General features: G+C 71.2%; 85 protein-coding genes, 2 rRNA genes and 3 pseudogenes (1 of these 90 cut by a window edge). 63 read left to right on the top strand and 27 right to left on the bottom strand.

Features of this window, described 5'->3' with window-relative positions; all coding sequences use genetic code 11:
• The 4 genes from SY2F82_RS25465 to SY2F82_RS25450 all read left to right on the top strand — a co-directional run.
• A 23S ribosomal RNA gene (locus SY2F82_RS25465) occupies positions 1 to 108 on the top strand; the annotation flags it as partial.
• A gap of 103 nt (positions 109 to 211) precedes the next feature.
• Positions 212 to 328, top strand: a 5S ribosomal RNA gene (rrf, locus tag SY2F82_RS25460).
• Positions 329 to 802: 474 nt separating this feature from the next.
• Positions 803 to 1,588 (top strand): hypothetical protein, encoded by a 786-nt coding sequence (locus SY2F82_RS39550; RefSeq protein WP_200421519.1) that lies wholly within the window; start codon positions 803 to 805, stop codon positions 1,586 to 1,588.
• Positions 1,480 to 2,208 (top strand): tetratricopeptide repeat protein, encoded by a 729-nt coding sequence (locus SY2F82_RS25450; RefSeq protein WP_200421517.1) that lies wholly within the window; start codon positions 1,480 to 1,482, stop codon positions 2,206 to 2,208. Before SY2F82_RS39550 ends, SY2F82_RS25450 begins: the two co-directional genes overlap by 109 nt.
• A gap of 63 nt (positions 2,209 to 2,271) precedes the next feature.
• Here SY2F82_RS25450 and SY2F82_RS25445 read toward each other — a convergent pair whose 3' ends face one another.
• Positions 2,272 to 3,561: a DUF1015 domain-containing protein gene (locus tag SY2F82_RS25445; protein WP_200421485.1), complete on the bottom strand. Its 1,290-nt coding sequence runs from the start codon at positions 3,559 to 3,561 to the stop codon at positions 2,272 to 2,274.
• A 71-nt stretch (positions 3,562 to 3,632) separates the two neighbouring features.
• Between SY2F82_RS25445 and SY2F82_RS25440 the strand changes: the two genes are divergently transcribed.
• The 4 genes from SY2F82_RS25440 to SY2F82_RS25425 are packed head-to-tail and all read left to right on the top strand — an operon-like array spanning position 3,633 to position 7,708.
• Positions 3,633 to 4,661, top strand: coding sequence for an HAD hydrolase-like protein (locus tag SY2F82_RS25440; RefSeq protein ID WP_200421484.1), 1,029 nt, complete (start codon positions 3,633 to 3,635; stop codon positions 4,659 to 4,661).
• A 53-nt stretch (positions 4,662 to 4,714) separates the two neighbouring features.
• Positions 4,715 to 5,758 (top strand): iron ABC transporter permease, encoded by a 1,044-nt coding sequence (locus SY2F82_RS25435; protein WP_200421483.1) that lies wholly within the window; start codon positions 4,715 to 4,717, stop codon positions 5,756 to 5,758.
• A complete protein-coding gene (locus tag SY2F82_RS25430) occupies positions 5,755 to 6,792 on the top strand; it encodes an iron chelate uptake ABC transporter family permease subunit (protein ID WP_200421482.1) in 1,038 nt (345 codons plus the stop codon). The genes SY2F82_RS25435 and SY2F82_RS25430 overlap by 4 nt, the downstream gene beginning before the upstream one ends.
• A 37-nt stretch (positions 6,793 to 6,829) precedes the next feature.
• Positions 6,830 to 7,708 (top strand): ABC transporter ATP-binding protein, encoded by an 879-nt coding sequence (locus SY2F82_RS25425; RefSeq protein WP_200421481.1) that lies wholly within the window; start codon positions 6,830 to 6,832, stop codon positions 7,706 to 7,708.
• On the opposite strand, the gene SY2F82_RS25420 is transcribed toward SY2F82_RS25425, so the two are convergent.
• On the bottom strand, positions 7,692 to 8,039 hold the full coding sequence (locus SY2F82_RS25420; protein WP_200421480.1) for an SCP2 sterol-binding domain-containing protein: 348 nt from the start codon (positions 8,037 to 8,039) through the stop codon (positions 7,692 to 7,694). The two genes, SY2F82_RS25425 and SY2F82_RS25420, sit on opposite strands and share 17 nt — an antisense overlap.
• A 52-nt stretch (positions 8,040 to 8,091) precedes the next feature.
• Between SY2F82_RS25420 and SY2F82_RS25415 the strand changes: the two genes are divergently transcribed.
• The 6 genes from SY2F82_RS25415 to SY2F82_RS25390 all read left to right on the top strand — a co-directional run bounded on the left by SY2F82_RS25415 (position 8,092) and on the right by SY2F82_RS25390 (position 14,336).
• Positions 8,092 to 8,409, top strand: a complete 318-nt coding sequence (locus tag SY2F82_RS25415) for a hypothetical protein (RefSeq protein WP_200421479.1) — start codon at positions 8,092 to 8,094, stop codon at positions 8,407 to 8,409.
• Between the two features lie 55 nt (positions 8,410 to 8,464).
• A complete protein-coding gene (locus SY2F82_RS25410; RefSeq protein WP_200421478.1) occupies positions 8,465 to 9,280 on the top strand; it encodes a TlyA family RNA methyltransferase in 816 nt (271 codons plus the stop codon).
• Positions 9,277 to 10,182 carry an NAD kinase gene (locus SY2F82_RS25405; RefSeq protein WP_103844455.1) on the top strand — a complete coding sequence of 302 codons (906 nt, stop codon included), beginning with the start codon at positions 9,277 to 9,279 and terminating at the stop codon, positions 10,180 to 10,182. The genes SY2F82_RS25410 and SY2F82_RS25405 overlap by 4 nt, the downstream gene beginning before the upstream one ends.
• Positions 10,183 to 10,385: 203 nt before the next feature.
• Positions 10,386 to 12,116 carry a DNA repair protein RecN gene (gene recN, locus SY2F82_RS25400; protein WP_200421477.1) on the top strand — a complete coding sequence of 577 codons (1,731 nt, stop codon included), beginning with the start codon at positions 10,386 to 10,388 and terminating at the stop codon, positions 12,114 to 12,116.
• 40 nt (positions 12,117 to 12,156) lie between these two features.
• Positions 12,157 to 12,963, top strand: coding sequence for a hypothetical protein (locus SY2F82_RS25395; RefSeq protein WP_200421516.1), 807 nt, complete (start codon positions 12,157 to 12,159; stop codon positions 12,961 to 12,963).
• A 236-nt stretch (positions 12,964 to 13,199) separates the two neighbouring features.
• On the top strand, positions 13,200 to 14,336 hold the full coding sequence (locus SY2F82_RS25390) for a glycosyltransferase family 4 protein (RefSeq protein WP_200421476.1): 1,137 nt from the start codon (positions 13,200 to 13,202) through the stop codon (positions 14,334 to 14,336).
• On the opposite strand, the gene SY2F82_RS25385 is transcribed toward SY2F82_RS25390, so the two are convergent.
• Both SY2F82_RS25385 and SY2F82_RS25380 read right to left on the bottom strand, forming a co-directional pair.
• Positions 14,333 to 15,973: a PucR family transcriptional regulator gene (locus tag SY2F82_RS25385; protein WP_200421475.1), complete on the bottom strand. Its 1,641-nt coding sequence runs from the start codon at positions 15,971 to 15,973 to the stop codon at positions 14,333 to 14,335. The two genes, SY2F82_RS25390 and SY2F82_RS25385, sit on opposite strands and share 4 nt — an antisense overlap.
• A gap of 49 nt (positions 15,974 to 16,022) precedes the next feature.
• Positions 16,023 to 17,405 (bottom strand): FAD-binding oxidoreductase, encoded by a 1,383-nt coding sequence (locus SY2F82_RS25380; protein WP_200421474.1) that lies wholly within the window; start codon positions 17,403 to 17,405, stop codon positions 16,023 to 16,025.
• Between the two features lie 169 nt (positions 17,406 to 17,574).
• On the opposite strand from SY2F82_RS25380, the gene SY2F82_RS39945 reads away from it, so the two are divergent.
• Together SY2F82_RS39945 and SY2F82_RS25370 are read left to right on the top strand one after the other, a co-directional pair.
• Positions 17,575 to 18,213, top strand: a complete 639-nt coding sequence (locus SY2F82_RS39945; protein WP_374707205.1) for an ATP-binding protein — start codon at positions 17,575 to 17,577, stop codon at positions 18,211 to 18,213.
• The gene (locus tag SY2F82_RS25370; RefSeq protein ID WP_200421472.1) at positions 18,210 to 18,653 is read left to right on the top strand and encodes a Fur family transcriptional regulator; all 444 of its coding nucleotides are present in this window, start codon (positions 18,210 to 18,212) and stop codon (positions 18,651 to 18,653) included. Before SY2F82_RS39945 ends, SY2F82_RS25370 begins: the two co-directional genes overlap by 4 nt.
• 173 nt (positions 18,654 to 18,826) lie before the next feature.
• On the opposite strand, the gene solA is transcribed toward SY2F82_RS25370, so the two are convergent.
• Both solA and SY2F82_RS25360 read right to left on the bottom strand, forming a co-directional pair.
• Complete coding sequence (gene solA / locus SY2F82_RS25365) at positions 18,827 to 19,972, bottom strand: N-methyl-L-tryptophan oxidase (RefSeq protein ID WP_200421471.1); 1,146 nt, start codon at positions 19,970 to 19,972, stop codon at positions 18,827 to 18,829.
• Between the two features lie 19 nt (positions 19,973 to 19,991).
• Positions 19,992 to 21,395, bottom strand: a complete 1,404-nt coding sequence (locus tag SY2F82_RS25360) for an FAD-binding oxidoreductase (RefSeq protein WP_236041773.1) — start codon at positions 21,393 to 21,395, stop codon at positions 19,992 to 19,994.
• Positions 21,396 to 21,740: 345 nt separating this feature from the next.
• On the opposite strand from SY2F82_RS25360, the gene SY2F82_RS25355 reads away from it, so the two are divergent.
• Positions 21,741 to 22,025 (top strand): hypothetical protein, encoded by a 285-nt coding sequence (locus tag SY2F82_RS25355; RefSeq protein ID WP_200421470.1) that lies wholly within the window; start codon positions 21,741 to 21,743, stop codon positions 22,023 to 22,025.
• A 79-nt stretch (positions 22,026 to 22,104) separates the two neighbouring features.
• Here SY2F82_RS25355 and SY2F82_RS25350 read toward each other — a convergent pair whose 3' ends face one another.
• Complete coding sequence (locus tag SY2F82_RS25350; protein ID WP_200421469.1) at positions 22,105 to 22,785, bottom strand: haloacid dehalogenase type II; 681 nt, start codon at positions 22,783 to 22,785, stop codon at positions 22,105 to 22,107.
• Between the two features lie 361 nt (positions 22,786 to 23,146).
• On the opposite strand from SY2F82_RS25350, the gene SY2F82_RS25345 reads away from it, so the two are divergent.
• From SY2F82_RS25345 to SY2F82_RS25315, 8 genes and pseudogenes are all read left to right on the top strand, one after another.
• Entirely contained in the window at positions 23,147 to 23,833 is a 687-nt protein-coding gene (locus tag SY2F82_RS25345; RefSeq protein ID WP_200421468.1) for a GntR family transcriptional regulator, read from the top strand.
• Between the two features lie 1,098 nt (positions 23,834 to 24,931).
• Positions 24,932 to 25,396, top strand: a complete 465-nt coding sequence (locus SY2F82_RS25340; RefSeq protein WP_200421514.1) for a RidA family protein — start codon at positions 24,932 to 24,934, stop codon at positions 25,394 to 25,396.
• 123 nt (positions 25,397 to 25,519) lie between these two features.
• Positions 25,520 to 26,626 (top strand): alanine racemase, encoded by a 1,107-nt coding sequence (locus SY2F82_RS25335; RefSeq protein ID WP_200421467.1) that lies wholly within the window; start codon positions 25,520 to 25,522, stop codon positions 26,624 to 26,626.
• Between the two features lie 73 nt (positions 26,627 to 26,699).
• Positions 26,700 to 27,434: an SDR family NAD(P)-dependent oxidoreductase gene (locus SY2F82_RS25330; RefSeq protein WP_200421466.1), complete on the top strand. Its 735-nt coding sequence runs from the start codon at positions 26,700 to 26,702 to the stop codon at positions 27,432 to 27,434.
• 445 nt (positions 27,435 to 27,879) lie between these two features.
• Complete coding sequence (locus SY2F82_RS25325; protein WP_200421465.1) at positions 27,880 to 28,836, top strand: ABC transporter substrate-binding protein; 957 nt, start codon at positions 27,880 to 27,882, stop codon at positions 28,834 to 28,836.
• 256 nt (positions 28,837 to 29,092) lie between these two features.
• A pseudogene (locus SY2F82_RS39090) lies at positions 29,093 to 29,326 on the top strand (ABC transporter permease subunit); the annotation flags it as partial.
• Between the two features lie 112 nt (positions 29,327 to 29,438).
• Positions 29,439 to 29,798: an ABC transporter permease subunit gene (locus SY2F82_RS39085; protein ID WP_374707206.1), complete on the top strand. Its 360-nt coding sequence runs from the start codon at positions 29,439 to 29,441 to the stop codon at positions 29,796 to 29,798.
• Positions 29,795 to 30,562: an amino acid ABC transporter ATP-binding protein gene (locus SY2F82_RS25315; protein ID WP_200421464.1), complete on the top strand. Its 768-nt coding sequence runs from the start codon at positions 29,795 to 29,797 to the stop codon at positions 30,560 to 30,562. The genes SY2F82_RS39085 and SY2F82_RS25315 overlap by 4 nt, the downstream gene beginning before the upstream one ends.
• 235 nt (positions 30,563 to 30,797) lie before the next feature.
• On the opposite strand, the gene SY2F82_RS25310 is transcribed toward SY2F82_RS25315, so the two are convergent.
• Complete coding sequence (locus SY2F82_RS25310; RefSeq protein WP_200421463.1) at positions 30,798 to 32,600, bottom strand: glycoside hydrolase family 15 protein; 1,803 nt, start codon at positions 32,598 to 32,600, stop codon at positions 30,798 to 30,800.
• Positions 32,601 to 33,092: 492 nt separating this feature from the next.
• Here SY2F82_RS25310 and SY2F82_RS25305 point away from each other — a divergent pair, with 492 nt between their 5' ends.
• From SY2F82_RS25305 to der, 14 genes are all read left to right on the top strand, one after another.
• Positions 33,093 to 34,769: a CTP synthase gene (locus SY2F82_RS25305; RefSeq protein ID WP_200421513.1), complete on the top strand. Its 1,677-nt coding sequence runs from the start codon at positions 33,093 to 33,095 to the stop codon at positions 34,767 to 34,769.
• An 85-nt stretch (positions 34,770 to 34,854) separates the two neighbouring features.
• Positions 34,855 to 35,484 (top strand): NUDIX hydrolase, encoded by a 630-nt coding sequence (locus tag SY2F82_RS25300; RefSeq protein ID WP_200421462.1) that lies wholly within the window; start codon positions 34,855 to 34,857, stop codon positions 35,482 to 35,484.
• A 261-nt stretch (positions 35,485 to 35,745) separates the two neighbouring features.
• Positions 35,746 to 37,815, top strand: a complete 2,070-nt coding sequence (locus tag SY2F82_RS25295) for a tetratricopeptide repeat protein (protein WP_200421461.1) — start codon at positions 35,746 to 35,748, stop codon at positions 37,813 to 37,815.
• A gap of 136 nt (positions 37,816 to 37,951) precedes the next feature.
• The gene (ald, locus tag SY2F82_RS25290; protein WP_200421460.1) at positions 37,952 to 39,076 is read left to right on the top strand and encodes an alanine dehydrogenase; all 1,125 of its coding nucleotides are present in this window, start codon (positions 37,952 to 37,954) and stop codon (positions 39,074 to 39,076) included.
• 420 nt (positions 39,077 to 39,496) lie between these two features.
• Complete coding sequence (locus SY2F82_RS25285; protein WP_200421459.1) at positions 39,497 to 40,630, top strand: ParA family protein; 1,134 nt, start codon at positions 39,497 to 39,499, stop codon at positions 40,628 to 40,630.
• Positions 40,615 to 41,205: a hypothetical protein gene (locus SY2F82_RS25280; RefSeq protein ID WP_200421458.1), complete on the top strand. Its 591-nt coding sequence runs from the start codon at positions 40,615 to 40,617 to the stop codon at positions 41,203 to 41,205. Before SY2F82_RS25285 ends, SY2F82_RS25280 begins: the two co-directional genes overlap by 16 nt.
• A 19-nt stretch (positions 41,206 to 41,224) precedes the next feature.
• A complete protein-coding gene (locus SY2F82_RS25275) occupies positions 41,225 to 42,394 on the top strand; it encodes a ScpA family protein (protein ID WP_200421457.1) in 1,170 nt (389 codons plus the stop codon).
• A complete protein-coding gene (gene scpB / locus SY2F82_RS25270; RefSeq protein ID WP_200421456.1) occupies positions 42,391 to 43,062 on the top strand; it encodes an SMC-Scp complex subunit ScpB in 672 nt (223 codons plus the stop codon). The genes SY2F82_RS25275 and scpB overlap by 4 nt, the downstream gene beginning before the upstream one ends.
• The gene (locus SY2F82_RS25265; protein ID WP_200421455.1) at positions 43,062 to 44,132 is read left to right on the top strand and encodes a pseudouridine synthase; all 1,071 of its coding nucleotides are present in this window, start codon (positions 43,062 to 43,064) and stop codon (positions 44,130 to 44,132) included. The genes scpB and SY2F82_RS25265 overlap by 1 nt, the downstream gene beginning before the upstream one ends.
• Positions 44,133 to 44,276: 144 nt before the next feature.
• Complete coding sequence (aroH, locus tag SY2F82_RS25260; protein WP_200421454.1) at positions 44,277 to 44,639, top strand: chorismate mutase; 363 nt, start codon at positions 44,277 to 44,279, stop codon at positions 44,637 to 44,639.
• Complete coding sequence (locus SY2F82_RS25255; protein ID WP_200421453.1) at positions 44,636 to 45,721, top strand: prephenate dehydrogenase; 1,086 nt, start codon at positions 44,636 to 44,638, stop codon at positions 45,719 to 45,721. Before aroH ends, SY2F82_RS25255 begins: the two co-directional genes overlap by 4 nt.
• Positions 45,722 to 45,885: 164 nt before the next feature.
• Positions 45,886 to 46,581, top strand: coding sequence for a (d)CMP kinase (cmk, locus tag SY2F82_RS25250; protein WP_200421452.1), 696 nt, complete (start codon positions 45,886 to 45,888; stop codon positions 46,579 to 46,581).
• Positions 46,578 to 47,225 carry a 1-acyl-sn-glycerol-3-phosphate acyltransferase gene (locus SY2F82_RS25245; protein WP_200421451.1) on the top strand — a complete coding sequence of 216 codons (648 nt, stop codon included), beginning with the start codon at positions 46,578 to 46,580 and terminating at the stop codon, positions 47,223 to 47,225. Before cmk ends, SY2F82_RS25245 begins: the two co-directional genes overlap by 4 nt.
• 73 nt (positions 47,226 to 47,298) lie before the next feature.
• Entirely contained in the window at positions 47,299 to 48,780 is a 1,482-nt protein-coding gene (gene der / locus SY2F82_RS25240; protein WP_200421450.1) for a ribosome biogenesis GTPase Der, read from the top strand.
• Between the two features lie 68 nt (positions 48,781 to 48,848).
• On the opposite strand, the gene SY2F82_RS25235 is transcribed toward der, so the two are convergent.
• Positions 48,849 to 49,175 carry a hypothetical protein gene (locus SY2F82_RS25235; protein WP_200421449.1) on the bottom strand — a complete coding sequence of 109 codons (327 nt, stop codon included), beginning with the start codon at positions 49,173 to 49,175 and terminating at the stop codon, positions 48,849 to 48,851.
• 86 nt (positions 49,176 to 49,261) lie between these two features.
• The gene (locus SY2F82_RS25230) at positions 49,262 to 50,035 is read right to left on the bottom strand and encodes a hypothetical protein (protein WP_200421448.1); all 774 of its coding nucleotides are present in this window, start codon (positions 50,033 to 50,035) and stop codon (positions 49,262 to 49,264) included.
• A gap of 540 nt (positions 50,036 to 50,575) precedes the next feature.
• On the opposite strand from SY2F82_RS25230, the gene SY2F82_RS25225 reads away from it, so the two are divergent.
• From SY2F82_RS25225 to SY2F82_RS25215, 3 genes are all read left to right on the top strand, one after another.
• Positions 50,576 to 51,232: a transglycosylase family protein gene (locus SY2F82_RS25225; RefSeq protein ID WP_200421447.1), complete on the top strand. Its 657-nt coding sequence runs from the start codon at positions 50,576 to 50,578 to the stop codon at positions 51,230 to 51,232.
• 261 nt (positions 51,233 to 51,493) lie between these two features.
• The gene (locus tag SY2F82_RS25220) at positions 51,494 to 52,288 is read left to right on the top strand and encodes a hypothetical protein (protein ID WP_200421512.1); all 795 of its coding nucleotides are present in this window, start codon (positions 51,494 to 51,496) and stop codon (positions 52,286 to 52,288) included.
• Between the two features lie 46 nt (positions 52,289 to 52,334).
• Positions 52,335 to 53,372 (top strand): YafY family protein, encoded by a 1,038-nt coding sequence (locus SY2F82_RS25215; protein WP_200421446.1) that lies wholly within the window; start codon positions 52,335 to 52,337, stop codon positions 53,370 to 53,372.
• Here the strand turns inward: SY2F82_RS25215 and ctaD are convergent.
• Positions 53,254 to 54,945: a cytochrome c oxidase subunit I gene (ctaD, locus tag SY2F82_RS25210; RefSeq protein WP_200421445.1), complete on the bottom strand. Its 1,692-nt coding sequence runs from the start codon at positions 54,943 to 54,945 to the stop codon at positions 53,254 to 53,256. The two genes, SY2F82_RS25215 and ctaD, sit on opposite strands and share 119 nt — an antisense overlap.
• Before the next feature lie 429 nt (positions 54,946 to 55,374).
• On the opposite strand from ctaD, the gene SY2F82_RS25205 reads away from it, so the two are divergent.
• On the top strand, positions 55,375 to 55,590 hold the full coding sequence (locus tag SY2F82_RS25205; protein WP_103840735.1) for an I78 family peptidase inhibitor: 216 nt from the start codon (positions 55,375 to 55,377) through the stop codon (positions 55,588 to 55,590).
• A 101-nt stretch (positions 55,591 to 55,691) separates the two neighbouring features.
• Here SY2F82_RS25205 and SY2F82_RS25200 read toward each other — a convergent pair whose 3' ends face one another.
• Together SY2F82_RS25200 and SY2F82_RS25195 are read right to left on the bottom strand one after the other, a co-directional pair.
• Positions 55,692 to 56,708: a phosphatase PAP2 family protein gene (locus SY2F82_RS25200; RefSeq protein WP_200421444.1), complete on the bottom strand. Its 1,017-nt coding sequence runs from the start codon at positions 56,706 to 56,708 to the stop codon at positions 55,692 to 55,694.
• Positions 56,709 to 56,949: 241 nt separating this feature from the next.
• Complete coding sequence (locus SY2F82_RS25195) at positions 56,950 to 58,122, bottom strand: glycosyltransferase family 39 protein (protein WP_200421443.1); 1,173 nt, start codon at positions 58,120 to 58,122, stop codon at positions 56,950 to 56,952.
• A 258-nt stretch (positions 58,123 to 58,380) separates the two neighbouring features.
• On the opposite strand from SY2F82_RS25195, the gene SY2F82_RS25190 reads away from it, so the two are divergent.
• Positions 58,381 to 59,982 carry an MFS transporter gene (locus tag SY2F82_RS25190; protein WP_200421442.1) on the top strand — a complete coding sequence of 534 codons (1,602 nt, stop codon included), beginning with the start codon at positions 58,381 to 58,383 and terminating at the stop codon, positions 59,980 to 59,982.
• A gap of 148 nt (positions 59,983 to 60,130) precedes the next feature.
• Positions 60,131 to 61,321, top strand: coding sequence for an acyl-CoA dehydrogenase family protein (locus tag SY2F82_RS25185; protein WP_200421441.1), 1,191 nt, complete (start codon positions 60,131 to 60,133; stop codon positions 61,319 to 61,321).
• A gap of 42 nt (positions 61,322 to 61,363) precedes the next feature.
• Here SY2F82_RS25185 and SY2F82_RS25180 read toward each other — a convergent pair whose 3' ends face one another.
• Complete coding sequence (locus tag SY2F82_RS25180; RefSeq protein ID WP_103840725.1) at positions 61,364 to 61,801, bottom strand: cell division protein SepF; 438 nt, start codon at positions 61,799 to 61,801, stop codon at positions 61,364 to 61,366.
• 287 nt (positions 61,802 to 62,088) lie between these two features.
• On the opposite strand from SY2F82_RS25180, the pseudogene SY2F82_RS39080 reads away from it, so the two are divergent.
• Both SY2F82_RS39080 and SY2F82_RS25175 read left to right on the top strand, forming a co-directional pair.
• Positions 62,089 to 62,419 (top strand): annotated as a pseudogene (locus SY2F82_RS39080) (hypothetical protein); the annotation flags it as partial.
• 188 nt (positions 62,420 to 62,607) lie between these two features.
• Positions 62,608 to 63,894, top strand: a complete 1,287-nt coding sequence (locus SY2F82_RS25175; protein ID WP_200421440.1) for a nitrate- and nitrite sensing domain-containing protein — start codon at positions 62,608 to 62,610, stop codon at positions 63,892 to 63,894.
• Here SY2F82_RS25175 and SY2F82_RS25170 read toward each other — a convergent pair.
• Positions 63,854 to 64,810, bottom strand: coding sequence for an ABC transporter substrate-binding protein (locus tag SY2F82_RS25170; RefSeq protein ID WP_200421439.1), 957 nt, complete (start codon positions 64,808 to 64,810; stop codon positions 63,854 to 63,856). The two genes, SY2F82_RS25175 and SY2F82_RS25170, sit on opposite strands and share 41 nt — an antisense overlap.
• A gap of 418 nt (positions 64,811 to 65,228) precedes the next feature.
• Here SY2F82_RS25170 and SY2F82_RS25165 point away from each other — a divergent pair, with 418 nt between their 5' ends.
• The 9 genes and pseudogenes from SY2F82_RS25165 (at position 65,229) to SY2F82_RS25125 (ending at position 76,933) form a co-directional block, all read left to right on the top strand.
• The gene (locus tag SY2F82_RS25165) at positions 65,229 to 66,077 is read left to right on the top strand and encodes an amino acid ABC transporter permease (protein ID WP_200421438.1); all 849 of its coding nucleotides are present in this window, start codon (positions 65,229 to 65,231) and stop codon (positions 66,075 to 66,077) included.
• Positions 66,074 to 67,831: an FAD/NAD(P)-binding domain-containing protein gene (locus SY2F82_RS25160; RefSeq protein ID WP_200421437.1), complete on the top strand. Its 1,758-nt coding sequence runs from the start codon at positions 66,074 to 66,076 to the stop codon at positions 67,829 to 67,831. Before SY2F82_RS25165 ends, SY2F82_RS25160 begins: the two co-directional genes overlap by 4 nt.
• Before the next feature lie 33 nt (positions 67,832 to 67,864).
• Positions 67,865 to 68,812, top strand: a complete 948-nt coding sequence (locus tag SY2F82_RS25155; RefSeq protein WP_200421436.1) for an LLM class flavin-dependent oxidoreductase — start codon at positions 67,865 to 67,867, stop codon at positions 68,810 to 68,812.
• Positions 68,813 to 68,951: 139 nt separating this feature from the next.
• A complete protein-coding gene (locus tag SY2F82_RS25150; RefSeq protein WP_200421435.1) occupies positions 68,952 to 69,734 on the top strand; it encodes a DUF1684 domain-containing protein in 783 nt (260 codons plus the stop codon).
• Positions 69,735 to 69,962: 228 nt separating this feature from the next.
• Positions 69,963 to 70,868, top strand: a complete 906-nt coding sequence (locus SY2F82_RS25145; protein WP_200421434.1) for a S1 family peptidase — start codon at positions 69,963 to 69,965, stop codon at positions 70,866 to 70,868.
• Positions 70,869 to 71,041: 173 nt separating this feature from the next.
• Positions 71,042 to 71,932: pseudogene (locus SY2F82_RS25140) on the top strand (slipin family protein).
• Between the two features lie 188 nt (positions 71,933 to 72,120).
• Positions 72,121 to 72,291, top strand: a complete 171-nt coding sequence (locus SY2F82_RS25135) for a hypothetical protein (protein WP_200421433.1) — start codon at positions 72,121 to 72,123, stop codon at positions 72,289 to 72,291.
• Between the two features lie 239 nt (positions 72,292 to 72,530).
• Positions 72,531 to 75,962: a DNA polymerase III subunit alpha gene (locus SY2F82_RS25130; RefSeq protein WP_200421432.1), complete on the top strand. Its 3,432-nt coding sequence runs from the start codon at positions 72,531 to 72,533 to the stop codon at positions 75,960 to 75,962.
• Positions 75,959 to 76,933, top strand: a complete 975-nt coding sequence (locus SY2F82_RS25125; RefSeq protein WP_200421431.1) for a hypothetical protein — start codon at positions 75,959 to 75,961, stop codon at positions 76,931 to 76,933. Before SY2F82_RS25130 ends, SY2F82_RS25125 begins: the two co-directional genes overlap by 4 nt.
• A 5-nt stretch (positions 76,934 to 76,938) precedes the next feature.
• Here SY2F82_RS25125 and SY2F82_RS25120 read toward each other — a convergent pair whose 3' ends face one another.
• Complete coding sequence (locus tag SY2F82_RS25120) at positions 76,939 to 77,313, bottom strand: cupin domain-containing protein (RefSeq protein WP_200421511.1); 375 nt, start codon at positions 77,311 to 77,313, stop codon at positions 76,939 to 76,941.
• A gap of 100 nt (positions 77,314 to 77,413) precedes the next feature.
• Between SY2F82_RS25120 and SY2F82_RS25115 the strand changes: the two genes are divergently transcribed.
• The 3 genes from SY2F82_RS25115 (at position 77,414) to SY2F82_RS25105 (ending at position 79,558) form a co-directional block, all read left to right on the top strand.
• Complete coding sequence (locus SY2F82_RS25115; protein ID WP_200421430.1) at positions 77,414 to 77,860, top strand: MarR family winged helix-turn-helix transcriptional regulator; 447 nt, start codon at positions 77,414 to 77,416, stop codon at positions 77,858 to 77,860.
• A 192-nt stretch (positions 77,861 to 78,052) separates the two neighbouring features.
• On the top strand, positions 78,053 to 78,910 hold the full coding sequence (locus SY2F82_RS25110) for a triacylglycerol lipase (RefSeq protein ID WP_200421429.1): 858 nt from the start codon (positions 78,053 to 78,055) through the stop codon (positions 78,908 to 78,910).
• A gap of 174 nt (positions 78,911 to 79,084) precedes the next feature.
• Entirely contained in the window at positions 79,085 to 79,558 is a 474-nt protein-coding gene (locus SY2F82_RS25105) for a GNAT family N-acetyltransferase (protein WP_236041771.1), read from the top strand.
• Between the two features lie 70 nt (positions 79,559 to 79,628).
• Here the strand turns inward: SY2F82_RS25105 and SY2F82_RS39545 are convergent, their stop codons facing one another.
• The gene (locus SY2F82_RS39545) at positions 79,629 to 79,763 is read right to left on the bottom strand and encodes a hypothetical protein (protein ID WP_263229127.1); all 135 of its coding nucleotides are present in this window, start codon (positions 79,761 to 79,763) and stop codon (positions 79,629 to 79,631) included.
• A 172-nt stretch (positions 79,764 to 79,935) separates the two neighbouring features.
• Between SY2F82_RS39545 and SY2F82_RS25100 the strand changes: the two genes are divergently transcribed.
• Entirely contained in the window at positions 79,936 to 80,562 is a 627-nt protein-coding gene (locus tag SY2F82_RS25100; RefSeq protein ID WP_200421509.1) for a bifunctional 2-polyprenyl-6-hydroxyphenol methylase/3-demethylubiquinol 3-O-methyltransferase UbiG, read from the top strand.
• A 77-nt stretch (positions 80,563 to 80,639) separates the two neighbouring features.
• Here SY2F82_RS25100 and SY2F82_RS25095 read toward each other — a convergent pair whose 3' ends face one another.
• Positions 80,640 to 81,140 (bottom strand): DUF402 domain-containing protein, encoded by a 501-nt coding sequence (locus tag SY2F82_RS25095; RefSeq protein ID WP_200421428.1) that lies wholly within the window; start codon positions 81,138 to 81,140, stop codon positions 80,640 to 80,642.
• Positions 81,121 to 82,050, bottom strand: a complete 930-nt coding sequence (locus tag SY2F82_RS25090) for a GNAT family N-acetyltransferase (protein ID WP_200421427.1) — start codon at positions 82,048 to 82,050, stop codon at positions 81,121 to 81,123. The genes SY2F82_RS25095 and SY2F82_RS25090 overlap by 20 nt, the downstream gene beginning before the upstream one ends.
• Before the next feature lie 71 nt (positions 82,051 to 82,121).
• Between SY2F82_RS25090 and SY2F82_RS25085 the strand changes: the two genes are divergently transcribed.
• The gene (locus SY2F82_RS25085) at positions 82,122 to 82,490 is read left to right on the top strand and encodes a GntR family transcriptional regulator (RefSeq protein WP_200421426.1); all 369 of its coding nucleotides are present in this window, start codon (positions 82,122 to 82,124) and stop codon (positions 82,488 to 82,490) included.
• A 166-nt stretch (positions 82,491 to 82,656) separates the two neighbouring features.
• Here SY2F82_RS25085 and SY2F82_RS25080 read toward each other — a convergent pair whose 3' ends face one another.
• Together SY2F82_RS25080 and SY2F82_RS25075 are read right to left on the bottom strand one after the other, a co-directional pair.
• The gene (locus tag SY2F82_RS25080; protein ID WP_200421425.1) at positions 82,657 to 83,445 is read right to left on the bottom strand and encodes a DUF72 domain-containing protein; all 789 of its coding nucleotides are present in this window, start codon (positions 83,443 to 83,445) and stop codon (positions 82,657 to 82,659) included.
• Between the two features lie 82 nt (positions 83,446 to 83,527).
• Entirely contained in the window at positions 83,528 to 84,622 is a 1,095-nt protein-coding gene (locus tag SY2F82_RS25075) for a DUF5925 domain-containing protein (protein ID WP_200421424.1), read from the bottom strand.
• A gap of 177 nt (positions 84,623 to 84,799) precedes the next feature.
• Here SY2F82_RS25075 and SY2F82_RS25070 point away from each other — a divergent pair, with 177 nt between their 5' ends.
• On the top strand, positions 84,800 to 86,221 hold the full coding sequence (locus SY2F82_RS25070) for a xylan 1,4-beta-xylosidase (RefSeq protein WP_200421423.1): 1,422 nt from the start codon (positions 84,800 to 84,802) through the stop codon (positions 86,219 to 86,221).
• A gap of 72 nt (positions 86,222 to 86,293) precedes the next feature.
• Here SY2F82_RS25070 and SY2F82_RS25065 read toward each other — a convergent pair whose 3' ends face one another.
• The 5 genes from SY2F82_RS25065 to SY2F82_RS25045 form a co-directional block, all read right to left on the bottom strand.
• On the bottom strand, positions 86,294 to 89,935 hold the full coding sequence (locus SY2F82_RS25065; protein ID WP_200421422.1) for a lipopolysaccharide biosynthesis protein: 3,642 nt from the start codon (positions 89,933 to 89,935) through the stop codon (positions 86,294 to 86,296).
• Positions 89,928 to 90,728: a polysaccharide deacetylase family protein gene (locus tag SY2F82_RS25060; RefSeq protein WP_200421421.1), complete on the bottom strand. Its 801-nt coding sequence runs from the start codon at positions 90,726 to 90,728 to the stop codon at positions 89,928 to 89,930. Before SY2F82_RS25060 ends, SY2F82_RS25065 begins: the two co-directional genes overlap by 8 nt.
• Entirely contained in the window at positions 90,725 to 91,729 is a 1,005-nt protein-coding gene (locus tag SY2F82_RS25055; protein ID WP_200421420.1) for a glycosyltransferase family 2 protein, read from the bottom strand. The genes SY2F82_RS25060 and SY2F82_RS25055 overlap by 4 nt, the downstream gene beginning before the upstream one ends.
• Positions 91,726 to 92,544, bottom strand: a complete 819-nt coding sequence (locus SY2F82_RS25050; RefSeq protein ID WP_200421419.1) for a glycosyltransferase family 2 protein — start codon at positions 92,542 to 92,544, stop codon at positions 91,726 to 91,728. Before SY2F82_RS25050 ends, SY2F82_RS25055 begins: the two co-directional genes overlap by 4 nt.
• 671 nt (positions 92,545 to 93,215) lie before the next feature.
• The gene (locus tag SY2F82_RS25045) at positions 93,216 to 93,557 is read right to left on the bottom strand and encodes a hypothetical protein (protein ID WP_308437788.1); all 342 of its coding nucleotides are present in this window, start codon (positions 93,555 to 93,557) and stop codon (positions 93,216 to 93,218) included.
• A gap of 309 nt (positions 93,558 to 93,866) precedes the next feature.
• Here SY2F82_RS25045 and SY2F82_RS25040 point away from each other — a divergent pair, with 309 nt between their 5' ends.
• Positions 93,867 to 94,673 carry an SGNH/GDSL hydrolase family protein gene (locus tag SY2F82_RS25040; RefSeq protein WP_200421417.1) on the top strand — a complete coding sequence of 269 codons (807 nt, stop codon included), beginning with the start codon at positions 93,867 to 93,869 and terminating at the stop codon, positions 94,671 to 94,673.
• A gap of 39 nt (positions 94,674 to 94,712) precedes the next feature.
• Here the strand turns inward: SY2F82_RS25040 and SY2F82_RS25035 are convergent, their stop codons facing one another.
• Positions 94,713 to 96,303: the 3' portion of a serine/threonine-protein kinase gene (locus SY2F82_RS25035; protein ID WP_200421416.1), read on the bottom strand. 17 nt of this gene lie beyond the right edge of the window; only the last 1,591 of its 1,608 coding nucleotides appear in the window; its start codon lies beyond the right edge, outside the window; its stop codon occupies positions 94,713 to 94,715.

Below are 96,303 nucleotides of genomic sequence, written 5' to 3'. Positions count from 1 at the left end.
CACTTGATGGGGTAAGGCTCCCAGTAGACGACTGGGTTGATAGGCCAGGTCTGGAAGCCCGGTAACGGGTGGAGGTGACTGGTACTAATAGGCCGAGGGCTTGTCCTCAGTTGCTCGCGTCCACTGTCAGTTCTGAGGCAACGAACGGTTGCCGGCTTTGAGCAGAACAGACAACTGAAGAGTGTGCTTGTTCGCTCGAAACCATTAGGGTTTCGGTGGTCATAGCGTGAGGGAAACGCCCGGTTACATTCCGAACCCGGAAGCTAAGCCTTACAGCGCCGATGGTACTGCAGGGGGGACCCTGTGGGAGAGTAGGACGCCGCCGAACAATCTTTGGAGGACCCTTGGTCCCAGCGACTTGCTGGGACCAAGGGTCCTTTTTCGTTTTCCCCGGGCGCGCCGGGTACCCGGCTGCGCGACAATGATTTTGCGGTACCGAAGACAGGAGTCACCATGTCCACCAACTCTCCCGACGAGCGTCCTGAGCGCGACCAGCGCCGCCGGGACAGTGGTGACCGCGGCGGCCCGCGCCGCGGCGACGACCGTGGAGGCTCCGGGCGACGCGACGATCGCCGTGGAGGAGACGACCGCCGGGTAGGCGACCGCGGCGACAGGAGCGACAGGGGCGACCGAGGCGGATTCCGTAGCCGGGACGACCGCGACCGTGCTGGACGTCCTTCCTTCCGCCGTGACGACCGCTCGTCCGGTCCGCGCCGCGACGATCGCGACCGGGGCTTCGGCCGCGAGGGCGACCGTCCCTCCTTCCGTCGTGATGACGAGCGTGGCGGGTACGGCCGCCGCGATGACGACCGTGGCGGGTACGGCCGTCGTGGCGACGACCGTGGTGGCTACGGCCGTCGTGATGACGACCGTGGCGGGTACAGCCGTCGGGACGACGACCGTGGTGGCTACGGCCGCCGTGATGACGACCGTGGCGGATACGGCCGCCGTGACGACCAGCGCGGTGGTCACGGCCGTCGTGACGATCGAGGCGGTTACGGCCGTCGTGACGACCGACGGGATGACCGTCGCGACGATCGTCGTGACGACCGCCGCGACGGCGACCGAGGCGGCTTCCGTCGTGACGACCGCCGCGACAGCGACCGAGGCGGCTTCCGTCGGGATGACCGTCGTGACGACCGGCCGTCCGGCCCGCGCCGTGACGACAGCCGCGAGGATCGTGGCTACCGCCGTGACGACAGCCGAGACGATCGTGGCTACCGCCGTGACGACAGCCGCTCGGACCGCGGCCACCGCCGTGACGACAGCCGTTCCGACCGCGGCGGTTTCCGCGGGCGTGACGACCGCGGTGGGCGTCCCGGTGGCTTCCGTGGGCGTGACGACCGCGGTGGGCGTCCCGGAGGGTTCCGTGGCCGCGACGACCGGCGTGGCGACGACCGGCGTGGCGACGACCGGCGCGGTGGTGGCCGGTTCCGCGAGGAGCGGGACCGGGACCGGGACCGCGAGCCGATCAAGCGGCTGCCGATCCCCGAGGACGTCACCGGGGAGGAGATCGACAAGGACGTACGGCAGGAGCTGCAGAGCCTGCCCAAGACGCTCGCCGAGGACGTCGCCAAGAACCTGGTGATGGTCGCCCGGCTCATCGACGAGGACCCGGAGGGCGCATACGGGTACTCGAAGGTGGCGCTGCGCCTCGCGTCACGCGTCGCCGCCGTGCGCGAGGCGGCCGGCTTCGCGGCGTACGCCAACCAGAAGTACGGTGAGGCGCTCGCCGAGTTCCGGGCCGCCAGGCGTATGACGGGCACCGTCGACCTGTGGCCCGTCATGGCGGACTGCGAGCGTGGTCTCGGCCGGCCCGAGAAGGCGCTGGACATGGCCGGGGCGCCCGAGGTCCACAAGCTCGACAAGGCCGGTCAGGTCGAGATGCGGCTGGTGGCGGCCGGTGCGCGCCGCGACATGGGGCAGCTCGACGCGGCGATCGTGACGCTGCAGAGCCCCGAGCTGGCATCCAACTCCGTCCAGCCGTGGACCGCGCGGCTGCGGTACGCGTACGCCGACGCGCTGCTGGCCGCCGGTCGGGAGAGCGAGGCGCGCGAGTGGTTCGCCAAGGCCGTCGAGGCCGACAGGGACGGCAGCACGGACGCCTCCGACCGGCTCGCCGAGCTGGACGGTGTGGAGTTCGTCGACGCCCTGGACGAGGGCGAGAGCGAGCCCGACGCGGCCGAGGGCGACGGCGACGACGACTGACGCCGGTCGGCGGCACCGGGACGAGACAGGGCGGGACCCCAGCGGGTCCCGCCCTGTCGCCTGTCAGAGCTCCAACGCCCGCAGCACCAGCCCCGACGCCGGCTTCGGGCCGAACGAGGTCGACTTGCGCGGCATCGTCACGCCCTGGCGGGCCAGTGCGCGGACGACCTCCTCGCGGACCGGGTGCATCAGGACCGCCGTGCCGCCGTCGCGCTCGGCCTTCTCGACGGTGGCGGCCGTGTCGTGGATGTAGGCGATGTGTTGGGGCGAGTCCTCGGGGATGCGCCAGACGTGTTCCAGGAGCGCGGCATGCAGGACCGTCGCGTCCAGCGTGCGCCAGGCCTGGGGGCGGTCAGCCGGGACCGTACGGGCCAGGAGGTCCGGGGACGGCTGGTCGACCAGGTGGAAGGCGCCGTCGCCGGCGAGGAGGTAGGCGTTGCCGGCGCAGGCGGCGTCGGCCAGCACCTCCAAGGCATCGGGCAGCGGCAGGTGCAGGTCGCGTACGCGGAACAGGCCGTCCAGGGCGGACAGCGCCTCGGCGACCGGGAGCCGGTGCAGGAGGCGGTGGATCGCCCGGACCCTCAGCGGGTAGCGGGCGGTGTCCACCAGCAGGACCAGGCCGTAGTCCCACGGGCTCGGGGAGGTGTGCTCCGCGCGTAGACGCACGTAGGTCGCCCAGCGGTGGTGGCCGTCTGCGATCAGGGCCTGTTGCCGGGCCAGGTCGGCCCGGATCTCCGCCAGAGCGTCGGGATCCGTCACCGACCACAGGCGGTGGCTGAAACCGTCCTCCGTGGTGGTGGCCAGCAGTGGCAGGCGTTCGACGGTGCGTTCGACGACGGCCGTCGCGCCGGTCTCGGAGCCGTTGCCGCGGTAGGTGAGCAGCAGGGGTTCGAGGTTGGCGCAGGTGGCGCGCATCAGGGCCGCACGGTCCGCGACGACGTGCGGCATGACGTCCTCGTGGGGCAGCACCACGCCCTCCGAGGGCTCCGAGACGCGCAGCGCCCCTATGAGGCCGCGCTGGAGCACCCCGCCGCCTCGCTGCTCGTAGACGTACAGGCCGGGCTCGGTGTCGGTCCTCAGGACCCCCTCGGCGAGCCAGCGGCGCAGGGTCTCCGCCGCCTGCTTGGTGCGTGCCGCCGGAGTGGCCGCCTGGGGCAGTATGAGACGCACGATGTTGTGCGGGTCCGCCGACTCCAGATGGAGGAGTCCGTCCGGGCGCACGACGACGTCGTACGGCGGTGAGGTGACCGCGGCGAGGCTGCCGACGCGGTCAGGGTCGTAGCGCAGGCCCCGGAAGGGGGCCAGGTCAAGGCCCGTGTGCGCCGGTACGTCCCCGCCACCTGCAGTGTTCATTGATGCATCGTAAGTGTGTCAGTGCCGTGCGGGATGATCGGGGAAGGCGATCGAATGAGGAGCGATGCGTAATGAGCCAGACCGTCAGGACGCGGCCCGAGGGCAGCGATGCGCCCCTGAGCGAGGCGTACGACACGGCGCTGCTCGACCTGGACGGCGTCGTGTACGCGGGTGGGAGCGCCATCGCGCACGCCGTGGAATCGCTGGGCGCGGCGAGCCGGGGCGGGATGCATCTGGCGTACGTGACGAACAACGCGCTGCGTACGCCGGACGTGGTGGCCGAGCATCTGACGGAGCTGGGGATACCGACGGGTGCCTCGGACGTCATCACGTCGGCGCAGGCGGTGGCCAGGCTGATCAGCGAGCAGGTGCCCGCCGGGGCGCGGGTGCTGGTGATCGGTGGCGAGGGGCTGCGGGTCGCGCTGCGGGAGCGGGGGCTCGTGCCGGTCGAGTCGGCCGACGACGACCCGGTGGCCGTGGTGCAGGGCTATGGCGGGCCCGAGCTGCCGTGGGGGCGGTTCGCGGAGGCGTGTTACGCCATCGCGCGCGGAGTTCCGTGGTTCGCGTCGAACACGGATCTGACGATCCCGAGCGCCCGCGGTATCGCGCCGGGGAACGGGGCGGCCGTCGAGGTCGTACGCATCGCGACCGGTGCGGAGCCGCAGGTGGCGGGCAAGCCGCTGCCGCCGATGCACCGCGAGACGATTCTGCGCACGGGCGCGGAGCGGCCGCTGGTGGTGGGGGACCGGCTGGACACGGACATCGAGGGCGCGTTCAACGGCGGAGTCGACTCGCTGCTGGTCCTGACGGGCGTGACGGACGGAGCGCAGCTGCTGGCGGCAACCCCGCAGCACCGGCCGACGTACGTGGACGCGGATCTGCGCGGGCTGCTGACGGGGCAGCCGGAGGTGGTCGCGGCGGGCGGCGGTTACCGCTGCGGCGGCTGGACGGCGACAGCACTGGAGGAGAGGTTGCAGCTGGAGGGCGACGGGGAGGCTCTGGACGGGCTGCGGGCGCTGTGTGCGGCGGCCTGGGCGGCAGCCGGGGAAGGGTCCTGCGGGCTGGACGGGGGGAAGGCGCTGGCGCGGCTGGGGCTGTGAGCGGAGGGGACGGCCGGTCGAGACGCGAAGCGAGGGTAGGCTAACCTAACCAGGTGTTGGTCGACAGCCCTCCCGAACCGCGCGCGGACACCGCCCCCGCGCCCCCGACCCGCCGGGCGATACGGTCCCTCGGGCTCCTCGTCTCGGTCGTGATCCTGGCGTCCGTCGCGCTGGCGAGCATCGCGATCGGGGCGAAAGGCCTCTCGCCGGCGCAGGTCTGGCACGGACTGTTCCACGACTCGGGGACGTACGCCGACGTCGTGGTCGGCGACCGGCTGTCGCGCACGGTGCTCGGCCTGCTCACCGGCGCCGCGCTCGGCCTCGCCGGTGCCGTCCTGCAGGCGCTCACCCGCAACCCTCTGGCCGATCCGGGCCTGCTCGGCCTCAACGCGGGCGCCTCCGCGGCGGTCGTCACCGCCATCACGTACTTCGGTGTCACCAGCCTGAGCGGCTATGTGTGGTTCGCCTTCCTCGGCGCGGCCGCCGTCGGGGCCCTGGTGTGGTTCCTCGGCGGCAGCCGGGGCGCCACGCCGGTGCGGCTGGCGCTCGCCGGCACCGCGATCAGCGCCGCGCTCTACGGCTACCTCCAAGCCGTGATGATCATGGACGACGCGGCGCTCGGCAAGATGCGCTTCTGGACCGTCGGTTCCCTGGCCTCGGCGACGGACGCGACCATTCGGCAGGTCCTGCCGTTCCTGCTGGCCGGTACGGTCCTCGCGCTCGCGCTCGCCCGCCCGCTGAACGCCGTCGCGATGGGCGACGACACCGCCCGTGCACTCGGCGCGCACCTGGGCCGCACCCGCGCCCTGTCCATGGCCGCCGCCACCGTGCTCAGCGGAGCCGCGACCGCCGCCTGCGGGCCGATCGTGTTCGTCGGGCTGATGGTCCCGCACGCCGTACGGTCCTTCACCGGCCCCGACCTGCGCTGGATCCTGCCGTACGCGACCGTCCTGTCGCCGGTGCTGCTGCTCGGCGCCGACGTCGTCGGCCGAGTCGTCGCCCGGCCCGCCGAGCTCCAGGTCGGCATCGTGACCGCGCTGCTCGGCGGCCCGGTCTTCATCCTTCTCGTACGGCGGCGGAGGACGGCCCGACTGTGAAGTCCCAGCGTGTCCTCAGGGCCCCCGGCGGGCTGTCCTTCCGACTGGACGTCCGGGCGCTCGCCGTCGTCGTCCTGCTCCTGCTCGTCGCGCTCACCGGGAGCGTGCTGCTGATCGGCACCGGCGACTTCCCGATCCCGGCCGGGGACGTCCTCAGAACACTGGCCGGCGGCGGCAAACCGGGTCAGGAGTTCATCGTCACCGAGCTGCGGCTGCCGCGTGTGCTCGTCGGCCTGCTGGTCGGCGCCTCGCTCGGGCTCGGCGGCGCGCTGTTCCAGTCCGTCTCCCGAAACCCGCTGGGCAGCCCGGACGTGCTCGGCCTCAATCAGGGTGCGACGGCAGGGGCGCTGGTGGTCATCGTGCTGTTCTCCGGCAGCGCCACCCAGGTCGCCCTGGGCGCGCTCGCCGGCGGCCTGGTGACCGGAGCCGCCATCCATCTGCTCGCCTGGAGGCAGGGCGTGCACGGCTACCGGCTCGTCCTGGTCGGCATCGGCGTGTCCGCGATCATGACGGCGGTCAACGGGTTTCTGCTCACCAAGGCCGACATGGTCGACGCGGCCCGCGCGGTCGTCTGGATGACGGGCTCGCTGGGCGGCCGCGACTGGGACCAGGTCCGGCCGCTGTTCGCCCTGTGCTCCGTCCTCGTACCGCTCGTCCTCGGCAACGCCCGTGGGCTGCGGATGATGGAGATGGGCGACGACGTCTCGAGCGCCCTCGGAGTACGGGTGGAGCGGGTGCGGCTGCTGATGATGGTGTCCGCGGTGCTGCTCACCGCCGGTGCCACGGCCGCCGCCGGCCCCGTCGGGTTCGTGGCGCTCACCGCGCCGCAGCTCGCCCGCCGGCTCAGCCGCTCACCCGGCCCCAGCCTGGTGCCCTCCATGGTCATGGGCGCCGCCCTGCTGATCGTCGCCGACTGGGCCTCACAGCGTCTCTTCGGCGCGGACCAGCTTCCCGTGGGCGTGGTGACCGGAGTCCTGGGTGGCGCCTATCTGCTGTGGCTGCTGGTCACCGAGCGCAGGGCGGGCCGGATATGAGCCCGCGGAAGGGCCGGACAGGGCGGAAGGGCCGGACATGAAGGCCGCGGGCGGACCGGACACGAACGACACCAGGACCACGAGGAGCACTGTGAACCGCCTCTGCGCCGACGACGTCACCCTCGCCTACGACCAGCGCGTGATCGCCGAGCGGTTGTCCGTGGAGGTCCCCGACGACTCCTTCACCGTGATCGTCGGGCCGAACGCCTGCGGCAAGTCCACGCTGCTGCGGGCACTGTCCCGGATGCTCAAGCCCGCGCGGGGGCGGGTGCTGCTGGACGGGCAGGTCATCCAGACGATGCCCGCGAAGAAGGTCGCGCGCACCCTGGGCCTGCTCCCGCAGTCCTCCATCGCACCCGACGGGATCACCGTCGCGGACCTGGTCGGGCGCGGCCGGTACCCGCACCAGGGGCTCCTGCGGCAGTGGTCCGGCGAGGACGAGCGGGTGGTACAGGAGTCCATGGCACGGACCGGCGTCGCCGAACTGGCCGACCGCTACGTCGACGAGCTCTCCGGCGGCCAGCGGCAGCGCGTGTGGATCGCCATGGCGCTCGCCCAGCAGACCCCGCTGCTGCTGCTCGACGAGCCGACCACCTACCTCGACATCCAGCACCAGATCGACGTGCTCGACCTGTGCGCCGAACTGCACGAGGAGCAGGGGCGCACCCTGGTCGCGGTCCTGCACGACCTCAACCACGCCGCCCGGTACGCCACCCACCTCATCGCTCTGCGCGACGGCAGGGTCGTCGCCGAGGGCGCCCCGAACGACATCGTCACGGCCGAGCTGGTGGAGGAGGTCTTCGGCCTGCGCTGCCAGGTCGTCCCGGACCCGGAGACGGGAACGCCGCTGGTGGTCCCGGCGGCCCGCAGGGCACGGGCGCAGGCGGCCGCCGCGGCCGCTAAAGAAGCTTCCTGAGGCGGAACAGGTCCCTCAGCCCCGCCTCCAGCTTGACCCGGCCCGAGCCCCACGCCTTGGCGAAGTGCAGGTCCCCGTCGACCATCGCCACCAGGTCGTCCCCGGTCATGGCGAGTCTGATCTGGGCCTTCTCGCGTGGTGGCCCCTGGAGCGTGTCCAGCACCTGGATCCGGCCGTCCTCGAGACGGCCGACGAAGGTGACGTCCAGGTCGGTGACATGACAGCTCAGCGAGCGGTTCAGGGCCGCGGCTTCCCGCACGTCCCCTTCGGCGCCCGCCAGGTTGTCCGAGAACTTCTCGAGTGCGCTGCGGCACTCCTCAATCGTCGCCATCGTGAGCGACGGTACCTCAGAGCCTGTCAGCGCTTCGCGGTAGCGTCGTGGCATGAGCGACTCTGTGACGGAGGCCGGAGCCCCGGCGGAAGCAGCGGTACCGGGGCCGGACGTCCTGGCGGACTCCGCGTCCGAGCGGGAGGACGAACCCTCCGCGCCCGCCCCGCTGAACGTGCCCAGGCCCCCCACCGGCAACGCCGATGTGGACGCGGCCCTGGAGCGTCTCGCCGACGCCGGCCACCTCGCCACGGACGGGCACATCGAGGTGTACGAGGATGTGCACCGGGGGCTGCGCGACGCGCTCACCGCGCTCGACGTCCGCCCGGGACCTCCGGCTCCCACCCGGCACCCGACCACCACCCCTCAATGAGACCCTTCGGGTCGTACCTTGTGAATGACATACGGGAACAGGAGCTGAACCGAACGTGGCAGGAGTCGCACGCCGCCGTCTCGACGCGGAGCTGGTCCGCCGGAAGCTCGCGCGCTCGCGCGAGCACGCCAGCCAGCTGATCGCCGCCGGGCGGGTCACCGTCGGCAAGACCGTCGCGACGAAGCCCGCCACGCAGGTCGAGACCGCCGCCGCCATCGTGGTGGCGCAGGACGACGGCGACCCCGACTATGTCTCGCGCGGGGGCCACAAGCTCGCCGGCGCCCTGAAGGTCTTCGTCCCCGGGGGCTTGGTCGTCGAGGGGCGGCGGGCGCTGGACGCCGGCGCGTCCACCGGCGGCTTCACCGATGTCCTGCTGCGCGCGGGCGCCGCCCACGTCGTCGCCGTCGACGTCGGATACGGACAACTGGCCTGGTCTCTCCGGAGTGATGAACGCGTCACCGTCAAGGACCGTACGAACGTACGCGAGTTGACGCTCGAAGCGATCGATGGGGAGCCAGTGGATCTTGTCGTGGGGGATCTGTCCTTCATCCCGCTCGGACTGGTGCTGCCCGCCCTGGTGCGGTGCGTGAAGCCGGACGCCGACCTGGTGATGATGGTCAAGCCGCAGTTCGAGGTGGGGAAGGAACGGCTCGGCAGCGGCGGCGTGGTCCGCAGCCCGCAGCTGCGCGCCGAGGCCGTGCGCGGGGTGGCCGAGCGGGCCGCGGAACTGGGGCTCGGGGTGAAGGGGGTGACGGCCAGCCCGCTGCCCGGGCCGTCGGGCAATGTCGAGTACTTTCTGTGGCTGCGAGCCGGAGCACCCGCGCTGGACCCGGCCGACGTTGACCGTGCTGTGGCGGAGGGGCCGCGTTGACAACGAACCGAGCTCGTACTGTTTTCCTGCTGGCCCACACCGGTCGGTCCGCCGCCATCCGCAGTGCCGAGCTGGTGGTCAAGGGCCTGCTGCGCTCCGGGATCGGTGTGCGTGCTCTGGAGGACGAGGCGGCCGACCTTCCGCTGCCGGACGATGTGCAGCTGGTCAAGGAGGCCACCCCGCAGTGCCTCGACGGGTGCGAGCTGCTCATCGTGCTCGGCGGTGACGGCACCCTGCTGCGCGGCGCCGAGTTCGCCCGCGCCTCCGGGGTGCCGATGCTGGGCGTCAATCTCGGCCGGGTCGGCTTCCTCGCCGAGGCCGAGCGCGACGACCTCGACCGGGTCGTCGACCGGGTGGTGATGAAGGCGTACGAGGTCGAGGAGCGGATGACGGTCGACGTCGTCGTGCACAAGAACGGCGACATCGTGCACACCGACTGGGCGCTGAACGAGGCGGCCGTGCAGAAGGTCTCCGCCGAGAAACTGCTCGAGGTCGTCCTGGAGATCGACGGGCGGCCGGTGACGGGGTTCGGCTGCGACGGCATCGTGTGCGCCACCCCCACCGGGTCCACCGCGTACGCCTTCTCCGCGGGCGGGCCCGTGGTGTGGCCGGAGGTGGAGGCGCTGTTGATGGTGCCCATCAGCGCGCACGCCCTGTTCGCCAAGCCGCTGGTGACCTCGCCTGACTCCGTGCTTGCCGTGGAGGTGCAGCCGGACACGTCGCACGGGGTGCTGTGGTGCGACGGGCGGCGGATGGTGGAGCTGCCGCAGGGGGCGCGGGTGGAGGTGCGGCGGGGGGCTGTGCCGGTGCGGCTTGCCCGGCTGCACCACGCGTCGTTCACCGACCGGCTCGTGGCCAAGTTCGCGCTTCCGGTGTCGGGGTGGAGAGGCCGACCTCACTGACCGGTTCGGGTTGTCCGTCGCGTGCCGGTCCGTCGTGGTTGCTCCCGTCCCCGAGTTCTCGGCTTCGCTCGAACAGGGGGATCCCCGTCGCGGCGGAGCCGCGTGTCGGACGCAGCCCCGCGCCCCTTTCGGGGCGCGTGTACCTCCCGGGAGTGACACGGGCCGCTCGCACTTCCCCAGCCGGACCTCGTAAGGTCTTCTCCGTGTTGGAGGAGATGCGGATACGGTCGCTCGGAGTCATCGACGACGCGGTCGTCGAGCTGTCGCCCGGCTTCACCGCCGTGACCGGTGAGACGGGTGCGGGTAAGACCATGGTCGTCACCAGTCTCGGGCTGCTGCTCGGCGGGCGCGCCGACCCCGCGCTCGTGCGGATCGGGGCGAAGAACGCGGTCGTCGAGGGCCGGATCGCCCTGCCCGAGGACGCCTCCGTCGCCGTACGCGCCGAAGAGGCCGGGGCCGAGCTCGACGACGGGGCGCTGATCGTCAGCCGTACCGTTTCCGCCGAGGGACGCTCGCGGGCGCACCTGGGCGGGCGCTCCGTGCCCGTCGGCGTGCTGGCGGAGCTGGCCGACGAACTGGTCGCCGTGCACGGGCAGACCGACCAGCAGGGCCTGCTCAAGCAGTCCCGGCAGCGGCAGGCGCTGGACCGGTACGCCGGGGACGCCGTCGCCGTACCGCTCGCCAAGTACCAGGAGGCCTACCGGCGGCTGCGCGCGGTCTCCGCCGAGCTGGACGAGATCACCACGCGTGCCCGTGAGCGCGCCCAGGAAGCCGACATGCTGCGCTTCGGGCTCGAGGAGATCGCGGCCGTGGAGCCACGGCCGGGTGAGGACGTGGAGCTGGCCGAGGAGGCCGAGCGGCTCGGGCACGCCGAGGCGCTGGCGTCGGCGGCGACGGCCGCGCACACGGCGCTCGCGGGCAACCCCGAGGATCCCGAGAGCGTCGACGCGTCCACCCTGGTCGCGGGCGCCCACCGGGCGCTGGAGGCGGTGCGGTCGCACGACCCGGCGCTTGCGGGGCTCGCCGACCGGATCGGGGAGATCGGCATCCTGCTGGGCGATGTGGCCGGTGAGCTGGCCGGGTACGCCGACGACCTGGACGCCGACCCGCTGAGGCTCGCGGCCGTGGAGGAGCGGCGGGCCGCACTCACCGCGCTGACCCGGAAGTACGGCGAGGACATCAATGCCGTTCTCGCCTGGGCCGAGCAGAGCGCCGCCCGGCTGACCGAACTCGACGGCGACGACGACCGGATCGAGGAGCTGACCGCCGAGCGGGACGCGCTGCGGTCCGAACTGGGCGGCCTGGCACAGGAGTTGACGGACGCGCGGGCGGAGGCCGCCGAGCGGTTCGCCGCCGCGGTCACCGCGGAGCTGGCCTCGCTCGCCATGCCGCACGCGCGCGTGTCGTTCGAGATCCGGCAGACCGAGGACCCGAACGGGGTCGAGGTCGGCGGGCGTACGGTCGCCTACGGGCCGTCGGGCGTCGACGAGGTCGAACTGTTGCTCGCCCCGCACCCCGGCGCGCCGCCGCGGCCCATCGCCAAGGGCGCCTCGGGCGGTGAGCTGTCGCGCGTGATGCTCGCCGTGGAGGTCGTCTTCGCGGGCACCGACCCCGTGCCGACGTACCTCTTCGACGAGGTCGACGCGGGCGTCGGCGGCAAGGCGGCGGTCGAGATCGGGCGCCGGCTCGCGAAGCTCGCGAAGACCGCGCAGGTCGTGGTCGTCACCCATCTGCCGCAGGTGGCGGCGTTCGCCGACCGGCAGCTGCTGGTGGAGAAGACCGACGACGGCTCGGTCACCCGCTCCGGGGTGAAGGTCCTGGAGGGCGAGGACCGGATCCGTGAGCTGTCCAGGATGCTGGCGGGCCAGGAGGACTCGGAGACCGCCCGCGCCCACGCGGAGGAACTGCTGGCCACGGCACGGGCGGACGTGTAGGACACGGTTCCGCCGTGCGCTCGCTTAGGGTGGCGGGATGATGATCGGGCGTTCCCGCAGGACCATTTCCTTCGCGCTCGCCGCGGCCGTCACCCGTGCCGCAACGGCCGCCCTGCGTGCCGCGGCACCGGGCGGGCGGTGGCGTTGGGAGCGGACGAACCACGCCGGGCGGACCGTCGTGCTGTACCCGGGGCCCGCGGTGGCCGCGGCGGCCACGGCCGGGGCCTGGCGGGTCCACCCGGCGGCCGGGTTCGCCGTGCTGGCCGCCGGTGCCTGCGGGGTCTACGACGACATCGCGGGCGCGGGCGACCCGCGGCGGGGGTTCCGGGCGCATCTGTCGGCCCTGCGGGACGGTGACGTGACCAGTGGCGCCGTGAAGCTGTTCGGGATCTCGGCCGCCGCCCTCGCCGCGGGGGCCGTGCTCAAGGAGCGGCCCCTGGACAAGGTGCTCGCGGGTGTGGTCATCGCCGGAGCCGCGCACTTCGTGAACCTCGTGGACGTACGGCCCGGGCGCGCCGCCGGGTCCGTCCTCGCGCTGGCCGCCCCCGGGCTGCTGCGTAAGGGCGCCTGCGGGGAACTGGCCGCCGTCGCCATCGGGGCCGCGGCCGCCGCCCTCCCCGACGACCTGGGCGAGCGCGCGATGCTCGGCGACACCGGGGCGCACGCCCTGGGTGCCGCGCTCGGCGCCGCCGCCGTAGTGGGCAACGGGCGGGCCGGAGTTCTCGCCCACGCGGTCGCGTTCGTCGCCGCGGCGGTGTACGGGGACAAGGTGAGCGAAGCGGCGAGGTCGTGGCGGATCGGGCCGCTCCCGGTGGCCCTCCCGCCGGCCGCCGCCTCACCCGTGTGAGTGACACGGTGCGTGCCGGGGGCGCCCGCTCCGCCGTCCCAGGGTATGTCTGACAATTCCCGCCGGGCGCGCGATGCTCGGACACCTGTGAGGCGCGCCCGCCGGTGCCGCAACACCCCCGCGCCCTGGCATCCTTGAGTCAACAGCGGTCCACCTCGCGCGGTCCACGCCCACCGCGCGATCCTTCTGTACGTTTCTTCGTGACCGTCCGACGCCGAACCAGGAGCCCCGGCCACGTGAGCCTCGCCAGCAGCCCCTCACCGCACGGCCGGTCGCCGCTGCGCACCGTGCAGGTGCTCGGCGGGGGCAGCGCGGGCAGCAGCGCGCACGTGCGCACACTGGCGGCGGGCCTGGTCGCCAGGGGCGTGCGTGTGACCGTGTGCGCCCCTTCCGAGTCCGAGCGCACCTACGATTTCACGGGCGCCGGCGCGCAGCACGTGCCCGTGCCCCGCAGCACGGACCCCGCCTCCCTGGCCGCGCTCCGCATCGCCTGCGGCGACGCCGACCTGGTGCACGCGCACGGGCTGCACGCGGGCCTGCGCGCCGCGCTCGCCCTCGGCGGACGCCGCATCCCGCTCGTCGTCACCTGGCACACCCGGGCGCACGCCGAGGGCGCCCGCGCCCATCTGCTGCGCCTGCTGGAGCGGCGCGTGGCCCGGGCCGCGTCCGTCGTGCTCGGCACATCGTCCGACCTGGTCGAACGGGCCCGCAGACGGGGCGCCCGCGATGCCCGGCTCGCCGCCGTCGCGCTTCCCGCACCCCGCAAGCCCACCGAGCACGAGGACCCCGACCGGCTGCGCCCCAAGCTCCGCGCGGACCTCGGCGCCACCGGCCGGCCGTTGCTCATGGCCGTCGGCGCCCTCGACCGGCACCGCGGCCACGACGTGCTGCTGGACGCCTCCCGCGCCTGGCGCGGCATCGACCCGGCGCCGCTGGTCGTGATCGCGGGGGAGGGGCCGCTGCGCACGGTGCTGCAGCGGCGCATCGAGGACGAGGGGCTCCCGGTGCGGCTGCTGGGGAGGCGCGAGGACGCGGCGGAGCTGCTCGCCGCCGCCGACGTCGCGCTGCTGCCCAGCAGTTGGGAGTCGCGGTCCGTCCTCGCCCAGGAGGCCCTGCACGCGCGCGTGCCGCTGGTCGCCACCGATGTCGGCGGCATCCGCGAACTCGTCGGCGACGCCGCCGAACTCGTCCCGTACGGGGACGCGGAGGCGCTCGCCGCCGCCGTCGTACGCCTCCTCGACGACCCGGCACGCCGCGAGGCGCTGAAGGAGAAGGGCACGAGGCAGGCCGCGACCTGGCCCACCGAGGACGAGACGGTCGCCCAGGTCCTCAGCGTCTACGACGAGTTGACCCAGGTACGGCCCTACCCCTAGAGCACGTGCCGACGTGCCCGCAGCGCCAGGCTCAGGGTCAGCACCGTCTGGGGGTCGTCGAGGTCCGCGCCCAGCAACTCCCCGATCCGGGCCAGCCGGTTGTAGAGCGTCTGCCGGTTCAGATGCAGTTCGCGGGCCGTCTCCGCCTTGCGGCCCGCATGCGCGAGATACGTCTGAAGCGTCGGCAGCAGCGGCGGCTTCGAACGGTCGTCGTGCTCCCGCAGCGGGCCGATCGCGCGGTCCACGAACGCCGCCAGGTCCGGATGGTCGCGCAGCCGCCACAGCAGCAGGTCGATGTCCAGACGGCGGGCGTCGTACCAGGGCAGCTCCGGCAGGCCCTGCGCCGCCGTCGCGGTCTCCGCCGCGTGCCGCAGCCCCGCCGACGCCGAGGCCCAGCCGCCCGCCACCCCGACCACCACCACCGGCGGCCTGGCGCCCGGCCGCTGCATGCCCGCCCGCTCCACGCCCGCCCGCAGCGCAGCGGCCACCCGGTCGGCGACCGTCGCCCGCTCCGACTCCGAGCGCAGGCCCAGCAGCAGCGGCACCCGCCCCTCGACCGGCCGCACACCCAGCAGCACCGGCACGCCCAGCGACGCCAGCTCCTCCGCGACCGCCCGCGCCAGCACCGCCCAGCCCCCACCGCCCGGCGTCGGCCCGTCCGCGAGGCGCATCACGACCGGCAGCAGCGGGCCGCGGCCCGGCTTGAAGCCCAGCACCCGGGCCTGGGCGGGCGCGTCCTCGGCGGTGATCCGGCCCTCGGAGAGGTCGGTGAGGAAGTCGCCGCGCCCGCGCGCCGCCAGCTCCTCCTCCTGCCGGGCCTGCATCAGCACCACGGCGAGGCTGCTCGCCGCCCGCTCGGCGGCGATCCGGTGCACCGGCGCCACCGGCCGGCTCACCGGCAGCAGCACCAGCCGGGCCCGTACGGACCCCGCGCCGGGCCCGCCGCCGGGCACGTCCACGATCGCCGTCCCGGCCGGCGGCTCGTCCTTGTGGTGGCCGCGCAGCCCCTCCCACACCTGCAAGGGGTCCGTGTCCGCAGGGCCGGTCCCGGCGGCGTAGAGCAGCTGACCGTCGGCGGTCTCCAGAAACACCGGATTGCCGCCGAAGTCGGCCAGGATGCCCAGGACCTGCGGCACCCCGCCCCCGCCGAGCAGCGCCTCGGTGCAGCGGCGGTGCACCTCCTCGGCCCGCTGGAGCAGCGCGTAGTGGCCGTTGACGATCTCCGTGTGGATCTCCTCGGTGACCGTCACGAACGGCACCTCGCGGTGCAGCTGCACCAGCGGCAGCCCGGCGGCCTTCGCCGACTCCACCAGGGCGGCGGGCAGCCGGGTGAAACGGGTGCCCAGCTCCACCACCAGGGCCGCGATACCGCGCTCGGCCAGCGTGCGCACGAACGCCCGCTGGTCGGCGGGGCGGGTGCCGAGCCCGTACCCGGTGGTCAGCAGCAGCTCACCGCCCTTGAGCAGCGAGGCGATGTTCGGGACCTCACCCGCGTGCACCCAGCGCACCGTGCGGCCCAGCCGGTCGGCGCCCGCCAGCACCTCCGGCAGTCCGCTGCGCAGCCCGGGCAGCTCCAGCGCCCGCCGCACCGTGATCCCGGCGCCCTCGGTGCCCGGGAGGTCGAAACGGCTGTCCATGCGGCGACGCTACCTGCGCGGACGCCCCGGGCGCAGCGGCGGGTCCCGGTCAGGCGGGCGGGACGTTGTGGTTGTAGCGGAACACGTTGTCCGGGTCGTACTGCCGCTTGACCTGCGCCAGCCGGTTGAGGTTCTCGGTGCCGAGGCCGGCCACCACCCGGTCCCTGCCCTCGTCCCCGATGAAGTTCAGATAGACCGCGCCCGTGCGCCAGGGCCGGACGTCGGCGCGCGCCGCTTCGACCCATCGGCAGACCCGCGCGTCGTCCGCCGTGTCCTCCCAGATGCCGAACGCGTCCACGGCCCAGGGCGCGCCTCGGAAGGGCACCGGGTACTCGGAGGCCCCGGAGGCCACCGCCCCGCCGAGCGGGACCAGCATGTGCCGGCAGGCCGTGGGGACGGGCATGGCGCGGGCACGGGCGCAGAACAGGTCGATCAGCTCGTCGGGCAGGCCCGTCAGGTACTCGGCCGACCAGTGGTGGCGGAGCCCGGGCGGCACATCGAACATGCACTGGACGTCGGCGTACGGCATCGCGGCCACGAGTGCGGAGTCGTGCGGCAGCGTCAGCAGCGGCCGGACGAGCTCGCGCAGGTCGTCCTCGGGGCCGGCATAGGTGATCAGCGCGGTGCACAGCAGCGTGCCGACCAGATGCCCGGGGACGTACGGTGCGGGCGGCCCGGTCCGAAACAGGACGGCGCCACCTGCCTGCGGCGGCCCGCAGGCGAAGACGTCGCGGAAGCGCCGGACCACCTCGGGGCCGCTCTCCGGCCGGAACACGACCACGGCGAGGGAGAACTCCGGCAGCTCGTGCAGCCGGAGCGTGAGCGCGGTGGCCACGCCGAAGTTCCCGCCGCCGCCGTGCAGGGCCCGGAACAGCTCGGGGTGCTCGCCGGCGCTCGCCCGGACCGTGAAGCCGTCCGCCGTCACCAGCTCCGCGCCGAGCAGGTTGTCCACGGCGAGCCCGAATACCCGCTCCAGCCAGCCGCTGCCACCGCCGAGCACGAAACCGCCCACACCGATGGTGGAGACCCGGCCACCGGTGGTCGCGAGGGCGTACGGCTCCGTAGCGCGATCCAAGTCGCGTATCAAGGCGCCGCCCTCGACCCGCACCGCGCCGGATCCGGGATGGACCGTGACCCCGCGCATCCGACGCAGGTCGACGACCACCCCGTTGTCGTTGACCGCCATGCCCTCGACACTGTGGCCGCCGCCGCGCACGGCGATCTTCAGATCCAGGTCCCGGGCGAAGCGCACCGCACGCACGACGTCGGCCTGCCCCGCGCACCGCGCGATCATGGCCGGCCGGCGGTCGATCCGCGCGTTGAAGACGGCCCGGGCGTCGTCGTAGCCCGGATCACCGGGGGCGAAGACCTCACCGGCCAGGTCTGCGCGCAGCGCGGAAAGCGCCGTGCGCGCCTTCGAAAGGGGAGCCACCGCAGCCGCCCCCTTCCAGCCAGGGGACAGGTCAAGGTCTGCCTTCAGCGTAGGCGGGCACGGCGCGTGGGTCCTGGCGGCGGAGAGCTGCGGGTTCCCGGGGAGTCGCCGACCGGAGCCGAGCCGGCGCAAACTCGTGACCAGGGCCAAATTGGATAGGTCATGAAAAATGATGCTCTCCATTCTCTTGACCGACTCCAGAAAAGGCGTAGCGTCATGGGGAATATTTCGGTACCACCCCGAAGGGGGAGCCATGGACAGCGCAGTTCCTCGAGACACCCGCCCGGGGGGAACGGTTGCCGACGCGGCTGTCCCCGCCCCTCAGCACTCCGCGCCGCCCCTGTCGCCAGGGGCACCTCTGGCCACGAACTGCCTGGAGTCGTTCGCCGGTGGGCCGTGGGCACTGCCCTGGTCGCCGACCGCGTGCGCCTTGGCGAGGGCCGCCGTACGCGAGGTGCTGCTCCAATGGGATCTGTGTGACCTCGTCCCGACCGCCGAGCTGCTGGTCAGCGAGCTCGTGTGCAACGCACTGCGGCATGCTTCCGGTCCGCTGCGTCTGACCCTGGAGCGGGTGTCCTCTGTGCGCTGTCTGGTCAGCGACGGCTCTTCGGAGCCTCCGCGCCGGACCGACGTCGGCTCCGAGGACGAGCACGGCCGCGGACTCACCCTGGTGGGCGCCCTGGCCGCACGTTGGGGCTTTGAGTACGGGCCCGTCGGCAAGACCGTGTGGTTCGAGCTCTCCACGGACACCGCCCCGGAGAGTGACGAGGCGGTCCCGGAGGACGACAGGGAGTACGAGGCAGAATGACAGCGACCGCCGCAGAGGAACCCATGGAGCTGGCCGCGGCACGGCTGCGCAAGGCGGGCATGCGGGTGACCGCTCCGCGCATGGCCGTACTGATGGCCGTATCCGATTCGGCGGGCCATCTCGATGCCGACACCCTGCGTGAGCGCGCCCAGCGGGTCACAGGAGGCCTGTCCCTGCAGGCCACCTACAACGTGCTGCGTGCGCTCACGGACGCCGGCCTGATCCGGTGCACTCAGATCGCCGGACACCCGGCCCGCTACGAGGCCGAGAACCACGACAATCACCACCACTTCGTGTGCCGCAGCTGCGGTGCCATCCGTGACGTGGAATGCGCGGTAGGCGCGGCTCCCTGCATGGACCCTCAGCTGCCGAAGGAGTACGCCGTCCAGGAGGCCGCAGTGACGTTCTGGGGCCTGTGCCCCGACTGCCAGAGCACGTGACGCCGTACCCTCGCCTGTTCTCCGACCACGCTGGCCGACTCCGAGAAGGTCCTGGCCAATCTCGATCTCGCCGTGCCGGGCGTGACCCATGCCGCTCCTGCGTCTCGCCGCGGACAACGTACAGCCGAAGGGCGATACCGAGGCTACTGCGCCGAGGCGGCGGGAGTGGGTGGCTACCTGGTCTTGAACCGGTCCGGACGTACGAAGTCCAGGACTTCGATGGTCTGTTTGCCGAGCGCCTCGTGTGCGGCGATGTGGCCATAGCCGGTGGCCATTTTGAAGCCTTTTCCGGAGAATCCGGTGGCGCAGTAGACCCGGCTGTTCTCGTCCAGCCAGCCGAGGAGGGGATGCCTGTCCTCGGTGAAAAGGTCGGGGAAGGCGTCGGAGCGCACGATGGTGGGGGTGAGGCCGGGAAAGAATTCGGTGACGATCTCGGTGACCTTCTCGATTTCTTCCCGGGTGAGTTCTCTGGACACGGAGTCCGGGTCGGGGGTTGCCCTTGCGCGCCCGGACAGCGGTCCGTCCACTGATGCCTTGACCGTCACGCCGTCGACGGCGGGTGCGCCGTACAGGGAGCGATCCTCGTACCACCGGCTGAAGGCGGGGAAGTTCTCCGGCGAGAACTGCGTGGCGTCCTGGGCGATGAACCAGGTCAGGACGATCCGTTGGGTTTCTGTGACGGCCTTGAGGTGGTCGGGCATGAGCCTTCGGGACCAGCCGCCCGAGGCGACGATGACCTTCTCGAACGTCCAGGTTCTGTCGCCCGAGGCGACGACCACGCCGTGGTCGGTTTCGGTGATGCTGTCCACGGGTGTGTTCTGAAGGACGGTGGCGCCGTTGGCCTGGGCCGCCGCGACGGCAGCGCTGACGGCGCGGTCGGTGCGCAGAACGCCGGCGCGGGGGTCATAGATGGCGCAGTCGTCGGGGCGGAGGTTGTGCTGGGGGTGGCGTTCCGCCAACTCCTCCCGGCTGAGGACGTGGCGCTCGGCTCCGGTGATGCGCGCTGTCTCGAGGAGGTTGTTGATGAAGCTGCCGTTCGCCGTCCCGATCGACAGCCCCCCGGTAGGTATGAGGATGTCCTGCCCGGTTTCCGCTTCGAGTTCGGCCCAGAGGCTGCGGGAGCGTTCAAGAATGGGGTAGTAGTCGGGCTTCCCGAAGTAGACCATGCGGAACAGGCGGGTGTCCCCGCCCACGGCACTGCGGCCGTGGGCGGGGGTGGCCGCCTCGAAGCCCACAACCGAGTCGGACAGCCGGGACGCCTGCCACAGGGCCATGCTTCCGATGCTGCCCAAGCCGAGGACTGCGAGTTTTGCGTCCATGAGACCAGTTGCCTTTCCTTTACTCGTGAAGTCCGGCGAGTCTGCTGCCGAATCTGGCCAGGAGTGAGGTCTTGCTGGAACGCCTGCGCTCTTCCCACTGGTCGGCAATACCGAAGAGCCGGTACATGGCGTGTACGCCCAGCCAGCGGATGGGTTCCGGTTCCCACTTCCGTGCCCGGTAGCCGACCCAGGGAAGGGTGGTCCGTTCGGTCTCCTTCTCGAAGGCGAGCTCCACTAGAGTCCTGCCGCCGACGTAGGCCGACGTGACGCCGTGTCCCGCGTAGCCGGTGGACGATCCGACCCCGGATACCGGGTCCCAGTGCACGCCGCCGTTCCAGTCACGCGTGACGCCCAGGACTCCCGACCAGGCGTGGTCCACCTCGAAGGGGATCCCCGGGAAGAAGGAACTGAGCTTGTGCGAGATCAGGTCGATGGTGGACTGGGCGGTCGCACCGGCTCCCCCTGTGCCGGACCCGAAGCGGTAGGGGACACCGCGGCCCCCCATGGCGATACGGCCGTCCGACGTCCGCTGGGCGTAGATGAACGTGTGCGCGGAGTCGCTGAGGCACTGCAGCCCGTCCCAGCCGATCTGCTGCCATGCCTCCTCCGACAGGGGCTTGGTCACGATCAACGAGGAATTGACAGGGATCAGGGTCCGGCTGCCAAGCAGCTGTCCGGAATAGCCTTCGGTGCAGATGAACGTCTTCGCCGCGGTGACACGTCCGTTGGCCAAGGTGAGCATCTTGCCCTCGACACTGTCCACTCGGCTGCCCTCGAAGATCCTGACCCCCATGGAGGTCAGAGTGTCGGCAAGGCCGTAGACGAGTTTCGCGGGGTGGAGCCGCGCGCAGTGCTTGTAGAAGAGCCCGCCGTGGACGGTGGAGATGTTGATCCGGCTCCGGAACTCGTCCCGGTCGAGCATCTGGATTTCGTCCTCGGTCAGCCCGTACTTCAGGTCGGCATCACGCCTGGCGACAAGCCGGCCCAGCCCCGCCTGCGTGTGGGCGGCGACGAGAGCGCCGCCCTTGTGCTGATCGGCATCGATGCCCTCGGCCCGGAGGATGTCCAGGACCGCGTCGACGCCGGCGACGAATTCCTGCTGCAGTGCCCGGCTGGCTTCCAGCCCTCCCCCGGCGCGGGCGAAGGTGGCACGGTTCCCTGGGGGCATCGCCGAGAGCCAGCCACCGTTGCGTCCTGATGCGCCGTAGCCCACCTGTTCGGCCTCGAAGACGGCGACCGAGAGCGACGGTTCGAGCTTCTTGGCGAAGTACGCCGCCCAGAGGCCGGTGTAGCCGCCGCCGACAATGGCCACGTCGACCGAGTCCTGGCCGGTGAAGCGGGGGAATGACGGCCTGTTGTCGGCCAGTCCGGCCATCCAGAAGCCGAGCTCTCCGTTTCGGGGTAGTGCCCCAAGGGCGTTCATACGTGTCCTTCTACTGTCTCTGGGAACCGTGTGGGCCAGTGCTGGAAGGCGGTGCAGCCGCCGTCGACGGGGAGGGATGCCCCGGTGAGGTACGAGGACTCCGACGAGGCGAGGAAGAGGGCGGTGCGGCGAAGCCCTGCGTACGGTCGATGTTGTCCTGCATCACGTCGGCCAGCACGATCGGCGCCGGATGTCATTCGCACGACGAGGGTGTCGAGTGCCTGTTGGAGCCGGTTCACAGATGAACTCCTCATGACTGGTTCGCCGCTACACCGCAGTGCGGATCATCGGGATCCCGACAGGGGTGTTGAGGGGTAGCCCGGCGACACCGATCGCGGTGTGGGTGTGCCTTCCGTTCTCGCCCAGCACCTCGATGAGCAGTTCGTGGCCGCGTTGGCGACCTGCGACTGCAGAGCGAAGACCGGCGTGCCGGCCACGAAGACCAGCATCGGCACGATCCGGACCCGGTCCGGATCGCCCACCGCCTGCACAGCGGCGGCGAGGCAGTTGAGCGCGGCATGGCGCGCGAGCACCTTCGCGGTCTCCAGTGTCGACGTCCCGGCCGACAACGCCCTGACCCAGCAGCTCACCGTCCCTGACAGGCAGTCGGCCCGAGATGTGGATGCCTGAGACCACCGCCCGGTGGTGCACGAAGTACGCGTTGCCGGCGAGGACGGGTAGCTCCAGTCCTCAGTTCTCCGCTCAGGCGTCAGGGGCGCGGGAGGCCGAAGAGGACCGGGAGGTCGGCGATGTCGGTGATGCGCTCGTAGCCGAGCCAGTACTCGTCGTGTTCGAAGCCGCGGTCGACGTACACCTTGTTCTTGATGCCCAGGGTGGCCGCGGATCGCAGGTCATACATCGGGCTCGCGGAGACGTGCACGAGCTCGTCGGGTGTCACGCCGAGCTTGTCGAACGTGTACTCGAACGCTCGGAGTCGTGGCTTGTAGACGCCCATCTCCTCGGCGCTGATGACGACTTCGAACGGGGCCTTGAGGTTCTCCGCCAGGCGCACGGCGTGCGCGGTGTCGCTGTTCGTGATGATGACGAGCGGGACTTCCTCAGCCAGGCGGTTCAATGCCTCGGTGACACCGGGGTGCGGGCCCCAGGTGGGGATGGTCTCGTACACCGCTCGCGCGTCGTCCTCGCGGTACTTCAGACCGACCCTGTGCGAGGCGCGTTCCATGGAATGAGCGACGACCTGGTGGAACGGCTGGTACGCGCCTGTGCACTCGTCGATCCGGTACGCCTTGCAGATCTGCAGGTAGTCATCGGCGACCTCGTCCGGCAGTCGGTCGCCCAGGACCTCCCGGATCGCGTCGTTGATGCTGAACTTGCTCAGCGTTCCGTTCATGTCGAACGTCACGAACTTGGGCCTGACGTCGAATCCCACGAGTCCTCCTAGTGCTTCAGTCGAGCGGCGTGAGCCGCTCTGGACGATTGTCGACCAGTGATAGTCGATTGTCGACCATACTGAGCGTGACTGTCAACGAGTTCAATGGGCAGCCGGCGTTCCTTCGAACCGGCGGGGACCTCCACCTCGCACGGGCCCGGTCAGCAGGGCGCCGGTGGCGGTGTGATCCCCGGGCTGGGCCCGGCCGACGCTCACCTGTCACCGCGGCCCGTGATCCGGAAGGAGGCACGGCTGTGAGGGCGGGGGCAGTCGGCAGACAGCCGACTTGAGGTGTCGATGAAAGATCAGGAGTATAGTCGACAAACGACAAATGGTCGCAGGGGCCAAGGGAGCGTGACGGGTGGATCACAAATTCGAATGGCTGGAGCAGCGGACGACGACGCCGGACGGCGTCTATCGCACACTGCGTGCCGCCATCCTCGACGGGACCGTACCTCCAGGTGGCCAGCTGCGCGAGGCGCACATCGCCGCGGATCTCGGGATCAGCCGTTCCCCGCTGCGCGAGGCGCTGACCAAGCTGGAGGAGGAAGGGCTCGTCGTAAAGATCCCCTACCGTGGGGCGTTCGTCGTAGAGGTGAGCGCTCGTGAGGTCGCCGAGATCGACTCGGTCCGGCTACGTGTCGAGCCGTACGCCGCCGAGCTGTCGGCCGAAGCACTACGCGGTCCTGAGCGGCCGCGGTTGCTGCAAACCGTCGAGGATCTCCGCCGGGCAATTGAGAAGGACGACATCCCCGCCGGCATCGACGCGCACCTTCGCTTCCACAGGCTCTTCTACGACCTCTCGGAGCACGGCGTCCTGCAGAGTCTTTGGAATGGCTGGGAGACCAAGCTGCGCCTCCACCTCAGCGTCGATCACCGCACTTACAGCGACGACCCACATCAATTGGTCGTCGAGCACGAGAGGTTGGCTGCGGTTGCCCTGGAAGGCGACACCGACGCGTTCCGCCAGGAACTGGCTGCTCATTTCCCCATGGGACTGCGGGGCCAGACGGGAGACCAGGGGGAACGCACGCCCCGGCATGCATGAGGCCATGCCGCGTGCGTGAAGTCTCCAAGCCCGCTCGCCACCGTGACGTTGCAGACCCATGACGGGAAGCCGAGGAGCCCGCATTGTTTCAACGTGAGCTTGTAGTGGATCTCGGGTGGGGCTGCCGGTCGCCGCACGGTGCGACGGGTAAGGGGCGACGGGCGTTTACGCTGCGGGGCCAGTGGGCGAGGTAAGGGACGTCTTCCAGGATTGAGCGCACCGGCAGCACCGCGGCGCTGTTGACCTGCCACAGCAGGTCGGCGCCCGTCGCGGTGGCTTCGAGTCACGGCGGGAACCCGAAGAACTCCCGGTCTGCCGGCAGCAGCGTGCCCGCCGACAGAGCCCCCAGCAGACGGCCGGCGGGTTTCTGCTCGCTGGCGCACCGCGACCACCCATGCATGGGTCCCGCACTCCACCAGTGCCAGCACCTGGATCTTCGCGAACCCGGATGGTGCGGCTGCGCGGAGTCCCGGGTGCCTCCCATTCTTGCCACGATCGGTCGGGCTCCCTCCGGTCAGTGGCCCCCGCACGCACCGAGGCCTCGCACACACCGACGGACTCGATCGCGCACCGCAACCAGGCCAGTGCACCGCGACCAGGCCAATGCGCCGATGCCACGCGCCAATGCGCCGATGCCGCCGAGTTCGTCGAGGTGCCAGGTGCGGCGCGTTGTGCTTGAAGGTTCGGGGTAAGTCGGCCGCCGCCGACGAGGAGTGCGTAACCGCTGGTCGGCACGGTTTCCTGAAGCCGTGGGCGACGCGTCGGTGAGGCTCGATCAAGCCGTTGACAGCGGCTTTCGTGCCTGGCGGGGCCGGTCCCGCGGTAGGCCAGGTACGCCGTGCTCGAGGCTGAAGTTTGTATTGACAGTGCTCGATCGGCCCCCATATGGTCGACAAACGACAAGCCATATGGTCGACAAACGACAATAGATGTTTGTTTCAAGTCATCATGCGGCGTTTCGCCTCCACTGTTTACTCGAGCGGAGGACCGAGTACACATGATCAAGATTCGTACGAAGCGGGTTCTCGTGGCCCGCTGCGAGGGGTCGCGCCCCGTGCCGTCCGCGGCGGTGGCGCAGTGAGCCGGCCCGTGACTTCCATGGTGAACACCGGTGCGGCTTCCGATCGGCTCCGGGCCTTGGGGCTGGACCTTCCCGATATCCGTAGTAACCCGTACTACGTGCACCACCGGACGGTGGGCTCCAACATCTACATTTCGGGCCAACTGCCCTACAAAGACGGTGAGTTGCTGGGGCAGGGCACCGTCGGCCGGGAGGTCGGGCTGGAGACGGCGCGGGAGTTCGCGCGCCATGCCGCGCTCAACTGCCTCGCCGCCGCTGTGCAGGCGGTGGGAGATCTGGACCGGGTCCGGATCGTGCAAATGCTGGTCTTCGTGGCCAGTACGCCGGACTTCGGTGAGCAGTCGAACGTCGCCAACGCGGCCAGTGAACTGCTCATCGAGGTGTTGGGCGAGAACGGACGGAACGCTCGCACCGCGATCGGTGTCGCCGGGCTACCGCTCAACAGCCCGGTCGAGATCCAGATGGTCTGCACCGCTCTGTAGGGCGGACACGACGGCGGTGTGGCGCGAGCGCGCGCGATGTCGCGGGCCGCGCACGTCCGGCATCCGAGGGAGTCAGCACCCGCGACCCTCGATCACCACCAGACAGAACCAAGGGAGGGCAGCGTGAACCGGTTGCAACGAGCACTCGACGCTCTGGGCGAGCGGATCGACACCCCCGCGCCGATCGTGCTGGTCGATGTCATGCAAGGCAACATCGACCGCATACAGGCCTTCGCCAACCAGCACAACCTCAAGGTCAGGCCGCACGTCAAGACGCACAAGTGCGTGGAGATCGGGCGGCGTCAGATCGAGGCCGGCGCGGCCGGGATCACCGCGGGCAATGTCGGTGAGGCCGAGGTCTTCGCCGCGGCCGGGTTCGACGACATCTTCCTCGCCTACCCGATCTGGCCCGCGGGAACGAAGAAGCCCCGGATCCGCCGGCTCGCCGAGTCCGCCCGGCTGCGGGTCGGCGTCGACAACGCAGCGGCAATCGAGGCCCTCGCCGACGCGATGGGAAACGAACCCGACCGGCTGCAGGTCGTGATCGAGGTCGACTGCGGCGCCCGTCGTTCCGGGGCGCCGCCCGAGGCTGCGGGCGACCTCGCGATCGCCGCCCGCAAGCGCGGTCTGGTGCCGGTGGGCGTCTTCACCTATCCGGGTCACGGCAGCTCCGGCCGGGACGCTCGCCGGCGTGCCGCGCAGGACCAGGAGACCGCGCTTGTCACCGCGGTACGCAGCCTCGCCGACGTCGGGGTCACCGCTGAGGTGGTCAGCGCCGGCTCCACTCCCACCCTCGAGTTCTCCGCCAGCAGCGTGATCACCGAGATCCGTCCCGGCGAGTACGTCTTCGGAGATCTGAACAACGCCCGGCTGGGCGCCTGCACGGACGACCAGATCGCGCTGTTCGTCGCCGGCACCGTGGTCAGCGACTGGGTCCCGGACCAGGTCATTCTCGATGTGGGCACCAAAGCCCTCAGCCGTGAAGGCAGCCCCGAGCTCGGCTACGGCGGCATCGCCGGAACCAAGGCAGTCCTGGCCAAGCTCAACGAGTACCACGGGTTCCTCCCGCTGCCGGACGGCGAGTTCCGCCCCAGCGTCGGCACCGTCGTACCGGTGGTGCCCAACCACGTATGCCCGGTCGTCCTCGGTTTCGAGGAACTGATCGTCACCGACAGCACGGGCACGTCGCTGCAGCGCTGGCCGGTCGACGCCCGCGGATTCCTCAACTGACCGGCCCCGGGCCGAGACGCCCCCTGGTCGAGCGCAGCCCGACCGACCTCCCCCCGGTAAAGGAATGTCTGACATGAGACTCAAGAACGTCGCCGCCCTGGTGACCGGTGCCAGCAGTGGAATCGGGCAGGCGGTGAGCTCCCACTTCCGCCGGGAGGGCGCGCGGCTGCTGCTCACCGGCCGCAGGGAGCGGCTCGACAGCGCTGAGCCCGACGACCTGTATGTTCCTGGAGACCTCAATGACGAGGCGTTCGTCGAGCACCTGGCCAAGCAGGCCGCCGAGTCCTTCGGCACCGTCGACGTCGTCGTCCTCAACCACGGCCTGCAGGCCAGCAGCCCGCTCACCGAGATGGCCTACGACGACGCGAAGAACGTGCTCGACAGCAACCTGCTCAGCGCGTTCCTGGTGATGAAGCACTTCGCGTCGCTGGTGCCCGAGGCAGGAGGATCGTTCGTCTGCGTCAGTTCCCGGCTCGGCATGGTCGGCAAGCCCGGAGAGGTCCTGTACTCCGCCGCCAAGGGGGGCCTCATCATGCTCGCCAAGGGTGCGGCGATCGAATGGGCCCCCCGCAACATCCGTGTCAACGTCGTCGCTCCGGGCCTGACCGCCACCCCGATCATCGAAGCGGCGTTCCAGCGCAGGCCCGACCCCGAGGGCTACCGCCGCGAGCGCGAGAGCCAGATCCCGCTCCAACGCCTCGCCACCCCCGAAGAGGTCGCTGACGCGGTGCTCTTCTTCGCCTCGTCGGAGTCGTCGTACGTGACCGGATCGGTCCTGACCGTCGACGGCGGGTACACCGCTTTCTGAACATCCCTGCTGGGCATCACCACCAGCAATGGGCTGAACGACCTGTTCTCCGTCTCGCCTTCTCCTCGGGCGACCGCCGATTGCAGGATCACCGATCGACCACGAGTCGAGCATGCCCCGATCGCCGCACTGGAACTGCGCCACCCACCGTGCGCCGTGCCGAGGACCGCATCCGCGCCACCCCTGCCCAGACCTGGGTTCAGGACGTCGCCCGCAGATCGGCCGGCGAGCGCTTCTGCGCGGAGCAGGCGGCCTGGCTGCCCTCGCCGCCCTTCCCTCCCTCGCCGCCCGCGGCATCGGCACCAGCCGCGCCTCGTCCAGCAACGGCAAGGCCGGCAGGTTCCCGATCGCCCCAGCCAGTTCGAAACAGCCACCCATCCGGGATCTGAGCGGCTCCCAGCGCGCTTTCCCCCTTGAGCTTTCCCCTTGAGTAAGGAGCAATCCCATGCGAGTCAGCAGACACTTGAGCGTCCCGTTCGTCACGGCGGCCCTGGCCCTCGCGCTCGCCGCGTGCGGGTCGGGCGGCACCGCGCAGAACGTGGGGGCGAAGAGCACGGCGCAGGGCGCGGGTTCCGGGTCGTCGGCCGAGCACACCGATGACATTTCGATCGGTGTGCAGCCGGATGCGAAGGCGGTGAAGCTGCTGCCGGCGGCGGTGAGGGCCAGGGGCACGATATCGGTGGCGATGGATCTGACCAGCCCGCCGACCTCGTTCATGGCGTCGGACAACAGGACGCCGATCGGGTTCAACCCGGACTTCTCCCGGCTGATCGCCGCCAAGCTCGGTCTGAAGCTGCAGATCAACAACGTCAAGTTCGACACGATCATCACCGGACTGCAGGCCGGCCGGTACGACTTCACGGCCTCGACCATGGGGGCGACCAAGGACCGGCTGAAGGTGCTCGACATGGTCGACTACTTCAAGGCCGGGACCGGGGTGTCCGTCCCTTACGGGAATCCGCAGAAGCTGGGCACCCACACGCTGTGCGGACATCGTGTCGGTGTCCAGTCCGGCAGTACCGCGGAGCTGCAGTGGCTGCCGCAGCTGTCCAGGCAGGACTGTACGAGCAAGGGCAAGCCGGCCATCGCAGCGGTGACCCTGCCCAGCGTGAACGACGCTCTGACTCAGCTGGTCTCCAAGCGGATCGACGCGGTGATGTACGACTTCACCGGGCTTCAGTGGGCGGCCAGCCAGCAGCCCAGGACGTTCGACGTCCTGCAGCCCCTGGTGGCCACCAAGACCGTGACCGTGGCGCTGAAGAAGGACTCGCCGCTCACGCCCGCGGTGCAGGCTGCCATCCAGTCGATCATCGACAGCCCCAAGTACGCCGAGGCGCTGGGCCGCTGGGGTTTCCACACCCTCGGGATCAAGACCGCGGCCATGGCCGTCCCGCAGGACTGAGGTTCCGATGGATGTGATCGAGACGACGATCAGGAGCCGACCGGTGCCCCAACTGCCGGCCGAAGAAAAGAAGCGGATCACGCCGAAGCGTCCGCGTGACTATGTCGCCTGGGTGGTCGCGATCGCGATCGTCGCCGCTCTGGTGTGGACCGCGGTGACGAACGAGAACTATCGCTGGCCGGTGGTGTTCAGCTACTTCACCACCCAGACGATCCTCAACGGCCTGCTGACCACGCTCCTTCTCACGGTGGCCAGCATGGCCCTGGGCACACTGCTGGGGCTGGTGCTGGCGGTGATGCGCATGTCGCACCAGCGGCCCGTCTCCGGGCTCGCCCAGCTCTACATCACCTTCTTCCGCGGCACCCCGGTGCTCGTGCAGTTGATCTTCTGGTTCAACATCGCGGCGCTGTACCCGCACCTCTCCATCGGCATCCCCTTCACCGGTATCTCCACGCCGGTGAACGTGAACGCGATCATGACGCCGATGACCGCGGCCGTCGTGGGCCTGACGCTGAACCAGGCCGCCTACATGTCGGAGATCATCCGAGGCGGGGTTCGCCTCCGTCAGCCGCGGACAGCACGAGGCCGCCGAGTCCCTGGGCATGTCGGCCTTCACCAAGCTCCGCCATGTGATCATCCCGCAGACCATGCCGGCGATCATTCCGGCCACCGGCAACCAGGTGATCGGCATGCTCAAGGAGACCTCGCTGGTGAGCGTGCTCGGCGTCGCCGACCTGCTGCAGAGCGCACAGGCGATCTACGCCCGCACCTACCAGACGATTCCGCTGCTGATCGTGGCCAGCCTCTGGTACCTGATCATGACGCTGGTACTGAGCGTGCCGCAGTCCATGATCGAGCGCCGTTTCTCCCGCTCGACCCGGGCACGGCTGACCCCGGCCGCCACCTCGGCCGAGCCGGGGGCCGGCCAGCCCGTTCCCATGACGAGGGAGTCACTGCTGTGAACGCCGACGGAACGATCGTCGCACGCAAGCTGTGCAAGAGCTACGGACGTCACCAGGTCCTGCACGACATCGACCTGACCGTGGCGGCCGGGGAGATCTCCTGCATCATCGGACCCAGCGGATCGGGCAAGTCGACACTGCTGCGGTGTATCAACGGGCTGGAGACCATCGACCGCGGAGTCCTGAAGGTCAACGGGGAGGACTTCGGCTACGTCGAGAAGGACCACGCCTACCACGCCCTGCCCCCCAAGCGGCTGGCCGAGCAGCGCGCCCGGATCGGCATGGTGTTCCAGCAGTTCAACCTGTTCCCCAACATGACCGCCGAGAGCAACGTCATGTCCGGACCGGTGCTGGTGAAGAAGAAGGACCGCGCCACCTCCCGGGAGCAGGCGCGAGAACTGCTGGCCAAGGTCGGCCTGGAGGGGTGCGGCCACAAGTACCCCGCCCAGCTCTCCGGCGGCCAGCAGCAACGCGTGGCCATCGCCCGCGCACTGGCGATGGAACCCACCATCATGCTGTTCGACGAACCCACCAGCGCACTGGACCCCGAACGCGTGGGCGAAGTACTCGCCGTCATGCGCGACCTCGCCGGCAACGGCATGACCATGCTCCTCGTCACCCACGAGATGGGCTTCGCCCGCGAGGTCGCCGACGAAGTGCTGTTCATGGACGGCGGCATCGCGGTCGAACGCGGCGACGCACGCGAAGTCCTGGCCAACCCCCGCGAGAAACGAACCCAGGCATTCCTCGAAAGGGTGCTGTAGCAGCGGCACGGACATCCGGTAGCGGTTTCGGCAGCGTCGCCGGCCCGGCACGGCCACTGCAGGTCCTCCACCACGGCCGCGTCACCACACCGGACACTCAGCCGTACCGGCGCGGCCACCGCTGTACCCCGTGATGTCCGAGGCGGCCTCCCTGGCCGCCGAACACCGGGCTCCTGCCCCGGCCGGCAGTGGAGACGACGACCGGGGAGGTCCTCTACACGAAGAGGGGAATCACTCAGCCCCCGTACGCCCCGGAAGCCGTAAGCCGCAGAGCCGTGTCGATCAGCGGCACGTGGCTGAACGCCTGCGGGAAGTTGCCGACCTGGCGCTTCAGGCGGGGGTCCCACTCCTCTGCGAGCAGCCCCACGTCGTTGCGCAATGCCAGCAGCTTCTCGAACAGCTTGCGGGCCTCGTCCACGCGGCCGATCATCGCCAGGTCGTCGGCCATCCAGAACGAGCAGGCGAGGAAGGCGCCCTCGTCGCCCGGCAGGCCGTCCACGCCCTCCTCCTCGCCCGAGGTCGGGTAGCGCAGGATGAAGCCGTCCGAGGTGGACAGTTCCCGCTGGATCGCCTCGATCGTGCCGATCACCCGCTTGTCGTCCGGCGGCAGGAAGCCCATCTGTGGGATCAGCAGCAGCGAGGCGTCCAGCTCCTTGGAGCCGTAGGACTGCGTGAAGGTGTTGCGCTCCTTGTCGTAGCCCTTCTCGCACACGTCCCGGTGGATGTCGTCGCGCAGCTCACGCCACTTCTCCAGCGGTCCGTCCGCGTCACCGGACTCGATCAGCTTGATCGTGCGGTCCACCGCCACCCAGGCCATCACCTTGGAGTGCACGAAGTGCCGGCGCGGGCCGCGCACCTCCCAGATGCCCTCGTCCGGCTCGTCCCAGTGCTGCTCGAGGTAGCGGATCAGCTTCAGCTGGAGCAGGGAGGCGTAGTCGTTGCGGGCGAGCCCGGTCATGTGGGCCAGGTGCAGGGCCTCGGTGACCTCTCCGTACACGTCCAGCTGCAACTGGTGTGCGGCGCCGTTGCCGACGCGCACCGGGGCCGAGTTCTCATAGCCGGGCAGCCAGTCCAGCTCCGCCTCGCCCAGCTCCCGCTCGCCCGCGATGCCATACATGATCTGCAGGTTCTCGGGGTCGCCGGCCACGGCCCGCAGCAGCCACTCGCGCCAGGCGCGCGCCTCCTCGCGGTAGCCGGTGCGCAGCAGCGACGACAGGGTGATCGCCGCGTCCCGCAGCCAGGTGTAGCGGTAGTCCCAGTTGCGCACGCCGCCGATCTCCTCCGGCAGGGACGTCGTGGGCGCGGCCACGATGCCGCCGGTCGGCGCGTACGTCAGGGCCTTCAGGGTGATCAGCGAGCGGATGACGGCCTCGCGGTAGGGGCCGTGGTACGTACAGTGCTCCACCCAGTCGCGCCAGAAGTCCTCGGTCGCCTCCAGCGACTGCTCGGGCTCCGGCAGCGGCGGCGGCTCCTTGTGCGAGGGCTGCCAGGAGATCGTGAACCCGATCCGGTCACCCGGCGCGACCGTGAAGTCCGCATACGTGGTCAGACCCTTGCCGTACGTCTCGGCCTCTGTGTCGAACCACACGGAGTCCGGTCCGGCGACGGCCACGGTGCGGCCCTCGTGCTTGTGCACCCAGGGCACGATGCGCCCGTAGGAGAAGCGCATGCGCAGCGCCGACCGCATCGGCACCCGGCCCGTGACGCCCTCGACGATCCGGATCAGCTGGGGGGCGCCGTCACGCGGCGGCATGAGGTCGATGACCCGGACCGTGCCGCGCGGGGTGTCCCACTCGGACTCCAGGATCAGCGACTCGCCGCGGTACGTGCGCCGGGTCGCCCTCGGCGGCTCGGCGTCCGACGCGTGCGCCGGGCCCAGCCGCCAGAAGCCGTGCTCCTCCGTGCCGAGCAGTCCCGCGAAGACGGCATGGGAATCGAAGCGGGGCAGGCACAGCCAGTCCACGGTGCCGTCCCGGCAGACCAGCGCCGCGGTCTGCATGTCTCCGATGAGTGCGTAGTCTTCGATGCGCCCGGCCAATGCAACTCCAGTCGAACGGCCACGTCGCCCCGAGGGGCGGTCGCTCTGTGCGGTCATGGGGGTCGTAAGAAACGGCGTTGTTCACCGACCCATTCGAAAATGATGCAGTCGATGTTCAACGAACTGACGAGCTCTTGTTGTTCCGGTGACCGGCGGGGGTGGTGCCGTTTTCCGGGAGTGCTCGGCAGAGAGTGTCCGAGCAGGATACGACGCACGTGCATGATCCGCGTGCCCCGCCGGGCAACCGGGCTGCCCCGAACGAGTGAGCCGCGGTGAAACCCCGGTGAAAACCTCTTAAGGTTCGCGCGTCCGTGGTGACACATGCGCGGAGCGTGGCCGGAAGCAGTCCCCTCGCGGCGCTGATACGCTGGTAGCCCGTGGACCGGTGGGCTCGAAACCCCCGAACCGCAGCGACGGCACCCCCGAAAAAAATACTTCGAGGACCAGCCGTACCGCACCCCAGACCGCGACCACGGGAGCCCCCTCTTGGCCATGCCGCCCGCTGCTTTTCGAAACAGCACAGCCACGACGACCAAGCACATCTTCGTCACCGGGGGTGTCGCCTCCTCGCTCGGCAAGGGTCTGACCGCCTCCAGCCTCGGCATGCTGCTCAAGGCCCGGGGCCTGCGCGTCGTGATGCAGAAGCTCGACCCGTACCTGAACGTCGACCCCGGCACGATGAACCCGTTCCAGCACGGTGAGGTGTTCGTCACCAACGACGGTGCCGAGACCGACCTGGACATCGGCCACTACGAGCGCTTCCTCGACCGCGACCTGGACGGCTCGGCGAACGTCACCACCGGGCAGGTCTACTCGACGGTGATCGCCAAGGAGCGGCGCGGCGAGTACCTGGGCGACACCGTGCAGGTCATCCCGCACATCACCAACGAGATCAAGCACCGCATCCGGCGCATGGCCACCGACGAGGTGGACGTCGTGATCACCGAGGTGGGCGGCACGGTCGGCGACATCGAGTCGCTGCCGTTCCTGGAGACCGTCCGCCAGGTCCGCCACGAGGTGGGCCGCGACAACGTCTTCGTGGTGCACATCTCGCTGCTGCCCTACATCGGCCCCTCCGGCGAGCTGAAGACCAAGCCGACCCAGCACTCCGTGGCCGCGCTGCGCAACATCGGTATCCAGCCGGACGCGATCGTCCTGCGCTGCGACCGCGAGGTCCCCACCGCGATCAAGCGCAAGATCTCCCTGATGTGCGACGTCGACGAGGCCGCCGTCGTCGCCTGCCCGGACGCCCGCTCGATCTACGACATCCCGAAGACCGTGCACGGCGAGGGCCTGGACGCCTACGTCGTCCGCAAGCTGGACCTGCCCTTCCGCGACGTGGACTGGACGACGTGGGACGACCTGCTCGACCGGGTCCACAACCCCGAGCACGAGGTCACCCTCGCCCTGGTCGGCAAGTACATCGACCTGCCCGACGCCTACCTCTCGGTGACCGAGGCGCTGCGCGCGGGCGGCTTCGCCAACAAGGCCCGGGTGAAGATCAAGTGGGTCACCTCGGACGACTGCAAGACCCCGGCGGGTGCCAAGAAGCAGCTGTCCGACGTGGACGCGATCTGCATCCCGGGGGGCTTCGGCGACCGGGGCGTGTCCGGCAAGGTCGGCGCCATCCAGTACGCCCGTGAGAACAAGGTCCCGCTGCTCGGCCTCTGCCTCGGCCTGCAGTGCATCGTGATCGAGGCCGCGCGCAACCTGGCCGGCATCCCCGACGCGAACTCCACCGAGTTCGACGCGGCCACCGCCCACCCGGTCATCTCCACCATGGCCGAGCAGCTCGACATCGTCGCGGGCGAGGGCGACATGGGCGGAACGATGCGGCTCGGCATGTACCCGGCCAAGCTCGCCGAGGGCTCGATCGTGCGCGAGGTCTACGACGGCAAGGAGTACGTCGAGGAGCGCCACCGCCACCGCTACGAGGTGAACAACGCCTACCGCGCCGAGCTGGAGAAGAAGGCGGGCATCGTGTTCTCCGGGACGTCGCCCGACGGCAAGCTCGTGGAGTACGTGGAGTACCCGCGCGAAGTGCACCCCTACCTGGTGGCGACCCAGGCGCACCCCGAGCTGCGCTCCCGCCCGACCCGCCCGCACCCGCTGTTCGCGGGCCTGGTGAAGGCGGCCGTGGAACGCAAGAACGGGAAGAACGGCAAGTAACACGGGGCCTGTACGGTGGCCGGGGTACGCGTCCTGACAGAGGCGTACCCCGGTTTCGTGCGAGGCGTGGGAGGAACAGGGCGACATGGCCACGATCAAGGACACCGCCGAGGAGTGGGAGATCCGGGCGAGCGAGACCCCGTTCGTCGGCAACAAGACCTCCGTCCGCACCGACGACGTGGTCATGCCGGACGGCTCGGTGGCGCGCCGCGACTACCAGGTCCACCCCGGCTCGGTGGCCGTCCTCGCCCTGGACGCCCAGGACCGGGTGCTGGTCATCCGGCAGTACCGCCACCCGGTGCGCCAGAAGCTGTGGGAGATCCCGGCCGGCCTGCTCGACGTCCCCGGCGAGAACCCGCTGCACGCCGCCCAGCGCGAGCTGTACGAGGAGGCGCACGTCAAGGCCGAGGACTGGCGCGTGCTGGCCGACGTCTACACCACCCCCGGCGGCTGCGACGAGGCCGTGCGCATCTTCCTCGCCCGCGACCTGTCCGCGGCCGACGGGCAGCGCTTCGAGGTGGAGGACGAGGAGGCCGACATGGAGCTGGCCCGGGTGCCGGTGGCGGACCTCGTGCGGGGCGTCCTGGCGGGCGACCTCCACAACAACTGCCTCGTCGTCGGCGTGCTGTCGCTCGTCGCCGCGCGGACCGGCGAAGGCCTGGACGCCCTGCGCCCGGCCGAGGCCCCGTGGCCGGCCCGGCCGTTCCAGGCGTGACGCCTCCGGTTCGGACACCGTCCCCAGGGGCTCCGCCCCTTCGCCCCCGGACGGGGGTGTCGAGGGGGGCGGGAGCCGGTTCGAGCCGTGGCGCCCCGAACGGGCTGAAAAATCACCACCGGTCGTACGATCGCCTGATCCGATCGAGGGACCTGTCCGCCGTGCTCCGCAGGGATCGTCGCAGAGCGTCAACTAGGCTCTGACAGCGACCCGCCCGAGGCTTCGGCGGGCCCGTGTGCGCAGTGGACGGGAGCGTGGCCCGTGACGGATCAGGCGGTGGACACAGACGGTGGCGTGCGGTCGGACAGCGATTCGCGTCCCGTCGCCGGCCACGGTCGGTTCCTCGGCCGCACACGGGAGTTGAAGGAACTCCGTGCCGACATCGAGCGCGCGGGCCTGGACACCCTCTCCGGACGCAAGGCACCCCGCGCCCGCGTGCTGCTCGTCGCAGGCCGCCCCGGTTACGGCCGCACCGCGCTCGCCGAGGAACTGGCGCGCCAGGTCGCGGCCGGTTACCCGGACGGCGTGCTGCGCGCCCGCCTCAGCGAGCCCGACGGCACCCCCGTCCCCACCGAGCGCACCGCCCGCGAGCTGCTGACCGCCCTCGGTGTGCCCACCCCGCCCGGGGCCGACGAGGACGAGCTGGGCCAGGCGGTGCGTGAGGCCCTCGCGGGGCGCCGAGCGCTGCTGCTGCTCGACGACGCCGTGTCCGCCGAGCAGGTGGACGCGGTGCTGCCGGACGCGCCCGACTGCCTCGTCGTCGCCGTCGCCCAGGGCCCGCTGACCGGCATCGCGGACGTGCGGCCCTGCACCCTCGGCGGCCTCGACACCAAGGCCGCCCTGGAACTGCTCACCCGGTACGCCGGCTCCGTGCGCGTCACCGTCGACCCGCGTGCCGCCGAGGGGCTCGTCGAGGAGTGCGCGGGCCAGCCCGCCGCGCTCGTCCTCGCCGGGGGCTGGCTGGCCGCCCAGCCCAAGGCCGCCGTCGCCGACCTCGCCCGGCACCTGCGCACCGGTGCCGAGGACGGGCCGCCCCTCGCCCGCGCCTTCCGGCTCTCCTACGAGGCGCTGCCGGGCTCCGCCCAGCGGATGCTGCGGTTGCTGTGCCTGGCCCCCGCCGGCCTGCCCGATCCGCACACCGCCTCCGCGCTGGCCGGCTGCCCCGTCGACACCGCCTGCGCCGCCCTCGACGATTTCACGGACCGCGGCTTCCTGCGGCGCCTTGGGACACCCCTGCCGCAGTACGAGGTCCCGGGCTGCCTGCTGCCCCTGCTGCGCGCCCTCGCCGAGCGTCACGACCGTCCGGCCGAGCTGCAGCTGGCCCGCGCCCGGATGCTGGAGCGGACGGTACGGCTGCTGCAGTCCTGCCGGGTGATCACCGAGACCGACAGCCCCGAGGCGCGCGAGAAGCTCGCAGGGCTGCCCCGCGAGTTGCGCTTCGCGAGCCCCCGAGCGGCCGAGGACTGGCTGCGCCTGCGGCAGCCCGCGCTGCTGGCGTCGGCCCGGCTCGCGGTCGCCGACGGCGAGCTGGACACCCTCGCGCGGCGTCTTATGGCCGCGCTGGTGCGGGCCCTGGTCGCCCACTTCGGCACCCGGGCGGCCGCGCCCGAGCTGTACGGCATCCACCGGCTCGTCCTCGATGTCGCCGAGCGCCGCGGCCTGCACCGCGAGAAGGCGGCGGCCCTGCTGAACCTCGCCGACGTGGACGCGCGGACCGGCCGTACGAGGGAGGCACTGGCCCGCTACCGGGCCGCGCTGGACGCCGGACGGGCCGGCAACGACCCGTATGCGACCGGCCGCGCGATGGAATCCGTAGGCGGCGCCCACCAGGAGATCGGGGACTTCGACCGGGCGGCCGACTGGTACGGCAGGGCCCTGTCCCATCGCCTCGCCCGCGACGAGCGCGCGGAGGCCGCCCGCCTGTACGGCCGCCTCGCCACCGTCCAGACCTACGCCGGCCGCTACGGCGAGGCGCAGCGCAACTGGCGCGCGGCGATCGCTCTGCACCGCAGGAGCGGCGATGTGGCCGCGCACGCCCGGGCGTTGAGCGAACTGGCCCGTGTCCAGGAGTACGCCGGACGCCCCGAGGAGTCGCTGCGCACCTGCGAGGAGGCCGTCGAGTGGGCGCGGCAGGCCGACGACACCCGGCTGCAGGCGGCGCTCCGGCTCCGGGTCGCCGACACACTGGAACGTCTCGGCGACCCGGCGGCCGCCGCGCTGCACCGGTCGGCGGCCGAGCGCATGCTGGGAGACGGTGCGCAGGAGGGTCCACTGACCCCGGAACACACCGCTAACGCCTGCGAAATCCGTAGTACACCCGCTGAAGATTGATGCAATGAAAGGCTAGACAGCGGGAACACCTTCATTAAACTGGCTTCGCCGCACGTTCTCCTGCGGTGTCTCCCGGTGTGCTCCTGTGCGTCCGGGTATGTCTTGCAATGCCCCCACATTCCCTGAGCCAAGGACCGTGATCGACGTGAAGGTCGGCATCCCCCGCGAGGTCAAGAACAACGAGTTCCGGGTGGCCATCACCCCCGCCGGCGTGCACGAGCTGGTGCGCCACGGCCACCAGGTGGTCGTCGAGCGGAACGCCGGTGTCGGCTCCTCGATCCCGGACGAGGAGTACATCGCCGCAGGCGCGCAGATCCTGGACACCGCCGACGAGGTGTGGGCCACCGCCGACCTGCTGCTGAAGGTCAAGGAGCCCATCGCCGAGGAGTACCACCGCCTGCGCAAGGACCAGACGCTCTTCACCTACCTGCACCTGGCCGCCTCCAAGGAGTGCACGGACGCGCTGCTCGAGTCCGGCACCACGGCGATCGCCTACGAGACGGTCGAGCTGTCGAACCGGGCGCTCCCGCTGCTCGCCCCCATGTCCGAGGTCGCGGGCCGGCTCGCCCCGCAGGTCGGCGCCTACCACCTGATGGCCGCCAACGGCGGCCGCGGCGTGCTGCCGGGCGGCGTCCCGGGTGTGCCCGCCGCCAAGGCCGTCGTCATCGGCGGCGGCGTGTCGGGATGGAACGCGGCGCAGATCGCCATCGGCATGGGCTTCCACGTCACCCTGCTCGACAAGGACATCAACAAGCTCAAGGAAGCCGACAAGATCTTCGGTACGAAGATCCAGACGGTCGTCTCCAACGCCTTCGAGCTGGAGAAGGCCTGCCTCGACGCCGACCTCGTCATCGGCGCCGTCCTCATCCCGGGCGCCAAGGCCCCGAAGCTGGTCACCAACGAGCTGGTCTCCCGGATGAAGCCCGGAAGTGTCCTTGTCGACATCGCGATCGACCAGGGCGGCTGCTTCGAGGACTCGCGCCCGACCACGCACGCGGAGCCGGCCTTCAGGGTCCACGAGTCGGTCTTCTACTGCGTCGCCAACATGCCCGGCGCCGTCCCCAACACCTCCACCTACGCACTGACCAACGCCACGCTGCCCTACATCGTGGAACTCGCCGACCGCGGCTGGGTCGAGGCCCTGCGCCGCGACGCCGCGCTGGCCAAGGGTCTCAACACCCATGACGGCAAGGTGGTTTACAAGGAGGTCGCCGAGGCACACGGCCTGGAGCACGTCGAGCTGGAATCCCTGCTCGGCTAGTTCCTCACGGGCCGGTCACCGGTGCGGGTTCGATTTCCCGTGCCTACAAGGCGATAGGTCAACACGCCTCGTCAACACCGCTCATCCGGCCGGACCTTGCCCGACAAGGTCCGGCCGGATGTGTGTATGGTCACTTTGCGACACTCGTTCAAGTCGCCTCGAACGCAACCCTTCCACCGTTTCGCACACCGGTGAAACCGGGCGAACGACGCCCGGACGCCCTTGACAGCGGGATGTTTCATTGCCGACACATCGATCCGGGTCCGGCGGATTGTGTTGCTGCGGACCGCCGACACGCCATAGAGTCGCCAACCGTCGGCATGGTGCCACGCTGACCTATCTAGAAGTTTCCTGGTCACCAAGGAGGTAAGACGACTTGTGAATGAGTCGACATTTACTCCCGGGGGTGGTCAACCAGGAATGCCTGCGCGGGGCACGGGCCCCACGGGGCTCGAGGCTGTCGGCTCCGTCGCTGTCCGTACCTTCGCAGCCCACCAGAGCCAGAGCCCCCACATGGCTCAGACAGCACACCAGAGCATGGATGGCCAACACGTGAACGCCATGTCCGGCGACGGAAGTGGCGGAGTCCACAACCACTTCGCCGACTACGAAGAGCTGCCCGACGGGCACTTCTACGACCCCGACGCCGAATACGAGCCCGACCCCGAGTACGCGGCCACGCTCGCGCCCGACGCGGCCCGGCAGCGCCGTGAGCGCATCGGCCCCACCGGCCGCCCACTGCCGTACTTCCCGATCCCCGGACCGCTGACCGACCACGGCCCGGCCACGATCATCGCGATGTGCAACCAGAAGGGCGGCGTCGGCAAGACCACGTCGACCATCAACCTGGGTGCCGCGCTCGCGGAGTACGGGCGCAGGGTGCTGCTCGTCGACTTCGACCCGCAGGGCGCGCTGTCCGTGGGACTCGGCGTGAACCCCATGGAGCTGGACCTCACCGTCTACAACCTGCTCATGGAGCGGGGCATGTCCGCGGACGAGGTCCTGCTGAAGACCGCGGTCCCCAACATGGACCTGCTGCCGAGCAACATCGACCTCTCGGCCGCCGAGGTCCAGTTGGTGTCGGAGGTCGCGCGCGAGTCCACGCTCCAGCGGGCGCTCAAGCCGCTGCTGCCGGACTACGACTACATCGTGATCGACTGCCAGCCCTCGCTCGGCCTGCTCACCGTGAACGCGCTCACCGCGGCGCACAAGGTGATCGTGCCGCTGGAGTGCGAGTTCTTCGCACTGCGCGGTGTCGCGCTGCTCACCGAGACCATCGAGAAGGTCCAGGAACGGCTCAACCCCGACCTCGAGCTCGACGGCATCCTCGCCACGATGTACGACTCCCGGACCGTGCACAGCCGTGAGGTCCTCGCGCGGGTCGTCGAGGCGTTCGACGACCACGTCTACCACACGGTGATCGGCCGGACCGTGCGCTTCCCGGAGACCACGGTCGCCGGTGAACCGATCACCACGTACGCCTCCAACTCCGTCGGTGCCGCCGCCTACCGCCAGCTCGCCAGGGAGGTGCTCGCCCGGTGTCACGCCGAGTGAGTCTGCCGGGGGCCGACGAACTGTTCCGTACCACCGGGGGAACGGCGCTCCAGGCGTCCACTCCCAGGCGCCAGGCCAACGGCGAGGCCCGGGTGCCGGCTCCCGCGGGCGAGAGCGACCCGGCGGCCACGGAGGACGCACCGCCGTCGGTGCCCGTGCAGGGCGGCGACGGGGAGGGCGACGAGCACGTCGCGGCGGACGCCGCGGAGACCGACGCCGGGGAGTCCCGTGCACGGTCCACTGCCGCCGAGCGGACCGCGCGGCGTGGCGCCGCGGCGGCGCAGGAAGGTTCTGCCGGTTCCTCCGCGGCCTCATCCGCGGCCGAGCAGCGAAAGCGGGGGCGTGCAGCCGGGCGGCGGCCCAGCGGCCGCGAGCGGCACGACGAGAAGATCACCGTGTACGTGTCCGCCGAGGAGCTGATGGACCTCGAGCACGCACGGCTGGTGCTCCGGGGCGAGCACGGGCTCGCGGTGGACCGCGGGCGGATCGTGCGGGAGGCCGTCGCCGTGGTGCTGGCGGATCTGGAGTCCCGGGGGGACGCGAGCATTCTCGTACGTCGGCTCCGGGGGCGGTAAGAGGTAGCCTGCGACGGCTATGACCTCGAACGACGGCTCCGCTTCCGCTTCCGGTTCCCCCGGCTCCGGCGGGCGTCGGCGTGCGCTGGGGCGGGGTCCCGGAGCCGCACCGGTCGCACCCGCGCTGCCTGCCCAGGAGGCGGAGCCGCTCGAACAGGTACCGCCGGCCGCCGAGCCTGAACCTCGGCCCGAGCCCGAATCCCGGCCCGAGCCTGAACCTCGGCCCGAGCCTGAACCTCGGCCCGAGCCTCAGCGTGAGCCCGAGCCTCAGCCGGAGGCCGAGCCCGAATCTCCGCCTCGGCCCGAACCGGAGGCCGTGGTCGAGGCGACCGGGGCCCCCGCACCTCCCGTCGACGAGACCGAACCCGGCGACGGCGTCTTCAAGGTCCGGCTCGACAACTTCCAGGGTCCCTTCGACCTGCTCCTGCAGTTGATCTCCAAGCACAAGCTCGACGTGACCGAGGTCGCCCTGTCCAAGGTGACCGACGAGTTCATGGCGCACATCCGGGCCATGGGGCCGGACTGGGACCTGGACCAGACGACCGAGTTCCTCGTCGTCGCCGCCACGCTGCTCGACCTCAAGGCCGCGCGGCTGCTGCCCGCCGCCGAGGTGGAGGACGAGGCCGACCTCGCCCTGCTCGAAGCCAGGGACCTGCTGTTCGCGCGGCTGTTGCAGTACCGCGCGTACAAACAGATCGCCGAGATCTTCAACCGGCGCACCGACGACGAGGCCCGGCGGTATCCCCGTACCGTCGGCCTCGAGCCGCACCACGCCGAGCTGCTGCCCGAGGTCGTCATCAGCATCGGCCCCGAAGGGTTCGCCAAGCTCGCCGTCAAGGCGATGCAGCCCAAGCCCAAGCCGCAGGTGTACGTCGACCACATCCACGCCCCGCTCGTCAGCGTGCAGGAGCAGGCCGGGATCGTCGTGGCCCGGCTGAGGGAACTCGGGGAGGCCAGCTTCCGGGCGCTGATCGAGGACACCGACGACACCCTCACCGTCGTCGCCCGCTTCCTCGCACTGCTGGAGCTGTACCGCGAGAAGGCCGTGGCGCTGGAGCAGGAGGCCGCCCTCGGCGAGCTGGTCGTGCGCTGGACCGGTGGGGACGGGGACGCCGACGTCATGGTCACCGACGAGTTCGACCGGCCGCCCGAGGAGCCAGAGCCGGCCAAGGAGGAGGAGAAGGCGTGAGCGAGGACACCATCGACGCACCGGCAGGGCTGAACACCGTCGCCGACCTCGACCTCAAGCCCGCCCTCGAGGCCGTCCTCATGGTCGTGGACGAGCCCGCCACCGAGGAGCACCTGGCGAAGATCCTGGAGCGGCCCCGCCGGCAGATCGCGGACGCGCTGCGCGAGCTGGCGGACGAGTACACCGTGCAGCGCCGCGGCTTCGAGCTGCGATTCGTCGCGGGCGGCTGGCGCTTCTACACCCGCGCCGAGTACGCCCCCGCCGTGGAGCGGTTCGTGCTCGACGGGCAGCAGGCGCGCCTCACCCAGGCCGCCCTGGAGACCCTCGCCGTGGTCGCGTACCGCCAGCCGGTCAGCCGCAGCCGCGTCTCGGCGGTGCGCGGAGTGAACTGCGACGGGGTCATGCGCACCCTCCTCCAGCGCGGTCTGGTCGAAGAGGCGGGCACGGAACCCGAAACAGGTGCGATCCTGTACAGGACGACGAACTACTTCCTGGAGCGGATGGGCCTGCGCGGCCTGGACGAGCTTCCGGAGCTCGCGCCCTTCCTCCCGGAGGCGGAGGCGATCGAGGCCGAGACCCAGGAGGGCGTACCGTCGTTCGACCCGGATGCTCCCGATGCTCCGGACGCAGACGACGATCACACGACGAAGACGACGACGGAACTTTGATGCGAAGCAGCGGCAGCGGCAAGAGCGGCGGGCGCGGTAACTACCGCGGTGCCGGCAACAACAGGGACCAGAAGCAGGGGCAGGGCCGCCCCCGCAAGCCCCGCCCCGAGGAGCGCCGCTACGACGTCGGCCCGGGCGCCACGCAGGACGGCCCGAAGTCCGGGCGCGGCGGCGCGGCCCGCGGTGGCGCCAAGGGCGGTCCGAAGCAGTCCCAGCAGCGCGGCGGACGCGGTCGTACGGCCCCGGCGCGCCCGCGCGAGTACGAGGCGCAGATCGAGGAGCGCAACCGCGAGCGGTACGCGGGCAAGAAGGACCTCAAGCTGCCCAAGACCTTCCCGGGCGCCGAGCAGGAGGGCGAGCGGCTGCAGAAGGTGCTCGCGCGCGCGGGCTACGGCTCCCGGCGCGCCTGCGAGGAGCTGATCGAGCAGGCCAGGGTCGAGGTCAACGGCGCGATCGTCACCGAGCAGGGCCTGCGGGTCGACCCCGAGAAGGACGAGATCAAGGTCGACGGGCTGACCGTGGCCACGCAGTCGTACCAGTTCTTCTCGCTCAACAAGCCCGCCGGTGTCGTCTCCACCATGGAGGACCCGGAGGGCCGCCAGTGCCTCGGCGACTACGTCACCAACCGGGAGACCCGGCTCTTCCACGTCGGCCGGCTCGACACCGAGACCGAGGGGGTCATCCTGCTCACCAACCACGGCGAGCTCGCGCACCGGCTGACCCACCCCAAGTACGGCGTGAAGAAGACCTACCTCGCGCACATCGTGGGCCCGATCCCGCGCGATCTCGGCAAGCGCCTGAAGGACGGCATCCAGCTCGAGGACGGGTACGCCCGCGCGGACCACTTCCGGGTGGTCGAGCAGACCGGCAAGAACTACCTCGTCGAGGTGACCCTGCACGAGGGGCGCAAGCACATCGTGCGGCGCATGCTGGCCGAGGCCGGGTTCCCTGTGGACAAGCTCGTGCGGACGGCCTTCGGGCCGATCACGCTGGGGGACCAGAAGTCGGGGTGGCTTCGGCGGTTGTCCAACACGGAGGTCGGCATGCTGATGAAGGAAGTCGATCTCTAGCACCTCGGAGCTCGACACCTTCGGGTGGACGGCGACTGCGGCTTCGTCTTGGTTGATCGCGCAGTTCCCCGCGCTCCTGAGGGGCGCGGGGCGTGCCCTACGCTGGTGAGCAGACCTTTCCGTAGATCAGCAAGGAGCACCACCGTGGCGGTACGAGCGGTCCGTGGCGCCGTTCAGCTCGAGCGGGACGAGGCCGGGCACATGGACGAGCAGGTCGGTGCCCTGCTCACCGCCATCCTGGAGCGCAACGGGCTGACCACCGACGACCTGATCAGCATCTGGTTCACGGCCACGCCCGATCTGCACAGCGACTTCCCGGCGGCCGCCGCCCGCAAGCTCGGCATCGTCGACGTGCCGCTGATCTGCGCCCAGGCGCTGGACATCGAGGGCGCGATGCCCCGGGTCGTCCGCATCCTCGCCCACATCGAGTCCGACAAGCCGCGCGTGGAGATCGCGCACGTCTACCTCGGTGCCGCCGCCGCTCTGCGCAAGGACATCGCCCAGTGAGGACCGCACTCGTCATCGGTACGGGGCTGATCGGCACGTCCGTGGCCCTGGCGCTCGCCGCCCGCGGGGTCACCGTGCACCTCGCCGACCACGACCCGGAGCAGGCCCGTACGGCCGCCGCGCTCGGAGCCGGGACCGACGAGGCGCCCGAAGGCCCGGTCGACCTGGTCATCGTCGCCGCCCCGCCCGCCCACGTGGCCGCCGCGCTCGCCGACGCCATGCGGCGCGGCCTCGGGCGCGGTTACCTCGACGTGGCCAGCGTCAAGGGCGGGCCGCGCCGCGAGCTGGAGGCGCTCGGCCTCGACCTGACCTCGTACATCGGCACACACCCCATGTCGGGCCGCGAGAAGTCGGGCCCGCTGGCGGCCAGCGGCGACCTCTTCGAGGGACGGCCCTGGGTGCTCACCCCGACCCGGGACACCGACACCGAGGTGCTCAACCTCGCCCTGGAGCTGGTCTCGCACTGCCGTGCCGTGCCGGTCGTCATGGACGCCGATGCCCACGACCGGGCCGTCGCGCTCGTCTCGCACATGCCCCACCTGGTCTCCAGCATGGTCGCCGCGCGCCTGGAGCACGCCGAGGAGGCGGCCGTACGGCTGTGCGGGCAGGGCATCCGGGACGTGACCCGGATCGCGGCCTCCGACCCCCGGATGTGGATCGACATCCTGTCCGCCAACCCGGGCCCGGTCGCCGACCTGCTCTCCGAGGTCGCCGCCGACCTCGACGAGACCGTCCAGGCTCTGCGGGCCCTGCAGTCCTCCGACGAGGCCAAGCGGCGCGAGGGCACCGAGGGCATCGAGAACGTGCTGCGCCGCGGCAACGCCGGGCAGGTCCGGGTGCCCGGCAAGCACGGCAGCGCCCCACGGGCGTACGAGACCGTGGCCGTCCTCATCGACGACCAGCCCGGCCAGCTGGCCCGTATCTTCGCGGACGCGGGCAGGGCCGGGATCAACATCGAGGACGTCCGCATCGAACACGCGACGGGGCAGCAGGCGGGCCTGGTCCAGCTGATGGTCGAGCAGACGGCCGCTCCGGTGCTGAGCGCCGCGCTGCGTGAGCGGGGCTGGTTGATCAGGCAGTAGGACGGCCGTACCACCGGCCGCGGGTCCGCGCCGGGCGCTGCGGCGACCGGGTGACGGGCAGGGCCGGCATGCCGGGCCCGGCGAGCCAGTAACCTTGTGCGGGGCGCCCTCGCGTCCCGCCCGTCCACCCACCCGCCACACCGCACCAGGAAGGTGTTCCCACCGTGGAAAACGGCGCCGCCCGGACCGCCCCGGCAGTGATTGTCGCCATCGACGGCCCCGCCGGCACGGGCAAGTCGAGCACGTCGAAGGCTGTGGCCGCACAGCTCGGGCTCAGCTACCTGGACACCGGCGCCCAGTACCGGGCGATCACCTGGTGGATGGTGAACAACGGCATCGACATAGCGGACCCCACGGCCGTCGCGGCGGTGGCGGGCAAGCCGGAGATCGTCTCCGGCACCGACCCCAAGGCCCCCACCATCACCGTGGACGGCACGGACGTCTCCGGGCCGATCCGCTCCCCGGAGGTCTCCTCCAAGGTCAGCGCGGTCAGCGCGGTGCCCGAGGTGCGCGCCCGGATCACCGAGCTGCAGCGCTCGCTGGCCGCCTCGGCCGAGAACGGCATCGTCGTCGAGGGCCGCGACATCGGCACGACCGTGCTGCCCGACGCCGACCTGAAGATCTTCCTCACCGCCTCCCCGGAGGCACGCGCCGCCCGACGCAACGGCGAACTGAAGGGCGCGGACCTGCACGCCACCCGTGAGGCGCTGATCAAGCGGGACGCGGCCGACTCCAGCCGCAAGACGTCCCCGCTCGCGAAGGCGGACGACGCGGTCGAGGTCGACACCACCGACCTCACCCTTCAGCAGGTCATCGAGTGCGTCGTCACCCTCGTCGAGGAGAAGCGGGCCGGGAAGTGACCGAGGTTCCTTCCGCGCGGAGCGCCGAAGTCGGGCGGCGCATCGGCGTCCCGCTGATGTACGGGCTGTGGAAGCCGCGCGTGCTCGGCGCGTGGAGGGTGCCCGCGAGCGGCCCGGTGATCCTCGCCGTGAACCACTCCCACAACATCGACGGGCCCATGGTCATGGGCGTGGCGCCCAGGCCGACGCACTTCCTGATCAAGAAGGAGGCGTTCGTCGGTCCCCTGGACCCCTTCCTGCGCGGCATCGGCCAGCTGAAGGTGGACCGCACGTCCACCGACCGCACGGCCGTCACCCGGGCGCTCGGCGTGCTCCAGAACGGGGGAGTCCTCGGCATCTTCCCCGAGGGCACCCGCGGCGGGGGCGACTTCGCCTCGCTGCGCGCCGGGCTCGCCTACTTCGCACTGCGCAGCGGGGCGCCGATCGTCCCGGTCGCGGTGCTGGGAAGTTCCGAACGGCGGGGACGGTTGATAAAGGGGCTGCCCCCACTGCGCAGCCGTATCGACGTCGTCTTCGGCGACCCGTTCCAGGCGGGCGACGGCAGCGGGCGGCGTACGCGCAAGGCGCTGGACGAGGCGACCGCGCGCATCCAGAAGCAGCTCACCGAGCACCTGGAAAACGCCAGGCGTTCGACCGGGCGCTAGGCGACACTCGAGTAGTGGATCACCGTAGGTGCGGTGCTCCACCGATCACCACGATGAACGAGGTACGGACTTCATGAACGACCAGATCCAGCCCGACGGCTCGGCGGAGCACGAGCACGAGCACGGGGCGCTCGGCGACGCCGAGTACGCGGAGTTCATGGAGCTCGCCGCGGAAGAGGGCTTCGACCTCGAGGACGTCGAGGGCGCCATCGAGGAGGCCGGACACGGCCCGCTCCCGGTGCTCGCCGTCGTCGGCCGCCCCAATGTCGGCAAGTCGACCCTGGTGAACCGCATCATCGGCCGCCGCGAGGCGGTCGTCGAGGACAAGCCCGGCGTCACCCGCGACCGCGTCACCTACGAGGCCGAGTGGGCGGGCCGCCGCTTCAAGGTCGTCGACACCGGCGGCTGGGAGCAGGACGTCCTCGGCATCGACGCCTCCGTGGCCGCGCAGGCCGAGTACGCGATCGAGGCCGCCGACGCGGTCGTGTTCGTCGTCGATGCCAAGGTCGGGGCCACCGACACCGACGAGGCGGTCGTCCGGCTGCTGCGCAAGGCGGGCAAGCCCGTGGTGCTCGCCGCCAACAAGGTCGACGGCCCGAGCGGCGAGGCCGACGCGGCGTACCTGTGGAACCTCGGCCTCGGCGAGCCCTACCCGGTCTCGGCGCTGCACGGCCGTGGCACCGGCGACATGCTGGACGCCGTCCTCGAGGCCCTGCCCGAGGCGCCCGCCCAGACCTTCGGCGGCGCCGGGGTCGGCGGACCGCGCCGTGTCGCCCTGATCGGCCGCCCGAACGTCGGCAAGTCCTCACTGCTGAACAAGGTCGCCGGCGAGGAGCGCGTCGTCGTCAACGAACTCGCGGGCACCACCCGCGACCCGGTCGACGAGCTGATCGAACTCGGTGGCAAGACCTGGAAGTTCGTCGACACGGCCGGCATCCGCAAGCGGGTCCACCTCCAGCAGGGCGCTGACTACTACGCCTCGTTGCGCACCGCCGCCGCCGTCGAGAAGGCGGAGGTCGCGGTCGTCCTCATCGACGCCGCCGAGTCCATCTCCGTACAGGACCAGCGCATCGTCACCATGGCGGTGGAGGCGGGCCGTGCGCTCGTCCTCGCCTTCAACAAGTGGGACACCCTCGACGAGGAGCGCCGCTACTACCTGGAGCGGGAGATCGAGACCGAGCTGGGCCAGGTGGCGTGGGCGCCGCGCGTGAACGTCTCGGCGCGTACCGGCCGCCACATGGAGAAGCTCGTCCCGGCGATCGAGACCGCCCTCGCGGGCTGGGAGACGCGGGTGCCGACCGGCCGCCTCAACGCGTTCCTCGGCGAGCTCGTGTCCGCGCACCCGCACCCGGTCCGGGGCGGCAAGCAGCCGCGCATCCTCTTCGGCACGCAGGCGGGCACCAAGCCCCCGCGGTTCGTGCTCTTCGCCTCCGGCTTCATCGAGGCGGGCTACCGCCGGTTCATCGAGCGGCGGCTGCGCGAGGAGTTCGGCTTCGAGGGCACGCCGATCCATATCTCGGTCCGCGTGCGCGAGAAGCGCGGCAAGAAGAAGTGACGTGACACAAGGGCCGGCCTCCGTGCGGGGGCCGGCCTTTGCGTGTTCTGCGTCCTCTGCCGCCCCGCTCACAGTCCCCTGCGTGGTGCGGGCGGCAGCGCCGGGACGTGGTGCATGCCGCGGGCGTGCCGCGCCACCTGCTGCCAGACGCTGGCCGCCGAGGCCGTATGGCCGTGTTGGGCGGCCAGGTGCCCGGTCCCGTGCTGAGGGGAGGCGGAGAAGGCGGTGAAACCCAGCTCCTCCTCGCCGCTGCGGTCGCCCGGGCACGCCCGGAAGGCTCTGACGTACTCGGCGTAGAGCGCGTCGTAGATCGGCGTGGCGGAGGGGTCCTGGGTCGCTGCACCGGAGCGGATAGGCTGGTAGGACTGGCGGCGGGGGACGTCATATGCGTGCACGTAGGTGCCAACGACCCCGCCGCTCAAGGGATGCGCACGATTAGTCCGCTTTCGGCAGCGGCGGCGCCCGGGAGAGGGCGCAGGCCTCAGATGCCCGCCAGAGGCAACGCCGCGGCCACGAGCTTGCCGTTCGCCGCCGCCCTGTCCAGCGCCTCCCGCAGCAGGTCCTCGCGCGGCTGACGCCCGATCGATCCCACCGGCGCGGCGAACATCAGCACCTGCTGGTGCTTGTTGGCGGCCGCCCGCCACCCGTCGGTCACCTGCAGCGGCTGGTGGGCCTGCCACCATGCCACCGGCTGCCCGCCGTTCGCCCCGGGCTGCAGCACCGCGTGCAGCTGGCCCACGGCGAGCAGTACCGACCAGCCGTGCAGCACCGGCGGCACCGACTCGATCGCCGTCAGCGGCATGAAGCCCTGCTCGATGAGCAGCGGCAGGAAGTCGTCGCCGATCCCGGTCGTGCCCGGGCGCGCGATCGGCGCGGTCGGCTCCACGACGAGCGCCGGGTGCAGCTCTCCGGCGATCAGGACGAGTCCGCTGGTGACACCGAGAACCGCCTGCTCGGGTACGGCCGTGCCGGGCCCCTGCTCGGCGGTGATGGAGCGGACGGCGCCCTGCAGCTGTTCCTCGGTGACCTGGACGACCTGGGAGGGCAGGCAGGTGGCGTGGGCGAAGGCGAGGACGGCCGTCTCCTCGCCGACGAACAGGACGGTGCTGGTGCGCTCCTGTGAGGAGTCGCCCGGGGTGCGGCAGGAGGTGCAGTCGTAACTGCCCGGGGTGTTGTCTCCGGCGAGCAGCCGGTCGGCTTCTTCGTCGCCGATCTCGGCGCGTACGGCGTCGCTGACGTCGAGCATGCGCGGCACGGGTGGCTCCCTCGGGATGCGGTACGTGACGGTGCCGGGTGGCTCCCGGCCCATGAGCCCGGGGGTCCCCGGCTCATGAAGATGACAACGGGCGATCTGTGGCCGGAGTCACGCCCGAAGGCGAACGGAATCGAACCAACCAGCGCGCAGGGTGAAGCTCCCCGCGGAATCGGTCACTCCATGTCAACTTCTTTGTCACCGCAGCGAGTTGGTTCCGTGAAGTGACTCACAGACCGCCGCGTTCGCTGGTCGACAAATCCGGAAATCAGCGAATGAAGTGGGTGGCCTGAAATCGACGATACCTGCGGTAACAGCCAACTGGCCTCGAATGACATGGAGTTGGTTGATTCCGGGCCGCCGACCTCCCTACATTCCTCCGCCGTGTGCAACGAGCACCGCCCGGGTACGTCCACCGGCCGCGCCGCACAGCCGGCGCGCAGCACCACCTCCGGCGGACGGGGCGGAGTGCGACGACCGCGTTCCATGCGCGGGACGGCGCGCCTCGCCTTGGGGGATCCGGGTCTGTGGAGAGGGAATTACATGTCCGAATGTGCCGATAACGCCCGTAAGACTCGTACGACCCGTAACTCGGCGGTCCTCGCCGGCGCGGCCCTGCTCGCCCCGCTCGGACTGCTCGCCGCGACCGGCAACGCCGCCGCGGCCGACGGTGGAGTGTGGGACCGCATCGCCCAGTGCGAAAGCGGCGGGAACTGGCACATCAACACCGGCAACGGCTACTACGGAGGACTGCAGTTCTCCGCCGGCACCTGGCGCGCGTACGGCGGCACGGCCTACGCCCCGACCGCCGACCAGGCTTCCCGCCAGGCACAGATCGCCGTCGCCACCAAGGTCCAGCAGGCCCAGGGCTGGGGCGCCTGGCCGGTCTGCTCGCAGCGCGCCGGCGCCTACGGCAACGCGCCCGCCGCGTCGGGCGCCGAGGTGAGCACCCGCTCCTCCTCGAAGGCGGCCACCACCGAGTCCGCCCCGGCGAAGCAGTCGTGGAAGGCGCCGCAGCGCTCGACGGGCCACGTCAACCGCAGCGCGTCCCGCGGTGACTACACCGTGCGCCAGGGCGACACGCTCAGCGGCATCGCCGAGCGGCACGGCACCACCTGGCAGCGGCTGTACGAGCGCAACAAGGCGGTCATCGGCGGCGACCCCGACCTGATCGTTCCGGGGCAGCGGCTCGAACTCTGACCGTGCCCGCCCCTCGGGCCCCGACGTCACAGCGGGACGTCGGGGCCCGACGCGTTCGTGCACCGCCGACGGGCTGCCGCTCCCCGTGGCCATGAGCAGCCGGCCCCGCCTCCGACGACGCGCAGGAGCCGCCCGTCCGTGGGAGGCTGGGAGGACAGCGCCTTCGGGTGCGCGCCCCGCACGCCGAGACCGGAGGGACGAACCGCACGACGTACAGCGTCGCGATCGCGCTCGCCGAGCAGCACGACGTGGCCCCGCATGATGACCGAGCCCTCACACACCGCCCCGCCCGTGTCCGCCGACTGCGTCGCCGACACCGCGGGAGGGCTGACCTTCGACATCGGCGTCGCCGAGCCGGGTCCCGCCCACCTGGTGCTGCGCCGCCGCGACGGCGAGGAGTGCGCGCTGCCACTGGCTCCCGCCGAGGGCGGTGGGCTGCGCGCCGCCCTGCCCAGCAGCGTCGACCTGCCCGAGGGCCGCTGGGACGCCTACGCACGGTTCGCCGAGGACGAGCAGCACCCCCTCGTCCCGGGCGTCAGTGACCTGCGGTCCCTCGTCGACCGCGTGCCCGGGGAAACGGCCGCCCGGATCGCCGTCCGCATCCCGTACACCACCAGGCAGGGCACCCTGGCCGTCCGCAGCTGGCTGCGCGCCCCGCACGCCGAGGCCGGAGGACTGCACCTCACCCAGGGCGGGTTCACGGTGAGCGGCCGGGTGTACGGCACCGGGCTCGCGCCCGACGCCTATGCCGAGGTCCGCGGGCGCAGCTGCGCGGAGAAGGTGCTGCGCGCCGACGTCACCGCCCGGGAGGCGGAGTTCGGCTTCACCGTTCCCTACGCGCCGCTCGACCCCGGCATCTGGGACCTGTGGCTGCGCCCGGCCGGGGAGGAGGGGCCCCGGGTGCGGATCGCACGGCTGCTCGACGACGTCGTGGACAAGAAGCCGGTCTTCCGCTACCCGAAGGCCACGGTGCGGGCGGAGCACGGCGAGGTCCGGGCCCGGCCCTACTACACCGTCGACAACGACCTGTCGGTGACCGTCAGCGCCGTGAGCTGACCGCCGTGCGCACAGGCCCGGCCGCCGGGCCTGGCAGACTCGGCCCATGCTGGACACCTCGGCCCGACTGCTGCGCCTGCTGTCCCTGCTCCAGGCCCACCGCGAATGGTCCGGAGCCGACCTCGCGGATCGGCTGGGCGTCAGCCCCCGCACCGTCCGCCGCGACGTGGAACGGCTGCGCGACCTCGGCTACCCCGTCAACGCCAGCCCCGGGACCGGCGGCGGCTACCAGCTCGGCGCGGGAGCCGAACTGCCGCCGCTGCTGCTGGACGACGACGAGGCGGTCGCCGTGGCCGTGGGGCTGCGCACGGCCGCCGGACAGGGCATCGAGGGCATCGGCGAGAGCTCCGTCCGCGCCCTCGCCAAGCTGGAGCAGGTGCTGCCCGACCGACTGCGCCGCCGCGTCGGCGCCCTCAACGCCTTCACCGTGCCGATGCTGCGCGGGCCCGCCCCGTCCCCCGTGGACCCGGGCGTCCTCACGGAGCTGGCCCACCTGTGCCGGGACGCGGAGCGGCTGCGCTTCGAGTACCGCGATCACGAGGGCGCCGCCACCCGCCGTACGGTCGAGCCGCACCGCCTGGTGTGCACCGAGCGCCGCTGGTACCTGGTCGCCTGGGACCTCGAGCGCGACGGCTGGCGCACCTTCCGCGTCGACCGCATCACCCCCAAGCCGCCGCACGGCCCCCGCTTCACCCCGCGCACACCGCCGGCCGACGACCTGGCCGCCTACGTGTCGCGGGGCGTCTCCACGCGCGCGTACGCCGCGCAGGCCGTCCTGCGGCTGCTGGTGCCGCTGCACGAGGCGGCCGAGCGCATCTCCCCGTCGGCCGGGACCCTGGAGGCGGAGAGCGACGGCAGCTGTCTGCTGCGCACCGGGGCCCCCAGCCTCGAGGCAATGGTGGTTCATGTGATGATGACCGGCTTCCCCTTCGAGATCCTGGAGCCCGCCGAGCTCATCGAGACCGTCAGGACGGCTCGTGACCGGCTTGATGCCGCTCTGGCTCGGGCTGAGGGGCCTGACCGGCGTACAGCGGATGGTGCAGGTCGAACGCCGGGGACTCGGAGCGGATCCGGGGCAGCGTGACGAAGTTGTGCCGCGGCGGCGGGCACGAGGTCGCCCACTCCAGGGAGCGGCCGAAGCCCCACGGGTCGTCGGACTCCACCTTCGGCGCGTACTGGGCGGTGCGCCACACGTTGTAGAGGAACGGCAGCGTCGACAGGCCGAGCAGGAGCGCGCCGATCGTCGAGACGGCGTTGAGCGCGGTGAACCCGTCGGCGGCCAGATAGTCGGCGTACCGGCGCGGCATGCCCTCCGCGCCCAGCCAGTGCTGCACCAGGAACGTGGTGTGGAAGCCGGTGAACAGCGTCCAGAAGTGGATCTTGCCGAGCCGTTCGTCGAGCATCCTGCCGGTGAACTTGGGCCACCAGAAGTAGAAGCCGCCGAAGGTCGCGAAGACGACGGTGCCGAAGACCACGTAGTGGAAGTGGGCGACCACGAAGTACGAGTCGGTGACGTGGAAGTCCAGCGGCGGCGACGCCAGGACCACCCCGGTCAGCCCGCCGAACAGGAACGACACCAGAAAGCCGGTCGCCCACAGCATCGGCGTCTCGAAGGACAGCGAGCCCCGGAGCATCGTGCCGCTCCAGTTGAAGAACTTCACCCCCGTCGGCACCGCGATCATGAAGGACATGAACGAGAAGTACGGCAGCAGCACCGCCTGCGTGGCGAACATGTGGTGCGCCCAGACGACGATCGACAGGCCGGTGATCGCCATCGTGGCGCCGACCAGCGTCAGATAGCCGAAGATCGGCTTGCGGCTGAAGACCGGGATGATCTCCGTGATGATCCCGAAGAACGGCAGCGCGATGATGTAGACCTCGGGATGGCCGAAGAACCAGAACAGGTGCTGCCACAGGATGGCGCCGCCGTTGGCGGACTCGAACACCTGCGAGCCGAACCGCCGGTCCGCCTCCAGGACCAGCAGCGCCGCGGCCAGCACCGGGAACGCCATCAGCACGAGGATCGACGTGAACAGCGTGTTCCAGGTGAAGATCGGCATCCGGAACATCGTCATCCCCGGCGCACGCATCCCGACGATCGTCGTCAGGAAGTTCACGGCGCCGAGGATCGTGCCGAAGCCGGCCAGCGCGAGCCCCAGGATCCACAGGTCGGCGCCGATGCCCGGCGTGTGCTCGTGGCTGTTGAGCGGGGCGTAGGCGAACCAGCCGAAGTCGGCGGCGCCGTCCGGCGTCAGCAGCGACCCCAGGACGATCAGCCCGCCGAACAGGAACAGCCAGTACGACAACATGTTCAGTCGCGGGAACGCCACATCGGGCGCGCCGATCTGCAGCGGCATGATCTCGTTCGCGAAGCCCGCGAAGCTCGGGGTCGCGAACAGCAGCAGCATGATCGTGCCGTGCAGGGTGAACAACTGGTTGTACTGGGTGTTGCTCATGAGCTGCAGGCCGGGCCGGGCCAGTTCCGCGCGCATCAGCAGCGCCATGACGCCGCCGATCAGGAAGAAGCCGAACGACGTGATCAGATAGAGGTGGCCGATCTTCTTGTGGTCGGTGGTCGTGAGCCAGTCGACGACCAGTCGCCCGGCCCGCCTCCTCGGTACGGGCCCCGCGATCGCCGGCGCCGTGTCCGTGCCCATGCTTGCCTCTCGCTCGTCGCGCTCTGGGCCTGCCGGCGCCCGCGGCTCGGCACTCCCGCGTGCTCACGTCATGCCGCGCGCCGCCGACGGCTCCGACCGCGGACATACGGGGATTCTGTGCTGAAGCCGTGTGTTTCTTATGCGGAGTCAGGCGGCGCGGGCCATCGGAATCGGAATGGAAAGAGCCGTGGTGAACTGCGTGCCTGGCTTTCCGCGGAGTTATTCCGAACCCCTTCCGACTGTGGTCAAGCTAGTCCCGAATTACGTTCGGCGGCGTGCGCGGCGCGACCGGAACCGCCCGTACGTGTGACGCCGTTGGGGCGAAACGGGTGTCGTGATCCTGTGACAGAAGCGTGATCGGAGGGGTATCAGAGCCTCCTGTGGCGTTCCGGGCTTCCGCCTCGGGAGCCCGCGGCCTACGGTGGCGGCATGGCACCCCATCCCACACCTGACGCCGAACCCGAGGACTCCCCGGAGCGTTACGTCGGCCTGGAGGCCGGGCAGGCCGAGCGGCTCGCCCGCGAGCGCGGCTGGCGCACGGTCCGCTCGCTGCCCCCGGGCTCGATCATCACCATGGAGTACCTCTTCGGACGGATCAACTTCGAGGTCGAGGGCGGCAGGGTCAAGCGCTCCTGGAAGGGCTGACCGAAGTCGCGCGCGCATGACGAAGGCCCCGGCTCGCAGAAGCCGGGGCCTTCGTCATGCGCGCGGGTGGGTGTGCGCACCGGTCCCGCGATGTGCGCCGCTCAGCCGCCCGCCAGGGGGCGGGCCGAGGCGGTGCCGCGCGAGGCGCGGTCCGAGTGCGGCGGGCGGCGGCTGCCCACCGGGGTGACCGGGGTGCGTTCCGCCCGGGCCATGTGCGGTCCCGGGGCCAGGTACGCCGGCGAGCGGGAGGCACGGGAGGCGGCCACCGGCTCCCGCGCGGTCACCGGCTGCTCGGCGGCGCGCGGGGCGAGGACCAGCGACGGGGCGCCGACCGGGGCCGGAGCGGGCGCCGGGGCGGCACGGCGGCTGCGCACGCGGTCCCTCAGCGCCAGGATGCGGACCTCGGCGGTGGCGATCGGCGACTCGAACCAGGGCAGCGCCAGCAGGATGAGCAGGCCCGCAGCCCAGCCGAGGAGCACGTCGCTCAGCCAGTGCGTACCGAGGTAGACGGTGGTCATGCCGACGCCCAGGGAGGTCACCGCGGAGAGCGCGGACAGCCAGCGTCTGGCTCGCGGCGTGGAGGCCAGATAGGCGAGGATGCCCCAGGTCACCACGGCGTTCGCGGTGTGGCCGGAGGGGAATATATCGCCTCCGCGCCACATCTCGTTCGACCCGATCACGGTCGCGTAGTGCGGTCCGAGACGGCCCATGCCGTACTTGGCGGCACCGACCGTGATGTTGAGCAGCAGCAGCGCCGTGGCCAGGGTGAGCAGCGGGCGCAGGGTGTGCTGCCGCCAGGAGCGCCAGCCGAGCCAGGCCGCGACCATCACCGCGGTGGGGCCGCGCTGGCCGAGCACCACGTAGTAGTCGAGGAACGCGTGGATCTGCGGCCACTGCTGGTACGGCCGGAAGAACATGACCTGCCAGTCGAGCCGGACCAGCCAGGAGGAGACGACGACGGCCCACACGATCGCCAAGTAGAAGGCCAGAGTTGCCGAGAAGAGAACAACTCGGTGCCGGCTCATCCTGGGCACGTCGATGTGGGCCGGTCGGCTCGGCTCGCGGTCCAACCGGGCGAAGACCCGCTCCCAACGGCTCAGCTTTCGTTCGGTACGCACTCAATCGACGTTACAGCGGGTGAGCTGTGAACCAGCCCGAAACACTGGGGTTGTGATGACGATGTGATGTGGGATTCCTCTCAACAGGGCGTTTATTTCAACGGATTCCGCAATGAGCTGCGAGGAGTGGCCTTCAATTCCATTGACCTTCGGGCGGTCCACGTTTCATTGGCCCTTATCTATTCGTTCACCAATGCCGGGGATCAATTCCCGGGCCGATCACCGCCCGTCGCGGAGTGGATCACGGGGGACCGGAGCCGTTCAGCCACAACGCTCCGTAGACGGCCGATGCCACGGCGACACCGCCGAGCACCGACGCCGACGTCGATGTCCGTCCCCGGGCGAGAGCGCGGGCGAGGGGCAGCAGCAGGGGGAAGGCGGGCATCAGGAGGCGCGGTTTCGAGCCGAAGTAGCTTGCCGCGCCGAGCGCGAGTGCCGTGACCAGGCCCGTGTACACGAGCAACGGCAGCGGCTGGCCCTGCCGTACGCACACCACGTACAACCAGACGATCAACGCGACCCCGGCCACCAGGCCCACGCCGGCCGGCACCGAGGCCAGGGAGGTGAACTTGGCGGCGGCGAAGCGCGCGAAGGCGTAGCCGCCGTCGAAGCCGTTGCGCCAGCCCGCCTGGACGTCGAGGTAGCCGAGCGGGCCCCGGCCGGTGCGGTGACCGACCCACAGGACGTACCCGGCGGCGCCGAGCGGGGCGAGGAGCATCCCCAGCGCCCGGCGGACCGGGCCGTCGGGCCGCCCGTCCACCGCCGACGTGCCCCGGTCGCGCACGTACGAACGGATCGCCGCCACCCACACGGCCGCGACCACGGCCGCACCGACCGGACGGGTCAGGCCCGCCAGCGACGCGAGCACGCCCGCACTCACCCAACGGTCCGTGAGCACCGCGTACAGCGCCCAGGCGGCGAGCGCCGTGAACAAGGACTCGCTGTACGCCATCGACTGCACGACGCCGACCGGCAGCGCCGCCCACACCAGCACCGCGCACACTCCGACACGGCGCCCGTACACATGGTCCGCGACGGCGAAGATCCCCCAGGCCGCGGCGAGCGAGGCGAGCGTCGAGACGGCCAGGCCCGCATCGGCGTACGACAACGGGGTGAGCGCCGCGCCGAGCCGCTCCAGCCAGGGCAGCAGCGGGAAGAACGCGAGGTTGGAGTGCACGTCGCCGTTCGGCAGACGGACCTCGTAGCCGTAACCGAGAGCGGCGACCCGGGTGTACCACAGCGAGTCCCAACGGGAGCTCAGCAGCGTGTGCGGGCTCGTGCCGCGCGCCGCGCTCCACACGGCGAGCACGACGAGCCCCAGGGCACGCACGGCGGCGTACCCCGCGAGCGCGGGAGCGGCCCGGCGCACGGTGCCGGTGGGGGGCGGCACCGGGCGCGTTGCAAGATCGGTCACGCGCTCGATTATCGGCGCCGTACGGAACCGGAGCGGTCATCCGCGCGTGGTGGACCGGGGAAGGCGTGGCACATACCACACTCTCTCCCAGGAAAACGTGAGAGGTCTGCCACGCGACAGCCGGGGGAACTCGCGTACGCTGACGACTCACTCGCTTCGTTGCGTGGGCCCGGAGTACCGCTCCTCCCGGCCGCTACCGCGGGGACGTCCCCACCTCGTGGATCCGCCGAAGCGAGGGACCATCTGGGAGGTACGTACATGTCCGGGACGACCACGGCCGCCGCTCGGCTGCGCCGTAGGACGGCCGGGGCCGGTGCCAACCGCTGGGTCGTGCTCGTCGTCCTCTGCGTGAGCCTGCTGCTCGTCGCCCTCGACGCGACCGTGCTGCACGTGGCGATGCCCGCCGTCACCGAGGACCTCAAGCCCGGCGCGATAGAACTGCTCTGGATCGTCGACACCTACCCGCTCGTCTGTGCCTCGCTGCTGATCCTGTTCGGCACGCTGGGCGACCGGGTCGGCCGCAGACGCGTCCTGCTGCTCGGCTACGGAATCTTCGGCGTCGCCTCCGGTGTCGCCGCCCTCGCCCAGGACGCCCAGGTGCTGATCACGGCGCGGGCGCTGCTCGGTGTGGGCGGCGCGATGATCATGCCGGCGACGCTGTCCATCCTGCGCCAGGTGTTCCCCGACCGGCGCGAGCGGGCGCTGGCGATCGGCATCTGGAGCGCGGTGGCCGCCGTGGGGGCGGCGGTCGGTCCGCTGCTCGGCGGCTTCCTGCTCGAGCACTTCTGGTGGGGTTCGGTCTTCCTGATCAACATCCCGCTGATGCTGGTCAGTCTGCCGGTCGGACGGCTGCTGCTGCCCGAGTCGAGGGGGGAGCGGGACGGCCCGTGGGACGTGGTCGGTGCGCTCATGGCGGCGGGCGGTCTCTTCGGGCTGGTGCTCGGAGTGAAGCGGCTCGGCGGCGGTGAGCCGCCGATCGCCCCGGCCACACTGCTGCCGCTGCTCGTGGGCGCGGCCCTGCTGGTGGGCTTCGTACGGCGGCAGCGACGCCGCGCACACCCCCTGGTGGACCTGAGGATGTTCGCGCGTCCGGCGTTCAGCACATCGGTGGGGTGCATCGTGCTGGCGATGCTCGCGCTGGTCGGTCTGGAGCTGATAGCGGCGCAGTACCTGCAACTGGTGCTGCGTCTCTCGCCGCTCCAGACGGGCCTCAGGCTGCTGCCGCTGACGTTCGCGGCGATGGCGGCGGGCCTGGTCGGCTCCCACCTGCTGCACCGGTTCGGTCCGCGCCGGATGGTCGCCGTCGGCTTCTGCCTCACGGCCGCGGCGGTGCTCCTGCTGACGGCGATGGGCGGCGAGGACGACCCGGCACTGCTGCTGTCCGGTTTCGTCCTGCTGGGCTTCGGGCTGGAGACCACGCTGTTCGCGGCGTACGAGTCGATGCTGAGCGAGGCGCCGCAGGAGCAGTCCGGTGGCGCGGCGGCGATCGGCGAGACGTCGTACCAGCTGGGCGCGGGCATCGGCATCGCGCTGCTGGGCAGCGTGATGAACGCGGCGTACGCGCCCGGGCTGTCCTCGGTGCCCGGAGTCCCGGCGGAGGCGTCCCGGGCGGCGGGGCACTCGCTGGGGGAGGCGTACGAGGTGGCGGACCGGCTGGGCGGTGCGCGGGGCGCCGCACTGCGCCATGCCGCACGGGACGCCTTCGTGCACGGCCTGCATGTGACGCTGCTGGTGAGCGCGGGGCTGTTGCTCCTGGGGGCCCTGATGGCAGTGAGGCTGCCGCGGGTGATGCACTGCGAGGCCCCGCCGGCGGCGGTGCCGACATCGCGCGAGGCCGCCGACACGCGCGTCTCGGCCTAGCCGGCGGCCCCGCCCCCAGTCCTCGGGCAACGAGTCGCCCGGGTGGGCCCGGCCCGGTACTGGACGGGGAGCGCACCCGCGCCGTAGCGTCGGCCCCGTCCAACCCTGGCTAGCGCTGTTAGTTTTCAGTGTCACGGAGGCTGCCCGTATGACCGCGTCCTCGACGTTGCCGCCCTTCGACCCGGCCGACCCGCTGGGGATCGACGACCTGCTGGACGCCGAGGACCGCGCCATCCGCGACACCGTACGGAGCTGGGCGGCGGACCGCGTGCTGCCCCACGTCGCCGAGTGGTACGAGCAGGGCGAGCTGCCCGGCATCCGCGAGCTCGCCCGTGAGCTGGGCGGCATCGGCGCCCTCGGCATGTCGCTCAGCGGCTACGGCTGCGCGGGCGCCAGCGCCGTGCAGTACGGGCTCGCCTGCCTGGAACTCGAGGCCGCGGACTCCGGCATCCGGTCCCTGGTCTCCGTGCAGGGCTCCCTCGCCATGTACGCCATCCACCGCTACGGCAGCGAGGAGCAGAAGCAGCAGTGGCTGCCGCGCATGGCCGCCGGTGAGGTCATCGGCTGCTTCGGGCTCACCGAACCCGACCATGGCTCCGACCCGGCCTCGATGCGGACGTACGCCAAGCGCGACGGCTCCGACTGGGTCCTGAGCGGCCGCAAGATGTGGATCACCAACGGCTCCGTCGCCGGGGTCGCCGTCGTCTGGGCGCGCACCGACGACGGCATCCGCGGGTTCGTCGTCCCCACCGACAGCCCGGGCTTCTCCGCCCCGGAGATCAAGCACAAGTGGTCCCTGCGCGCCTCCGTCACCAGCGAGCTGGTCCTGGACGACGTACGGCTGCCCGCCGACGCCGTACTCCCCGGTGTCGCAGGACTCAAGGGACCGCTCAGCTGTCTCTCCCACGCCCGCTACGGGATCGTGTGGGGTGCCATGGGGGCCGCCCGGTCGTGCTTCGAGGCCGCCGTGGAGTACGCGAAGAGCAGGGAGCAGTTCGGCAGGCCCATCGGGGGATTCCAGCTCACCCAGGCCAAACTCGCCGACATGGCGGTCGAACTGCACAAGGGGATTCTGCTCGCCCACCATCTGGGGCGGCGCATGGACGCGGGACGGCTGCGGCCCGAACAGGTCAGCTTCGGCAAGCTCAACAACGTCCGCGAGGCCATCGAGATCTGCCGCACCGCGCGCACGATCCTCGGCGCCAACGGGATCTCCCTCGAGTACCCCGTGATGCGGCACGCCACCAACCTGGAGTCGGTGCTCACCTACGAGGGCACCGTCGAAATGCACCAGCTCGTGCTGGGCAAGGCGCTCACCGGACTCGACGCCTTCCGCTGACCCGGAACCCGGGAGCGGGCAGGGCCGGTGAGCGGCCCTGCCTCAGCTCTGGTTGAAGAAGCCGTCGCCCTGCCGGCTCGCGGTGTCGCCGCTGACGATCTCCGTGTTCGCCGGGGTCAGCAGGAAGACCCGGCTGGAGACACGGTCGATCGAGCCGCGCAGGCCGAAGATCAGCCCGGCCGCGAAGTCGACCACGCGCTTGGCGTCGCCGGGCTCCATGTTGGTGAGGTTCATGATGACCGGGACCCCGTCCCGGAACAGCTCGCCGATGGCCCGGGCGTCCCGGAAGCTGTCCGGGGTGACCGTGCCGATCCGGCGGCCCTTCTCCTCCGCCGTGTCGGAGGCGACCTTGACGCGCGGGTCGGTCACCCAGGCGTCGCCGTGCTCCTGGTCCTCGGCGTAGTCGTCGTCGTAGTAACGCTCGTCATCGTTGTCGTCGACGAGGCCGAGCCAGGCACTCGCCTTGCGCACCGATCCCATGGACGCCTCCTCTCACAGCGGTCTTTTTCATGCCTTCCGCAACCCCATGGTCGTCCATGATGCGGATGTGGCGCCAAGGGGATAGACGCCGCGCGGGGGTTTCGTGACGGTACTGGTGCACAGCGGATCCGTCGAGAGGCCGTGTGCCCCAAGAGTTCGGGCTCAGACACCTGCTGACTATGAGTGAAATACGATGTGTCGCGGCGTCCGGGTGACGGTGGGTGCGTACGGGTGAACGAGTGGGCGGACAATCTGCCGCAGCTCGACATCGTACGAGCCACGGGGGAGTGTCGGGTTCGGAATGGCCCGGCCCTGTCGTCACCAATTACGACGGCCTGCTGATCCAGGTTCTGACGCAGGCTCAGGCCGAGCGGGCCGCCGGGTGGCGGCGCACCGCCGGTCCCTGCCCTTTCCCAAGCTCTTGACGAGCAGGGCAGCCCCCCAATCGCGGGATGCGCACCGCGTCCGTCGCGCGGGGCGAGGGGGCACGGATCGCGGCCGCCGTGTCGCTGGTCCTCGCCTCCGCCAAGGTGCGCGACCACATGGCCGACGGGGACGGACCGTTGGCGCGCGCCGGTGGCGTTCGCCGCGCGCCGGATGGCCGCGAACTGGGGCAGGCGACGGATGTGACTGTGACTGTGACTGTGACTGTGGCTGCGACTGCTGACGTCCCCTGCCGGAAAGATGTCCCCCACGTAAAACAAGCACATGATCTGGTGACCGGTGCGCCATGGTGATCGTTGGCCGGGGGCAGAACGATTTTCTGCCCCTCCGACCATTCGTCCTCCATATAAGGCACTTCATCAGTGGACGTCACACCCCCCACCACCCGCGCCAGGCTGCTGAGGTTCCTCGTCCTCGCCCTCGCCGTCCTGCTCGCCCTGCTCGGCGCGGCCGCCGCCCAGCAGATCGCCGAACATCGCGTCGCGGCCGACACCGCCGACCACGCCAGGCTCGAGATCGCCCTTCAAGGGCTCGTCCACGAGCTGCAGAAGGAACGCGGGCTGACCACCGGATACGTCGGCGGCGTACGGCAGTTCGGTGCGAAGTTGCCCGCGCAGCGCAGAGCCACCGACACCGCACGCGCCCGGCTGGAACGAGAGCTGCGGGGCCGTGACGATGCTGCCGCCGCCTCCGTGCGCGCGTCCCTGGGACGGCTCGACGGGCTCACCGCGATCCGCCGGCACGCCGACGACGGCACCGGCGCCTTCCAGGAGACCTTCGCCTCCTTCAGCACCGGCATCACCGTCCTCGACCGGCTCGAGCTCGGCCTCGACAACGTGTACGACGCCCGGCTCCGCGCCGCCTGCCGGGCGCTCGACATCCTCGGCGAAGCCAAGGAGTCCGCCGACGAGGAGCGCGCCGTCGTCCTGGGCTCGGTACGCGCCGGACGGTTCCGCGGCGACGACTACAACCGCTTCCTGCAACTCCGCGCGGCCAGGCTCGCGGCCCTGGAGAGCTTTCCGCGCTCGGCCACCGCGGCCCAGCGGCGGCGCCTCGACTCCGCGCTCGGCACGCCGGAGTCCGAACGCGCCCTCGCTTACGAGAGCGTCGCCGTGCACGCGAACGGCCGCCTCGCCACGGCCGCCATTCCCCCGATGGCCTGGTGGGAGTCCATGACCGCCGCCGACGACGGACTGCGCGCGGTGCAGATCTCGCTCGGCACGGACGTGGAGGAGCGCGCCGCCGCACTCCAGAGCGCCGCCCAGCGCGATCTGCTGCTGTTCGTGCTGTTCGCGTTCGGCACCGTCGCCGCGCTCGGCCACCTCGCCCTCGACTGCGTCCGATCCGTCTCGACCCCGCTCGCCGTCCTGGCCCAGCAGGCACTGGAGGTGGCCGCCACCCGGCTGCCGCGCGCCGTCGCCGCCGGGCGGCGCGGTACTTGGGGCGAGCACCCCGGTCCGCCCGCACCGCTCGCGGTGCCCGGCCGGGCCGGGGCCGAGGTGCTCCACGTCGCCGAGGCGTTCGACCGTGTGCAGCGCGTCGCCTTCGACCTCGCCACCGAGCGGGTGCTGCCGCGCCCCGCGCCCCTTGGTGAGGGGGTGGAACCCGTCAGTTCTTCAGCTCCGGAGGTGAGATCCGCGACGTGCTGATCGCCGAGTCCGTCGTCCCCCACTTCTTCAGGATCGTCTCGTACGTTCCGTCGGCGATCAGATGGTTCACCGCGGCCTGGAACGCCGCTGCCAGCTTCGTGCCCTTCTTGAAGGCGAAGCCGACGTCGAGGCGGTGGTACTCGTTCAGGAACTTCAGCCCCGGCTGCTGAGCGACCGCGTACCGCAGGCCGTTGATCGTCGACATCACCACATCGCTGCGGCCCTGCTGAAGGGACGACCACAGTGCACCCGACTCGCTGTACGTCTGCACGCCGTACGCCTTCTTGCCCGCGTCCGTGCAGACGTGCTTGTTCTTCTCCAGGGTCGCCTCGAAGGTCGTGCCCGCGCCGGTCGCCACGTTCAGCCCGCACAGCTGCTTCAGCTCGGTGATCTTCGTGAGGCCGCTGTCCTTGCGGGCGGCGAAGCCCTGGCCGTCGTTGATGTACGTGACGAAGTCGATCGTCTTGCGCCGCTCGTCGGTGACACCGAAGTTGCTCGCACCGAAGTCGTACTTGCCGCTGCCGAGCGCCGGCAGGATCGCCTCGAAGCTAGCCGGTTCGAGCTTCAGTCTGATCCCGAGCGTCTTGGCGACGGCGTCGGAGAAGTCGATGTCCTGCCCGACGAGTGTCTTGCCGTCGTCCAGATAACTGGTGCCCGGCAACTGGCCGGAGACGGCGACCCCGACGGTGAGGTCGTGCACGCCCGCCGGCAGCAGCCTGGCGGCGGGCTCGTACGCCTTGACGGCCGACACGACGTCCGTGGCCGGGATCTTCCCGGTCTCGGCCGCGGCCCGGGCATCGGTACCGCCCGAGCCCGACCCGTCGCCGGAACCGCACGCGGTGAGCGACAGAGCTGCCGAGACAGCAAGGGCAAAGGGCGTGAAAAGCCTCTTGTTTGTACGTGTCGACGTACGCATGGGTCAGCGGTCTCCTGGGAGCGGAAGTGACAGCGCGCGAGGGAACGCGAAGGAGGGAAGGCGCGTGTGAAGGCGTGGAAAGCGCGTGGGCGAACGCGAAAGAAGCCCTGCGGATCAGGGCGTACAGGGCGTCAGGGCGTGCAGGGCGTCAGCTCAACAGGAACAGGACCACACACGACCGAAGTCGATGTGGGAGCGGGTGACCAGCCGCTGCTGTGGGCGCATGCGTCAAGTGGAACAAACATCCGTTTCCCCGTCAACCGACCTGAGACGCATGGCTCACAGTGCGGACGGCCTTGACAGTGCGGGGAAACGGCCACGTACGCTCAGGGCACGGCCCTGCTGAGGGGCTCGGCCGTACAGCGCCTGTGTGAAGGCACCCACCCGTGTTCGACTCGACGTATCACGGAGCCTTCGCATGTCCTCCGAGACCCTCGCCAAACCGGCCGCAGCTGCCGAAGAAGCCGCACCTCCGCGTCTCGTCCCCCGGCGCCACCTCGGTCAGTGGGCCGCGGCCCTCGTGGTCCTGGTCCTGCTCGTTTTCGCCCTCTCCTCCATCGTGCGCAACGAGGCGTTCCAGTGGGACGTCGTCGGCGCCTACTTCACCTCCACCGCCGTCCTGCGCGGCCTCTGGCTGACCCTCTGGCTGACCGCGGTCGTCATGGGGCTCGGCTTCGCCCTGGGCACCCTGCTCGCCGCGGCCCGGCTGTCCGCCAACCCGGTGCTGAAGAGCGTCAGTTGGGGCTACGTCTGGCTGTTCCGCTCGGTGCCGATCCTGGTGCAGCTGCTGTTCTGGTTCAACATCGGCGCCCTGTACCCGCACATCCTCGGCGTGAAGACCGTGAACCTGTTCGGCCCGGTCACCGTCGCCGTCGTCGGCCTGACGCTGCACGAGGCCGCGTACGCCGCCGAGGTGGTGCGCGGCGGCATCCTCTCCGTCGACCGGGGCCAGATCGAGGCCGCCCAGGCGCTCGGCCTGAGCCGGTGGCAGCGCTGGTGGCGGATCGTGCTCCCGCAGGCGATGCGGTCCATCGTGCCGCCGGCCGCGAACATGCTGATCGGCACCCTCAAGGGCACGTCCATCGTCAGCGTCATCGCCGTCCAGGACCTGCTCTACTCGGCGCAGCTCATCTACCACCGCACCTACCAGGTCATCCCGCTGCTGATGGTGGCCACGCTCTGGTACGTCATCGTCACCTCGGTGCTCAGCGTGGGCCAGTACTACGTGGAGAAGCACTACGCGCGCGGTGCGGAGCGCACACGATGAGCGGTGAGCGACCTTCGCTGGTGATCGTGGGGGCCGGACCGCGGGGAACCGGTTTCCTGGAGCGGATCGCCGCCAACGCCCCCGCCCTCTACGCCGGTTCCGAGCTCGACGTGCACCTGGTGGACCCTTATCCGCCCGGCGGCGGACGCATCTGGCGCCAGGCGCAGTCGCCGCTGCTGTGGATGAACTCGCACGCCGAGGACGTCACCATGTTCACCGACGAGACGGTGACCATGGCGGGCCCGGTGCGCGAGGGCCCCACCCTGCACGAGTGGGCGGGCGTCGGCGGGCGTCTGTTCGCCGACCGGCAGCGGCAGGGTGCGTACCTGCGCTGGGTCTACGAGCAGACGGTCGCCGCCCTGCCGCCCGGTATCCGCGTCCACCACCACCCCCGCCTCGCCGTCCGGGTCGACGGCCCGCGCGAGGGCCGGCAGCGGGTCTGGCTGGAGGGACGGGCCGAGCCGCTGACCGCCGACCTCGTGGTTCTCACGCTCGGCCACCTCGACGCCGAACTCGACGACGAACAGCGCGCTTTTGCGTCGTACGCCCGCACGCACGGCCTCGTCCATCTGCCACCCGACTTCACGGCCGACAGCGACCTGTCACCGTTGAAGGCGGGCGAGCCGGTCCTCGTCCGCGGCTTCGGGCTCGCCTTCGTCGACCTCATGGTGCTGCTCACCGAGGGACGCGGCGGACGGTACGCGGGGGACGCGTACGTGCCTTCGGGACGCGAACCGGTCCTGTACGTCGGCTCGCGGCGCGGCGTGCCCTACCACTCCAAGATCGGATATGACTGGACGGGGGAGAGGCCGCCGCTGCCCCGGTTCTTCGGGCCCGCCGAGGTCGACGCGCTGCTCGCGCGCCCCGAGGGCTTCGACTTCCGGCGCGACGTGTGGCCGTCGGTCGAGAAGGAACTGGGCTTCGCCCACTACCACCGGCTGTTCACCGCCCACCCCGAGCGCACCACGGTCGCCTGGAGGGACTTCGAGGAGAAGTACGCCGTGGCGGACGCGGCCTCGCTGCCCGCGCTGGTGTCCGCCGCCGTCCCCGACCCCGCCGACCGCCTCGACCTGCGCGCCCTCGACCGTCCGCTGGACGGGGTGCGCCACGCCTCCTTCGACGGCCTCCAGGACGGTCTGCGCCGCTACATCGAGGCCGACCTGGCCCGGCGCCACGACCCCGCCCGCAGTCCGGACCTGGCGGTCTTCCTCGGGCTGCTCTCCGTCTACGGGCAGCTGGTGCGGCTCGGCGACATCGGACCCTGGTGGCACGGCTTCTTCAGCTACCTGGCCTCCGGTCCGCCCGGGCCACGACTGCGGCAGATGCTCGCTTTGTCACGCGCGGGCGTGCTGAAGTTCCTCGGCGCGGACATGACCGTCACCGCCGAGGACGGCGTCTTCCGGGCGTCGAGCGGCACCGTGCCCGGCGCGTTCGTCGAGGCCCGCGCGCTGGTCGAGGCGCGGCTGCCGCACCCCACGGTCGAGCGCACCCGCGACCGGCTGCTGCGGGAGCTGCACGCGGACGGCGCGGCCGCCACCGCCGAGGGACTGCTCGCCGTGGACCCCGCCGACGGGCGCGTCCTGGACCGCTCCGGCCGCCCGCATCCCCGGCGCTTCGCGCTCGGCCCGCACACCGACGCCCGGGGTTCCGGCGCGTTCACCCGGCCCCGCACGGGCGGGCCCGCGTTCCGGCAGAACGACGCGGCGGCACGGGCGGCTCTCACCGTCCTGCGCGGCCCGTCCACGGCGCCGTGACGCCCCATCAGCCACAGAAGGGTTTCACTCGAGATGACCTCATCGCACGGCCGGGGGCTGTTGCACCTGGCCGCCGCCGTCGACCAGCGGGAGGCCCGTGATGTCGACCGCCATGTCGAGGCGGTACGGCTCGCGGAGCGCGGCGCGCTCGACTTCGTCACGCTCGGCGACCACTCCGTCCGGCCCGGCCCCCACGGTTCCGGGGCTCCGGGCCCCGATGCGCTCGCCGTGCTGCACCACGCCGCGCCCGCAACCCGCCGTATCGGCCTGGTGCCCGGCACGTCCGCGGAGCCGTCCCGTGTCCGGGCGGCCCTTGAGACCCTCGACCGGGTCAGCGGCGGCCGGGCGGGCTGGTACCTCGACCTGCCGGCGGCCGAGGGAGAGACCCGGCTCTCGGAGGGGTGGGAGGGCCCCGGGTCGCCGCAGGGCCACCCGGTCCGCGTCGTCGACGCCACCGACGCGGGCACCCGTACGATCGCCGCCCGCCACGCCGACGTGGCACTCGCCCGCGTCACGAGCCCCGCGCAGGCCGCCGCCGTACGCGACGAACTGCGGGTCGCGGCACGCGAGTCCGGCCGCGAACCGGACGCCCTGCGCCTCCTGGCGAGCCTCGTCGTCGACCTCGGCGACGGCGAACACGCGGCCGAACGCGGATGGGGGTCCCCCGTGTTCGAACCAAGCCGAGAACTCGGGGGAGGCGGGGGCGGCCCCCGGCAGACCGCGCACGGCCCCTTCTACCGCGGCGGCCCCGTCGACCTGGCCGAGCTGATCGCCCACTGGCACACGGCCGGTGCCGTCGACGGCTTCCATCTCAGGCCCGCCGAGCCGCGCCGTGACCTGGAGCGGCTCGTCAACGGCACGGTCGCGCTGCTCCAGCACCGCGGCTTGTTCCGCACCTTCTATCCGGGCAGCACCCTCAGGGAGCACCTGGGTCTGCCCCGGTCCGCCTTCCGGTACGTCGTGACAGGGGGAACGTCATGACGGCGCGCTGTGTGCGACGTTCGCCCGAGGGGCGGGTTCCTCCGATCGGGCGCCGCCGATGGGTTCTTCCTCGTACCGCATCCCACCACGCTGCGCCCGCACCCCGGGCGCAGGTGTCCCATATGGAAGGGTTGACCACATGACGACGGACGCATCCGACGAGTGGAAGCAGTGGCACGAGCACCGCACCGCGCAGGTGTCGGAGCCGTACGGGCCGCTCGCGTTGACCGGTACCTACTGGCTGGAGGATTATCCGGACGGTCAAATTCCGGACATTCCCGGGCGGTGGGCGGACGACGGTGACGCGGTGGCGCTGACGGCCGGCGAGGCCGACGGACTGACGGTCGACGGGCGGCCCTTCACCGGTGAGGTCCGCCTGGACGCCGACGCCGGACCGGTGGGCGCTGCCCGCGTCGCGGCCGGCGAACGCCGCCTGGTCGTCCTCGCCCGCGAGGGCGTGTGGGGCGTGCGCGACTACGACCCGGCCGCCCCGGCACGCCGGGACTTCCGGGGCATCGACGCCACGCCCTACGACCCGCGCTGGTCCGTCGAGGGGCACTTCACCCCGTACGGGGAGAGCCGCACCGTACGCGTCGAGAACGCCGACGGACGTCACCGCGGGCTCGGCCTCGGCGGAGTGCTCGCCTTCACCCTCGACGGACAGGACCTGACCCTCCAGGTGTCGGTGGAGGGCGACGGTTCGCTGTGGGCCGTGTTCGCCGACGCCACCAGCGGGGACACCAGTTTCCGCTTCCGGTTCCTGCGGCCGTCCGCACCCGACGCCGAGGGGCGCACGACCGTGGACTTCAACCGCGCGCTGCTCCCGCCCTGTGCCTTCGCGGACCACTTCATCTGCCCCTTCCCGCCGCCGGGCAACACGCTGGGCGTCGCGATCGAGGCGGGAGAACGCGCCCTGCTGTAGACACGAGCCGTCACAGGGTCGCTGTCAATCCCTTGGAGCCCCAGAGAGGTTGAAGACTGCACGGCCGAAAGGCGCCCTTGCGTCCTTCGGTCAGGCGGCCGAATACTCCCCCTCAGCGCTTGTCAGGGGCACGGCGTGTCCGGAATCCGGATGGCACGGCCCCCGGCTGCGACTCACGGGCCCCATCCCCCACGTGGGCCCCCGACTTCCCTTGGAGGGGAACGACAAGTGAGGATCAAGCGCACCAACCCCACGAGCGGCCTCGCGAGACGGACCCGGCTGATCGCCGTGGCCACCGGACTCCTGGCCGCGGCCGCGTTCACGGTCCCCAGCGCGAACGCGAGCAACGCACCGACCTTCAGTGCGAACCAACTCACCAGGGCGAGCGACTCGGTGCTCAAGGCCGATGTCCCGGGCACCGCCTGGGCCGTCGACCCGAAGACGAACCGCGTCGTCGTCACCGTCGACAGCACGGTCTCGAACGCCGAGATCGCGAAGATCAAGCAGGAGGCCGGTGGCAACGCCGGCGCCCTCACGATCAAGCACACCCCGGGCCGGTTCAACAAGCTGATCTCCGGCGGCGACGCCATCTATGCGAGTAGCTGGCGCTGCTCGCTCGGCTTCAACGTGCAGGACAACAGCGGGAACTACTACTTCCTGACCGCCGGTCACTGCACCGACGGCGCGGGAACCTGGTGGTCGAACTCGTCGCACTCCACCACGCTCGGCACCACGGCCGGCTCCAGCTTCCCCGGCAACGACTACGGCATCGTGCGCTACACCAACAGCTCGGTGACCAAGTCGGGCACCGTGGGCAGCGTGGACATCACGAGCGCGGCCACGCCCTCCGTCGGCACCACCGTCTACCGCCGCGGCTCCACCACCGGCATCCACAGCGGCCGCGTCACCGCGCTCAACGCGACGGTCAACTACGGCAACGGTGACGTCGTCTACGGCCTCATCCAGACCACGGTGTGCGCCGAGCCCGGCGACTCCGGCGGCCCGCTCTACTCCAACAGCGGCATCGCCTACGGTCTGACCTCCGGTGGCAGCGGCGACTGCACCTCCGGCGGCACGACCTTCTTCCAGCCGGTCACCGAGGCCCTGAGCGCCTACGGCGTCCACGTCTACTGACGCCGAGGACCTCCACGCCGGCACACCCGCACGGCTGACCTGCATCCGGCAGCAGGCGAGCCCCCGCACGCAACCCGCGTGCGGGGGCTCGCCCTTGCCGCGTCCCGGGTCTACCGTCGAGGCAGGCACCGAGCACGCACCTGATGCGCCCACTTCGGACCCTGGGGGCCGGCATGGTCGAGGAGCTGGTGGCGGCGGGGGCGGCGCTCGCGTCCGCCGGGGCCGTCTACGCGATGGCGGCGGTCCGGGTCGTCAAGCAGTACGAGCGGGGGGTGGTGTTCCGCCTCGGGCGGCTCAGGCCCGAGGTGCGGGGACCCGGGCTGACGCTGGTCGTGCCGCTCGTCGACCGGATCCGCCGGGTCAACATGCAGATCGTGACGATGCCGGTGCCCGCGCAGGAGGGCATCACCCGGGACAACGTCACGGTCCGGGTGGACGCCGTGGTGTACTTCCGGGTGACCTCCCCGGCCGACGCGATCGTCCGGGTCGAGGACTAGCGGTTCGCCGTCTCGCAGATGGCGCAGACCTCGCTCAGGTCCATCATCGGCAAGAGCGAGCTGGACGACCTGCTCTCCAACCGGGAGAAGCTCAACCAGGGGCTGGAGTTGATGATCGACAGCCCCGCCGTGGAGTGGGGCGTCACCATCGACCGCGTCGACATCAAGGACGTGTCCCTGCCGGAGACCATGAAACGGTCCATGGCCCGGCAGGCCGAGGCCGACCGCGAGCGGCGGGCCCGCGTCATCAATGCCGACGCGGAACTCCAGGCGTCGAAGAAGCTGGCGGAGGCGGCCCAGCAGATGGCCGAGACGCCCGCCGCGCTGCAACTGCGGCTGCTGCAGACGGTGGTGGCGGTGGCCGCCGAGAAGAACTCGACGCTGGTCCTGCCCTTCCCGGTGGAGCTGCTGCGGTTCCTGGAGCGGGCGCAGCAGCCGGTGGCGGCGGTGCCGCAGCAGGCTCCTGCGGTACCGGAGGCGGTCGAGTCATCGATGCAGGAGCAACTCCCGCCCCCGGTCACCGGCTTGAACCAGAAGCCCCAGGGGGCGAAATCCAGCCAGGACTAGACCTCGTTGTCCGCATGGGGACAACCCTGCGGTGCAGGGCATCGGTCAGGCGTGCGCCGACGCATACGTCGGCGGAGAGCCGCCGTGCGGCGTCGGCCCTGTCATCGCGCAGGGCTTCCACCGGTGAGCCGTGAGCCCTACGATCACCTCTCTCGGATCACTGGGGAGTGATCCGGCAAGGGGGGACGATGGATTTCCTGATCGGCATGGTCCTGATCGTGTTCGGCGCACCGCTTGTCGGGATCGTCGGCCGATGGATCGAGGGCGCCGGCCGCGAGGGCCTGGGCAGGACCATCTCCGTCGGCGGGTACCTGGGGGTGCTCGGCGTCGCGGCGTGGCTGATCATCGGGAGTTTCTGAGCCGCGTTCACGCCGTTGTGGGGGTGGGGGTCTCTGTCCCCGTGTGCCCGCGATTCGTGGGCGGGTGACCGTATGTCCGCAAGTTTGCGCGTGGGGGTATTTTGTCCATGTCTGTACATGAATGCCTGCCCGCAAGCTTGTCGTACGGCAGTTCGAAAATTGGTCTATGGTGGTGCTGAGGGGGATGGGAACGAACGTTCGAGAGTCGTGTGGGTGGCTCACGGGTACGGGAGGTGCGTGTGCCGGGTTTCACGCATCTGCACACCGCCTCCGGGTTTTCCCTGCGGTACGGCGCCTCGCACCCCGAGCGGCTGGCGGAGCGCGCCGGTGAGCTGGGCATGGACGCCCTCGCGCTCACCGACCGGGACACCCTCGCGGGCGCGGTCCGGTTCGCACGGGCCTGCGCGACGGCAGGGATCCGGCCGCTGTTCGGGGCGGAGCTGGCGGTGGCGGAGTACGAGCCCGTACGACGCGAGAGGCGCCGTGCCCCCGTGCGCGGCGGTGCCTTCATCGACGAATCCACACCCCGCGCGGTCTTCCTCGCCCGGGACGGCGCCCGCGGCTGGGCCGACCTGTGCCGCCTGGTCTCCGCCGCCCATACGCAGGAGGGCACCCCGCTGCTGCCCTGGGCCGACAACCACGCCGACGGCCTGACCGTCCTGCTCGGCCCCGACTCCGACGTGGGCCGCGCCCTCGCCGCCGGACGCCCGGACCGCGCGGCGAAGCTGCTCGCACCCTGGCGCGAGGTCTACGGCGACGCCCTGCGTCTGGAGGCCGTCTGGCACGGCCGCTCCGGCACCGGCCCCGGCTCCCTGCGCCTGGCCGCCCGCACCGTCGGCTTCGCCGCCGAACAGCGCGTCCGGCCCGTGCTCAGCAACGCCGTCCGGTACGCCGACCCCGGCCTCGGCCCGGTCGCCGACGTCCTCGACGCCGCCCGCCGTCTGGTCCCCGTCGACCCCACCAAGGAGCTGGACTCCGGCGAGGCCTGGCTCAAGGACGCGGGCGCCATGTTCGAGATCGCCGAGCGGGTGGTGGAGGCGGCCGGCTTCCGCCGCGACACCGCCCACCGCCTGCTGGAGCAGACCCGGGCCACGGCCGCCGAGTGCCTGGTCGACCCCGAGGACGACCTCGGCATCGGCACCGTCCACTTCCCCGAACCGCATCTCGTCGGCGCCGGCCGTCGCACCGCCCAGCGTGCCCTGGCCTCCCGGGCGGCGGCGGGCATGGTGCTGCGCGGCTACGCCGGCCGCCGCGACTACTGGGAGCGGTTGCACGAGGAACTGGACATCATCGCCCACCACGGCTTCGCCTCCTACTTCCTCACCGTCACCCAGGTCGTGGACGACGTGCGGAAGATGGGCATCCGGGTCGCCGCGCGCGGTTCCGGCGCGGGCTCCCTCGTCAACCACCTCCTCGGTATCGCGCACGCCGACCCCATCGAGCACGGGCTGCTGATGGAGCGCTTCCTGTCCAAGCGGCGCGTCGCCCTGCCCGACATCGACATCGACGTGGAGTCCGCGCGCCGCCTCGAGGTCTACCGGGCGATCATCGGCCGGTTCGGCACCGAGCGGGTCGCCACGGTCGCGATGCCGGAGACGTACCGCGTGCGGCACGCCATCCGCGATGTCGGCGCCGCCCTGTCCATGGACCCGGCCGAGATCGACCGCATCGCCAAGTCCTTTCCGCACATCCGCGCCCGCGACGCCCGCGCGGCGCTGGAGGAGCTGCCCGAGCTGAAGCGGCTGGCGGGGGAGAAGGAGCGGTACGGCCCGCTGTGGGAGCTGGTCGAGGCGCTCGACGCCCTCCCGCGCGGGGTCGCCATGCACCCGTGCGGGGTCCTGCTCTCCGACGCCTCCCTCCTGTCCCGTACGCCGGTCATGCCGACCAGCGGCGAGGGCTTCCCCATGTCGCAGTTCGACAAGGACGACGTGGAGGAGCTGGGGCTGCTCAAGCTCGATGTGCTCGGGGTGCGGATGCAGTCCGCGATGGCGCACGCGGTCGCGGAGGTGAAGCGGACCTCCGGCAGGCGGATCGACCTGGACTCCCTCGCGCCGGGCGACCCGGCGACGTACCGGCTCATCCGCTCCGCCGAGACCCTGGGTTGCTTCCAGATCGAGTCGCCGGGCCAGCGGGACCTGGTCGGGCGGCTCCAGCCGGCCGGCTTCCACGACCTGGTCGTCGACATCTCCCTGTTCCGGCCGGGGCCGGTCGCGGCCGACATGGTGCGGCCGTTCATCGAGGCGCGGCACGGGCGGGCGCCCATCCGCTATCCGCACCCCGACCTGGAGGAACCGCTGAAGGAGACGTACGGCGTCGTCGTCTTCCACGAGCAGATCATCCACATCGTCGACATCATGACCGGCTGCGGGCGGGGCGAGGCGGACCAGGTGCGGCGGGGGCTGTCCGACCCTCAGGCGCAGGGGCGGATCCGGGTGTGGTTCGCGCAGCGGGCGGCGGCGAACGGATACGACGCGGAAACGATCCAGCGGACCTGGGAGATCGTCGAGGCCTTCGGCTCCTACGGCTTCTGCAAGGCGCACGCGGTCGCCTTCGCCGTACCGACGTACCAGTCCGCGTGGCTGAAGGCCCATCACCCGGCCGCCTTCTACGCGGGGCTGCTCACCCACGACCCCGGCATGTACCCGAAGCGGCTGCTGCTGGCGGACGCGCGGCGCCGGGGTGTGCCGATCCTGCCGTTGGACGTGAACAAGTCGGGCGCCGCACACCGTATCGAACTGGTGTCTGAATCGCCTGATTCCGGCGGGCGTTGGGGCCTCCGCCTCGCCCTCTCCGACGTGCACGGCATCAGCGAGGCCGAGGCCAAGCGGATCGAGGCCGGGCAGCCGTACGCCTCCCTCCTCGACTTCTGGGAGCGGGCCCGGCCGAGCCGCCCCCTCGCCCAGCGGCTCGCGCAGGTCGGCGCGTTGGACGCGTTCGGCGCCAACCGCCGCGATCTGCAACTGCACCTGGCCGAGCTGCACCGGGGCTCCCGGGGTGCGGGCGGCGGCCAGCTCCCCCTGGCGGGCGGACGCAGGACCGCCCCGGCCGGGCTGCCCGACCTCACCGCTCAGGAGCGGCTCAGCGCCGAGCTGGGCGTGCTGTCCATGGACGCCTCGCGCAACCTGATGGACGACTACCGCACGTTCCTCGACGAGCTGGGCGTGATCTCGGCACGCCGGTTGCGTGACGCACGGCACGGCGAGACGGTGCTGGTCGCGGGCGCCAAGGCGGCCACCCAGACCCCGCCGATCCGCTCCGGAAAGCGGGTCATCTTCACCACGCTCGACGACGGCACGGGCCTGGTCGACCTCGCCTTCTTCGACGACTCCCACGACACCTGCGCCCACACCGTCTTCCACTCCTGGCTGCTGCTGGTGCGCGGAGTGGTGCAGCGGCGCGGACCGCGCAGCCTCAGCGTGGTCGGCTCGGCCGCCTGGAACCTCGCCGAGCTGGTCGAACTGCGCGCCGAGGGCGGCCTCGACGTGGTGGCGGAACGGCTGGCGGAGCCCGCGGCGCACCGGCCGGACGGCGAGGGGGACGCGGCGAGGGGCCGGCGCATCCGGATGCCCACGGGGTACGAGATGAACCCCTGGGCCGACATGCGTCCCGCGGGCGAGGGCCCGGCGGGCGGAAGGAAGTTGTGGCACCAGAGTCCGGGGAGTGCGGGATGACCATCCTCTGCGTACGTTTCCAGCTGCCCGAGCTGTACGAGGCGGCCCTGCCGGGGCTGCTCGGGCTCCTCGAGGAGTTCACGCCCGTCGTCGAGGCGCTGCCGCCCGACGCCGCGCTCGCCGACCTCGGGGGAGCGGAGCGGTACTTCGGACGGGACGCCGTCGAACTGGCCAGGCTGATCCGCGTACGGGCCCTCGCACACCACGGGGTCGACTGCGCGATCGGCGCCGGGCCGGGGCCGATGCTGGCCCGCATGGCCCTCGGGGAGGCGGCGCCCGGGCAGATCCGGGTGGTGCCCGACGACCCGGACGCCATCACGGAGTTCCTGGCCGACCGCCCGGTGCGGGCGCTGCCCGGGGTCGGCGGCGCGACCGCCCGCACCCTGTGCGAGTACGGTCTCGACACCATCGGCAGGCTCGCCGCCGCGCCCCTGTCGACGGTGCAGCGGCTCGTCGGCGCCCGGGCCGGCCGCGAACTGCACGAGAAGGCACACGGCATCGACCGCGGCCGGGTCGTGCCCAACGCCGTCACCCGCTCCCTCGCCACCGAACGCACCTTCCAGCGCGACGAACTGGACCCGGACCGGCACCGCCGCGCCCTGCTGTCCGCCACCGAGGAACTGGGCGCCCGGCTGCGCGCCGTGGAGCGGGTGTGCGGCAGGCTGACCCTCACCGTGCGCTACGCCGACCGCTCCGCGACCACCCGCACCCGCACCCTCGCCGAGCCGACCGCACACTCCGCGGCCCTCACCGCCGAGGCGTACCGCATGTACGAGGCGCTCGGCCTGCAACGCGCCCGCGTCCGTGCGATCGCCCTGCGCACCGAGGACCTGAGCTCCGCCGAACACGCGGCCCACCAGCTCACCTTCGACCCGGTGGACGAGAAGGTCCGCCGCGTCGAGGAGGTCGCGGACCGCGCGCGGGCGAAGTTCGGGCCCCGGGCGGTGATGCGGGGATCACTGGCCGCGTAGATCGCTCAACTCGCCCACGGAGGTGTGATACGCGTGCCGTCCGCGAGCACCGCCTCCAGACCGATGGAGGTGGTGACCCAGGAGACGGCGACCTCGTCCGTGGGGTTCTCCACACCGACGGTCACGCCGGGGTTGATGATCACCGTGTCGCCCGCGGTGATCCGCTCGGCCTGACCGTCAAGCGTGATCAGCAGCTCCCCGCTGAGCAGATGGAAGATCTCCTCCCGGTTCACGGTGTGGAGGGGAGCGCGGGTCCCGGCGGGGATCTCGCCGCGCCAGGCGCACAGTTCCTTGCTCCCGCTCAGGGAAGTGGCATGCGAGACGAAGCGGGCGCCGTGCATCTCGTGGGTGACGGCTTGGGAGGAGCGGACGACGGGCATGGGTGCCTCCAGGCGTACCTTGGTCAAGTTACTTGACTATCTGTACCGCCCATATGGTCAACCGGCTTGACCGTCAAGTCAAGGGTGTTTCAATGCTTCCGTGCAGAACTCCGAGGCCATGGCCCTGTCCGCCGCCCTGCTCGCCGTCGCGGGCGAGCTGACGCAACGCATCCATGACGGCGTCACGGCGCGCGGCTTCGACGGGCTGCGCCCGGCGCACGGTTTCGCGTTCGCGCGACTCGCGCCGGACGGAGCGACCGTCACCGAGCTGGCCGCCCATCTCGGGGTGACCAAGCAGGCGGCCAGTCAGCTCGTCGAGGAGATCGTGCGCAAGGGGTACGCCGAGCGGCGGCCGCACCCCGAGGACGCGCGGGCGCGGCTGATCGTGCTGACCGAGCGCGGGTGGGCCTGTACGCGGGCCGCCGAGGAGGCCGCGGCGGAGGCCGTGCGGCCATGGGTGGAACTGCTCGGGGAGCGTGAAATCCGGTCCTTGCAGCGCCAGTTGCTGCGTATCGCGCCCTATGGGCCGATCAAACCCGTCTGGTGACGAGTCGCCGCATACGTTCAGGGCATTACCAGGAATCGCCGCCGCGGTCAGTTGTCACTGGAAGTTTTTACTGACGCGTAACTTCACTTGTCACCTACTCGTTCGTAACTTGACGAGTGAACAGCATCCCGTGATCCGGATCACAGGGCGCAAGGTCATCGCTTCTCCCCTGAGCCGCAAGGAGATCACCCGATGCTGCCCTGGAAACGCCTGATCAGACCGCTTGCCGCGCTGGCACTGACCGCCGCGGTCGCCTTCGTCCCCGCCGCCACCGCCGAGGCCGCCGCCCCCAGCACCGGCTGGAACGACTACTCCTGCAAGCCGTCCGCCGCCCACCCCCGCCCGGTCGTCCTCGTCCACGGGACCTTCGCGAACTCGGTCGACAACTGGCTGGCCTTCGCCCCCTACCTGGAGGACCGCGGCTACTGCGTCTTCTCCCTCGACTACGGCCAACTCTCAGGCGTCCCGCTCTTCCACGGCCTCGGACCCATCGACCAGTCCGCGCAGCAACTGTCCGTCTTCGTCGACAAGGTGCTCGCCGCGACCGGCGCCGCCAAGGTCGACGTCGTCGGCCACTCCCAGGGCGGCATGATGCCCCGCTACTACCTCAAGTTCCTCGGCGGCGCCGCCAAGGTGAACACCCTCGTCGGCATCGCGCCCGACAACCACGGCACCACCCTGGACGGACTCACCAACCTGCTGCCGTACTTCCCCGGCGCCCAGGACCTTCTCTCCGCGGCCACGCCCGGGCTCGCCGACCAGGTCGCCGGGTCCGCCTTCCTCACCAAGCTCAACGCGGGAGGCGACACCGTGGCCGGCGTCCATTACACGGTCATCGCCACCAAGTACGACGAGGTGGTCACGCCGTACCGCTCCCAGTTCCTGAGCGGATCCGACGTCCACAACGTGCTGTTGCAGGACCTGTGCGGGGTGGACCTCTCGGAGCACGTGATGATCGGGCTGTCCGACCGGATCGCCTTCCACGAGGCGGCCAACGCCCTCGACCCGGCCCACGCCACCGCCACCACCTGCGCGTCGGTGTTCAGCTGAAGCGCCGCCGGGGCCTGTCCGGCCTGAGCCGCCGGACAGGTCCCGGAGTGAGGGGCGAACAGCAAGCTAGCCGCAGGAAGCCGTGAAACCGCCTGTTCGGGGCGGGTGGTGGAGATCCTTATGGTCCCGTTAAGGGGGTGCTGAGCCAGCGATCAGGTAAGTACCGTTCGGCCCATGACAGATGCCATGGAAGACGCCGGTACGACCGAGGGGATCAGGCCGGCCCTCACCGCCGACGTACCGGCCGTACGGGCCGTGACGGAGGCCGCGTACCACCACTACATCGCGCGCATCGGAGTGGTGCCCAAGCCCATGGAGGCGGACCACGCGGACGACGTGGCCGCGGGGCGGGTGTTCGTGACGGGACAGCCCGTGAACGGCCTTGTGGTGGTGGAGGCGTTCGAGGACCATCTCTTCCTCGACAGCATCGCCGTGCACCCCGGCGCCCAGGGCCGGGGCGTGGGGCGCCGGTTGCTCGCCTTCGTGGACGCACACGCGCGTGCGCTCGGCCTGCCCGAGGTCAGGCTCTATACGAACGCGCTGATGTGGGAGAACCAGACGATCTACCCGAAGTACGGATACGAGGTCGTGGAGCGCCGTGTCGACGGGCCGTACGACCGCGTCCACTACCGCAAGCGGCTGGACTGAGGGGCATCAGCCTCTGGTCGGGCAGAACGGATGCCCGGCCGCGGTGCGTGATGGTCGGAGGCGCCCCGGGTCAGCCGTCCGGCCACCAGACGCGGGCGATGTCCTTGCGGACCTCCGGGCGCTCCGTGGGGCGCTCGTCGGCTTCCTCGCGCGTCCGGCGGGAGTCGGTCCTCTTCAGGGGCTTGTGCACGGTCACTCGGCGCATGGCTGCCTCCTTGTGCCTACCGGGTTCCGCGTTCGCGCGGAGGTAGACCCTTTCGGCGAGGGTTCCTCATCGGTCGAGGTATGTCTGTGGCGGCTGTCACGATTCGACTGTCAGTGGCGGCTGTCACCCTGGCGTCATGAACCGGGACATCAACACGGACATGACCAGGAACATGGCCAGGAACAGCGGAGCCCAAACCTCCGCGGGCACCGGACCCGGCGTGGACTGGGACGCCGAGGCCGCCACCTTCGACGCCGAACCGGACCACGGACTGCGCGACCCCGCCGTGCGCGAGGCGTGGGCCGCCCGGCTGGGTACGTGGCTGCCGCGGCGGGCCGGCGACGTCCTGGACCTCGGCTGCGGCACCGGCAGCCTGGCACTGCTCGCCGCCGAGCAGGGGCACCGCGTGACAGGGGTCGACCTGTCGCCGGCCATGGTCGCGCGTGCCCGCGCCAAGCTCGCCGGCCGCGACGCGGTGTTCCTCGTCGGCGACGCGGCGACGCCGCCGGTCGGCGAACAGCTCTTCGACGCCGTCCTCGTCCGCCATGTGCTGTGGACCCTGCCCGACCCCGGCCGCGTACTGCGCCACTGGCGGGGACTGCTGCGCCCGGCAGGCCGCCTGGTACTGGTGGAGGGCGTGTGGGGGACGGTGAGCCCGGTCGGCATACCCGCCGACCGCCTGACCGCTCTCCTCGCGCCTCTCGCCCGGGACGTACGTCTCGAGCGGCTGTCGGACGACGCCCGGCTGTGGGGGAGGGAGGTGGACGACGAGCGGTATGCGGTGGTGGCGGTCGTCTGACGGGCGGTATGCGGTGGTGGCGGTCGTCTGACGGGCGGCTCGGTGCGGGCGGCCCGATGCGGGTCAGCGCATGCGGGTCAGTGCAGCAGAGCCTCGAAGTTTCCCTCCCCGGCCAGGAGTTCGAGCTCGTCCAGGGCGCTCACGGCGGCCGCCGCGGCCTCCGGGTCCCTGCTCGCCAGGCCGCTCGCCGCGAACTCGTCCTCGTCCAGGCGCAGCACGGCCGTGCCGTCCGCCGAGCGCCACAGGTCCAGGTCGAGGTCCTCCACGACGACTTCGGAGCCCGAGACCGTGGCGGGGCGGGTGATGTCGCAGTACCAGCCCTTGAGCGTGCCCTGCGCGTCCCTGACCTCCTTCACCGCGTACCACCGGTCGCGCCAGTAGTACTCGGTGAAGACGTCACCGGGCTCGAACCGTACGAAGCCGAAGTCGCGGACGCCGTCGCCCGCCCAGGGAGCGCGTACGGCGATCCGGTTGCCGTCGTCGGCCACGAGCTCTCCCTTGTAACGGATCTTCGTACGGCCCGCCTTGACCAGGACGACGTCCACCGGAGCCGCCGTCTCAGCCGAGTTCGCGGACATGGCGCACCTCCGTGCCGCAGATCTCGTAGCCGAACCACTTGTTGATCGCGATCATCGGGCCGTTGCCCACGTCGTTGCCCGTGAACGCCTCCGTGTACCCGGCGGCGCGGGCGCGGTGCAGGGAGTGGTTCTTGGCGAGCTTGGCGAGGCCCCGGCCGCGGAAGGCGCGGGCCGTGCCGGTCATCACGGTGCCGTAGCGGGTGCCGCCGTCGGTGCGGGCCGCGCTGAACGCGGCGGGGCGGCCGTCGACCACCGCCACCGACGTCAGCTCGGGGCTGAAGAGGGGGTGGCGCCAGGTCTCCTCGAGCCAGGCCTCGAAGTCCGTGAACTCGTATGCGATGTCGCTCGGCTCGTCGGACATCGTCTCCGCGTCCAGTTCGAACAGGGGGCGAGGGTCGTCCGCGAAGTCCGCGCCGGTGCGCAGCTCGACGCCCGGCGGGGGGTCCTGGAGCGGGGGCAGGGTGCCGTTCGCCAGATCCAGGCGGAGGAAGTGCGCGGAGCGGCTGCTCCTGTAGCCGTGCCGTTCCGCGAAGGCGCGGTTGCCGGGCTCGTCCAGGACCCAGGCGAAGAGCCTGGTGGCGCCCACGGAGGCCAGGTACTCCTCGGCGGCGCGGACGAGGAGCGAGCCGGCGCCGCGGCGGGTGCGTCCGGGATGCACGTAGACGTTGAGGTTGCCCTGGCCGGGCTCCCGGCTCTCATGGGCGAGGTGAACCTGGGCCGTGCCGATGATCTCGCCGTCCTCCTCGGCCACGAGCGGGCGGTAGTGGGCGTCGGGATGCATGTGGGCGGCGTCGTAGGCGATGGACTCCGGGGTGAACAGGATGAAGGGGAGGGCGAGGCGCCGGACCCGGGCGAAGCCCTCGGCGTCGGCTCGTACGTCGGGACGGAGGTCGCGCACGATCACTGTCATGGGGGCGCACGGTATCCGGACCGGGCGCGGGGGTGCCTCTCATTTTCCGGTGGGTGCGGGACAATCGGGCCGTGACCTTGAAGATCCACATCGATGGGAGCGCGCCGCCGTACGAACAGGTGCGGGCGCAGATCTCCGAGCAGGCCCGGGCGGGGGTGCTGCCGGTGGGGTACCGGCTGCCGACCGTCCGGGGGCTGGCCGAGTCCCTCGGCCTCGCGGCGAACACGGTGGCGAAGGCGTACCGGGCGCTGGAGGAGGACGGGGTGATCGAGACGCGGGGGCGCAACGGAACGTTCGTGGCTGCCGCCGGCTCGGCCGCGGAGCGAGAGGCGGCGGCCGCCGCCTCCGCCTACGCCGAAAGGGCGCGGCGGCTGGGGCTGGGCGAGGACGCGGCGTTGGCAGCCGTGCGCGACGCCCTGCGGGCGGCTTACGGGGGTTGACCAGTGCGGTCGGCTGCCTGTCGGGTCCCCCGGCTGGCGGGGGAGGGCTCGGCACCTCCCCCACTGCCTTGACGGCGGGGGTCCCGGTCTCCGCCGTCGTGACTGGTCGCCGTTGCGACGGAAAGGGGGGAGGCACGAGGGGACGCACCGCTGCGGCGGGAGACGGTCACGTCGCCGTACCCGTGGCGGGCGCGGGCAGCTTTCGAGGCGTGCGTGTCACCCGCATGCCCGCCGTGGTCGCCAACCGAGCGAACACCGTCGCGTCCAGGACCGCCGCCGCGTGCGGGTCGTTGTTGAAGTAGGCGTAGACGTCCCCCTCGTCCGGCCACACCGCCCCGATCCGCTGGACCCACGTCGTCAGGGACCGGCGGCCGTAGCGGGGCCACGGGCGGGCCCGCCCCGTGTGGAAGCGGATGTAACCCCAGTCCGTGGTGCGCCACAGCGGGGTGACCGGGCGGGACAGCACGTCGGCCCAGCACAGGGCGGCGCCCCGCGCCTCCAGCACCGCGCGCACCTCGGGTGTCCACCAGGAGTCGTGGCGTGGCTCGACCGCGACCCGGGTGCCGGGCGGGAAACAGGCGAGGCAGTCGTCCAGGAGTGCCGGATCGGCGCGCAGGGTGGGCGGGAGCTGGAGCAGGACCGGGCCCAGGCGGTCGCCGAGTCCGGCCGCGTGGCTCATCAGACGGTGCACCGGCTCCTCGGGCTCCTTGAGCCGCTTGATGTGCGTCAGATAGCGGCTCGCCTTCACCGCCACCACGAAGTCCGCCGGCACCCGTTGCCGCCAGGCCTCGAACGTCTCCCGCGTCGGCAGCCGGTAGAACGCGTTGTTGATCTCGACCGTGGCGAACCGCGTCGCGTACTCCTCCAGCCACAGCCGCATGGGGACGTCCGCCGGGTAGAGGACGTCCCGCCAGTCCCGGTACTGCCACCCCGACGTGCCGACGAACAGGGTCATAAGTCCATCAAAGCACCGGTGGCCGTCGAGGCGCCGGTCGTGGCCCGCTCCAGGGGTGGTGCCCGCTGTGGGGGTCGCGCCCCTACAGGTACAGCCCCGCGCCCGCCACCGCCCGCTGGTCCGGCACCGACGCCGGGGACGTGCCCCGCCGCAGCGCGTACAGCTCCGCCAGCGTCGCCCCCTCGCGGCCCACGCCCTCCTCGCGGCCCAGCCAGCTCACCGCCTCCGTGCGGGTGAGCGGGCCGACCTCGATACGGGCCAGGCAGCGGCCGGGCCGGACGACGGCCGGGTGCAGGCGCTCCAGGTCCTCGTTCGTCGTCACGCCCACCAGCACGTTGCGGCCCTGTCCCAGCAGTCCGTCCGTCAGGTTCAGCAGGCGCGACAGGGCCTGGCCCGCCGTGTGCTTCGCCTCACCGCGGATCAGTTCGTCGCAGTCCTCCAGCAGGAGCAGCCGCCAGCGGCCCTTGCCCGCCGTGTCCTCCTCGCCGATCGCGATGTCCATCAGATAGCCGACGTCGCTGAAGAGCCGCTCCGGGTCCAGGACGCAGTCCACCTGGCACCAGTCCCGCCACGAGCGGGCCAGCGTCCGCAGCGCCGAGGTCTTGCCCGTGCCCGGCGGGCCGTGGAGCAGCAGCAGACGGCCCGCGATGTCCTGAGGGGTCGTCTTCATCAGCCGGTCCATGGCGTCCGCCACCGGCGCCGTGTAGTTCGGGCGCACCTCCTCCCAGGTGCCCGCCGAGATCTGCCGTGTCGTACGGTGCGGGCCGCGCCGCGGCGAGACGTACCAGAACCCCATCGTCACGTTCTCCGGCTGCGGCTCCGGCTCGTCGGCCGCGCCGTCCGTGGCCTCGCCCAGCACCTTCTCCGCCAGCTCGGCGCTGGTCGCGGTCACCGTGACGTCCGCGCCGCGGTTCCAGCGGGACACCAGCAGCGTCCAGCCGTCGCCCTCGGCGAGCGTCGCGCTGCGGTCGTCGTCGCGGGCGACCCGCAGCACCCGGGCGCCCGGCGGCAGGAGTGTGGCCCCGGACCGTACCCGGTCGATGTTCGCGGCGTGGGAGTAGGGCTGCTCGCCCGTCGCGAAGCGGCCGAGGAACAGCGCGTCGACGACGTCGGAGGGGGAGTCGCTGTCGTCGACGTTGAGCCGGACCGGCAGAGCGTCGTATGGGTTCGCAGGCATGCCGCCATGATCCGTCACGGGGCCGCCTGCTGCATCCGCTTTCCGTGGTGCGCCGCATGTGTCGCTTTTGCCTGGTGTATACCCACCGGATCGGCCCCTTCCGGTACGTGCCGTTACCTGGCTGTCGCACGCCGCAATCTGTCCGCGGCCCAAGGAGCGCCGTTAGTGTGGCCCCTGATGGGACGTCATGGGTGGAATTCGGGGGAACGGCGGTGGCGACTCACCGCACTGCTCGGCGTGGCCGCGGCCGCTCTGGCCCTGGTGATCACCTTGATCAGCACACTGACCGGGAACGGCGCGAGCACCAGAGGCACGACACGCGACGGCGACAAGGTGCACGGCACCCCCGCCACCCCGCCCCAGGTGACGAAACCTGACGTCGGCTGGGGCTTCACCCACACCCAGTACAGCGCCGACCAGGGCAGCGGTGCCGCCACCGAGCGCGTCGAGGGGCTGCTGTCCGGGGCCGGGCTGCCGCAGAACCAGGCCATCATGGGGTGGGGCGCCGACAACCCGGAACCGGTCGAGGGCCGTTACGACTTCGCGGCGATGGACCGCCGTATCGACTTCGTCCGCAAGACCGGCGGCACCCCGGTCGTCACCCTGTGCTGCGCCCCGGACTGGATGAAGGGCGGCAAGGCGGGCGCGGACAACACCGACTGGAGCCAGACCGCCCTCGAGACCGCTCCGAGGCCCGAGCACTTCAAGGACTACGCCGCCCTCGCCGCGACCGTCGCCAGGCGCTATCCGGACGTGCGCCACTTCATCGTCTGGAACGAGTTCAAGGGCTTCTGGAACGACTCCAAGGCCCGCTGGGACTACGAGGGCTACACCGAGCTGTACAACCTGGTCCACAAGGCGCTCAAGCAGGTCGACCCCAAGATCATGGTGGGCGGCCCGTACCTCGTCATGGACAGCGTCGACCCGCGGCAGAAGGAGAACGCCTCCACCGCCCTGCGCGGCCCCTGGGGCGCCATGGACCAGCGGATCGTCGACGCCTTCACCTACTGGAACACGCACAAGGCGGGCGCCGACTTCGTCGTCGTGGACGGCTCCAGCTACACCAACGACGACGAGCTGCTTCCGAACGAGTTCGCCGCGACCGACAAGTTCACCGCCGTCGGCGCGTGGGTGCGCCGGCAGACCCGCGGCCTGCCGCTGTGGTGGGCCGAGTACTACGTCGAGCCCGCCGACGGCAATGACGAGCGCAGGGGCTGGAGCGAGGACCGCCGCGTCGCCGTCCAGGCCGCCGGGATGATCGCCCTGATCAAAGGCGGCGCGTCCTCGGGCTTCTACTGGAACCCGGAGGATGAGAAGGGCACCGACTGCCCGGGCTGTCTGTGGACGCCGACCGACACCGCCGAGGGCGGCCGGGCCCTGCCGATGTACGGCCTGGTGTCCCGCTTCTCCAAGGAGTTCCCGCCCGGCACCGCGTACCGGACGGTGACGGTGGCCCCGGACGACGTCCCGAACGTCCGCGTCCTCGCCACCGACAAGGCCGTGCTGGTGGTGAACACCCTGGGCCGCGCGATCAGCGCCCAGGTCGACGGCAAGCGGTTCGACATGAAGGCGTACGAGGTGAAGTGGCTCACGCGCTGAGCCGCTTCACCTCGTACGCCCGTCCCTCCGTGTGCCCCGTCCTCCCGTACGCCTCCGCAGGCCGTGTGCGCCTCAGCCCTTTCCCATGGTCAGGAACCGCTGCACCAGCGAGGCCAGCAGCACCGCCAGCAGCGGCAGCGAGAACCAGAAGCTGGACTGCAGCACCCGCAGCTGCCGTACGCCCGGCCGTACCGCGACCCGCACCAGCTCCCGCGCCGTCAGCATGAGCACCAGCGCCACGGCAGCGAGCCCCCCGACCACCGACCACGGCGTCCAGGTCACCCGCGGGCCGATCGGGCCCGGGTGCGGCTGCGGGACCTCGCCGGCGGGCTGCTTGCGCAGCGCGTACAGGGTCACGTCCTCGTTGACCAGGACCTTCTTCAGCTCCTGGCGGTCGTCCAGATTCTTGATGAGCCGGGACTCCCAGGTCGCCGAGTAGCCCACGTCCATCTGGAGATACGTCACCTGGCTGCGATTGATCATGAGGTACGAATGGGGGCCCGCGTCCTTGAGCGACTTGACCAGGCCCGACACCAGGACCGGATCGGTGGGCGCCAAGGTCGGCACATAGTTCACCTTCTCCATGTCCTTGGCGCCCCACGGCATCGCCGGTGTCACGTCGTTGACCGTGTCGTTGCTCAGCCACAGCAGCCGTACCGTCGGCTCGTCGTGCGCGTACACATAGTCCATGGCCGCGACCTCGCCGGGGCGGATCCGCTCGAACGGCTCATTGCCCCAGCGGGCCACCAGGAAGCCGCCCATCAGCAGCAGGCCCGCCATCAGGGCGGCGAGCGGGGCGAGGCTCGCCCGGTCCTTGTCCCGCTCCCCGGCCGTCACGCCGGTGCGCGGGAAGAGCGCGAGCGCGCAGAGCAGGGCCGCGCCCGGCACCGCGAACATGAACACGCGCAGCGCCATCTCGCCGCCGTAGGACTGCATGCCGAAGCCCAGGAACGGGACGAAGGTGAGCACCAGCAGCGACCGCTCCCGGTACTTGTGCTCGCGCCGCCGCCACCAGCCCCAGCAGGCGAACGCCATCACGACGCCGGCCAGCAGCACGCGCGTGTACAGCACCAGCTTGTGCGTCGAGTCGCCGCCCTGGATACGGCCGGAGACGGACGTCGACACATTGCTGCCGACGCCGCCGACGCCGCCGAACAGTTCGTCGAAGTGCCCGGACCAGTACGGCTCCGCCATGAAGCCCAACCAGAACATGACCAGCACCGCGAACAGGACCGGCAGACCACGCAGTTCGCAGCGGCCCACCAGGACGAGCACCGCGAGCACGCCCAGCATCATGAACGGGGTGAGCTGGTGGGCCGGGACGCTCGCCGCATACAGCGCGATCAGCACCATGAGCAGCACGGCGCGTTGCCCGCGGCTGGTGGGCTCCACCTCGGCCTCGCCGGGGCGCCGCCTGGTCCAGAGCACGCGCGGCGCGCGGAACCAGACCAGCAGGATCGCCACGAAGGCGAGATAGAACAGATAGGTGAAGCCCTGCGGGGAGAAGTAGTCCTGGCCGACCCAGCCGCTGAGCACGAAGATCCAGATACCGGTCCACTTGGCGCGCCAGCTCGCCCGCATCGAGCGGACCAGCAGGAACATCGGCGCCAGGTAGAGCAGCTGGATGGTCAGCGGCCACCAGCGGATGACCTCGGTCAGGTCGGTGACCCCGCAGGCCTTGGCGACGAACGCGGCCACCGCGAAGAACCCCGGCCAGCTCCAGCGGGCGTCCAGGAACGGCACGGCCGACCCGGTTCGGTCGATGTAGTCGAGGAAGCCGAGGTGCTGCCAGGCCGTCGGGAACCGCGGCTCGGTCTCGATCACGGCGGGCAGCGCGTGCAGCGACACGACGGTGGTCACCAGGGTGGCCAGCAGCAGGACCTTGTGCTCGCGGGCGCGCCAGAGCAGGGCGGCGAAGACCACGACGAGGAGGGCTGCACCGAGCAGAGTCGGCAGCGGCAGTACCGAGATCAGGCCGAGGCCGCCCATACGGTCCAGAGAACCGTCGTCGAGGCTCAGCGCGGGTACCCAGTAGAGCAGCAGGGCGGACACGAGCAGACAGCCCAACAGAATCGGCCCGATGAGGGAGGTCCCGCTGTGCTTGGACGGCGGGTCGTCCGCGGCTGGTGGCGCGGTTCCCCGCGCCCTTTCGGGGGCGCTGGGGGGCACCGATGTTCCAGCTGGTGGGGTCCCCGGCCCCCGCCGCACGTCCGGCCTGCGTTCCTGGTGGTCGAAGTCCACGTGGACGCCGAGCGCCAGCGTGTCCGCGTCCAGCTTCTTCGCCCAGGACGGGCCGTTCCTCGGCTTGGGGACCTCGAGGTCGGCGAGGTCCCCGTCCGGTGCCGCGTCCTCGGGCACCGCGTCCGCCGGGGCCGTGCGCACGATCTTGAGCAGCTTCGGTGCGGCGATCGCCACGATCACCGACAGGCTGGAGATCTCCGCGACGCCCGCCCCGGTCAGCCCCATACGGGGCAGCAGAAGGACGGTCAGTCCGAGCACCAGGACGCACAGCAGGCCCTGGAGGTAGGCGAGCCCGGAGGTACGGCTCTGGGCGCGCAGCACCGCGAAGTACGTCTCCATCACGACCCGCAGCAGCGCGCCGACCGCGAACCAGCGCAGCAGCGGGGTCGCCGCGTGCGCGTAGCCGTCGCCGAAGACGTGCAGGATGACGGGCGCGCCCAGGAACAGCAGCCCGCACACCGGCAGCATGATCCGGACCATGCGCTTCAGCGCCGCCCGGGTGTTGGCGGCGAGTCGCGCCGGGTCGTGCGAGCCCTCGACGGTGAGCGAGGCGCCCATGTTGATGGCGAGCAGGTTGGTCGTACCGCCGATGGTGGTGGTGATGTAGAAGTACGCGTTGTCCGCGGCGCTGACCTGCGAGGCCACGATCACCGGCACCAGGTAGACCACGGCCAGCGAGAACAGCGAGCCGGTGTAGTCGCCGGCCAGGAACCGCCCGATCTCTTTCAGTGACGGCGGACTGGCGTGGTCCTCGGTCGCCCTGACGTGCCGCGGCACCAGGCGCCGGAACACCAGCCAGCCGAGCGGCACCACGGACGTGGCGATGGCCGCGACCCAGGAGACGAAGACACCCAGCATCGGGATCGCCACCGCGAGACCGACGAGCAGCAGCAGCTTCACCGCGGAGAAGACGGTGTTGCCCACCGGCACCCACAGCGCGCTGCGCAGCCCGGTCAGCACACCGTCCTGGAGCGTGAGCAGGTTCCAGGAGACCACGGCCACCACGAAGACCAGAGCGGGGCCGGGACCGTGCAGGAAGCGGTACGACGGCCCCCACAGGTCCAGCGTCAGCAGGAACAGGCCCGCGGCGATCGCCACGACGAGCGAACTGCCCGCGTAGGTACGGAGGATGAGGCGCCCGGTGGCGCGTCCCGCGACCGGTATGAAGCGGGCCAGGGCACCTGTGAGCGTGACCGCGGTGAGCCCGGCGAGCAGCTTCATCGCGGCGATCGCGGCCGAGCCCTGGCCGACCGCGGCGTCGGAGTAGTAGCGGGCGGCGACCAGCCAGTAGCCGAGGCCCAGCACCGCGGAGATCCCGGTGTTGAGCATCAGCGCGTAGGCGTTGCGGAACAGCTGGTTGCCGCCTCCTGGGACGCCGCCCCTTCCGGGCAGGCGGAGCCGGCGGCCCGACGGCTGCCCGGTTTCCGCGGTCGTGGCCTCACCGGCCTGGGTTGTGGTGGTCGTGTCAGACACGGGAACGGATGGCCTTCCGGCGGACCTGGCGTGCTCTTCGGACCATGGCGTACCCCTTGGTCAGGGCGCGGTCCCTGGCGAAGGTGCGGGTGATCGCACGGCCCTGGACGAGCCGCTCGAACTCCTCGACACCGGTGGTGCGGCGCACGGTGACCCGCTGCAGCGCGTACGGGCCCTGGCGGCGGCGTGCGAGAGCGTTTCCCACGGCGAGCGACTGACCGAAGCCCGCGTCGCGCACGATGCGGCGCACCCGGCGGCTGGAGTAGCCGTACGGGTAGGCGAACGACACCGGGCGGGCGCCGAGTTCGTCGGCGATGATCTCCTTGCAGCGCAGCAGCTCGAACCAGAGCGCGTCGTCGGGGAGCTGGTCGAGCTGCGGGTGCGTGTGGCTGTGCCCGCCGATCTCGACCCCGGCGTCCACGAGGTCGCGGACCTGGTGCCAGTCGAGCATGGTGTCCAGGCCGCCGCCGGTGTCGTGGGCGCCCCGTATCCACCCGGTGGAGACGAACAGCGTGGAGGCGAAGCCGTGCCGCGCGAGCACGGGCAGTGCGTGCCGGTGCACGCCTTCGTAGCCGTCGTCGAAGGTGATGAGGACGGGCCGCTCGGGCAGGGGGCCGCTCTCCCGCCAGCTCCTCGCCAGGTCGGACGTGGTGACGGGCGTGAACTTGAGGTCGGCGAGCAGGGCCATCTGCTCGCGGAACGCCTCGGGCGCCACCGACAGCGCACGTGTCGCCTCGTTGGGCGCCGTCGCCACCGAGTGGTACATGAGGATCGGCACGGGCTGGTCGCTCATGCGGCCGCCCCCTCATCGTCCGGGATGCCGGCCACGGCGAAGGTCGCGCCGCTCCTGCGCGCCCGGACGCTCCCGACCAGGTACCCGCCGGCCGCCGTGAGCACCCCGGCGACGATCGCACCCGCCCGGCCCGCGCCCCCCGGGCGGGCCAGCAGCGCGTCGCGCAGGCCGCGGCCCACCCCGGCGGGCAGCACCCGGGTGGTGTAGCGGCGTTCCGACTCCAGGCCCTTCTCGGCACCGACGCTGCGGGCCACGAGCGCCTTGGACAGGCCCTCGGCGTAGGTGCGGGTGCGGAAGTACGCGAAGTGCTCGCGCGGCTGCGGTACCCGGTGGTGGATCACCGCCCGGTCGTCGATCAGCAGGATCGCATCGGGCCTGGCCCGGGTGAGGCGGATGCACAGCTCCGTCTCCTCGCAGCCGAGGGGATGCTTGTCGCCGTCGCGTCCGATGCCCGTGGCGAAGCCGCCCGCCGCGTCGAACGCGCTGCGGCGGAACGAGGCGTTGCCGCCGAGGACGTTGCGCACCCGGACCCGGCCGGGCGGCAGCCCCCTGTACGTACAGCCCACCACCCAGTCGAACTCCTCCGGGAACCAGGCCGGGCGGCGGCCCGACGCCCAGATCGGCATCGTACGGCCGCCGACGGCCATGACCCGCGGGTCCTCGTATCCTTCGGCGAAGTGCTTCAGCCAGTCCCGTTCGGCCACCGCGTCGTCGTCCAGGAAGGCGATGACCTCCCCCTGCGAGGCGGCGATCCCGGTGTTGCGACCCGCGGACAGGCCGCGGGGCCCCGCGTTGGCGAGCACCCGGACCGATCCGTCCTCCTGGGCCTGTTTGTATTCCCGGGTCAGCCTCTCCAGCAGGGTCTCGTTGTGGTCCACGACCAGCAGCGTCTCGCGCGCCGGCCGGGACTGCGCCCGCACCGAGGCGACCGCCGCGAGGATGTCCTCCCAGCGGTCCTCGGTGTAGACGCAGATGACCACGGAGATGTCCGGATCTCTCAAGACAGCTCTCCCTGACCGGAGTTGAGCGCAACGGCGCGCGGACGGCGGCGCAGCGCACGCCGGTTCGAGCGCTCCTTGAGGATCACCTTCAGCACCCGGAGCCCGTCGCGCACCGCGCTCAGATTGCTGGTGCCGTGGATGCGGAGGTACTCGTGGCTGGGTATCTCCTGCACTTTCAGGCCGGCCTTGACCACCCGGATGTTCATCAGCGTCTCGACCTCGAAACCGGTGCAGTCGAGGTCGATCTTGTCCAGGCAGTGCCGCCAGAACGCGTTGTAGCCGTAGCACAGGTCGGTGTAGCGGGCGCCGAACTTGGCGTTGACGATCGCGCACAGCACCCGGTTGCCCAGCTTGCGGATCGGCGTCATGTCGGAGGTGCCGCCGCCGTTCGCGAACCGCGAGCCCTTCGCGAAGTCGGCCCCGGACACCAGCGCTGAGACATAGCTGACGATCTCCTGACCGTCCGCCGAGCCGTCCGCGTCGACCATCACGATGATGTCGCCCGTGCACGCCGAGAAGCCGGTGATCAGGGCGTCGCCCTTGCCCTTGCCCCGCTGCTCGACGACCTTCACGTCAGGCCACAGCTCGCGCGCCACCTCCACGGTGTTGTCGGTGGAATTGCCGTCCACAAGAACCACTTCGTGAATCCAGTCCGGAAGGGTCTTGAAGACGTAGGGGAGATTCTCCGCCTCGTTCATGGCGGGAATCACCACGCTCACCGGCGGCGCGATGGCCAGGTGAGAGGAGATCGGCCGGTACTTCCCCTGCGCTAACGGACCTTGGTCCGAAAAGGCAGGGCGCAGAACAGAACTCATGAGTCTTGTCCCTCTCGTCCGGTCGGACCGTCCGCCCCTGGACGGTCCGGCTCTGTGTCCGGTTCGAAAGGGGGGTTCTCACCGACGGCATGCGACACGGATCTCCGTGCATGCCCGGTGAGCTGGCAAAGCTGACCGTCCGCCGGGAAACGGCGGCCGGTCGCGCGGCACGACTCGTACGACCTCTCAGGTCGCCGAGCACGGCACCCCCCTACCGCGCCCCCGCGCCGGGAACCATCGCGGTACCTGAGCCCTCCCCTGGACCGCATGATGATGGACCGATGCGGGTTGGTGTATGACGGTATTGACGATTGCGTCGATATGGCAAGACCTACGACAAGGTCCGCGTTTTTGTTGGTATGGACGTAACTGAACTCCTCGAACGGATTTGTCCGATCCGTTTGAGTGTCCGATAGGCCGACTCGAAGAGTTCCGGCCGCGACAGCACCGCATCGCGCGGCGCCCGGACCGGGGCGCGACGGGCCCCGTGTCCGAACACGGCAGGGTGACAAGGTGTCACCCACCCCTTGGGCGTGAAACGTTCCCGTGCCTTCAGGGAGTTCTTGTGTTCCATCCGGGGCGGAGACTTCGGCGTCGTCGGCGGAGTCGTCCACGCCCCGCGGTCGGCCCGTGTGGGCTCGCCGGGGCGGTGCGCGCCGATGTCCACGTCGTCAGCCCCGAGTTCGTGCCGCGCGGCCGAGGTGCCGCCGTACCAGGACCGGCACGAGGGCGAGGGTGCTGATCACGGTCACCGCGACGATCCCGCCGGTGACGGACCACCGGTGTACCGCCAGCATGCCCTGGGCGACCAGAAGGTCGATCGCGCATGCTCCCGCCATGGACACCACTGTGCGGGGACAGGGTTTCAGCCCCCTCAGGGCTGCTCCCACGGCCGTCGCCGGCGCGGCGAGCAGGAAGAACAGAGTGAACGGGCCGCGCAGCGGTGAGTCGGAGCCGCTCAGCGCGAGGATCGCGCCGACCGCCGCCACCGCGACGGCCGCGCCCTCGAGCACCGGAAACAGGTCCCTCCCCGGACCCTGCCCCGGCCGCTCGTCTCCCTCAGATGAAGGTGGCTTGATACCTAAGGTCTGCATTGGCGACTTTGCCCCCCGAAGCGCCGGATGCCGGGCTTCAATGTCGCGCAGCGAGCGGGAGGGCGTCAAGATGCGAAAACCGCCCGCGCAGGTTCTCGGCCCGCTTCAAACATCCGTTCTGTGGGGGTGATTGAGGAGGGCCCCGAAAAGTCTTGGCATGGACACTTCCTGTCAACACGCGTAGCTGCTATGCCGGTTGTGGCAGAGATCCTGCTAAAGGGAGGTTCCATGAGACGTTCCCGATATGCGGCCTTTATGAGTTCGCTCCTCCTCGCCCTCGGCCTCGCCCTCACCGGGGCCGCCGCGGCGCAGGCGTCCCCCCTCGCCGCGGCCACCGGGTATGTGGCGCTCGGCGACTCCTACTCCTCCGGTGTCGGCTCCGGCAGCTACATCAGCTCCAGCGGCGACTGCAACCGCAGCACGAAGGCCTATCCGTACCTGTGGCAGGCCGCCCACGCACCCGCCTCGTTCAGCTTCATGGCCTGCTCCGGCGCCAAGACCACCGATGTGCTGAACAATCAGCTCGGCACCCTCAGCGCCTCCACCGGGCTCGTCTCGATCACCATCGGCGGCAACGACGCCGGCTTCTCCGACGTCATGACGACCTGTGTGCTCCAGTCCGACAGCGCCTGCCTCTCCCGGATCGCCACGGCGAAGGCGTACGTCGACTCGACCCTGCCCGGCCGACTGGACACCGTCTACTCGGCGATCCGCACCAAGGCCCCCTCGGCCCACGTGGTCGTGCTGGGCTACCCCCGCTTCTACCAGCTCGGCACCACCTGCCTGGGACTGTCCGGAACCAAGCGGTCGGCGATCAACGGCGCCGCCGACTACCTGGACGCCGCCATCGCCAAGCGCGCCGCCGACCACGGCTTCACCTTCGGCGACGTCCGCACGACCTTCAGCGGCCACGAGATCTGCTCGGGCGACTCCTGGCTGCACAGCGTCGACTGGCTGAACATCGGCCAGTCGTACCACCCGACCGCGGCCGGCCAGTCCGGCGGCTACCTGCCGGTGCTCACCGGCGCGGCCTGACGGTCACGAACCCCACGAAGAACCCGACGGTCACGAACCTCACGAGGAAGAGGGGGAGGCCCCGCCCGACGGGGTCTCCGCATCACAGGTCACCGAGAACGGCACCGACTCGGACGTGACCCCGACCGGGCTGCGCACCTCCACGCCGATCGCGTTGTGCACGGAACCGCCCTCCTCGTACGTGGTGACGATGACCTGCCGCTGCTTGGTCTTCGCGTCACCCGCCGCGAACGACAGCGTCTTCCAGCCCGGGTCCGAGACCTGCCCCGTCTTGGTGACCCAGCGGTAGGACACATCGACCGGAACCCTGCCCACGGTGAACGTCGCCGTGAACGTGGGCGCCTTCGCGTCCGGCGGCGGACAGGCCCCCGCGTAGTCGGTGTGCGTGCCCGTGACCGTCACCTGGACCGACTGGGCGGGCGGGCTCGTCGTACGACCGCCCCCGCTGCCGCCGCCGGTCGAGGTCCCGCGGGTGGGGGAAGCGGCCCGCGACGTACTCGTGCTCGCCTCCGGGCTGCTCGGAAGCCCGCCGCTGACCGTGCTGCCATGCGTGGCCCCGCTGTTGGTACCGCCCGTGCCGTTCCGGTTCACCAGCGCGTACGTCAGCCCCGCCACCGCCAGGACGAGCGCGGCCAGGCCCGCGACCAGCACGATGCCGGCCCGGCGGTTGCGGGGCGGCGGCCCGGACGGAGCGGCGTACGCGGGTGCGGGCGCCGGCCGGGTGGCGGCCGGCGGCGGAAGCGGGCCGGTGGGCGGCTCCGCCGGACTCGGGAACGCCGCGACCGTCGGCGTGTAAGCGGCGGCACCCGTGCGCGGGGTGCCACCCGCCGCGACGATCCGCAGGTCCCGCTCGGCCCGGTCGGCCGGGATCCGCTCGGCCGGGTCCTTGCGCAGCAGCCCCTCGATCACCGGGGCCAACGGGCCCGCGCGGCGCGGCGGCGGCAGCTCCTCGTCGACGACCGCGCGGAGCGTGCTCAGCGGAGTGTCGTGCCGGAACGGCGAGTTGCCCTCGACCGCCGCGTACAGCAGCACACCGAGCGACCACAGGTCGGACTCCGGGCCGGGCGTACGCCCGAGCGCCCGCTCCGGAGCGAGGAACTCGGGGGAGCCGATGACCTCGCCGGTCATGGTCAGCGCGCTACTGCCCTCGACCATGGCGATCCCGAAGTCCGTGAGGACCACCCGGCCGTCGTTCGCCAGCAGCACGTTGGCCGGTTTCACATCGCGGTGCAGCACCCCGGCGGCGTGCGCGGCGCGCAGGGCCGCCAGCACCTCGGCGCCGATGTGCGCGGCCCGCTGCGCGGAGAGCGGGCCCTCCGCGTCCAGCAGGTCCGACAGGGCGATGCCGCGGACCAGTTCCATCACGATCCAGGGGCGGCCGTCCTGGTGGGCCACGTCGTAGACCGTCACCACGTTCCGGTTCGCCACCCGGGCCGCCGCCCAGGCCTCCCGCTCCAGCCGGGTGTACATGCGCTGTACCTCGGGCGAGGGAAGCCCGGCCGGTGCGCGCACCTCCTTGACGGCGACCTCGCGGTGCAGGACCTCGTCACGGGCCCGCCAGACCGTCCCCATGCCGCCCTCGCCGAGGGGGGACAGCAGACGGTAGCGCCCGGCGATCACACGTTCACTG

This window comes from Streptomyces sp. Y2F8-2, assembly GCF_014905555.1.
GTDB classification, from domain to species: domain Bacteria; phylum Actinomycetota; class Actinomycetes; order Streptomycetales; family Streptomycetaceae; genus Streptomyces; species Streptomyces cynarae.
This window is presented reverse-complemented; position numbering and strand designations above follow the sequence as displayed.

Coding starts and splice junctions, on each gene's coding strand:
- SY2F82_RS39550 (WP_200421519.1), top strand. CDS start 803: ATGACGACCGTGGCGGGTACGGCCGTCGTGGCGACGACCGTGGTGGCT.
- SY2F82_RS25445 (WP_200421485.1), bottom strand. CDS start 3,561: ATGAACACTGCAGGTGGCGGGGACGTACCGGCGCACACGGGCCTTGAC.
- SY2F82_RS25440 (WP_200421484.1), top strand. CDS start 3,633: ATGAGCCAGACCGTCAGGACGCGGCCCGAGGGCAGCGATGCGCCCCTG.
- SY2F82_RS25425 (WP_200421481.1), top strand. CDS start 6,830: ATGAAGGCCGCGGGCGGACCGGACACGAACGACACCAGGACCACGAGG.
- SY2F82_RS25420 (WP_200421480.1), bottom strand. CDS start 8,039: ATGGCGACGATTGAGGAGTGCCGCAGCGCACTCGAGAAGTTCTCGGAC.
- SY2F82_RS25415 (WP_200421479.1), top strand. CDS start 8,092: ATGAGCGACTCTGTGACGGAGGCCGGAGCCCCGGCGGAAGCAGCGGTA.
- SY2F82_RS25395 (WP_200421516.1), top strand. CDS start 12,157: ATGATCGGGCGTTCCCGCAGGACCATTTCCTTCGCGCTCGCCGCGGCC.
- SY2F82_RS25385 (WP_200421475.1), bottom strand. CDS start 15,973: ATGGACAGCCGTTTCGACCTCCCGGGCACCGAGGGCGCCGGGATCACG.
- SY2F82_RS39945 (WP_374707205.1), top strand. CDS start 17,575: ATGATGCTCTCCATTCTCTTGACCGACTCCAGAAAAGGCGTAGCGTCA.
- SY2F82_RS25370 (WP_200421472.1), top strand. CDS start 18,210: ATGACAGCGACCGCCGCAGAGGAACCCATGGAGCTGGCCGCGGCACGG.
- solA (WP_200421471.1), bottom strand. CDS start 19,972: ATGGACGCAAAACTCGCAGTCCTCGGCTTGGGCAGCATCGGAAGCATG.
- SY2F82_RS25360 (WP_236041773.1), bottom strand. CDS start 21,395: ATGAACGCCCTTGGGGCACTACCCCGAAACGGAGAGCTCGGCTTCTGG.
- SY2F82_RS25340 (WP_200421514.1), top strand. CDS start 24,932: ATGGTGAACACCGGTGCGGCTTCCGATCGGCTCCGGGCCTTGGGGCTG.
- SY2F82_RS25330 (WP_200421466.1), top strand. CDS start 26,700: ATGAGACTCAAGAACGTCGCCGCCCTGGTGACCGGTGCCAGCAGTGGA.
- SY2F82_RS25325 (WP_200421465.1), top strand. CDS start 27,880: ATGCGAGTCAGCAGACACTTGAGCGTCCCGTTCGTCACGGCGGCCCTG.
- SY2F82_RS39085 (WP_374707206.1), top strand. CDS start 29,439: ATGTCGGCCTTCACCAAGCTCCGCCATGTGATCATCCCGCAGACCATG.
- SY2F82_RS25305 (WP_200421513.1), top strand. CDS start 33,093: ATGCCGCCCGCTGCTTTTCGAAACAGCACAGCCACGACGACCAAGCAC.
- SY2F82_RS25300 (WP_200421462.1), top strand. CDS start 34,855: ATGGCCACGATCAAGGACACCGCCGAGGAGTGGGAGATCCGGGCGAGC.
- SY2F82_RS25285 (WP_200421459.1), top strand. CDS start 39,497: ATGCCTGCGCGGGGCACGGGCCCCACGGGGCTCGAGGCTGTCGGCTCC.
- SY2F82_RS25275 (WP_200421457.1), top strand. CDS start 41,225: ATGACCTCGAACGACGGCTCCGCTTCCGCTTCCGGTTCCCCCGGCTCC.
- SY2F82_RS25265 (WP_200421455.1), top strand. CDS start 43,062: ATGCGAAGCAGCGGCAGCGGCAAGAGCGGCGGGCGCGGTAACTACCGC.
- der (WP_200421450.1), top strand. CDS start 47,299: ATGAACGACCAGATCCAGCCCGACGGCTCGGCGGAGCACGAGCACGAG.
- SY2F82_RS25225 (WP_200421447.1), top strand. CDS start 50,576: ATGTCCGAATGTGCCGATAACGCCCGTAAGACTCGTACGACCCGTAAC.
- SY2F82_RS25220 (WP_200421512.1), top strand. CDS start 51,494: ATGACCGAGCCCTCACACACCGCCCCGCCCGTGTCCGCCGACTGCGTC.
- SY2F82_RS25215 (WP_200421446.1), top strand. CDS start 52,335: ATGCTGGACACCTCGGCCCGACTGCTGCGCCTGCTGTCCCTGCTCCAG.
- ctaD (WP_200421445.1), bottom strand. CDS start 54,945: ATGGGCACGGACACGGCGCCGGCGATCGCGGGGCCCGTACCGAGGAGG.
- SY2F82_RS25205 (WP_103840735.1), top strand. CDS start 55,375: ATGGCACCCCATCCCACACCTGACGCCGAACCCGAGGACTCCCCGGAG.
- SY2F82_RS25190 (WP_200421442.1), top strand. CDS start 58,381: ATGTCCGGGACGACCACGGCCGCCGCTCGGCTGCGCCGTAGGACGGCC.
- SY2F82_RS25185 (WP_200421441.1), top strand. CDS start 60,131: ATGACCGCGTCCTCGACGTTGCCGCCCTTCGACCCGGCCGACCCGCTG.
- SY2F82_RS25180 (WP_103840725.1), bottom strand. CDS start 61,801: ATGGGATCGGTGCGCAAGGCGAGTGCCTGGCTCGGCCTCGTCGACGAC.
- SY2F82_RS25170 (WP_200421439.1), bottom strand. CDS start 64,810: ATGCGTACGTCGACACGTACAAACAAGAGGCTTTTCACGCCCTTTGCC.
- SY2F82_RS25165 (WP_200421438.1), top strand. CDS start 65,229: ATGTCCTCCGAGACCCTCGCCAAACCGGCCGCAGCTGCCGAAGAAGCC.
- SY2F82_RS25160 (WP_200421437.1), top strand. CDS start 66,074: ATGAGCGGTGAGCGACCTTCGCTGGTGATCGTGGGGGCCGGACCGCGG.
- SY2F82_RS25155 (WP_200421436.1), top strand. CDS start 67,865: ATGACCTCATCGCACGGCCGGGGGCTGTTGCACCTGGCCGCCGCCGTC.
- SY2F82_RS25150 (WP_200421435.1), top strand. CDS start 68,952: ATGACGACGGACGCATCCGACGAGTGGAAGCAGTGGCACGAGCACCGC.
- SY2F82_RS25135 (WP_200421433.1), top strand. CDS start 72,121: ATGGATTTCCTGATCGGCATGGTCCTGATCGTGTTCGGCGCACCGCTT.
- SY2F82_RS25125 (WP_200421431.1), top strand. CDS start 75,959: ATGACCATCCTCTGCGTACGTTTCCAGCTGCCCGAGCTGTACGAGGCG.
- SY2F82_RS25120 (WP_200421511.1), bottom strand. CDS start 77,313: ATGCCCGTCGTCCGCTCCTCCCAAGCCGTCACCCACGAGATGCACGGC.
- SY2F82_RS25110 (WP_200421429.1), top strand. CDS start 78,053: ATGCTGCCCTGGAAACGCCTGATCAGACCGCTTGCCGCGCTGGCACTG.
- SY2F82_RS25105 (WP_236041771.1), top strand. CDS start 79,085: ATGACAGATGCCATGGAAGACGCCGGTACGACCGAGGGGATCAGGCCG.
- SY2F82_RS39545 (WP_263229127.1), bottom strand. CDS start 79,763: ATGCGCCGAGTGACCGTGCACAAGCCCCTGAAGAGGACCGACTCCCGC.
- SY2F82_RS25100 (WP_200421509.1), top strand. CDS start 79,936: ATGGCCAGGAACAGCGGAGCCCAAACCTCCGCGGGCACCGGACCCGGC.
- SY2F82_RS25095 (WP_200421428.1), bottom strand. CDS start 81,140: ATGTCCGCGAACTCGGCTGAGACGGCGGCTCCGGTGGACGTCGTCCTG.
- SY2F82_RS25090 (WP_200421427.1), bottom strand. CDS start 82,050: ATGACAGTGATCGTGCGCGACCTCCGTCCCGACGTACGAGCCGACGCC.
- SY2F82_RS25080 (WP_200421425.1), bottom strand. CDS start 83,445: ATGACCCTGTTCGTCGGCACGTCGGGGTGGCAGTACCGGGACTGGCGG.
- SY2F82_RS25075 (WP_200421424.1), bottom strand. CDS start 84,622: ATGCCTGCGAACCCATACGACGCTCTGCCGGTCCGGCTCAACGTCGAC.
- SY2F82_RS25070 (WP_200421423.1), top strand. CDS start 84,800: ATGGGACGTCATGGGTGGAATTCGGGGGAACGGCGGTGGCGACTCACC.
- SY2F82_RS25060 (WP_200421421.1), bottom strand. CDS start 90,728: ATGAGCGACCAGCCCGTGCCGATCCTCATGTACCACTCGGTGGCGACG.
- SY2F82_RS25050 (WP_200421419.1), bottom strand. CDS start 92,544: ATGAGTTCTGTTCTGCGCCCTGCCTTTTCGGACCAAGGTCCGTTAGCG.
- SY2F82_RS25040 (WP_200421417.1), top strand. CDS start 93,867: ATGAGACGTTCCCGATATGCGGCCTTTATGAGTTCGCTCCTCCTCGCC.